The 115,343-nt window shown below is 45.2% G+C and carries 113 protein-coding genes, 2 tRNA genes, 1 other RNA gene and 3 pseudogenes (1 of these 119 cut by a window edge); 35 read left to right on the top strand and 84 right to left on the bottom strand.

The window, feature by feature from the left end:
• Positions 1–16 precede the first annotated feature (16 nt).
• From ACYCSE_RS19225 to ACYCSE_RS19210, 4 genes are all read right to left on the bottom strand, one after another.
• Positions 17–577, bottom strand: a complete 561-nt coding sequence (locus tag ACYCSE_RS19225) for a GrpB family protein (RefSeq protein ID WP_459699385.1) — start codon at positions 575–577, stop codon at positions 17–19.
• A 13-nt stretch (positions 578–590) separates the two neighbouring features.
• Entirely contained in the window at positions 591–914 is a 324-nt protein-coding gene (locus tag ACYCSE_RS19220) for a macro domain-containing protein (protein WP_459699383.1), read from the bottom strand.
• 37 nt (positions 915–951) lie between these two features.
• Positions 952–1,683, bottom strand: coding sequence for an SDR family NAD(P)-dependent oxidoreductase (locus ACYCSE_RS19215; protein ID WP_069291647.1), 732 nt, complete (start codon positions 1,681–1,683; stop codon positions 952–954).
• A gap of 80 nt (positions 1,684–1,763) precedes the next feature.
• The gene (locus tag ACYCSE_RS19210) at positions 1,764–2,345 is read right to left on the bottom strand and encodes a TetR/AcrR family transcriptional regulator (protein WP_459699381.1); all 582 of its coding nucleotides are present in this window, start codon (positions 2,343–2,345) and stop codon (positions 1,764–1,766) included.
• A gap of 195 nt (positions 2,346–2,540) precedes the next feature.
• Between ACYCSE_RS19210 and ACYCSE_RS19205 the strand changes: the two genes are divergently transcribed.
• Positions 2,541–3,776, top strand: coding sequence for an MFS transporter (locus ACYCSE_RS19205; protein ID WP_061828691.1), 1,236 nt, complete (start codon positions 2,541–2,543; stop codon positions 3,774–3,776).
• An 84-nt stretch (positions 3,777–3,860) separates the two neighbouring features.
• On the opposite strand, the gene ACYCSE_RS19200 is transcribed toward ACYCSE_RS19205, so the two are convergent.
• The 4 genes from ACYCSE_RS19200 to fabF form a co-directional block, all read right to left on the bottom strand.
• The gene (locus tag ACYCSE_RS19200) at positions 3,861–4,601 is read right to left on the bottom strand and encodes a zinc ribbon domain-containing protein (RefSeq protein ID WP_254325896.1); all 741 of its coding nucleotides are present in this window, start codon (positions 4,599–4,601) and stop codon (positions 3,861–3,863) included.
• 106 nt (positions 4,602–4,707) lie between these two features.
• Positions 4,708–5,661 carry a helix-turn-helix transcriptional regulator gene (locus ACYCSE_RS19195; protein WP_061828692.1) on the bottom strand — a complete coding sequence of 318 codons (954 nt, stop codon included), beginning with the start codon at positions 5,659–5,661 and terminating at the stop codon, positions 4,708–4,710.
• 20 nt (positions 5,662–5,681) lie between these two features.
• Positions 5,682–6,206 (bottom strand): GNAT family N-acetyltransferase, encoded by a 525-nt coding sequence (locus ACYCSE_RS19190; RefSeq protein WP_254349436.1) that lies wholly within the window; start codon positions 6,204–6,206, stop codon positions 5,682–5,684.
• A gap of 123 nt (positions 6,207–6,329) precedes the next feature.
• Entirely contained in the window at positions 6,330–7,568 is a 1,239-nt protein-coding gene (gene fabF, locus ACYCSE_RS19185; RefSeq protein WP_459699377.1) for a beta-ketoacyl-ACP synthase II, read from the bottom strand.
• 162 nt (positions 7,569–7,730) lie between these two features.
• Here fabF and ACYCSE_RS19180 point away from each other — a divergent pair, with 162 nt between their 5' ends.
• The 4 genes from ACYCSE_RS19180 (at position 7,731) to ACYCSE_RS19165 (ending at position 12,786) form a co-directional block, all read left to right on the top strand.
• Positions 7,731–8,570, top strand: coding sequence for a helix-turn-helix transcriptional regulator (locus ACYCSE_RS19180; RefSeq protein WP_165175805.1), 840 nt, complete (start codon positions 7,731–7,733; stop codon positions 8,568–8,570).
• 135 nt (positions 8,571–8,705) lie between these two features.
• Positions 8,706–10,520, top strand: a complete 1,815-nt coding sequence (locus tag ACYCSE_RS19175) for a DEAD/DEAH box helicase (protein WP_459699374.1) — start codon at positions 8,706–8,708, stop codon at positions 10,518–10,520.
• A 1-nt stretch (position 10,521) separates the two neighbouring features.
• On the top strand, positions 10,522–11,472 hold the full coding sequence (locus ACYCSE_RS19170; RefSeq protein ID WP_459699372.1) for a YqhG family protein: 951 nt from the start codon (positions 10,522–10,524) through the stop codon (positions 11,470–11,472).
• Positions 11,473–11,730: 258 nt separating this feature from the next.
• The gene (locus tag ACYCSE_RS19165) at positions 11,731–12,786 is read left to right on the top strand and encodes a hypothetical protein (protein ID WP_459699370.1); all 1,056 of its coding nucleotides are present in this window, start codon (positions 11,731–11,733) and stop codon (positions 12,784–12,786) included.
• Between the two features lie 96 nt (positions 12,787–12,882).
• Here ACYCSE_RS19165 and ACYCSE_RS19160 read toward each other — a convergent pair whose 3' ends face one another.
• On the bottom strand, positions 12,883–13,074 hold the full coding sequence (locus ACYCSE_RS19160) for a YqzE family protein (RefSeq protein ID WP_459699368.1): 192 nt from the start codon (positions 13,072–13,074) through the stop codon (positions 12,883–12,885).
• A gap of 289 nt (positions 13,075–13,363) precedes the next feature.
• Between ACYCSE_RS19160 and ACYCSE_RS19155 the strand changes: the two genes are divergently transcribed.
• Positions 13,364–14,125 (top strand): N-acetylmuramoyl-L-alanine amidase, encoded by a 762-nt coding sequence (locus ACYCSE_RS19155; protein ID WP_459699366.1) that lies wholly within the window; start codon positions 13,364–13,366, stop codon positions 14,123–14,125.
• On the opposite strand, the gene ACYCSE_RS19150 is transcribed toward ACYCSE_RS19155, so the two are convergent.
• The 3 genes from ACYCSE_RS19150 to ACYCSE_RS19140 form a co-directional block, all read right to left on the bottom strand.
• Positions 14,100–15,035, bottom strand: a complete 936-nt coding sequence (locus ACYCSE_RS19150; RefSeq protein ID WP_459699364.1) for a divergent polysaccharide deacetylase family protein — start codon at positions 15,033–15,035, stop codon at positions 14,100–14,102. The genes ACYCSE_RS19155 and ACYCSE_RS19150 overlap by 26 nt on opposite strands.
• Positions 15,036–15,159: 124 nt before the next feature.
• Positions 15,160–15,672: a peptide-methionine (S)-S-oxide reductase MsrA gene (gene msrA, locus ACYCSE_RS19145; RefSeq protein ID WP_061828586.1), complete on the bottom strand. Its 513-nt coding sequence runs from the start codon at positions 15,670–15,672 to the stop codon at positions 15,160–15,162.
• Between the two features lie 279 nt (positions 15,673–15,951).
• Positions 15,952–16,036, bottom strand: a tRNA-Leu gene (locus tag ACYCSE_RS19140).
• A gap of 222 nt (positions 16,037–16,258) precedes the next feature.
• Here ACYCSE_RS19140 and ACYCSE_RS19135 point away from each other — a divergent pair.
• Complete coding sequence (locus ACYCSE_RS19135) at positions 16,259–16,792, top strand: hypothetical protein (RefSeq protein ID WP_459699362.1); 534 nt, start codon at positions 16,259–16,261, stop codon at positions 16,790–16,792.
• Between the two features lie 142 nt (positions 16,793–16,934).
• Here the strand turns inward: ACYCSE_RS19135 and ACYCSE_RS19130 are convergent, their stop codons facing one another.
• From ACYCSE_RS19130 to ACYCSE_RS19110, 5 genes are all read right to left on the bottom strand, one after another.
• Positions 16,935–17,264 carry a carboxymuconolactone decarboxylase family protein gene (locus ACYCSE_RS19130; protein ID WP_013309744.1) on the bottom strand — a complete coding sequence of 110 codons (330 nt, stop codon included), beginning with the start codon at positions 17,262–17,264 and terminating at the stop codon, positions 16,935–16,937.
• Positions 17,265–17,382: 118 nt separating this feature from the next.
• Positions 17,383–17,604 carry a hypothetical protein gene (locus ACYCSE_RS19125; protein ID WP_061828588.1) on the bottom strand — a complete coding sequence of 74 codons (222 nt, stop codon included), beginning with the start codon at positions 17,602–17,604 and terminating at the stop codon, positions 17,383–17,385.
• A gap of 140 nt (positions 17,605–17,744) precedes the next feature.
• Positions 17,745–18,089, bottom strand: coding sequence for a hypothetical protein (locus ACYCSE_RS19120; protein WP_007429850.1), 345 nt, complete (start codon positions 18,087–18,089; stop codon positions 17,745–17,747).
• Positions 18,090–18,190: 101 nt separating this feature from the next.
• Positions 18,191–18,763, bottom strand: coding sequence for a xanthine phosphoribosyltransferase (locus ACYCSE_RS19115; RefSeq protein WP_013309742.1), 573 nt, complete (start codon positions 18,761–18,763; stop codon positions 18,191–18,193).
• Positions 18,764–18,847: 84 nt separating this feature from the next.
• Positions 18,848–19,453, bottom strand: a complete 606-nt coding sequence (locus ACYCSE_RS19110) for a DedA family protein (protein ID WP_442434250.1) — start codon at positions 19,451–19,453, stop codon at positions 18,848–18,850.
• A 140-nt stretch (positions 19,454–19,593) separates the two neighbouring features.
• On the opposite strand from ACYCSE_RS19110, the gene ACYCSE_RS19105 reads away from it, so the two are divergent.
• Positions 19,594–20,700 (top strand): YkvI family membrane protein, encoded by a 1,107-nt coding sequence (locus ACYCSE_RS19105; RefSeq protein WP_028542811.1) that lies wholly within the window; start codon positions 19,594–19,596, stop codon positions 20,698–20,700.
• On the opposite strand, the gene ACYCSE_RS19100 is transcribed toward ACYCSE_RS19105, so the two are convergent.
• On the bottom strand, positions 20,697–21,821 hold the full coding sequence (locus tag ACYCSE_RS19100) for a glycosyltransferase family 4 protein (RefSeq protein WP_254327853.1): 1,125 nt from the start codon (positions 21,819–21,821) through the stop codon (positions 20,697–20,699). The two genes, ACYCSE_RS19105 and ACYCSE_RS19100, sit on opposite strands and share 4 nt — an antisense overlap.
• Before the next feature lie 206 nt (positions 21,822–22,027).
• Here ACYCSE_RS19100 and ACYCSE_RS19095 point away from each other — a divergent pair, with 206 nt between their 5' ends.
• Positions 22,028–23,209, top strand: a complete 1,182-nt coding sequence (locus ACYCSE_RS19095) for a GGDEF domain-containing protein (protein WP_459699357.1) — start codon at positions 22,028–22,030, stop codon at positions 23,207–23,209.
• 125 nt (positions 23,210–23,334) lie between these two features.
• On the opposite strand, the gene ACYCSE_RS19090 is transcribed toward ACYCSE_RS19095, so the two are convergent.
• Together ACYCSE_RS19090 and ACYCSE_RS19085 are read right to left on the bottom strand one after the other, a co-directional pair.
• A complete protein-coding gene (locus tag ACYCSE_RS19090) occupies positions 23,335–24,117 on the bottom strand; it encodes a pseudouridine synthase (protein WP_459699355.1) in 783 nt (260 codons plus the stop codon).
• On the bottom strand, positions 24,114–25,778 hold the full coding sequence (locus ACYCSE_RS19085) for an RsmB/NOP family class I SAM-dependent RNA methyltransferase (RefSeq protein ID WP_459699353.1): 1,665 nt from the start codon (positions 25,776–25,778) through the stop codon (positions 24,114–24,116). The genes ACYCSE_RS19090 and ACYCSE_RS19085 overlap by 4 nt, the downstream gene beginning before the upstream one ends.
• Positions 25,779–25,941: 163 nt before the next feature.
• On the opposite strand from ACYCSE_RS19085, the gene ACYCSE_RS19080 reads away from it, so the two are divergent.
• Entirely contained in the window at positions 25,942–26,469 is a 528-nt protein-coding gene (locus ACYCSE_RS19080) for a thioredoxin family protein (RefSeq protein ID WP_013309735.1), read from the top strand.
• Positions 26,470–26,553: 84 nt separating this feature from the next.
• Here ACYCSE_RS19080 and ACYCSE_RS19075 read toward each other — a convergent pair whose 3' ends face one another.
• From ACYCSE_RS19075 to ACYCSE_RS19065, 3 genes are read right to left on the bottom strand one after another with little or no spacing between them, the layout of a single operon-like run.
• Positions 26,554–27,123 carry a DUF309 domain-containing protein gene (locus ACYCSE_RS19075; RefSeq protein ID WP_459699350.1) on the bottom strand — a complete coding sequence of 190 codons (570 nt, stop codon included), beginning with the start codon at positions 27,121–27,123 and terminating at the stop codon, positions 26,554–26,556.
• The gene (locus ACYCSE_RS19070; protein ID WP_023988035.1) at positions 27,124–27,936 is read right to left on the bottom strand and encodes a GTP pyrophosphokinase; all 813 of its coding nucleotides are present in this window, start codon (positions 27,934–27,936) and stop codon (positions 27,124–27,126) included. It lies immediately after the preceding gene.
• A gap of 34 nt (positions 27,937–27,970) precedes the next feature.
• Positions 27,971–29,065 carry a quinone-dependent dihydroorotate dehydrogenase gene (locus ACYCSE_RS19065; RefSeq protein WP_061828594.1) on the bottom strand — a complete coding sequence of 365 codons (1,095 nt, stop codon included), beginning with the start codon at positions 29,063–29,065 and terminating at the stop codon, positions 27,971–27,973.
• 218 nt (positions 29,066–29,283) lie between these two features.
• On the opposite strand from ACYCSE_RS19065, the gene ACYCSE_RS19060 reads away from it, so the two are divergent.
• Positions 29,284–29,430: a hypothetical protein gene (locus ACYCSE_RS19060; protein WP_023988033.1), complete on the top strand. Its 147-nt coding sequence runs from the start codon at positions 29,284–29,286 to the stop codon at positions 29,428–29,430.
• Positions 29,431–29,457: 27 nt separating this feature from the next.
• On the opposite strand, the gene ACYCSE_RS19055 is transcribed toward ACYCSE_RS19060, so the two are convergent.
• The 3 genes from ACYCSE_RS19055 to ACYCSE_RS19045 form a co-directional block, all read right to left on the bottom strand.
• Positions 29,458–30,882, bottom strand: coding sequence for a L,D-transpeptidase (locus ACYCSE_RS19055; RefSeq protein ID WP_250268017.1), 1,425 nt, complete (start codon positions 30,880–30,882; stop codon positions 29,458–29,460).
• A 267-nt stretch (positions 30,883–31,149) separates the two neighbouring features.
• The gene (locus ACYCSE_RS19050; RefSeq protein WP_013309730.1) at positions 31,150–31,392 is read right to left on the bottom strand and encodes a ferredoxin; all 243 of its coding nucleotides are present in this window, start codon (positions 31,390–31,392) and stop codon (positions 31,150–31,152) included.
• 162 nt (positions 31,393–31,554) lie between these two features.
• Entirely contained in the window at positions 31,555–32,835 is a 1,281-nt protein-coding gene (locus ACYCSE_RS19045) for a DNA polymerase IV (RefSeq protein ID WP_459699345.1), read from the bottom strand.
• A gap of 293 nt (positions 32,836–33,128) precedes the next feature.
• On the opposite strand from ACYCSE_RS19045, the gene cimA reads away from it, so the two are divergent.
• Positions 33,129–34,745, top strand: coding sequence for a citramalate synthase (gene cimA / locus ACYCSE_RS19040; protein WP_254349422.1), 1,617 nt, complete (start codon positions 33,129–33,131; stop codon positions 34,743–34,745).
• A 38-nt stretch (positions 34,746–34,783) separates the two neighbouring features.
• On the opposite strand, the gene ACYCSE_RS19035 is transcribed toward cimA, so the two are convergent.
• The 4 genes from ACYCSE_RS19035 to ACYCSE_RS19020 all read right to left on the bottom strand — a co-directional run bounded on the left by ACYCSE_RS19035 (position 34,784) and on the right by ACYCSE_RS19020 (position 38,872).
• Positions 34,784–35,431, bottom strand: a complete 648-nt coding sequence (locus tag ACYCSE_RS19035; RefSeq protein WP_459699343.1) for a TlpA family protein disulfide reductase — start codon at positions 35,429–35,431, stop codon at positions 34,784–34,786.
• Between the two features lie 172 nt (positions 35,432–35,603).
• On the bottom strand, positions 35,604–36,341 hold the full coding sequence (locus ACYCSE_RS19030; RefSeq protein ID WP_061828597.1) for an exonuclease domain-containing protein: 738 nt from the start codon (positions 36,339–36,341) through the stop codon (positions 35,604–35,606).
• The gene (locus tag ACYCSE_RS19025; protein ID WP_254349420.1) at positions 36,338–37,420 is read right to left on the bottom strand and encodes a DUF294 nucleotidyltransferase-like domain-containing protein; all 1,083 of its coding nucleotides are present in this window, start codon (positions 37,418–37,420) and stop codon (positions 36,338–36,340) included. Before ACYCSE_RS19025 ends, ACYCSE_RS19030 begins: the two co-directional genes overlap by 4 nt.
• Positions 37,421–37,468: 48 nt before the next feature.
• Positions 37,469–38,872, bottom strand: a complete 1,404-nt coding sequence (locus ACYCSE_RS19020; RefSeq protein ID WP_459699340.1) for an ammonium transporter — start codon at positions 38,870–38,872, stop codon at positions 37,469–37,471.
• Between the two features lie 294 nt (positions 38,873–39,166).
• On the opposite strand from ACYCSE_RS19020, the gene ACYCSE_RS19015 reads away from it, so the two are divergent.
• Together ACYCSE_RS19015 and ACYCSE_RS19010 are read left to right on the top strand one after the other, a co-directional pair.
• Complete coding sequence (locus ACYCSE_RS19015) at positions 39,167–39,598, top strand: MerR family transcriptional regulator (RefSeq protein ID WP_023988024.1); 432 nt, start codon at positions 39,167–39,169, stop codon at positions 39,596–39,598.
• Positions 39,599–39,637: 39 nt separating this feature from the next.
• A complete protein-coding gene (locus ACYCSE_RS19010; RefSeq protein ID WP_023988023.1) occupies positions 39,638–40,309 on the top strand; it encodes a zinc metallopeptidase in 672 nt (223 codons plus the stop codon).
• 90 nt (positions 40,310–40,399) lie between these two features.
• Here ACYCSE_RS19010 and ACYCSE_RS19005 read toward each other — a convergent pair whose 3' ends face one another.
• Together ACYCSE_RS19005 and ACYCSE_RS19000 are read right to left on the bottom strand one after the other, a co-directional pair.
• Entirely contained in the window at positions 40,400–41,338 is a 939-nt protein-coding gene (locus ACYCSE_RS19005) for a LysR family transcriptional regulator (protein WP_039270004.1), read from the bottom strand.
• 98 nt (positions 41,339–41,436) lie between these two features.
• On the bottom strand, positions 41,437–42,060 hold the full coding sequence (locus tag ACYCSE_RS19000; RefSeq protein WP_061828599.1) for a rhomboid family intramembrane serine protease: 624 nt from the start codon (positions 42,058–42,060) through the stop codon (positions 41,437–41,439).
• A 119-nt stretch (positions 42,061–42,179) separates the two neighbouring features.
• On the opposite strand from ACYCSE_RS19000, the gene tpx reads away from it, so the two are divergent.
• Positions 42,180–42,698, top strand: a complete 519-nt coding sequence (gene tpx / locus ACYCSE_RS18995; RefSeq protein WP_023988020.1) for a thiol peroxidase — start codon at positions 42,180–42,182, stop codon at positions 42,696–42,698.
• 91 nt (positions 42,699–42,789) lie between these two features.
• On the opposite strand, the gene ACYCSE_RS18990 is transcribed toward tpx, so the two are convergent.
• From ACYCSE_RS18990 to ACYCSE_RS18975, 4 genes are all read right to left on the bottom strand, one after another.
• Entirely contained in the window at positions 42,790–43,182 is a 393-nt protein-coding gene (locus tag ACYCSE_RS18990) for a DUF1499 domain-containing protein (RefSeq protein WP_459699336.1), read from the bottom strand.
• 212 nt (positions 43,183–43,394) lie between these two features.
• Positions 43,395–43,589: non-coding RNA, 6S RNA (gene ssrS, locus ACYCSE_RS18985), on the bottom strand.
• A 58-nt stretch (positions 43,590–43,647) separates the two neighbouring features.
• Positions 43,648–44,409, bottom strand: a complete 762-nt coding sequence (locus ACYCSE_RS18980) for a YesL family protein (protein ID WP_459699334.1) — start codon at positions 44,407–44,409, stop codon at positions 43,648–43,650.
• 222 nt (positions 44,410–44,631) lie between these two features.
• Positions 44,632–46,221 (bottom strand): DEAD/DEAH box helicase, encoded by a 1,590-nt coding sequence (locus tag ACYCSE_RS18975; RefSeq protein WP_029516709.1) that lies wholly within the window; start codon positions 46,219–46,221, stop codon positions 44,632–44,634.
• Between the two features lie 325 nt (positions 46,222–46,546).
• On the opposite strand from ACYCSE_RS18975, the gene ACYCSE_RS18970 reads away from it, so the two are divergent.
• The 4 genes from ACYCSE_RS18970 (at position 46,547) to ACYCSE_RS18955 (ending at position 50,691) form a co-directional block, all read left to right on the top strand.
• Positions 46,547–47,368, top strand: a complete 822-nt coding sequence (locus ACYCSE_RS18970; protein WP_025722295.1) for a YitT family protein — start codon at positions 46,547–46,549, stop codon at positions 47,366–47,368.
• Between the two features lie 172 nt (positions 47,369–47,540).
• The gene (locus ACYCSE_RS18965; protein WP_080683009.1) at positions 47,541–47,729 is read left to right on the top strand and encodes a hypothetical protein; all 189 of its coding nucleotides are present in this window, start codon (positions 47,541–47,543) and stop codon (positions 47,727–47,729) included.
• A gap of 216 nt (positions 47,730–47,945) precedes the next feature.
• Complete coding sequence (locus tag ACYCSE_RS18960) at positions 47,946–49,124, top strand: putative glycoside hydrolase (RefSeq protein ID WP_322159249.1); 1,179 nt, start codon at positions 47,946–47,948, stop codon at positions 49,122–49,124.
• Positions 49,125–49,320: 196 nt separating this feature from the next.
• On the top strand, positions 49,321–50,691 hold the full coding sequence (locus tag ACYCSE_RS18955; protein WP_322172108.1) for an MATE family efflux transporter: 1,371 nt from the start codon (positions 49,321–49,323) through the stop codon (positions 50,689–50,691).
• On the opposite strand, the gene ACYCSE_RS18950 is transcribed toward ACYCSE_RS18955, so the two are convergent.
• The 6 genes and pseudogenes from ACYCSE_RS18950 to ACYCSE_RS18925 all read right to left on the bottom strand — a co-directional run bounded on the left by ACYCSE_RS18950 (position 50,688) and on the right by ACYCSE_RS18925 (position 54,454).
• On the bottom strand, positions 50,688–50,897 hold the full coding sequence (locus ACYCSE_RS18950; RefSeq protein WP_013309710.1) for a DUF3906 family protein: 210 nt from the start codon (positions 50,895–50,897) through the stop codon (positions 50,688–50,690). The genes ACYCSE_RS18955 and ACYCSE_RS18950 overlap by 4 nt on opposite strands.
• A 111-nt stretch (positions 50,898–51,008) precedes the next feature.
• Positions 51,009–51,980 (bottom strand): 6-phosphofructokinase, encoded by a 972-nt coding sequence (gene pfkA, locus ACYCSE_RS18945; protein WP_250261801.1) that lies wholly within the window; start codon positions 51,978–51,980, stop codon positions 51,009–51,011.
• Between the two features lie 23 nt (positions 51,981–52,003).
• Complete coding sequence (locus ACYCSE_RS18940) at positions 52,004–53,083, bottom strand: tetraprenyl-beta-curcumene synthase family protein (RefSeq protein ID WP_061828604.1); 1,080 nt, start codon at positions 53,081–53,083, stop codon at positions 52,004–52,006.
• Positions 53,084–53,320: 237 nt separating this feature from the next.
• Positions 53,321–53,920, bottom strand: a pseudogene (locus tag ACYCSE_RS18935) (MATE family efflux transporter); the annotation flags it as partial.
• Positions 53,911–54,102, bottom strand: coding sequence for an oligosaccharide flippase family protein (locus ACYCSE_RS18930; RefSeq protein WP_231109379.1), 192 nt, complete (start codon positions 54,100–54,102; stop codon positions 53,911–53,913). The pseudogene ACYCSE_RS18935 and the gene ACYCSE_RS18930, both read right to left, overlap by 10 nt.
• Before the next feature lie 208 nt (positions 54,103–54,310).
• Positions 54,311–54,454 carry a cold shock domain-containing protein gene (locus ACYCSE_RS18925; RefSeq protein WP_311083471.1) on the bottom strand — a complete coding sequence of 48 codons (144 nt, stop codon included), beginning with the start codon at positions 54,452–54,454 and terminating at the stop codon, positions 54,311–54,313.
• A 227-nt stretch (positions 54,455–54,681) separates the two neighbouring features.
• Between ACYCSE_RS18925 and ACYCSE_RS18920 the strand changes: the two genes are divergently transcribed.
• The 6 genes from ACYCSE_RS18920 to ACYCSE_RS18895 all read left to right on the top strand — a co-directional run bounded on the left by ACYCSE_RS18920 (position 54,682) and on the right by ACYCSE_RS18895 (position 59,610).
• The gene (locus ACYCSE_RS18920; RefSeq protein ID WP_013309704.1) at positions 54,682–54,915 is read left to right on the top strand and encodes a hypothetical protein; all 234 of its coding nucleotides are present in this window, start codon (positions 54,682–54,684) and stop codon (positions 54,913–54,915) included.
• 7 nt (positions 54,916–54,922) lie between these two features.
• Positions 54,923–55,111: a hypothetical protein gene (locus ACYCSE_RS18915; protein ID WP_025715827.1), complete on the top strand. Its 189-nt coding sequence runs from the start codon at positions 54,923–54,925 to the stop codon at positions 55,109–55,111.
• Positions 55,112–55,310: 199 nt separating this feature from the next.
• Positions 55,311–57,107, top strand: coding sequence for an oligoendopeptidase F (gene pepF, locus ACYCSE_RS18910; protein WP_459699328.1), 1,797 nt, complete (start codon positions 55,311–55,313; stop codon positions 57,105–57,107).
• A 56-nt stretch (positions 57,108–57,163) separates the two neighbouring features.
• Positions 57,164–57,586, top strand: coding sequence for a LapA family protein (locus tag ACYCSE_RS18905; protein WP_165175848.1), 423 nt, complete (start codon positions 57,164–57,166; stop codon positions 57,584–57,586).
• Between the two features lie 13 nt (positions 57,587–57,599).
• A complete protein-coding gene (locus ACYCSE_RS18900; protein ID WP_165175849.1) occupies positions 57,600–58,637 on the top strand; it encodes a M42 family metallopeptidase in 1,038 nt (345 codons plus the stop codon).
• A gap of 73 nt (positions 58,638–58,710) precedes the next feature.
• Entirely contained in the window at positions 58,711–59,610 is a 900-nt protein-coding gene (locus ACYCSE_RS18895) for a LysR substrate-binding domain-containing protein (protein ID WP_459699325.1), read from the top strand.
• A gap of 19 nt (positions 59,611–59,629) precedes the next feature.
• Here the strand turns inward: ACYCSE_RS18895 and ACYCSE_RS18890 are convergent, their stop codons facing one another.
• The 10 genes from ACYCSE_RS18890 to hemE form a co-directional block, all read right to left on the bottom strand.
• Complete coding sequence (locus ACYCSE_RS18890; RefSeq protein WP_459699323.1) at positions 59,630–60,619, bottom strand: aldo/keto reductase family protein; 990 nt, start codon at positions 60,617–60,619, stop codon at positions 59,630–59,632.
• A gap of 152 nt (positions 60,620–60,771) precedes the next feature.
• Positions 60,772–62,721 (bottom strand): ABC-F family ATP-binding cassette domain-containing protein, encoded by a 1,950-nt coding sequence (locus ACYCSE_RS18885; RefSeq protein WP_061828610.1) that lies wholly within the window; start codon positions 62,719–62,721, stop codon positions 60,772–60,774.
• Positions 62,722–62,844: 123 nt separating this feature from the next.
• Positions 62,845–63,423: a TetR/AcrR family transcriptional regulator gene (locus tag ACYCSE_RS18880; protein ID WP_446674453.1), complete on the bottom strand. Its 579-nt coding sequence runs from the start codon at positions 63,421–63,423 to the stop codon at positions 62,845–62,847.
• 82 nt (positions 63,424–63,505) lie between these two features.
• Positions 63,506–64,312, bottom strand: coding sequence for a DUF92 domain-containing protein (locus ACYCSE_RS18875; RefSeq protein WP_025722307.1), 807 nt, complete (start codon positions 64,310–64,312; stop codon positions 63,506–63,508).
• Positions 64,313–64,522: 210 nt separating this feature from the next.
• The gene (locus ACYCSE_RS18870) at positions 64,523–65,146 is read right to left on the bottom strand and encodes a fumarylacetoacetate hydrolase family protein (protein ID WP_069291625.1); all 624 of its coding nucleotides are present in this window, start codon (positions 65,144–65,146) and stop codon (positions 64,523–64,525) included.
• 39 nt (positions 65,147–65,185) lie between these two features.
• On the bottom strand, positions 65,186–65,956 hold the full coding sequence (locus tag ACYCSE_RS18865; RefSeq protein WP_459699320.1) for a glycerophosphodiester phosphodiesterase: 771 nt from the start codon (positions 65,954–65,956) through the stop codon (positions 65,186–65,188).
• A gap of 82 nt (positions 65,957–66,038) precedes the next feature.
• Positions 66,039–67,517, bottom strand: coding sequence for a CapA family protein (locus tag ACYCSE_RS18860; protein WP_459699318.1), 1,479 nt, complete (start codon positions 67,515–67,517; stop codon positions 66,039–66,041).
• A gap of 137 nt (positions 67,518–67,654) precedes the next feature.
• Positions 67,655–69,100 (bottom strand): protoporphyrinogen oxidase, encoded by a 1,446-nt coding sequence (hemG, locus tag ACYCSE_RS18855; RefSeq protein WP_459699316.1) that lies wholly within the window; start codon positions 69,098–69,100, stop codon positions 67,655–67,657.
• A 7-nt stretch (positions 69,101–69,107) separates the two neighbouring features.
• Positions 69,108–70,049 (bottom strand): ferrochelatase, encoded by a 942-nt coding sequence (gene hemH, locus ACYCSE_RS18850; protein WP_440722931.1) that lies wholly within the window; start codon positions 70,047–70,049, stop codon positions 69,108–69,110.
• 31 nt (positions 70,050–70,080) lie between these two features.
• Positions 70,081–71,127 carry a uroporphyrinogen decarboxylase gene (gene hemE, locus ACYCSE_RS18845; RefSeq protein ID WP_061828618.1) on the bottom strand — a complete coding sequence of 349 codons (1,047 nt, stop codon included), beginning with the start codon at positions 71,125–71,127 and terminating at the stop codon, positions 70,081–70,083.
• A gap of 233 nt (positions 71,128–71,360) precedes the next feature.
• Here hemE and ACYCSE_RS18840 point away from each other — a divergent pair, with 233 nt between their 5' ends.
• On the top strand, positions 71,361–72,581 hold the full coding sequence (locus ACYCSE_RS18840; RefSeq protein WP_061828619.1) for an MFS transporter: 1,221 nt from the start codon (positions 71,361–71,363) through the stop codon (positions 72,579–72,581).
• A 109-nt stretch (positions 72,582–72,690) separates the two neighbouring features.
• On the opposite strand, the gene ACYCSE_RS18835 is transcribed toward ACYCSE_RS18840, so the two are convergent.
• Positions 72,691–73,335: an O-methyltransferase gene (locus ACYCSE_RS18835; protein WP_459699314.1), complete on the bottom strand. Its 645-nt coding sequence runs from the start codon at positions 73,333–73,335 to the stop codon at positions 72,691–72,693.
• A gap of 157 nt (positions 73,336–73,492) precedes the next feature.
• On the opposite strand from ACYCSE_RS18835, the gene ACYCSE_RS18830 reads away from it, so the two are divergent.
• Positions 73,493–74,653 (top strand): THUMP domain-containing class I SAM-dependent RNA methyltransferase, encoded by a 1,161-nt coding sequence (locus ACYCSE_RS18830; RefSeq protein WP_023987994.1) that lies wholly within the window; start codon positions 73,493–73,495, stop codon positions 74,651–74,653.
• A gap of 188 nt (positions 74,654–74,841) precedes the next feature.
• A complete protein-coding gene (locus tag ACYCSE_RS18825) occupies positions 74,842–76,824 on the top strand; it encodes an LTA synthase family protein (RefSeq protein ID WP_459699312.1) in 1,983 nt (660 codons plus the stop codon).
• Between the two features lie 194 nt (positions 76,825–77,018).
• Here ACYCSE_RS18825 and ACYCSE_RS18820 read toward each other — a convergent pair whose 3' ends face one another.
• From ACYCSE_RS18820 to ACYCSE_RS18745, 16 genes are all read right to left on the bottom strand, one after another.
• Positions 77,019–77,288 (bottom strand): hypothetical protein, encoded by a 270-nt coding sequence (locus tag ACYCSE_RS18820; protein WP_061828621.1) that lies wholly within the window; start codon positions 77,286–77,288, stop codon positions 77,019–77,021.
• A 94-nt stretch (positions 77,289–77,382) separates the two neighbouring features.
• On the bottom strand, positions 77,383–77,604 hold the full coding sequence (locus tag ACYCSE_RS18815; RefSeq protein ID WP_007429791.1) for a YuzB family protein: 222 nt from the start codon (positions 77,602–77,604) through the stop codon (positions 77,383–77,385).
• Positions 77,605–77,627: 23 nt separating this feature from the next.
• The gene (locus ACYCSE_RS18810; protein WP_459699309.1) at positions 77,628–77,930 is read right to left on the bottom strand and encodes an iron-sulfur cluster assembly accessory protein; all 303 of its coding nucleotides are present in this window, start codon (positions 77,928–77,930) and stop codon (positions 77,628–77,630) included.
• 261 nt (positions 77,931–78,191) lie between these two features.
• Entirely contained in the window at positions 78,192–78,458 is a 267-nt protein-coding gene (locus ACYCSE_RS18805; RefSeq protein ID WP_459699307.1) for a hypothetical protein, read from the bottom strand.
• 136 nt (positions 78,459–78,594) lie between these two features.
• The gene (locus tag ACYCSE_RS18800) at positions 78,595–79,815 is read right to left on the bottom strand and encodes a M14 family zinc carboxypeptidase (protein WP_459699305.1); all 1,221 of its coding nucleotides are present in this window, start codon (positions 79,813–79,815) and stop codon (positions 78,595–78,597) included.
• A gap of 120 nt (positions 79,816–79,935) precedes the next feature.
• A complete protein-coding gene (gene racE, locus ACYCSE_RS18795) occupies positions 79,936–80,745 on the bottom strand; it encodes a glutamate racemase (protein ID WP_023987989.1) in 810 nt (269 codons plus the stop codon).
• A gap of 209 nt (positions 80,746–80,954) precedes the next feature.
• Positions 80,955–81,278 carry a YtxH domain-containing protein gene (locus ACYCSE_RS18790; protein ID WP_061828623.1) on the bottom strand — a complete coding sequence of 108 codons (324 nt, stop codon included), beginning with the start codon at positions 81,276–81,278 and terminating at the stop codon, positions 80,955–80,957.
• A gap of 96 nt (positions 81,279–81,374) precedes the next feature.
• The gene (locus tag ACYCSE_RS18785; protein WP_023987987.1) at positions 81,375–82,022 is read right to left on the bottom strand and encodes a helix-turn-helix transcriptional regulator; all 648 of its coding nucleotides are present in this window, start codon (positions 82,020–82,022) and stop codon (positions 81,375–81,377) included.
• A gap of 8 nt (positions 82,023–82,030) precedes the next feature.
• Complete coding sequence (locus ACYCSE_RS18780; protein ID WP_023987986.1) at positions 82,031–82,471, bottom strand: DUF86 domain-containing protein; 441 nt, start codon at positions 82,469–82,471, stop codon at positions 82,031–82,033.
• A 24-nt stretch (positions 82,472–82,495) separates the two neighbouring features.
• A complete protein-coding gene (locus ACYCSE_RS18775) occupies positions 82,496–82,783 on the bottom strand; it encodes a Dabb family protein (protein ID WP_459699302.1) in 288 nt (95 codons plus the stop codon).
• 81 nt (positions 82,784–82,864) lie between these two features.
• Positions 82,865–83,290, bottom strand: a complete 426-nt coding sequence (locus ACYCSE_RS18770; RefSeq protein WP_459699300.1) for a phage holin family protein — start codon at positions 83,288–83,290, stop codon at positions 82,865–82,867.
• A gap of 207 nt (positions 83,291–83,497) precedes the next feature.
• Entirely contained in the window at positions 83,498–84,634 is a 1,137-nt protein-coding gene (locus ACYCSE_RS18765; protein ID WP_459699298.1) for a polysaccharide deacetylase, read from the bottom strand.
• Between the two features lie 692 nt (positions 84,635–85,326).
• The gene (locus ACYCSE_RS18760; protein WP_459699296.1) at positions 85,327–85,782 is read right to left on the bottom strand and encodes a hypothetical protein; all 456 of its coding nucleotides are present in this window, start codon (positions 85,780–85,782) and stop codon (positions 85,327–85,329) included.
• A gap of 16 nt (positions 85,783–85,798) precedes the next feature.
• Positions 85,799–91,285 carry a polymorphic toxin-type HINT domain-containing protein gene (locus ACYCSE_RS18755; RefSeq protein WP_459699294.1) on the bottom strand — a complete coding sequence of 1,829 codons (5,487 nt, stop codon included), beginning with the start codon at positions 91,283–91,285 and terminating at the stop codon, positions 85,799–85,801.
• 72 nt (positions 91,286–91,357) lie between these two features.
• Entirely contained in the window at positions 91,358–93,130 is a 1,773-nt protein-coding gene (locus ACYCSE_RS18750) for a hypothetical protein (protein ID WP_459699292.1), read from the bottom strand.
• 95 nt (positions 93,131–93,225) lie between these two features.
• Positions 93,226–94,599: a hypothetical protein gene (locus ACYCSE_RS18745; RefSeq protein WP_459699290.1), complete on the bottom strand. Its 1,374-nt coding sequence runs from the start codon at positions 94,597–94,599 to the stop codon at positions 93,226–93,228.
• 296 nt (positions 94,600–94,895) lie between these two features.
• Here ACYCSE_RS18745 and ACYCSE_RS18740 point away from each other — a divergent pair, with 296 nt between their 5' ends.
• A complete protein-coding gene (locus ACYCSE_RS18740; protein ID WP_013370447.1) occupies positions 94,896–95,480 on the top strand; it encodes a helix-turn-helix domain-containing protein in 585 nt (194 codons plus the stop codon).
• Between the two features lie 206 nt (positions 95,481–95,686).
• On the opposite strand, the pseudogene ACYCSE_RS18735 reads toward ACYCSE_RS18740, so the two are convergent.
• The 3 genes and pseudogenes from ACYCSE_RS18735 to ACYCSE_RS18725 all read right to left on the bottom strand — a co-directional run.
• Positions 95,687–97,314, bottom strand: a pseudogene (locus ACYCSE_RS18735) (ribulokinase); the annotation flags it as partial.
• A gap of 382 nt (positions 97,315–97,696) precedes the next feature.
• Positions 97,697–98,803, bottom strand: a complete 1,107-nt coding sequence (locus ACYCSE_RS18730) for a substrate-binding domain-containing protein (protein WP_459699287.1) — start codon at positions 98,801–98,803, stop codon at positions 97,697–97,699.
• A 198-nt stretch (positions 98,804–99,001) separates the two neighbouring features.
• A complete protein-coding gene (locus ACYCSE_RS18725; protein ID WP_459699285.1) occupies positions 99,002–100,153 on the bottom strand; it encodes a sn-glycerol-1-phosphate dehydrogenase in 1,152 nt (383 codons plus the stop codon).
• Between the two features lie 168 nt (positions 100,154–100,321).
• On the opposite strand from ACYCSE_RS18725, the gene ACYCSE_RS18720 reads away from it, so the two are divergent.
• Positions 100,322–100,525 (top strand): hypothetical protein, encoded by a 204-nt coding sequence (locus ACYCSE_RS18720; RefSeq protein ID WP_061828633.1) that lies wholly within the window; start codon positions 100,322–100,324, stop codon positions 100,523–100,525.
• A 113-nt stretch (positions 100,526–100,638) separates the two neighbouring features.
• Here the strand turns inward: ACYCSE_RS18720 and fabV are convergent, their stop codons facing one another.
• Positions 100,639–101,820 carry an enoyl-ACP reductase FabV gene (gene fabV / locus ACYCSE_RS18715; protein WP_459699283.1) on the bottom strand — a complete coding sequence of 394 codons (1,182 nt, stop codon included), beginning with the start codon at positions 101,818–101,820 and terminating at the stop codon, positions 100,639–100,641.
• A 168-nt stretch (positions 101,821–101,988) separates the two neighbouring features.
• The gene (locus ACYCSE_RS18710; protein WP_069079881.1) at positions 101,989–102,345 is read right to left on the bottom strand and encodes a winged helix-turn-helix transcriptional regulator; all 357 of its coding nucleotides are present in this window, start codon (positions 102,343–102,345) and stop codon (positions 101,989–101,991) included.
• A gap of 197 nt (positions 102,346–102,542) precedes the next feature.
• Between ACYCSE_RS18710 and ACYCSE_RS18705 the strand changes: the two genes are divergently transcribed.
• Positions 102,543–103,073 carry an NAD(P)H-dependent oxidoreductase gene (locus ACYCSE_RS18705; protein WP_322159223.1) on the top strand — a complete coding sequence of 177 codons (531 nt, stop codon included), beginning with the start codon at positions 102,543–102,545 and terminating at the stop codon, positions 103,071–103,073.
• A 93-nt stretch (positions 103,074–103,166) separates the two neighbouring features.
• Here ACYCSE_RS18705 and ACYCSE_RS18700 read toward each other — a convergent pair.
• Positions 103,167–103,251 (bottom strand) — tRNA-Leu (locus tag ACYCSE_RS18700).
• Positions 103,252–103,628: 377 nt separating this feature from the next.
• Between ACYCSE_RS18700 and ACYCSE_RS18695 the strand changes: the two genes are divergently transcribed.
• Positions 103,629–104,069, top strand: a complete 441-nt coding sequence (locus tag ACYCSE_RS18695; protein WP_254349397.1) for an N-acetyltransferase — start codon at positions 103,629–103,631, stop codon at positions 104,067–104,069.
• A gap of 14 nt (positions 104,070–104,083) precedes the next feature.
• On the opposite strand, the gene ACYCSE_RS18690 is transcribed toward ACYCSE_RS18695, so the two are convergent.
• Both ACYCSE_RS18690 and ACYCSE_RS18685 read right to left on the bottom strand, forming a co-directional pair.
• Positions 104,084–104,602 (bottom strand): GNAT family N-acetyltransferase, encoded by a 519-nt coding sequence (locus ACYCSE_RS18690; RefSeq protein WP_254325943.1) that lies wholly within the window; start codon positions 104,600–104,602, stop codon positions 104,084–104,086.
• Positions 104,603–104,671: 69 nt separating this feature from the next.
• Positions 104,672–105,187, bottom strand: a complete 516-nt coding sequence (locus ACYCSE_RS18685; protein WP_254349539.1) for a hypothetical protein — start codon at positions 105,185–105,187, stop codon at positions 104,672–104,674.
• 301 nt (positions 105,188–105,488) lie between these two features.
• Between ACYCSE_RS18685 and ACYCSE_RS18680 the strand changes: the two genes are divergently transcribed.
• Together ACYCSE_RS18680 and ACYCSE_RS18675 are read left to right on the top strand one after the other, a co-directional pair.
• Entirely contained in the window at positions 105,489–105,980 is a 492-nt protein-coding gene (locus tag ACYCSE_RS18680) for a hypothetical protein (RefSeq protein ID WP_322172091.1), read from the top strand.
• A gap of 323 nt (positions 105,981–106,303) precedes the next feature.
• Positions 106,304–106,798 (top strand): hypothetical protein, encoded by a 495-nt coding sequence (locus tag ACYCSE_RS18675; protein ID WP_446674435.1) that lies wholly within the window; start codon positions 106,304–106,306, stop codon positions 106,796–106,798.
• A 202-nt stretch (positions 106,799–107,000) separates the two neighbouring features.
• On the opposite strand, the gene nspC is transcribed toward ACYCSE_RS18675, so the two are convergent.
• The 7 genes and pseudogenes from nspC to ACYCSE_RS18640 form a co-directional block, all read right to left on the bottom strand.
• Positions 107,001–108,140: a carboxynorspermidine decarboxylase gene (gene nspC / locus ACYCSE_RS18670; RefSeq protein ID WP_061828641.1), complete on the bottom strand. Its 1,140-nt coding sequence runs from the start codon at positions 108,138–108,140 to the stop codon at positions 107,001–107,003.
• A gap of 8 nt (positions 108,141–108,148) precedes the next feature.
• A complete protein-coding gene (locus ACYCSE_RS18665) occupies positions 108,149–109,348 on the bottom strand; it encodes a saccharopine dehydrogenase family protein (protein WP_013309649.1) in 1,200 nt (399 codons plus the stop codon).
• A gap of 315 nt (positions 109,349–109,663) precedes the next feature.
• Positions 109,664–109,924 (bottom strand): bacteriocin immunity protein, encoded by a 261-nt coding sequence (locus ACYCSE_RS18660; RefSeq protein ID WP_459699279.1) that lies wholly within the window; start codon positions 109,922–109,924, stop codon positions 109,664–109,666.
• Between the two features lie 157 nt (positions 109,925–110,081).
• Positions 110,082–111,962: a molecular chaperone HtpG gene (gene htpG, locus ACYCSE_RS18655; protein ID WP_165175916.1), complete on the bottom strand. Its 1,881-nt coding sequence runs from the start codon at positions 111,960–111,962 to the stop codon at positions 110,082–110,084.
• Between the two features lie 180 nt (positions 111,963–112,142).
• The gene (locus ACYCSE_RS18650) at positions 112,143–112,766 is read right to left on the bottom strand and encodes an SMI1/KNR4 family protein (RefSeq protein ID WP_459699276.1); all 624 of its coding nucleotides are present in this window, start codon (positions 112,764–112,766) and stop codon (positions 112,143–112,145) included.
• Between the two features lie 155 nt (positions 112,767–112,921).
• Positions 112,922–113,945, bottom strand: a pseudogene (locus tag ACYCSE_RS18645) (WD40 repeat domain-containing protein).
• A 51-nt stretch (positions 113,946–113,996) separates the two neighbouring features.
• A complete protein-coding gene (locus ACYCSE_RS18640) occupies positions 113,997–114,470 on the bottom strand; it encodes a DUF7716 domain-containing protein (RefSeq protein ID WP_459699274.1) in 474 nt (157 codons plus the stop codon).
• A 132-nt stretch (positions 114,471–114,602) separates the two neighbouring features.
• On the opposite strand from ACYCSE_RS18640, the gene ACYCSE_RS18635 reads away from it, so the two are divergent.
• A protein-coding gene (locus ACYCSE_RS18635) for a phosphodiester glycosidase family protein (RefSeq protein WP_446674431.1) crosses the window boundary here: on the top strand, positions 114,603–115,343 show its 5' portion. It continues 390 nt past the right edge of the window; 741 of the gene's 1,131 nt are visible here — the first part of the coding sequence; the start codon lies at positions 114,603–114,605; its stop codon lies beyond the right edge, outside the window.

Genomic DNA, 115,343 nt, shown 5'->3' with positions numbered 1-115,343 from the left:
CGGGAGTCCGGACATTCTAATCTTTAGGATGTCCGGTATTCAGAACGTTTTGCACAAAATCAGTCTTGGCCTCCGTGTATGCTTCACGATCATGCTGATTTTCCATCGCCAGCCGCCTTTTTAATACATCATATTGCTGAATCAGCTCAGGCTGTTCACGAAGTCGGTTCCGAAACAATAGCTGCCGATCCCAATGCTCATCAGATTTCAGTATGAGATGCAGATGTCCCTTTCTTTGATCCTGTTCCACTTTAACCAAAAATCTTCTCCATTCCCGACCGTCCAATTCAGGCGGAACATAGTTCCAGCCTGCTGGTTGTAAAGCAGACACGATCTGTTCCAGTTGATCCCAAGATTCTAATTTTACCATTATGTCAATAATGGGCTTAGCGGAAAGATTGGGAATTGCCGTGCTTCCTATATGTTCGATTTCCGTCACCTTAAACGGCAGTAATAACTCCCGCAACTGGTAAATGATCTTTAAGCCCTGCTCTGACCAGGCAGGATCAGGATTCACTATTTTTACAGGCTCCGTAGCCCACACCGGCCAATGTTCCTGGTTTTGCTCCTCATGCATTCATGATCCCCCCCTAATTTCTACTCATGTATTGCAGCTTACGACTGTATAACTGAGCGTTTTCCGCATCAAAACAAACAAAAATAATTTCATTCAAACCGGCATGTTCCTGTACAAAACGTGTCACTTCCTGTATAGCAATATCCGCCGCCTTTTCTTTCGGGAAACGGTAGATACCAGTGCTGATATTCGGAAAGACAATGCTTCGTGCATTCAGTTGCAAAGCCAATTGGATGTATTCTGGTAGTATTTCGCCAATAGCTCCTCTTCTTGATGGTCGCCACCATTCCACACAGGACCAACGGTATGAACAACATTCACGTTTATCTAAGTTCAATTTGGGTATTCATTAATCCTCCTCCTCTCGTAAAAAATCATCTTAGATAACACCCATTATTAATATCAAAGGTCGCTCCCGTATAATGCCTGGATCTTTTCGATAGCAGAAACAGGACAGTATAAGCAACATCTTCTGCTTTTAAAGGCTCAGGAATTAGCTGATGATTTGTATATTCCTCCTTTCTCCAATCAGGAATATGATCCATCATTGGAGTACTTACCATCGTTGGTGCCACAGCATTAACTCTTATATAAGGTGAAAAATTCATGGCACAGCTTTTAGTAAAGCCCAATATTGCAGCTTTTGATAATCCATAGATCGCATCTGAGCTTCCTTCCATTCCAGAAACAGAAGACATATTTACGATAATTCCCTGATGCTTCTTCTCAATCATGAACTTTCCAAAAAATTGCGAGAAATATACACATCCCTTAATATTTATGTCCAGCACCTTCTCTATTTCTTCCATACCATAGTCGAGTATATTCTTTCCTCTATAAACACCTGCATTATTGACTAAAGCTGTTATGTCCGGGTGTTCTCCCTTAATGTATGTAAAAAAATCAGTTACTTCCGTATAGTTACTTATATCTATCAGATAGGTGTACAAACTTGGTGAATTCAGTTCAGCCTCAAGTTCGTTTAAAGAACGTTTATTCATATCACACGCAATAACACTTGCGCCTTCCCTTAGACATTGCTGAGTAATTTCCTTTCCAATGCCGGAAGCAGCTCCTGTTATAATAACTTTCATTTTATTAAGCAATGAAGAAACCCCTCTCTCGTTCGGTATATAGTTTTACTCAAAATACCTCTCTCAAGTACTATCAGCTATATGAAAGAAACTTACTTCAGTAACATAAGTGCAGTCGCAACCGAATGATCCACAAAAGAACGCTCTGGGCGCGACTTCATCATCACGGTAATCCCAATTAACAAAGAGACCATCGTATGGGCCAGAGCTCGTGCGTCCATGCTAGCCTCCAGCTCTCCTGATCTTATACCACGCTCGAGGGTTTCCTGAAAGACGGCAGAAAGATACATCTGATGTTCTCTGGTTAAAATCTCAAATTTCTCATCATGAGGGGCTAATTCTACCATCGTATTAATACAAAAGCATCCTCTATTAGGCCCATCCTCGTACTCTTCTGCCACGACTCCTCCAAAAAAATTGTAAAACGCTTCTTTTACAGAAGAATTGCTTTGTAGTCTAGAGCGTACATAAGCAGCGTGGGATTGCGTATATTTGCGCAGCGCAGCTTCGAATAATTGCTTCTTGTCTCCAAAGGCAGCGTAAATGCTAGGGCGCTGAATTCCCATTTTGGAGGTTAAATCACTTAAAGATGTAGCCTCGAATCCCTTTTCCCAAAAAATTTGCATCGCTGCATCCAACGCTTGATCTTCATCAAATTCCCGTAGTCGAACCATAAGCAGCTCCTTCTTTTCATATCGTTCAGTATATTAAGATTGTATGATCACGATAAGAAACTGTCAAATATGTACATGATGAACTCTTGACATTTCATATATGCACGAGTTATATTGACCTAAATTCATTACATACCAATCGGTATATTATACTCAACGGTATGTAAATTACAGAAAGCGACGTGGTATGTGAAAATGAAGACGTCAGAAGAAAAAGCGGTACTCCTCCCTCATCAAACGGTAGCAAATGCTGCCGAAACAGCCCCCATTCCCTCCCTGTCCCGATCTGTGGCACTCTTGTTTGCCATAGCCTGCGGGCTGGCTGTCGCTAACATTTACTATGCACAGCCATTGCTGGATGCGCTGGCAAACGAATTTGGCATTACGCACTCATCGGTAGGCATGGTCATTACTATCACGCAAATTTGTTATGCGTTGGGATTATTGCTGCTCGTCCCGCTTGGCGATCTTTTGAATCGACGGAGACTGATTACAGGGCAAATGCTGCTATCCGTGCTGGCACTAATCGTGGTTAGCTTTGCTCCTACCCGTACAATACTGCTTATGGGAATGGCAATGGTTGGTCTGCTGGCTGTAGTCACTCAAACACTCGTGGCTTTCGCCTCTACCTTGGCTAATCCGACTGAACGTGGGCGTATCGTAGGTCTGGTGACCAGTGGAGTCGTTATCGGCATTCTGCTGGCACGAACCGTGGCCGGTGTATTAACTGATCTGGCAGGCTGGCGTTCAGTTTACCTTGTTTCTGCTATACTTACGCTGTTTATGGCTGGAGCTCTGTTGCGGGTGTTGCCAAAGAACGAACCCACAAGTGCGACACTTTCCTATCCGCAGCTGCTCCGATCGGTTATCGTACTATTTTTGCAAGAACGAATTCTGCGCATTCGTGCTGTCCTTGCATTGCTTATTTTTACGGCGTTCAGCATATTGTGGACTTCGCTTGTGTTACCTCTCAGTGCACCCCCATTGTCTCTTTCACATACTGCTATCGGGGCCTTTGGTCTGGCTGGAGTCGCCGGGGCATTAGCAGCAGCACGAGCAGGGCGTCTTGCCGATCAGGGCTTGGGACAACGGACGACGGGTATCGCACTAGTTGTGTTGCTGCTGTCCTGGTTACCTATCCGCTACACCGAGCATTCTCTGTTCGCTTTAGTTCTTGGCGTCATTCTTTTGGACTTGGCGGTACAGGCTGTACATGTCACCAACCAAAGCTTGATTTTCAATGTGCGCCCTGAGGCACGGAGCCGACTTACTGCAGGCTACATGATATTTTATTCCATTGGTAGCGCCACCGGGGCCATCGCTTCCACTCATATGTACATCTATGCCGGATGGAACGGGGTGTGTCTATTAGGAGCTGGTGTCAGTGCTCTGGCTCTCATCTTTTGGGCTTTAACTCGACGTTCAACTTGAAGGGGAGACTGCTATTGATTGAATCAGAAAAACCGCCGGGTCCACGACAATGACCGGCGGTTCTCTTCTGTCACAACAAAATCATCACTTGATTGCAATATAAATCAAAACAGGTTCATCAGGACTGCCATACACTTCAAAATCACCTGTGTATGTCCGCTCCCCTTGTCCCGTGGCAGCCCACTCCCAGATCGTCTGCCATACACGGAAGACAGAAGAGAGTTCCTGAGTTGCCTGAAAAATGGCGTAGCGTGCAGCCGGAATGACAAGTTCTTCAAGGTCATCAGGAGTTTGGAAATCTACAGCCGCTTCCTTCCCGATAAAAAACGTATACTCGCCCAAAGCTCCATTTTCATAGTCAGTATAGCAACCATAGACAGAAGCATGTCCTGCTTTTTCCTTTATCCGACCAGGCACGTCCTCACTCCAAAAACGTTCCCACATGTTTGGAATGATCCCGTGAGATGTTTGTTCATTCTGATTACTTGTACGTGCTTTCAACCCAATCAAACGGATCTCACCTCGATATTCTTCCCGAATGGGTCCATCCAGTGTAAGCCCCGTATCCTCTGAGGACCGCCATCGTTTCAAAAACGGCAGGTAATTGCGCAGCATCGAAGTCGCTTCTTCTTCCTGCATCCCCTCCTCTACCAGGAAAGGCACAGACTGCTGAATCATTCCCTCCATCGTCAATTCAGGCTGTACAAATTCGCCTTCCTTGTAACAATACTTGCAATACTCATCCGTTTTATGATGTTGTGCATCCGTTCCATATTGGTCCTCATGCTCTAGCGGCATCCCGCAACTTTGACAAGCTTTATCCATCCTCGTAAATCCCCTTTCGCTAACTGATATCAGGTATGCCACCAGTATAACGAAACAAACCTGACAACTATGGGTCAGGTTTGTTTTACTTTAACTAAGATTTCCTTTATGATTCCTGAACTTCTTCATAATTAGACGCAATACGCAGCGCCATCTTATGAATCTTGTCACGCAAATGGGCTGGTTCTTTGACAACCACATCCGGTCCCAGGCTTAAAATAAATCCGTACGCCCATGCATCCTCAGGAAACGGGACCGAAACCGTATAGATCCCTTCCTCCTGCTCGGTCAATGCTTCTACGCCAAACCAGTCCTCCGCCAGATGCCTTGAGTCACGGTTAAATTGTAGCGTAAATGGTTGTACGGCTCTGGATACCTCCATCCGCCCCTCATTCCACGGCAACACTTCATAAGAAAGATCCCTGCGAGCAAAAACTGTCTCTGTAACCACAGGGTCACTCATGCGCGAGAGTTTGAATAGACGAAACTGCTCCCTATCGGGACAATATGCATATACAAACCATTGTTGTCCTTTCAGAACGAGCGTATGCGGTTCAACATTCCGTTCCGTTATGGCTCCCCCCGCATTTCGATAGGTAAAGGCGACAGTGCGCGCTTGGCTCATTGCTTCTTTTACCTTTATCAATTTGCCTTCCTGCGCAGCCCGATTTCCCCATCCCGAATGATCGACGATAAACTGTGTGGTATGGACACTAAATTGCTCTTTCCCAGATTCCGGTATAATACTTTCAAATTTATGAAGTAACCGCGACACATTCGGGCCGCCCAACGACGAGGACAAACTCTGCAAACCCATCACGATATCCTTTATATCATGATCCGTCAGCATACTGCGATCCAGGCGGTATCCTTCCATCAGACCGATTCCCCCGTTGGCTCCCTGATAAGTGACCACCGGAATACCTGCCATACTAATCGCTTCAATATCTCTATAGATCGTCCGGATCGAAACCTCATATAAATCAGCCAGTTCCTTCGCTTGTATTCTATTTTTCTTTAGCAGCAAAATGACGATAGAAAGCAATCGGTCAATTTTCATTTTTTCAAAACCTTTCGTCATTAATAAAAATAAGCCATGAACTCCTCATCATATCCCTGACCGTGATATTCCAAAGCATTCTTTTCTATACCATAGGTTTCAAATCCCAATTTTCTATACAGCTCAACAGCAGCTTGATTGGTAGTCACCACACTCAGGTTGATTTGCTTCAAACCTTCCACTTTTCTACCTTGGCTGATCACTTCCAATAAAAGTTTTTTAGCGATCCCCTGGCCTCGATAGGTCGATGGTACATAAACTCCCCAAATTGCTCCCTTATGCTGCGTCTTTATTTTCTGCTCTCTTCTAAATCCGGTCATGCCAACCAGCTGATGATCCTTTGTAAATGCACCAAGTATGTAATGATCTCGTTTATTTTGTATCTGCTTCACCACATCAGATAGCGGAACTAGTGCGGCTTCCTCATAGGAGGTTCCAAAAGCTTCGGGGTTCATTTGTAGGGCTTCCAGTCTCAAATTCCAATAAGCCTCAGCGTCTGCTGGTTGTATGTTCCTGATTAAAACCATGGCTTCCCGTCCCTCCAAATGTTTTCCTTCATCTTACTCTATCTCTTATCTAAAATGAATCTGTTATTCTTCGATTAAAATAACCTCAGGTGCTCTATCCAGTCGGATAGAATGCCTGAGGTTTCAATAACTCCTTACAAATTATGACTCGTAGCGCTTCAGCACGATGACCGCATTATGACCACCGAAGCCGAAAGAGTTAGATAGCCCAATATTTAGTGGAGCCTTGCGCGCTTCGTGAGGCACATAATCCAGATCGCAAACCGGGTCCGGATTGTCCAGATGCATCGTTGGTGGAATGATGCCCTCCCGTAGGCTTTGCACAAGCGCAATCGCTTCGACCCCGCCCGCAGCTCCCAGCATATGACCCAGCATGGACTTATTCGCAGTAACCGGAATCTGATAGGCATAATCACCAAACAACTTATGGATTGCAAGGGTCTCAGCGGCATCCCCGACAGACGTACTCGTTGCGTGGGCGCTAATCACGTCCACTTCTTCAGGGGAGATGCGGGCCGAATGAAGGGCTGCTTTCATCGCCAAGTAAGCTCCGGTTCCTTCGGGATGCGGTGCAACCATGTGATAAGCATCCGAACTGGCTCCATAACCGATGACCTCACCATAGATTTCCGCACCACGGCGGATAGCGTGTTCCAGTGACTCCAGTACCAGAATACCTGCACCTTCGCTCATGACAAAGCCGTCTCGATCCTGATCAAAAGGTCGACTTGCTATAGAAGGCTCCTCGTTACGTGTGGACAAGGCAGTCGCATTAGCGAAGCTTGCCAAGGCCAATCTAGTCACCGCCGCTTCAGTTCCACCAGCAAAAATGACATCCGCATCTCCTGTGCGAATCGTCCGAAACGCCTCTCCAATTGCTGTATTCCCAATAGAGCAAGCCGTCACGGGTGAAAGCGTAGGTCCCATCGCTCCAAACGCGATACTAATTTGAGCAGCTGCCATATTCGAGATCATCATGGGTACCAGCGTCGGGCTAACTCTACCCGGTCCACGATGTAGCAGAACATCTACATTGTTCACCAACGTATCCAAACCGCCGACTCCCGATCCCACATAGACACCTACACGCTCCAAATCGGTGTGATCCAGTTCCAGACCGGAATCCTTAAGCGCTTGTTCTGCCGCATATAATGCAAACTGAGTAAACCGATCCATTCGTCTAGCATCTTTACGTCCCCATTGCTTTTCTGCATCAAAATCCTGTACCAGTCCAGCAATTTGTGCTTTCAAATCGGACACATCGAATGTATCAACTTTACGTATACCTGAATTGCCTTCCAGCAAATTCTTCCACAACGTGTCCACTTCATTACCTATTGGGGAAACGACACCCATACCTGTTATCACTACTCTTTGCATAAGCTATTCATTCCTCCTGCTCGGTGACTTACTTATAATCCTCATTTTACCCTTGTCTTATCCTATTACAAGTGTTTGTTTATCCTGGTATAATGAACACTACTATAGTAAACGCCTTATTTGCTCACTTCGGATATACCCATTGAATGGAGAGAAAAACCTATGAAAACGGAAGCACGTCTGGAAGCACTATCTGTTTTTCTAAAAACAAAAAGGGCCCGCCTACACCCACATATGGTCGGTCTCCCCCAAGGATCACGTCGCAGAACACCAGGCTTGCGCAGGGAAGAAGTCGCTCAGCTGGCAGGTGTCAGTACGACCTGGTATACCTGGCTGGAGCAAGGACGAGATATTAAGGTGTCCGCCTCTGTGTTGGATGCTATTGCTGCCGCATTGCAGTTGAACACAGACGAGCGCAAATATTTGTATGATTTGGCGATCGAGGCCGGGTCTCACAGCCTTCCTGTTCCTGCAGAGCAGGCAGTCATTTCCCCCTCTCTGCAAAAGATCGTACAAGAGCTACACTACTGCCCTGCTATTATTTCAGATCGGCGTTGTCATATTGTCGGCTGGAACGCCGCTGCTGCTCATGTTTTTATGGATTTTGCCGAGCTACCACATGAGCAACGCAATATGATTGAACTGCTATTCACCAAAAAGGAGTTTAAAAGTCTAGCCGTGAATTGGGAACACTTTGTAAAGGGATTCCTTGCAATTTTCCGCGCTTATTACGGGCAATACGTAACAGACCCCTGGTATGCACAATTTATACAAAATATGAGTCAGACCTACCCAGAGTTTAACGAGCTTTGGAATCAGAGTGAAGTAAGCTCCGCGCCGGAGGTGCTCATTGAATTTCGTCATGCCAAGGCTGGAAAAATGCTATTTGACTTGACTTCTCTTCAGGTACAGGGCAGTGTTGATCTCCGTTGCAGCATCTACACGCCTATTGCGCAGACCTCTACGGAAAGTAAACTCCAAAAGTTAATGGAAGGCAGCTAAAGGATTTCATCCCTCCTGTTATGAAGATATCTTTTTCCGTCCATACTACATCTACGATCTGTGCTAAATAGATGCCACATATGTGACAGAACCAAGAGCTTCAACTGTGCTACTACCAGGAGGGAGGGAATCATCATGAAAGCCAAATCGACAAGTTCCCCGCACATACCTAATCAAGCGCCACTGCCTGTTCCGGTGCAATTTGATCGAAGCTGGCAGGATGAGCTGGACCAGCGGATGCACAAAGGTGGCCCTTGGGGAGATTGGAATCTGTATCAGCTGGCCATTGAGGCTGAAAAAGTCAAACTGGTGCCGAGCTTTGATGAGCTTCAATGTCTACAGCATTTGCAAGACCTCACTCCACTACCCCATCAGCTGGATACCGCTCGAAAGGTACTGTTTCAAATGTCCGGACGTGCCATTCTTGCCGATGAAGTCGGCCTAGGCAAAACAATCGAAGCTGGAATGATCCTAAAGGAATATCTGGTTCGCGGGCTGGCTTCCAAAGTGCTTATTCTTGTACCCGCATCTCTGGTCCTACAATGGGTGCGTGAGCTGAACAGCAAATTCGGTATTCCCGCTGTCGCGCAGAAAAAAGCGTATTCTTGGTCTTCCGAGGTCGTCGTGGCCTCTATGGATACCGCCAAGCGGGAGCCCCATAGTAACATCCTACTAGATACCGATTATGACCTGCTCATTATAGACGAGGCTCATAAGCTGAAAAATAAAAAGACATCCAACTACCAGTTCATTATGAAGCTGCGCAAAAAATATTGTTTGCTCCTGACAGCAACACCTGTACAAAACGATCTGTCTGAGCTGTTTAACCTGATTACACTGCTCAAGCCTGGTCAATTGGGAAGACATGGCGATTTTTCAGCCAACTTTGTTGTAGATAAACGTCTACCCAAAAATGAAGATCAGCTCAAGGATGAGCTATCTAAAGTCATGATCCGCAATCGTCGCGGAGAAGGCCCGGTTCAATTCACCAAACGAAATGTTTCCAACATTCACTTGGAACTTTCGCCGGAAGAGCAAGCGCTGTACGATGGGGTGACCTCTTTTGTCAAAGAGCAATACCAGGCGAATGGCGGAAATTTAAGTAGCATGCTGTCTCTCGTCACCCTTCAACGGGAAGTGTGCAGCAGCCGGGACGCTGTGTTCGTGACGCTGGTCAATTTGTCTAAAAAGATGGCCCCAGACTCTCCCCTACGCGATCGTGTCTGGGATTTGGTTGCACATATTAAAGCGATCAAGGCTAATTCCAAAGCAGAAAAAGCGCTCGAGCTTATCCGTCAGATGAACGAAAAAGTGATCATTTTTACAGAATACCGAGCCACACAGGAGTATTTGCTGAACTATTTCCGTGACCGTGGCCTATCTGCTGTTCCTTACCGAGGCGGTATGAACCGTGGACGCAAGGATTGGATGATGGATCTGTTCCGTGGGCGAATTCAGGTCATGATTGCCACCGAAGCGGGTGGTGAAGGCATTAACCTGCAATTTTGTCACCATATGATTAACTTCGATTTACCGTGGAATCCCATGCGTGTGGAGCAGCGGATCGGACGGGTACATCGGCTTGGACAGACGCATGATGTTAATATTTTCAACTTGTCCACAACCGGAACGATTGAGGAGCATATCCTGCATCTGCTGCATGAAAAGATAAATATGTTTGAGATGGTCATTGGCGGATTGGACGTTATTCTTGAGAAATTTGAGAAAAAAGAATCCATTGAAAAAAGTCTGTATAAAATCATGCTTGAATCCAGTAGCGATGATGAAATTCGCAAAAAAATGCAAAAGCTGGGCCACTCGCTGGATTCCATCAAGCAGGAAATGGAACAACTGCGCACAGACCAGCCAAACACCGAAGATTTATTAGGCCTAGCAGGCAATACGGTTCCTCCGGGCAAAGCTCGACGCAGTGTGAAGGGAGGTCGCTAGTTTGACCATGAATGCACAGCAAGTCCAGCGTTTTGTACACACCTATCTGGAAGCTACCGGATGCAGTGTCATTGAGAGGTCGCCTCATCATGTAACCGTCAAGCTTTCTCCAGATGCGGATAAAGCCTTAACAAACCGCCCCTACTATTGGGGATACGTAGAGCGTACTGGCGTTCCAGCGCAGACGATGTCCTTCACTTTCATCTTTGATGGGGAAGCCTATCGCACAGAACAGGAACGTTTAGCGGATCATACGCCACCAACTCCAGCATTAGGCAACGCAGCACAAGATCAGGTCATGGGGCGTTACTTCGGTCATGTACCGACATTACCACAATTGGGACCTGGACGTATTTTGCAGGAGGAGCTTCGATATGGAAGCCGTCGGCTGCATCAAATTTTTGAAGCCGCACGTGATGGAGGGAAATATGTTTATTTGTTTGAGCAGCCTGATGCCCGTCAGCTGTCTGCCCGCTCTCCCGTAGTCTATGAAGCTTGGCTCAGCATCTGCTATAAGATTGAATTCGCCTGCGATTTGAAGCGTGAGGAACTTCAGTGGCTAGGTATTTCGCTTAAAAGCGGCACCATTGTAACCGATTTTGGCGCCATGCTCGAAACTCGGCAGCTCAGCCCGCTGCTGGCGGGTAATATGCATGTGCAGCCTGCCGAGCTATCTGTCCCTGAAGCTTCTAGCTCGCTTGAAAGCTATCTCACCGAACAGCTCCGTCAGCAAGATTATGATTGGGCTGAGCAGGCGAAGGAACGATTGCGCGAGGAATTGGAGGTTATTGACCACTACTACGATGATCTAATTAAGGAGCAGAAAGAGGAAGAGGATAAAAAAGAAGCCATATCAGAGCAGCATCAAGCCCGCCGTAAAGAAATGGTATGGCAATATGAGCCCAAGGTACTCGTATCCGCCATTAACTGCGGGATATTTCATCTGCGGTAACCGATATCTCTTGCTCCTTCGCAGGAGAGTTGCAGAGGTATCGTCAGCTTGTAACATCTTGCTTCAGCCTACATCAGTTTCCGCTGCTGTAACCACAAGTTTGGTTAAACATGTCTCCTATGTATCGACAGCATAAAGCGAACCTGGATACGACATTTGCGCCGACAAGGTGCAGCAGTCTTTTTATCGGACAGGCTGTATGCTGTATAAAAAGAATGCCTCCGTCGGGCAATCAAGCCGACAGAAAGGTGGATTTCATTGAAGAAGAATCATTCCGGGCACTATAGCATAGGTATGATCGCAGCTGTTCTGATCGGCCTGTCCGCAGTCTGTCCGTTCGCTTCCATTCATGCGGCTCCCTCAGTCGCACAAGGCAACAATTTAAACTTGGTGTCTCTCTACAACGAAAGCTCGCGGGTTCCTCCATTGAACTCCACGAGTCCTGCTACTCCTTCCCCGGGTGACGTTTCAGCAAGTTTTCCTACTAAGGAGCAAGGCGTGCCCGCAGACGTAAAACAGACTGCAGACAACATGGTACAATCCCTATCGTCACAGCCCCCTTTTGTCTCGTGGAAAGATGCTGAGCTTAGCTATCATCCGCTCGGACCTGGAACCCATAGTTGGCTTGTTCAAGTAAACCGTGCGGGAGAATACATCGGCTACCTGATTATCGGATCAGACTCAAATGGCGCATATCAACTCAACGAATACGGGAATGGTCCAGGCGGGCCTTATAGTATGGATGTACTTCGTCAATCCTTAGTGTCGCTCACAGATACTGATCTTTCATCTATCGACAAGCTGCAAATCACACCTATGTATGAGGAACCGCTACTAGCCTACTGGCTGGTGCGTTCCTCTACAGGCAGCGAAATATGTATTGATGCTGTAACTGGCGATCCGTTACCTGTAGAAGTGGCAGATGGGAGTTGGAAACATAAGCTCCAAAACAACGTGTTCTCTTCATCTGTACCCTTTTTGAAAACCCAGGCGCAAGCAGTTACGGTCTCGTCTGCTCCTTTCGATCCCTATGACGATCTGGGTTGGCTTCAACCCAAGCAAAAACTTTTTGTCCGTAACACAGCCCAATTTATGGATACACTGAGTATTTCACCGCGTATTATATTTTCTGCCACAGGTATCAATTTTGCCTTTGGAGGTCCCTTATCCATTAGTGGGTATCAGTCCTGGATATCCCCAGATCATCCGTCCCAACCCAATTTATATGCGTTAACCTACCATCATGGACTTTCTCGATTTGTACCATTAAAACAGTTATTGTCAGCTGGCGAATTTTATCGTTTGGACTCCTAATTATTAAGAAACACGAAAAGATCGGAATGATCCCTACAACATAAAAAGAGACCTCAATTGGCATACCCTATGCCTCTTGTGGTCTCTTTGGCGAGTTTAAGGTCGCTCCCTTCGCCCTCTGCGTGTGGATTTCATCCACATTTTCAGAGCTAGAGGCAACATGCCAAACCATTTGCTCCCCCACGGCTCTCTGGCTTGTTTTTGACTGCGCCGAACATCACGCGGCGTTTCCATATAGCGAACAATCCGCTGCGTAATATACGTCACCAGTTCGTCACTCTTCGCCATCCTCCATGACCTCCTCCAATCTGCACCTATTATTTCCACTTACGTTGCTTGGAAATATCATATTCACACGTTAGGTGCAGATAAAACTAGCTTGCTCATTTTCCAAAAGGTCTAACCCCTGTGGGAATAACTAAGCATGGTTTCCCTTAAATGGAACATACTATCTTCAACATAACAGTTACCCCAAGGCTAATTGTCATATTTGAAGGCAGCTAGCAGCTTTAGGTTTGATGCCTGTTATGCATGGTTTTTCAGTAAATAATCAATTCGTCCACTGGAGGAATAGAATGTGAGGAAAAAAAAGTTAAACAAAATATGGTTGACATGCTTGGGGTTCAGTCTATGCATCCTTTGCAGTGCTGTATTTGCCCCATTTACCTATATAGCTGCTCAGCCCGACGAGAAAAGTAACGAACCGAACAAGTATATAGATAGTCCAGCCAACGTACATTCATCCTATCACGCTTTTGCTAAGCCCGTTGTCCTGATTGATGTAGGCCATGGCGGTGTGGATGGTGGAACAAGTCACAAAGGAATTTTGGAAAAAGATATCAATCTCGCCATTGCTCAAAAGCTGTACTTGATTTTACGCTCCCAGGGATATCCTGCTGTCCTGAATCGGGACAAGGACTACGCACTGAGTGACGACAACCGTTGGCTGCAGTCCAAATCCCGGCACCTTAAAGACCTCGCACAACGGAAAAGCCTAACAGAACAACTGCCCACCGCTTTGGTTGTAAGCCTGCATGTCAATTGGAGCAAACGTGCCGAAAAACGGGGACCCATTGTACTGTATCAGGATGAAGGCAGCAGCTATCTGTTAGCTGAACGGATTCAGCATTCATTAAACCGCTTATTTTGCATGAATAGAAAAACAGTGTACGGAAAACCCTTTTATCTTTTGAATAAAATCCGGCAACCCGCTGTAATTGTGGAAACCGGATTTATCAGTAACGAACAGGACAGAGCTATGCTTTCCGAGGATCGTGGTCAAAAAAGCATTGCCGAAGCTATTGCCGCAGGCATTATTGCGCATTTGACGGCATGGTAGTGTTGATGGCTGGGTCTCCCGTCCATCCCCATACAGCTCGTACCAAATCGCTAATACCCACAAATTTGGCGTGCTCCTTTAGTTTGGGAACCGACGAATGAAGAGCGGAGGATGTGTACATACCAGACACGCCGACGTGCCCAATCGTTACGCAGGTGTTGTGCTTATCCAGCCATTCAACCACTTTTGTAAGTTGCCGATTCACATGGGCGAGGTTATGGACATCATCCAGAAAAACATCATTTCGTACTGGTGGCATTCCCTTTTTAGCGGCAAGCTCAGGGACCACTGACCGATAATTAGTACGGCTATCGACAAAAAATAGTCCATGCTCCTTACAAACATCAAGAACAATGGACATAATGCGCTTATCCGAAGTGACCTTGGAACCCATGTGGTTGTTCACCCCTATCGCAAAAGGAACATCCTTAATGGCTGCTGTCACCTTCGCACGTACTTCTTCATCCGTCATATTAGCCTTAATTGCCCCAGGCCCAAGCCATTGGGGCTTCCCTTGCTTTGGCTCCATTGGAAGATGGACGATGACATCATGACCGCGCTTATGCGCTTCCATAGCGTCCTGCTTGGTTGTAGGCAGGAAGGGCATCACAGCAACGGTAATCTTAACGGGTAAATTTAAAATTCGCTCAGTTCCTTTCATATGGTTTCCCAGATCGTCAATAATGACAGCAACCATCTTTTGCGGATCGTCCTGTTTGTCTATTGCTTCTGCAACACCAGTACTACAGACCATGAATAACATGCATACCGAAATACAGAGTACTACGGTTTTTCGCATTTTGGAGCTTGAATGGAATACAGGTACATAAGCTGGCTCTTTCCGAGCGCGAGATTCCTTTAAAGCCTTTTTTATTATATTTCTCATGTGCAGCTTCCGTCGTGTACTCATTGCGGGTCAGCCTCCTTCTCTGTCCCTTCATTGTGTGAGTAACGTCGTCTAAATATGTATAAGGCAGATCCATGGAATAATCCTGATCTGCCTTATCGTGCGTAGAAACGTATGTTAAAGCCGCTTACCAGTTCTTATCAATAAATTCATCACGACCTGATTGGGCCCGATCTTCCTTATAGTGCTTCACGTTTTTCTTGTGGTAATCCTGATGATAATCCTCTGCAGGATAAAAAATCGAAGCAGGAAGAATCTCCGTTACAATTGGCTTATCAAAGCGTCCACTTTGTGCCAACTGCTCCTTGGACTGTTGTGCAAGCTCACGTTGCTGCTCTGTATGATAAAAAATTGCGGGTTTATACTGTGTACCCCGGTCCTGAAATTGACCTTCCCCGTCGGTAGGATCTGTTTGCGGCCAATATAATTCGAGCAGCTTTTCATAAGGAAACAGCTCAGGTTCAAAAGTAATCTGCACCACCTCGTAGTGACCTGTAGTTCCTGTTTTAACCTGCTCGTAGGTCGGATCGGCAATCGTTCCTCCAGTGTATCCTGACACAATGCCATGAATGCCCGGCTGCTCTTCAAACGGAGTTACCATACACCAGAAGCATCCACCTGCAAAAGTCGCTTTCTCCATCTTACATCCAACCTTTCAATAACTTCATCATAAAGTGCGTTATTTTCTATCATATCTTAAAAGATAACCTTATAAAAGAATTGTTTATGAACTTGAGGAATTCGCAAAAATTCCACCTAAAAGTAATCAAGTAATTTGCCAGAATCCTTTATGGAAATCCATAGTTTGCGGGAAGACAAGAAACGTGTTCAGCTTAAACTATGAGCAAATCCCCGGAAATATAAGAAAAAGGCCTCTAAAACTGCTACGAGAGCAATTCTATAGACCTTTTCTAATAGATGCGGTCGAGAGGACTCGAACCTCCACGGGGGGTTAGCCCACACGGACCTGAACCGTGCGCGTCTGCCAATTCCGCCACGACCGCATATAAGTTGTCGTTTATCCTCGAAAGATCAATCTTTCTTAGCGACAAGATAGATCATACCATGCTCATATCAAGATGTCAAACCTTTTATATTTGTTAATTTCCTCTTGATAAAAAAGGAATAATAAACTAAAATGAGAACATAAGTTCTTGGGAACGAAGGTTCCTTTTCTTCATTCGGTTATGAATTATCATCACATTTTCTTAAGGCGGTGAATGGTAATGATCTCTTTAGATACTACTCAGCATGAATGGTCTCTTGTGAAAAGTTATCTGCTCCTTACCTTTATTCAAAAAGTATTTGAGCGGGACAGCCTAATTCTTGAAGAAAGCGGTATGCTGAAAACCCCTGATCTTTATGTCGAAATGGTTAACGCAGGTGTAGATCGTACCGGGATCCTGCTGTCTGAAATAAAACATGAATTTAATAAATATCACATTCATGTTCTGGACATACAACAAAACCACTCCGGCGTTCACGCCACCTATATAAGTAAAGGAAATAAAGAGCAGTTCAGTATGGCAATGCCAGCGTTCCGCAAAGAAATGTATGAACGGATGCGAGCATATCTCGGGCTCTCAACCTCTATGCCCCATACAGCCCTTCCTTTACTAGAGAAACATCGCCCCGAATTACCAAACAATTCAACATCCAAACCTCTACGCATCGTTGAACGAAGTTTGGTTACATCCTCTTTGGCTTATAAGCGTAAAATGTCTCGCCCTGCTGCTTTTACCGCAAGCAGAAGAGCATAATCCCCGCACAACCAACACGCAAAAGAAAAAAGCTTCCGCAGACACCAACTGTGCTCGGAAGCTCCTTTCCATATTCATCATATATCCAAATCGATCTATAACCGCTATGACGAAGTATAAGCTCATCAATTAATGATTCGCCTTATTGCAACGCCTTCTGTACACGCGTTACCCCTTGGCTTAGAGCATGTCCTCCACCTACTGCTGCGGCTACAGCAATGGTCTCCATAATTTCCTGATCACTGGCTCCTTTGGACCGCGCCTCGTCCACGTGATAAAACGTGCATACCTCATTGTTGGCAAATAAGCCAATGCCTAGCGCAATCAGTTGCTTGGTTTTTTCATCTAGGCTGCCGGCTTGAAAGCACTCTCCGGTAAAACGATGATATGCATGAACTACCTCGGGCAACTGATCTTCCAAATGGCTGATTTGATCCTTGTATGCATGTACTTTTTCGTCCATAACCGTCATTGACACAGCACGTCCTCTCTGTTGGATTTTCCTTCATTACTGTGTCCGATTTAGAGTTTCTGTATGCCTAATGAATCAGCCAGTTATTTTTATCCAACACCCATTTGAGAACCCATTCCTAATCCAGATCTATCGGATTGTGACGCGGCTCGCTGAACGACTGGTATGTATAGCTGCGATCCAATTTGACCACACGTCGATTCTGGCGACGAATAAGCACCTGTTCCTCATCCCATGCCAGTACAATGCCCACAACATCGTTGGACTCCAATCCATCGCGTACGACACGTACCTTTTCACCGGAGAGTCGATAAGCATCCAATTCTTCGTCCATAATCATCCTTGTCCCCTCCTTATTCACTTTTTTAGCATAACGATCATGGTTCTATATACATGAAAAAAGTTTAAAAAGAGACCTAAACGAATCATTTAGGTCTCTTCTCTCTTACTACTTATATGGATTGCCAACAGAGCGACAAATTATCCCGACTGATTCACACTGTGATCATGTTCTTTTGTATCGTTCTTCTCATACCAGAAGTCCAGCACTTGTGCAGACAACACTCGCTGATCTACATACTCCACTTGGTGAGCAGTAAATTCTTCTTTCCAAGAGAAGGACAATTCTTCGCATAGGTTAACCAACGTCAACAACTCAGACCAGGCCACATAGCGTTTATACCAAAAAAACTGAGGATGTTCAATCATATAGGGATACAAATCGTCGAATTCCGTATGCTTACAATCCAAGGCACGCTCAAAGTGTACTTTAGCCGCTGCCAGTTTTTCCAGAAAAAACTGTTCGGTCAATTGTTCTTTCCCCATGTTGCTGCCTCCTCTCCAAAACCTTATCTATATTATAAGCGAAATTGAAGCTCATGCAAAGGTTATTATTAGAAATAAGGATCAGGAGTTTTGAATTGTTACTATTCAGCAAACTCAATCTTGCCGTCAGCTAACGACGAAATTTTGACCAATGACTCTACACGAATACCCTGTTCACGGATGGTTCTCGCTCCGGCCTGAAAGCTTTTTTCCACCGCGACACCAAATCCAACCAACTCCGCTCCGGAGCGTTGAATGATTTTAACCATACCTCGCGCCGCATCACCATTAGCAATAATATCATCAATGAACAGAACACGGTCATCTTCGTGAATAAATTGACGAGACAGCATAATATCCGTAACAATACCTTTTGTAAACGAAGGTACGCGTTCACACAGCGCATCTGGATCAGCTAATAGTGTCTTTTTACGACGAGCAAATACCAACGGTACACCCAATTCCAATGCTGTCGCAAACCCGATGGCAATGCCTGAGGACTCCACGGTCACTACTCTGGTAATCTTCTCTTCTCGGAAACGTGCTGCGAACTCTCGTCCCATTGCCATTGTCAGTTCTGGATCAACCTGGTGATTAAGCAAACCATCCAGCTTCAGCACCTGATCTGATGCAATCACGCCTTCATTTAAAATTCGTTTCTTTAATACTTCCATTACATGACCTCCCACGGCAATCCTATGCGGTAAAAGTACCATACTTCACCCGCCGCTTTCAAGCTATAGCTGCTTTCCATGCGGTCATGTGACATTTTTTTTACGCTTGTTCCAGAACCATGCGGTGATTCCTCCCGCAACGATTAAAAGAATAACGACCAGCCCTACCCGATGCGTCACCTTCTCCATTAGCTTCGCCACCTGCTCCCAATGCATGCCCACCGCATGTCCAATCCCCAAAAATGTACCGCACCACAGCAAAGCTCCTGCTGATGCATAACTGATATAGCGGAAAACGCCTAAACGGGTTGTACCTGCCAGATATGAGGATACATGTCTCAAGCCGGGGACAAAATATCCGAACAGGATTCCCCATGTACCATAGCGCCCAAACCAATTTTCAGAAGAGGCAATCCTAGAAGGCGTAAGCCTCACCCATTTTCCGTATCGATGCAAAAGTGGTTTGCCCAACAGACGCCCCAATGTGTAGCTAAGCATCATACCCGTCATACTACCGAAAAATGTGACTGCCAGTGCAGCAATGAAGTTGTAGTGCCCTTGAGACACGAGCCCGCCGAAGGCGATCATTAGCACTTCGTCGGGTATCGGCATACCCGCTACTCCAAGTGCAAGCAAGCCGAACATTGCCAAATATCCGTATTCAAGTATCCATGCAAGGATTTGACCCATAAATTACGCTCCCGTCAAGCTATTCATTAATTCACTTTAATTATTTTCAGTCTCATCCAGTCATGTCCTATTTCAGTTGAACATAGTTTGTATTATATGCTCGCTGCAGCGTTATTCAAGCAGGCAAGGAGGGACTGGGGATGAAACGTAATATTCATGTTTTTCAAATTGCTTTTACATACATCGGTACAATCGTCGGTGCCGGATTTGCTACCGGACAAGAAATTCTGCAATTTTTTACGCAGTATGGTCGTTGGGCTACACTCACTATTATGCTATCCACAATCATATTTGTATGGTTGGGTACGAAAATGATGCTGATCGCTCATGATATTTCAGCCAAATCCTACGAGGACCTCAACAAACATCTTTTTGGTGCCAATGCCGGGAAATGGATTAGCTGGTTCACACTCATCGTGTTGATTGGCGTAAACAGCGTCATGCTGGCAGGAGCCGGCTCTGTTTTTGTAGAGCACCTTCACCTGCATTACCAAACCGGACTGCTTATTACACTGATTGGTACTTATTTGCTGCTAAGTAAAGGCATTAAGGCCATCTTGCACATGAACACCGTGGTTGTCCCTCTGATGATCATCATGTCTCTTCTGCTCGTTCACAGCACGCTCTCCATGCCCAATCCTCAGAGTTTTATTACGAATACGACAGATCACAGTACATTTCGAACCTTGCTCTCTCCACTGCTGTACACGTCCTTCAACCTAACTATGGCCCAAGCCGTGCTTGTACCACTTGGCAGCCAAACCTTTTCCCGAAGAACCATCCGCTGGGGCGGAGTTTTGGGCGGAGTTGGTGTCGGGTTTATGCTGATGGCTGCACACTTTGCCATGTCAGCACATATGCCGGGTATTCAGCAATTTGAAATCCCTATGGGAAGCATTGCTTACCGTCTGGGTGCCTTTGTCGAAATCATATACATTCTACTCATTTTCATGGAAATCTTCAGTACCTTTGTAGCCGACATTTATGGAGTCAGTCTGCAAATTCGTCAGCATGTCCAAATTTCGCCCAAGCTCATCACACTATTCATTATGCTCACCTGTTTTTTAATCAGTCAGTTCGGCTTCAGTTCACTGTTATCTGTCCTTTATCCTATTTTCGGAATGCTCAGTCTGATGTGGGTTAGTAAACTGATCATAGCAGGACGCAGGAGACCTTTCCGTTCCTCACGTCCTCGCTCCAGCTTTCGGCATTCCGATTCCAAACCAGGTGGTACCCGTCATGGTTAATGTGGAAATTTCAAATACATTTTCTTCAACTCGTTAACCGCCCGACTTAAAGAATAGCTTGATTTAGCTTTATCGCAGGCAGATCTAGCCAGCTCATAACGATAGGCAGGGTCAGCAATGACCTTCTCTAATGCGTCTGCCAGTGCCCTCGGATTGTCGGGTGGCACGAGCAGACCATTTACCCCATCTTCAATCTGCTCCGGTATTCCTCCCACTTCTGTACCTACCAATGCCAGACAACTTAACGCTGCTTCCGCAAATACCGAACCAAAGGCCTCCGCCCGAGAAGGCAAGACAAATACATCAAAGAAAGGCATAAACTCTTCTGGATGAAGGGTATATCCATAAAAAATCGTCTCATGGTATATATCGAGCTGTCGCGCCATCTCTTCCAGCTCAGGGCGAACCGGGCCGTCTCCAATAATATGAAGCACAAAATCCAGATTTCTTTTTTTAAGTTCAGCACAGGCCCGCAATAAAATATCCAGTCCTTTCGCCGGAACAAGGCGACAAACGGTTATGAGCTGTGTCACTTCATTTTCGTGTGGAATGGGTTTGAAGCGCTTCTCATCATATCCATTCGGAATGATTGCAATGTCTTGCGGATTCTGAACGTAAGGAGTTAAGTAATGCTGAAAAGAATGAGATACCGCTATCAGGCGATCCGCCTTCTGCTCCATTTCGCCATACAGTGACACCAAGAATTGGTGTTCAGGCCCGTTCTCCTCTATTTTCCCGTTTAGAATTAATTCCTTCTCATAGGAAGAGTGAATCGTCTGTACGAGCGGAATGTCAGGAAAAACAGTTTTCATGGCGATTCCGGCAATCGGATGATGAGCGTGAATAAGGTCATAGGGCTTCTGAATACGAAGCCGGGTCCACCACAAATAGTCGCGGTACGTCTGAATATATTTTTGAACGATTGGATATTGTTCATATCTCGTCCAGTCAAAGGTGTCAAAAGTTACTTCGTCCCTACCCTTGTTACGAATCCGTTTAGGGATTGAAAATAGCTCCATTTCCCAACGGGGGGATGTAAATCGCTCTTGCAGATATGGAATCATGGATGAAACGCCTCCCGGTTGCTCGGGTGGGAAAAAGAGAGCCTGTAGCAATTTCATGACGTGCTTCCCCTTTCAAGCATTAAACTGCCCGGATCACAGATTGTATGTATAGGTTTCCGGATTTTCTGAAAGATGATATATTGAGAATAAATGTTAGTCACAAAAGAAAATTATAACATTTTAAATAGGATAAATCCTGTCTATTGTATCGGAACGATATCAACCGTTCAATAGATTGACTATTCTTGCAAATGGAGTCGGTGATGTTGACGTTGTTGTCCTTATCGGGAACCTTGGGTTTCCCATCTCTGGCCGGGGCCGTAAGTGCAGCCTGCGGTTTGTATATTATACTCATGATGGCACTGATGTGCGTGATCATATATAGCAGACAACGAAAAAAAGCCTATATCCTTTTTTCGGTTGCCGCTATTATTATTATGACATATGAAGCCATGAATCTCTATTCAGCAGGTGGAGGCAAGATGCAACTCCAAGGAATCGTGTGGAAAAATGTGCTGGAGGCGTCTGCCTTCGTGCTCATCAATGCCGCCGTATTTCAACTCTACCGGAAGCTGAAACGTGCGCAGACATGGACCTTGCTGCTGCTGGGTGCGTTATTGATATTGCCGGTTATTGCCTGGACTGCAGGTTTGTTGCCCGCTTGGATCAGCGCAGCGAAACTAGTTGGGTTCACTCTGTTTTATCGAGTACTGGTACTTATACTGAGCCTTGTGTTCATCACCCCACGAATCGGACAGCCAAAGAAGTATGTAGCCGGCTTATTCATGTATTTGCTCTGGCTTGGCTATTTGTGGCTGCGAAATGACATCCCTGCAGAAGCTGGAAGATCAAACACAGTCCTATATATGTCATTTTTACCATTGCTGTACTACACTACGTTATTCCTCATCCTGTTTGAACGGATTGTGGAGCTGCTCCAAAGGATTTACCGTTCTTCCATCACCGATGGCCTGACAGGGCTATATAACCGTAAATATTTTTCGGGACGACTACGGCGATATATGGATCAAGGAATCCGCGTGTCGGTCATTTTTTGCGATATTGACAATTTCAAAAAGTTGAATGATACGCAGGGCCATGCTCGTGCGGATGAAGTACTCAAACAGGTGGCACAGATTATGGAGGATGAACTGGATGAAATCGGACTGACCGGACGATACGGTGGCGAGGAACTGGTCGCAATGGTTGTGGATCGACGTGCCAAGGTTGGACATGTTGCAGAACGTATCCGCGAGCGGGTCGCGGAAGAAAGCATTGTCACCATCAGTGTCGGACACAGTACAGTGAAGAAGGAAATGAACCCGGATGAACTGGTCAAGCAGGCCGATCAAGCGATGCACATATCCAAAACGACAGGTAAAAACAAGGTTACAGCTTATACAGCAGCCGAAGTGAAAAAGAGTCGGGCAGCACGCGCACAATAATTCGTAAACTACGATTCAGTGTTGAACGTTGAGTTTGAGTAATTCTCTGTCTGGTTGTCTATATCATAAAATGACGCACAGGAATCTCATAAGAGCCTGTGCGTCATTTATATTTAATCTGCCCATCAAACTTCTGACGTTGCAGATGCTATATCCCGGCCGATCCATGCCAGTTCTTCACTAGTCAGCTCTCGATAGCTGCCCAGTGGAAGCTGTTCATCTAGCTTCAATGGGCCCATAGCTATTCTTTTTAAATAGGTCACCTTTTTACCAACCGCTTCGAACATACGCTTCACTTGATGAAACTTTCCCTCATGGATTACAAGTGAAATATAAGAAATGACATCCCCATCTGCCTGGTGCGGATGTTCATGGCGAAGAATGGTCAACTGTGCAGGAAGGGTAACATACCCATCATCCAGTTCCACCCCTGCTGTAAATTGATGAATATCCTCCTCCGTGACATCACCCGACACGGTAGCCTCATACGTTTTAGGGACATGCCGCCGTGGAGAAAGTAGTTCGTGCGCTAGCTTACCGTCGTTGGTCAACAACAATAGCCCTTCTGTATCTTTGTCTAAGCGTCCAACTGGAAAAGGCTCAAAGTGTCGTTCCTCCGCGCTCAGCAAATCCAGCACCGTCCGCTCCCTTGTATCTTCGGTTGCAGATATAACGCCCGGTGGCTTGTGCAGCATGATGTAAATATACTCCCGAAAAACAACACGTTCCCCGTTCACTTCAATCTGATCCTGGTATGGATGAACCTGTAAGCCGCTATCCTTGGTGATCCTCCCGTTTACCGTGATCATCCCTTGCTTCACCTGTCGTTTGATATCACTACGGGAGCCATATCCCATATGGGTCAAAACTTTATCCAAACGTTGCGTTTGTCTCCCTTTTCCACTCATACCGATGTCCACCTCCAACCTGTAGGGTATTCATTTTTGAGCATGCCGTCCTGCCATTTGCCCCACCCAGCCGAATAACCATCAATGCACACGAGAGTATAGCCTTTGGGCTGGACTTCGTTCCGCAGTGCCATTCTCTCAACGGGGATGGACAAGGTCTCCCCTTTTAAATACCGGATGGCCTCAGCATCTGAACTGGAGAGATTGATGCTTCTAGCCGCCTCTGAAGGGCGTAATGCCACCGCCAGCGGGTGTGAAGGCACAAAGCGACCATTCTTGTCGTTACCCATAAACCAGCCTGGTCGCACCACCTTAAGGCCGTCCAAACGATGGGATGCCAATGGCGACTGATAAATACGATCTCCATAGACCACCGTATAGCCTGTAAAGGACACCTCCAGCTGATCCTTCACAAATTGGTGATAGGACTCCAGCACATCTTGTGGGGAGCGTGCAGCGGATTTTACATTCTCTTTGCCAGAACGAGACTTATTGCCACCCAAGCCGCGCGCGGACTTTCCTTTACCGGACTTCCCGTCCATTCCTTTTCCACTTCGTTTAGGCTCACCAGTCGCATGTCTTCCTTGACCGCTTGGCGTCAGTGCTTCCTTGACGGACAAAAACTGCTTTTTCCGTGGATACGCTGCATCTATGTTCAATACCCTGTCATTCTTGCCCTCAAATGGAGTCAAATCCCCGGATTCAGTGTGATCTTCAGTTCCAGTGACACGACCACCTTGGTGTTGCAACACAGCGATAAAATGGCCTTCTCCCTCTACGAGATGCGGCCAAAGGCGTGCTGTTCCCCGCAGTTCGGGGTGTGATGCCGCGACCTCTTCACTCATCCATTCCGGGTGGCCTGGTGCAAAACCTGCTTCCGATGGAACAGGGACTACGTCAAAATCGGGATGAGCCTCCAGAAATTCTGCGATCATTCCTTCATTTTCTTCTGGCGCAAAGGTGCAGGTCGAATAGACAATTCTCCCTCCTGTGCTCAGCATCGAGGCCGCTACACGCAAAATGTCCCGTTGCATGACTACACATTTATCCACCGAATGCGTTTCCCATTGTTTTGCCATATCCTCATCTTTGCGGAACATACCTTCTCCCGAGCAAGGTGCGTCAATTAGTATCTTGTCAAAAAAATGAGGAAAGGCATCGGCGATTCGATCCGGGCTTTCATTCAGTACCACGGCATTACGCACACCGTACAATTCCACATTTTTAGCCAATGCTTTGGTTCGGTCCGTGCTAATATCATTGGTCACCAATACGCCGCTTCCTTGTAGTTTGGCAGCTATTTGGGTCGATTTCCCGCCCGGTGCAGCGCACAAGTCCAATACAGCTTCATCTTGAGCTACGTTGAGCAGTTCAACCGGAGACATTGCACTCGGTTCCTGTATATAGTACAGTCCCGCATGGTAGTAAGGATGTAACCCCGGTTTCATACCGTGCGGAATGTAAAAACCCGTGGCACACCATGGAATTGGCCGCAGTTCGAACGGAGAACGTTCCTTAAAGTCCTCCACCGGAATTTTTAACGTATTGACGCGAATCCCGGCATGGGGCGTGTGGTCATAGGCGGTCATAAATGCTTCAAATTCGTCGCCGAGCAGTTGCTCCATGCGCTTTACAAATGCTGTGGGGAGCTGTACACCCATAATCGTAATCATCCTGTCCTTTTAAAATAAATTTTATTGTACCATATTCAACCTGTTATCCTGCAATATCGGTGTGATTTACGAACTTTCACTACAATCTGTAATGTTGTATAATAATGAGATTCATAGCTACATATTTTGAATTTTGATAGGAGAGATTGCATTGAACGCACAAAAATCCAACAAAAAAAAGCTTATACCTGTCATCGGCTTTTTTGTTGTGCTGGTCATTTTGCTTGGAGTGCTGCTCGCTTTAAATTCAGGCACTAAAAACAAGCTGTATGGCGTTTCCACAGCCTCGTTAAATCCTGCTACTCAAGAGCTGTTAAATGACCCGAACTATCAGCAAATTATTAAGCCGGAAGATCTACAGAGTAAAATTGACAAAAAGGAAAACTTCTTCGTCTATCATTTCGCGTCCGACTGTGTGCATTGCCGCGCCACTACTCCTAAGCTCTTGCCTTTGAGCAAGCAGGAGAACATTACGATGCACGAATTTAACCTGCGTGAGTATGAGGATGGCTGGGACAAGTATAAGATTGAGTATACCCCTACGCTCATTTATTACGAAAAAGGCGTGGAAAAGGAACGTATGGTAGGCGGGTTGAAGGAAAGTCCTTCGGACAATGGGTACACACTCGACGATTTCAAAGCCTTCTTTGAGAAATATAAAAAGAACGTAACCTCCTAGTCAAACGTTCACACACCTGAAACGATAAAGCAGCCCGATCCTCATGAAACGGATCGGGCTGCTTGTTTATCATGCGCTTCAAACTCAAGGCGCATCCTTCGTTTCCGCCGAGACAGAGCCTGAGCCGCCAGCTGTCTGTCTTCGCCTAATTGAAGCTGCCAGCGCCTGCTGACGCTGCCCATGCTTATCCCCACGCCGAGGACCTCTCTGCTGCGGGATGTTGACTGGAATGGACGACGATGCCTTCTCCACGGCCCGGCGCAGCCCGGGCTCGACGATTTCTATCGTCAAATCCCGATAAACCGGCGGTTGGTGCTGAAGCTCTTCCGTACCGCTCATAACTGCTTCAGCAAGCTGACGGGCGCAAACGCGCGCCTCGTCCACCAGCTTCGCCATATTAATGCCCAGCGCCTGCGAAGGAGCATGCTCCAGCCTGTGGACCGCACTATTCAGCATCATATGTCCACCACGATAGTTACCATTCCGGAAATGATACAGTCCTACAGCAACTTGCAGCAAACCTTTATATACAGGGTCACGGTCCAGCTTAAGCCACAGCTCTTCCAGTACCTCATGACATTCAAAGTAATCCCGATCCCGATTGAAGTATACCAAATAAGTCACGTACAGCGGTTCGTAGGAAATGTTTTCCATTTAATACTCATCCCTGTCTTCTTCCTTGGTAGAGGCTTCTAGCATCTCTTTGACCTCATCGTGAAGCAGCTTGATTCCTTCCATGTCGTGCCGTTCCCACAGTTCATTAAATCTGCGCTGCGCATCAATCGTTTCACTGATCTTATGGTAGAAATACAGCCGGTGCATACCTGTTAGCACTTTAGATACGATATTGGCTTCATCCTCGAACTTTTTCTGAGCTTCCAATATTTCAAGACGCATAGAAGACATCTCATTATCCAATACAAAGGCTGCCTCAGCTGCCTTTTTCAATCGTGTGCGCATATTATCAGGCAAGCTTTCACGATACTTATAGCTAAGAGAATGCTCTATGGTTGCCCAAAAATTCATAGCCAAAGTACGGATTTGAATTTCTGCCAGCACAATCTTCAGCCCCACTGCTGTTTGAACCGGATACTCCACAATCATATGAAAGCTGCGATAGCCGCTGTCTTTATAATTGGTGATATAGTCCTTTTCATACAGTACGGTCAAATCCTTACGTCTTCTGATATATTCGGCCACCCGCCGAATATCCTCTACAAATTGACACATAATGCGAATGCCTGCAATATCCTCGATTCCCGTCTCCAGCTGATCAGAAGGAACCTGTAATCTCTTTGCCTTATCGAGGATGCTTGATATTTTTTTAACCCGTCCGGTTACGAATTCGATAGGAGCGTATTCCTCGCGCTTTTTCAGCTCCGCACGCATTGTTTTGAACTTGACCTTAAGCTCTTCCACCGCCTGATCGTATGGCAGTAAAAATGTTCCCCAGTCTCTTCCGTCCATCCCCGTACCTCCTGTCTCTTCCGACAACGCTTTTTTATCTGTGATCTGCACCAACAGCCTCGGTAATGTGTCTAAAGCCGTCCTTTCGAAGCAGCTCACGCAGGCCAGCATGTATAGCCCTATTTACTTCCGGCCCTTCGTAGATCAATGCTGTATAAATTTCAATCAGGCTTGCGCCTGCTTTAATTTTGTCATAGGCATCACGACTCGTGAAGATGCCGCCCGATCCGATGATAGGCAGCTTACCTTCCGTCTGGCGGTACACCCGTCCGATGACCTCTGTGGAACGGTCACGCAGCGGCTTACCACTCAGCCCTCCTGTTTCACTCGCATTTCGGTGCGTCAGACCAGCTCTGGATATTGTTGTATTGGTCGCAATAATGCCGTCTACTCCACTGGCAGCAATCGCATCTGTCATATATTCCAATTCCTCATCCGATACATCTGGCGCAATTTTAACCAGTACAGACTTGGCATTGCCATACTTTTTCGCCTGAACTCCCATTTCTGCCCGAACCGCTTCCAATAGCGACTTCAGTTCATTACCATGCTGGAGCTTTCGTAAATCCGGCGTATTCGGCGAGCTAATATTCACTACAAAGAAGTCCGCATACGGATACAGTGCGGAAATACACTTTTCATAGTCCTTATGAGCATCCTCATTGGGCGTGATTTTATTTTTGCCGATATTAACTGCGACCGGAACAGGTCGATGTTTGAGTGCAGCCAGACGTTTGGCCATGCTCTCAGCACCCAGATTGTTAAAGCCCATCCGATTGACTAACGCCTCATCGGGAGGCAGTCGGAACAACCGGGGCCGATCATTGCCGGGCTGTCCCACAGGTGTCACCGTTCCCACTTCCATAAATCCAAACCCGATGGAAGAAAAACCAGTAACCGCTTCTGCATTTTTATCCAGTCCTGCAGCCAGTCCAATCGGGTTGGGAAAATGAATGCCAAACAGATCAACGGCAAGATCCTCCGTTTCCTTGACTCCGTACATCCCTCGCAGTGTCGCTGCTCCACCAGGGAATGAGCCCGCATGTTTTAAGCCGTCAATGACTACATGATGGGCCGTCTCTGGACTCATTTTAAAAAAAACAGGTTTCGCAATCCTTCGATACAACACGATTCATCCACTCCGTTCTATGCCCTTGCACAATCCTAAAAAAACATCTCTACAAAATAGTTTAGCTTTTTCCATACCAAAAAGAAAGTAATTTGCGAGGTGTAGCTCCAGAACAATTCAGTTGTCATGGAGATGTCATTGAAAATGTATAATCAAACCATTTACAATGGACATAGTAAGACAAGACCTTAGCCCGTTAGAAAAGAGGGATTGCTGATATGAAGACCAAGCGCAAGCCGCCCAGTCTGCAAAAGAAAAAGGATGAGGTGAACAAGAAAGCGATTGTATGGACCGCCGTCAGCTTTGTTCTCCTCATCATTGTGATTATTCTGGTCATTGTTTTAGCACAAGCAGGAAATCGTTAAACACCAAGTAGCAATAGCATCAAAACGTTAATTTAGCCAGTGATAGGTTTTGCGGGGATTCGTCTGGTCATGCTGCGGCTCACTTGTAAATCGAGAACCAGGCACAAGCACTTGATCAGGCAATCCCCCGTTACCAATAACTACCTCCGTACCCGAAGGTACGAGTGCAAACAATTCCTCCACATCCTCTTTACCCATTCGGACGCAACCCAACGACTCATTTTTGCCAATGCTGTCCGGCTCGTTCGTGCCATGAATGGCATAATTCGTTGTAGACAGTTGCATTCCACGGCTGCCAAACTCACCGTTGGATTTGCCGTTCGGATTTACTACTTTATCGGTAATCACAAACTTCCCTTCTGGTGTTCTCTCTCCGCCCAAACCGATAGGATAATTTCGAATAAGTACATTCCCACTCACCAGTGCGAGCCTGTGCTTGGATTTGTCCACCACAATTCGCAACGGTTGCCCCAGAAAAGGCTGTCCGTGCAATGACGATGCCAGTAATGGACTGCTTTCGGCCAACGAGTCAGCGTCTAAATCTACTGCCTTCCCTGTTCCCTGTCCTGGTGAAGCAAGTAAATTACGCATAGGTGTAAAAGCCTTCTTCATCCCGTCTGTCGTACCGTACATCGTGTTAGCGGGAAAGTCTCGAGTCAGTTCATCAAGACTCTGGGGAAGACGTTGATGCTGTGAGCGAAAAGCACGCATGGAGCTATTCAACACAGCTAATTCCTCCTGTCCAGCAGCCCATTTTAGACCTGCTTTGCGAAGATTTTCACTGTCTGACGGCTTGCAAGCGCACGCAGCGGCGTCGTAAGACTGAACAGCTAATCCACCGTTTCCTTTGTTCTGTACACTAAGTAAGGGCTTCATACCCTCTCTCCAGAGCAGCCACGAGCCCCCTTGCTCCATACCCAACACCGTAGTCTTGGACGGCAGTCGGCTAGTCTTAGCCAACAAATCAGTAAGCCCCGTTCCAGCTCCACTCCCTTTTCGAGCTTGAGCCGTAAACACACCACCAACCACACCGATCTGGGCCATCTCCTTCGGATCAGCAGTGGCCACTTTCGTAACTTCAATATTATCAATTGCTGCCTGCTCAGTTCCAGATGGAACAGATGCATTTTCATTTGAAGGTCTCGGTGAATTGGCTGAAGGAACCCATATGAGCAGTAGTACCATTAACGCAGTTAACAGGTGGCGTGTTCGAGCCGTCCTTCGATCCTTCTCCTTGGACATTTGAACCAGTTTATCCTGATATTCCATCCATACGTCTGCCGGAATCTGTTTATGCTCGAAGGCTTCGAACACTTCTCCTGCGCGATTAAAGCAATAATTTGCTTTGCCCTCTTGACCGCTGCTCTCATACTCTTTGCCGAGTAAATACCAGGCCATTTTATTATCAGGGTGTTTTTTTACATACGATTTAAGATGAGGCGAATGGTTCATCGGATCCTCCTGATCGTGTAATCTTGCATACTTCCTATTATGTATATCGGCAAAAATAGACTCGATGGACAGCACATAAGAAAAACGTCTATCGACGCACTTTCACGGAAGCTAGACCGCGCTTGGCAGAAGTTTTTCTTGCGATTATAGAATAGTTCACCTCCGCTGAACCATTCTATAATCTAAAAAAAAAGCACCAACAGCTTACTTTCACCGTTATACGGCGAAGGGAGCTGTCAGTGCTGTGCCTATCGAAGAAGCCTACGCTTAACCTTCTTTATTGAACGGCTCGTCTGCTACTTTGATGGAATCTGTAGGGCAACCGTCACAAGCATCCTGCATATCATCAAACAAATCTTCTGAGATCGCCTTGATGCCTTGGTTTGCATCCCCTTCAAAGATCACTTCTGCCAAACCTTCATCATCATAATCATAAATGTCTGGTGCTGTAGCGCCACACGCTCCGCAAGCAATGCATGTATCTTTTTCTACCCAAGTGTATTTAGCCATAACTTTTCTCTTCCTCCTATACAGTCAAACAAACCAGCTTTTGCATTCTATTCACATATTAATACAAACCCAATATTATTACAAATTATTTTCCTTTATCCTTCATGCAAAAAACACTTATAACGTAAGCTTGTGATGCTTGCAATAATCTACCCAAAAGTTTCACTCCGGAGTTGGTAGATTGTCTTTTTGCAGCGAAGTTCCGCGCAACTTGGAGTTGCGAAGAAGTACCGAAGGATCATCTCCCAGCATCCCAGCGGTCAAAATTGCATTTTCACCAAACTTATCGCGCAGTGCATCCATCGTCTTCAATAAGCTTTCTTTCTTAGGCTGATCCTGGTATTCAAATAGATCCATTTGAACGGCCGCTTCCTCCTTTGGAATGAGCTGCTGTAGCGTAATCCCCAGCAAGCGCACAGGCTTATCTTCTCCCCAATGGCGACGATACAACGCACAAGCTTCCTTATATATGTCTTCTGCACTTTCCGTAGGAGTACTCCTGACCTGAGAACGCGTAAAGGTCTTCATATCCGGCGTCCGAATCGTCAATTGTATACCTCCTGCCAGCATACCGTGTCGTCGAAGCCGCCGGGCTACCTGATCACTAATGTTAAGAAGTACCCGTTGGGCTTCTTCCAGCTTTACCACATCCATAGGCAGGGTAGTCGTGTGACCAATGGACTTGTTTGGCTCCCGTTCAGTGCTGACTGGAGAATGGTTAATCCCATTAGCGGCCAATTTTAACCACGAACCCGTCACACCAAATACGCCAACCAGCATATGCTCATCAGCCTTAGCTAGTTGTCCAATGGTGCGAATGTTCATTTGTAGAAGCTTATCTGCCGTTTTGCGGCCCACACCAAACAATTGACCACAAGGAAGGTTCCACAAAATGTTGGGTACATCACGCAAACGTAGAATAGATATCCCGCGTGGTTTTTTCAGATCAGAGGCCATTTTGGCCAGCAACTTGTTGGGAGCAACTCCAATTGAACAGGGCAGACCCAGTTCGTCCTCTACTCTGCGCTGGATTTCCTCAGCAATTTCCATAGGTGTTCCAAACTGTTTGGAGCCAGAAATATCCAGATAGCACTCATCAATTGAAGTTGCTTCCAGCATAGGCGTATATGAATAGGCAATACTCATAAATGCCTTGGAATAACGACGATACAAGTGAAAATCAGGCTGTATTACGATGAGGTGCGGACAGATCCGACGAGCCTGCTGAACGACCATCCCTGTTGAAATGCCCAATCGTCGAGCTTCATATGAGCAGGTTACAATTACACCTTTGCGCAGCTCACTACTGCCTGCCACTGCGGTAGGCAGTCCCTTATATTTCTCCGGCTCCTCCGCTGCATGAACGGAACAATAAAATGCATTCATATCCACATGCAGAATAACTCGTCCACCAGCCGGATAATAAGCACTGACATCTTTCATGCTCAACCCTTCTTTTTAACTGTAAATTCACCCGTCATCGCGGGAATATGTGTTTTGATTTTATACTTGAAATACCCTTAAATGCTATTTCTATTTTACATAAAAAATAAAGGTTTTGCGGCTAAAAATGATAATTATATATTACAATTGAAGTCATAAGTTGATATAATCGACTAACATACGAACACGACAAACTAACGCTTTCCTGTTTTTAAGCGTTAAACAACTAAATTAATGTGCTTAAAAAAGCAGAGCATCACCAATCTGAGCAATCCGCAAAGGAGGAGTCCCTCATGTCCACCGCTATTTCTATCTTTGACACAACGCTGCGAGACGGCACTCAAGGAGAAGGAATTAGCTTGTCTGCTGATGACAAATTGAAAATCGCCAAAAAACTCGATGATCTCGGTGTTCATTATATTGAAGGCGGGATTCCCGGAAGCAACAGCAAGGATATCGAATTTTTCAAACGGGTACAAGAGCTAGGCCTTCAGGCAAAGATTGTCGCCTTCGGCAGCACGCGCCGCAAAGATAGCATCGCAGCACAGGATGTCAATCTACAACGAATTCTGGAATCCGGCGCTCAGGCTGCTACACTTGTGGGTAAATCATGGGATTTTCACGTGCACACCGCCCTACAGACGACACTGGAGGAAAATCTGTCTATGATTTACGACTCCATCGCCTTTTTAAAGCAAGGGGGCATGGAGGTTATTTTTGATGCCGAACATTTTTTTGACGGATATAAAAACAACCCCGAGTATGCAATGGCCGTTATGAAAAAAGCAGAAGAAGCAGGCGCGGATTGGCTCGTGATGTGCGATACAAACGGCGGTACCCTACCGCATGAGATTCAGGAAATTGTCACTATGCTGCAAAGCCAGATAACGAGGTCGCAGTTGGGTATTCATACACACAATGACTGCGAATTGGCAGTAGCGAACTCTCTAAGTGCTGTACAAGCAGGCGCAAGGCAGGTTCAGGGTACCATCAACGGCTACGGTGAACGGTGTGGTAACGCTAACCTGTGCTCCGTCATTCCTAATTTGCAGCTCAAACTGGGCTACGACTGTCTAGATACTGAGAAGTTAAATCAACTCCACAATACAGCCCGCTTTGTGAGCGAAGTCGCCAACGTCAATATGCCTGTGAACCAGCCTTATGTAGGCAATGCAGCTTTTGCCCATAAGGGGGGCATCCACGTGTCAGCCATTCTGCGCGACTCGCGAACTTATGAGCACATAGCTCCTGAACTCGTGGGGAACAAGCAGCGGGTCTTGGTCTCCGAACTGGCTGGGCAAAGCAACGTGGTATCCAAAGCGCAAGAGCTGGGCATCACCCTTGACCCATCTAGTGATGAGGCACGAGGCGTAATTAGCCGCATCAAGGAACTGGAGCATCAGGGGTACCAGTTTGAAGGCGCGGATGCTTCGTTGGAACTGCTCATTCGTGAAGCAGGTGGTGAAGTGAAGGAAATGTTCTCTTTTGAATCCTTCAAAGTGCTGGTAGAGAAAACTGCCGGCCGCCCGGTCGTATCCGAGGCATTTTTGAAACTGAATGTCGCAGGGACGAGTGTCTATACCGCAGCTGAAGGTAACGGTCCTGTCAACGCGCTCGATAACGCACTCCGCAAGGCTCTTTCTCAATATTTCCCTGCCTTGCGGGACATGCATTTGGCTGACTACAAGGTACGTGTGCTTGACGAAAAGGATGCCACCGCCGCCAAGGTACGTGTGCTCATTGAGTCTAAAAATTATGAGGACGTCTGGAGTAACGTAGGCGTATCCGAAAATGTAATTGAAGCCAGCTGGGAAGCTCTCTTGGACAGTTTCCGTTACGCATTATTGGAAGCACCGACTCCAAAAAATGATCAGACAGAGCTTACTCATCACGGATTAGTTAATCACTAATCAGGTGCTCGCATGAGCTTATAAGGTGTCTTTGGGGTCTACTCGGCTCCCAAAGACACCTTCTTTTTTTCAAGAGTTTCTATTTTGCGTTCCAACTCCTGCTCACTGAGCATGCCGATTATGATTTCGCGGACCTGTCCATGATGATCAACCATTACATGGGTTGGAAAAGCTACCCCTCCAAATCGTTCAAACAATGCTCCTTGCTCATCAAGTAAAATGGGGAATTGGAGGTCCAAAGAGCGGGAAAACCTCTGCACATCCTCCAATCGATCATAGCGAGTTACATTGATACCATACACATCCACATCATCTTTGTACTTACTATACAACTCATTCAGCATAGGCGCTTCTAATCGGCACGGATCGCACCACGAAGCCCAAAAGCTAATAACCAAAGCTTTATTGCGCGTGGCCCCTACATCGTAGGTCTTGCCGTTTAATCCCTTTAAAATCATAGAAGGAAGCCGCTGCCCAGGCTTTATCTTTTTCATTACCTCTACCGCATCTGCTGTTTCATCCTCTACCTCTTTCTCAGCTTTAAGTCTTTCTCTACCGTATTCCTCTTTTAATGGTGCATTTTCCATGGACAGGTTTGCTGCATAAGTTGTGTTTTCAATAACTCCCCACAAAGCCCCAACCACACCCAGCATAACCATCGCTCTGATGAAAAGAAATCTTTTCACAGTCTTATCACCTGTCTTTCGTCTAAATGACCCTTACCTTCTCCATAGGATGCCCATACTGTTCCCACCTCTAACCTTTTAAATCTGAACAGGACGCAAAAAAAACAGCAAACCCACGAAATCGCGAACTTGCTGTTTTGATGTGTATATGAATGCTATGCCTTGTACTGAATCAGGCATGACTTAAATGCGCGTAGACATCTGCCAAATTGGTCACATTACGCTTCAACATTTCCTGAACATAGGCAACCCACAGCTTAGCCGTCATTTTCGCATCCTCTAACGCATGGTGCCGCCCTTCAATCGGAATGGATTGATAGGTCAACAATTCATCCAAACTGTAGGTTTGATGTTGCTGTGGCTCAAGCCATTTGGCAAGCATCATCGTATCCAGAACACGGTGAGTCAATTGAACTTTAGATGTTTTCCATAACGCAGCATTCAAAAAGGCCTTGTCATGAGCGCTAGCATGTGCCACAAGTACTCGCCCACCTACAAAGGACATAAAGTCGTGCAATCCGTTCATAAGCGGTGGAGCTTCATCCGTCATTTCCCGGGTAATCCCAGTTAGCTCGGTAATATGCTCAGGAATCACAGTCCGTGGATTAACAAGCGTATAAAACTGCTCTTTTTCCATAATCATGTCCCCGACAACCCGAATCGCCCCGAACGATAAAATCTCATCTCCATGCTGTGCTGAAAATCCCGTTGTCTCCAGATCAAAAACTACCGTCTCCAAACGATCCAGCGGGGTCCGCAACACTTCAGAGCGCCGTTGCTCCCGGGTTAAGGAGCGAATAAAAGCCATCTGCTGAGCCGTAGGAGCCCCCATTACAGATGCGATCGCAGACGGCACTCCTCCTCTGCGGAGAGCGCTCCAGAAGCCACTTCCCTGCGCTGGTTCCTTCATGACCTTCTCCCTTCCATAAATCGCAACTGCCTTTGCAACGCACGATGCAGCCGTCGTACTGTCGAAAGCGCCTCGCGCAACTCATGCCAGCCTTTACTTTGTTTGAGCGGCTTTACAGCCAGGTAGCCATTGCTGACCAGCAATCCATCATTCTTCTTCACCGGAGTAGCCATTCGAAGCTGAAGCGCGATCCGAAAGGCTCGCTCGCAAGCATCGAGTAAAGGCAACGGCGCCGCTTCCAATGATGCGAGACGACTGAGCCTTTTGAGGGTGGAGGTTTCCTCTACACCATGTTGCAACGCCAAAAAACGGACTGCGTTCACCAGCGGAATGTACAACCCGTATTTCACATCAAAATCGCCCGCATGCTCACCGAAGCGCTCGGTAACAATCTGACCTAAAATATTAAGTGTCGCTTTATGCCTCACCGTGTTCCTAAGCACCGCCGAGGGTAAATCAGGATGTTTTCGGAACAACTCATAAAAACTTCGTTTCCAGTTTGCAGATAATTGCTCATCTCCAGCGATATGCCTCATATCAGACGAGATAATCAGATAACGGATCGGCTCCCAAGCAAAATCGTCCGACCATTTCGTTAGCTGTTCTTGCCATCCAGACAATGTTTGGCGCCACAACGGCTCCGAGCACATTACTTTCCCCTCACATTTGGGATATCCCAAATACTCTAACATCGCAGACACCCTGTGACCAAACTCTCTAAAATACAATTCTTTATCAGCAGATATTGTGTCACTGATAATCATACCGTTATCCTGGTCACTCCACAGCGTCGATTCCGAGCGCCCCATGCTTCCGAAGGCTATAAATGCATAAGGGACGGGAGGAGGGCCGAAGCCATCCTCAACCATCCCTTTTTCACACATTTGTACAGCTCTGGCCGCGATGCGGTCATGCATTTCATTCGCCGTTCGTAACCAGTCTGATAACGGAGCGGAGGCTTGGGAAGCCAGCAGCCATTTTTGAGAGTCGACCCTGGCCTGCCTTAGCGATTCAGGCGTATCTGCATGATCCATCGCTTCAGCGGAACTCACCCAAGAGGCCTTATTTTGCAGTTCCATACTTCCATCTCCTCCGCTCATCCATACTGGTTCTTTATATTTTACATATTAGTTCACAATTCCAGAACGCTTTTCAGCCTCGGTAACCAACTTCATTTGCTCAGGATAGCCGTACGTACCGTGTTCACTGATATCCAGTCCCATCGTTTCTTCCTCTTCCGTAACGCGAATACCCATAATCGCTTTCATCGCACCCAGAATAATGAAGGAAATGACGAACACGAAAGCCAAAGTGCCAATCAGTCCAAGCAGCTGTACTCCTAATTGGGTAAATCCACCACCATAGAACAGACCCGCTTGACCTACACCTGTTATTTTTACAAGTTCAGGAGTAGCGAAGAACCCTGTGGACACTGCGCCCCACATCCCTGCAACACCATGCACGGAGAAAGCATATACCGGGTCATCTACTCTTGCACGCTCGAACCATTGCGCTGTGAAGAAAGTGACGATCCCTGCAACTGCACCAATGACCAGTGCCGCCCAAGGGGCTACAAAGGCACAAGAACCAGTAATAGCAACCAAAGCCGCCAGCACACCGTTTAGCATAGCAGGAATATCTGCTTTTCCATATACCATCCAGGATACGAGCAAAGCGAAAACCCCACCTGCCGCAGCAGCAATATTGGTAGTCAAGGCCACATATCCAAAGAATCCGTCGTTCATAGCCGATACAGCACTACCTGGGTTAAACCCAAACCAACCAAACCAGAGAATAATAACACCCAAGATAGAGTACACCTGATTATGACCAGGGATAATGTTCGGCTTGCCATCTTTATTGAACTTGCCCAGACGCGGTTTGAGCAGCAGTGTAGCGACGAGTGCCGCCGTAGCGCCTGTCAAATGGACTACCGTCGAACCGGCATAATCCTGCATGCCTAACTTACCAAGCCATCCGCCGCCCCACACCCAGTGAGCTACAACCGGATAGATCACGATAGAGAACAAAACACCGAAGATAATGTATACACTTAATTTTGCACGCTCTGCCATTCCCCCACATGCGATAGAAAGTGATACCGCAGCGAAAGCAAAGTGGAACAAAAACATAATTGTAATCGGAACATCCAGACCTGAAAGAGCATCAAACGATGCAGCAGCATTCGTACCACTCATGAAGAAACCCGTCAGTCCCATAAATCCGTTGCCGCCATCATTACCAAATCCGAATCCAAATCCAAGTGCCCAGAAGGACAAAGCCGCAACACCTGTGGTGAGAATCGTTTTACCAGCGACATGGCCCGCATTCTTCATTCGTGTCGAGCCTGCCTCCAGCAATGCAAATCCCGCTTGCATAAAAAATACAAGTATAAATGCCAAGAACGTAAAGGCCGTGTTTAGCCCGGCTTGAAGTTGAATATTTGTCGGACCGTCAGCAGCAAACGCACCTACCGGAAAAGCTAATACTGTCAGCATGGCCAATAATACAACTAACCACTTTTTTCTCATGAAGCCCACTCCCTCGAATGTTAAGTTTCTTTACATTTCGTGAAATTCTTATTGTCATTATAATCAGAATACATGAAAGTTGACAAGATTTTTTTTATTATGTTAAAAAAATATGGTCCCAAACACTCCATGTCACATTTACTAACTATAAAAGTAGCTTGTTTCTGTCCAAAAAAAGCATGACGTTTGACTGTATGGTTGGGAATCATGTAAAATATTCTTTATATACACTCCGTTTGCAAATGCTAATATTGAAGGTTGAACGAAGAGCGCGAGGTGAAGACAGATGGGGATATGAAGCTGTATCGAATTGGTGAGCTAGCCAAGGCGGCTGGTGTCAGCGAACGAACTATTGATTATTACACAAAGCTTGGTTTGATCACACCTGAAGAACGATCATTGAAAAATTATCGACTTTATAATGATGAAACCTTAAACAGGCTTGAACGTATTAACCAAATGAAACAAGAGAAGTATAGCCTTGAGGAAATCAGACAGACACTGATTAAATGGAACTCGGTCGCGGGGGAAGAGCACGTCACTGACAAACTAACGAGTCTAGAGATGCACATGCAGCGTCTAGAACGTGAAGTCAATGAACTACAGCCTCTTTTGGGGCAGCTCAAGCCCGTTCAAGCGCGCAAGTTGCTTACTGGTCTACTACCACAAAGCGCCGCTTGTATCGAAGCTCTGAAGTATCTGCTGGAGCATAGTTCTATGATGTAGATGCCCGGGCTATGATGAACAATAATGGAGGGTTGCTTTATGATGGGTATGTATATATTGATTATTCTTGCGTTCGGATTATCCTTATGGGCGCAATTCCGTGTAAAAGGTACTTTTAATAAATGGTCTGATGTCCCAAATGAAAATGGGTTGACCGGTTATGATGCAGCTCGGCATATGCTGGATCGCAATGGTTTGCATGATGTACCTATTGAACCAGTACCTGGTGCGTTATCTGACCATTATGATCCGATGCAAAGAGTCGTACGGCTGTCCGAGCCCGTTTATTATGAAAAATCCATTTCCGCAGTTGCCGTAGCTTGTCACGAGGTCGGTCATGCCATTCAGCATAAAGAGCATTATCCCATGCTAGCACTCCGTCATCGGATCTTTCCGATCGTAAACTTCGCTTCCGGGATTGCACCATTTCTGCTGATTGCCGGTTTCTTATTCAGCTACACGAACCTGATTGGCTTGGGTATTATCTTTTTCTCGGCTACTGTTGCTTTTCAATTAATTACATTACCGGTTGAATTTAATGCTTCCAACCGCGCCCGGGAAATTATGGTTTCCGAAGGGTTTATCCGTAGTGATGAAGAACGGGGTATCGCCAAAGTATTAAATGCTGCTGCATTAACTTATGTGGCTGCAGCTCTCGTTTCCTTGCTGGAACTAATTCGCTTAATCGGTATCTTTAACAGCCGGGATTAATTGCTTGTGCTGCAAAAAAGGTTGTTCCTCCACCAAGTTAACGGTAGAGGAACAACCTTTTTTTCTTTATCTAAAACCAACCAGCTATACTCACTGCCCTAAATCCGCTTTTGCACTTCCATTCGGAGTAGCAACACTACCTTTAAGACCAAAATATTGCAACAAAAAAGTCCGGAATGACTTTGCAACTAATGGTAGCTTGTCATCTTTGCGATGAATCAAGCCTATAGTTCGCGTGACCTCTGGATCAACAATTGACACTCTTGCAGGTTGAAGCGGGTTAGTCTGAAACAACGCCATTTCAGGCAAAAGACTGACTCCCATACCAGCCGCAACTAATCCGCGAATCGTATCTGTCTCTTCACCTTCAAAAGCAATATCTGGCGTAAATCCTGCCTCCAGACAAGCCTGCCAGACAATCGGGCGTAACGAATATCCATCTCTGAACAGGATGAATTTTTCTCCTTTAAGCTGACTCAGCGTGATGTGTTTGGCCGTGGCTAAAGGATGATTGGGCGGGAGAACAGCAAACAACTCCTCGGTCAGCACCACATCCCCCTCTACATGATCATGACGATCCGGAAAAGGAGATACAAAAGCCAAATCCACCTCACCCGCTAACACATCACGAATTAAACTCGGGTACATCCCCTGTTTAAATCTGAATTTAACATTGGGATACCGCTTTCGGAATTCAGCCACCACCGTAGGAATAAGATGAATCCCCAAACTGTGCGGAAAACCGATGCGGATTTCGCCCCCCTCAGGGTCCAAAAACTCATGAACCTCCAAAACAGCTCGCTCTAGATCTTTTATAATCGTCTCAACCCGTTTGCAAAATAGCTGTCCCACTGGCGTTAGCTGCAAATTGCGACCCTTTTGCATAAAAAGATTAACTCCCAGCTCCTCTTCAAGCTGATGAATTTGCCGGCTTACCGCAGATTGCGCCACATGTAGCTCCTCGGCTGCCTGAGTGACATGTTCTTTTTGCGCTACCTTCATGAAGTATTGCAACTGTCGTAATTCCACTCCGATATTCGCTCCAATCTGTTTTTCAACATCCGGAAGAAGACGTCAATCGAACATCATCCTCTTTCTTACCCTGCTAACTTACGGTAAAACTGTCTTTAGTGACGTTTGCGTTGGCCAGTCAATCTGATCATTAATCCATAAAGGAAAAACCCACTAAGTAATCCCCCGAAGTGAGCCGTCCAGTTAATGTTCGCTACAGCGAAAGAAAACAGGATACCAAACCCAAGCAGCGTGTACAGCGTTTTGCGCGAGGCGTCATCCATCAGTGACCGCTGGAACAGGGCAACGTATAGGAAAGCTCCATAGATGCCATAAATCGCTCCTGAGGCTCCTACAGAGACTGTCGTTTCCGCCATCATGTTGTAATGCGCGATGGACAGTATGTTCCCTACAATGCCCGTGACCAGATACAATAACACATAGCGGAAGGACCCCAGCAAACGCTCCAGCGGAGGAGCGAATACGAGTATGGCGAAGGAATTGAACAGAAGATGATCAAACCCTGCATGTAAAAACATGGCTGATACATATCGCCACAGCTGATCAGTGAATGGCGCTTCATTAATCAAAGCTCCATATCGGATCAGCGTCAAACTATTTTCCGATCCACCCTGTACGGTGAGTACAATAAACATCACAATATTAATGAGCAAAATCAGACAGGTCACTGGGTAAAACCGCAAATAACTTTTCCAGTTCTCATAACGTAAAAAAATCAAGGCAATCCTTCCTTCATGGGTGTCTCCACCTTATTCAAATTGGACAATGTCTTTTATAAAAGATTATAATAGATTTCGGCAACGATAACCAATGCTAAAAACCAAGGAGGCTATTACATATGGCACAAGAACGTACAGGAGCTGCTACTTTTAAAGGCAATCCTTTGACACTCTTAGGTCCTGAACTGAAGGTTGGAGATCAGGCACCTGATTTCAAATTACAGAAAAACCTGCTAGAAGCAGCTACGCTCCAAGACTTTGCGGGCAAAGTCAAATTGATCAGTGTTGTTCCTTCTTTGGATACAGGCGTGTGTGACGCACAGACTCGACGTTTTAACCAAGAAGCTGATTCCCTTGGGGATCAAGTCGTGGTGCTAACTGTCAGCGTCGATCTGCCTTTCGCTCAAGCTCGTTGGTGCGGTGCTGCCGGTATCGACCGCGTATTGACACTGTCCGACTATAAGGATCATTCCTTCGGCGAAGCTTATGGTGTGTTCATCAAGGAATTCCATTTGGATCATAGAGCTATTTTTGTAATTGATCAAAATGACAAAATCGCTTACGTAGAATACTTGAGCGAAATGTCCGAACATCCTGACTATGACCAAGCGATTGCAGCAGTGAAAAAACTCGTCTAAATCAGACTGAATATTAAAAAAGCGAGTGAAGGGTTGCCTTCCTCGCTTTTTTTGACGTTTGTCTGCCACATCACTGCTCACACATCTACAATTACTGCACGACCTTATGAGCGGACAGCTTCTTGTCAATCATAGCGAACAGTTGCAAAATGATGCGGTAATTCGCGCCCAAGTCCCCTAGCGATCCCCGTGAAGCAGAATAAATATCCACCGCACTCCGAACTGGCGAGACGGACAATATGGAAACGGTAATGTCGATGGTTCTACCGAACGCCGTTCGCTTCTCTAACGTAATCTCACCTACGGATGCTACCTCATGGAGTACCTTGTAGCCAGGAATTTTTTTCAAAATAGATGATACTTCTTCCCAAGCCTTGTCTCTCGATAAGTTATAATAGCGTGTCTTCATTTGGGGGTCCTTGACCCGGTCGCTTGTACCTTCTTGGCTGCGCACAATCCCTACCAGAGTCCTCTTCAACGACAAGACATTTCCTCCTTCACGATAATCGTTGCCGAAATGCAGCACATCGGTTTTTTTGCTGCAAGCGCTTTATAAAAAACGTTAAACAACAAAAAGTTAACCGACCATACCTGTGGTATGCGACCTTAGTACCTCATGTCTTAGTTTAACATTGTTGCATACAAAAAACACCCTGTTTCTGCACGAAGCATGAACAGAGTGTATTCATTATCTTTGGAGTACCCGCCGATGCCGTCCGACCATAGCGTCTTCTGAACCTGCTTTAGCAGGTGGGTGACCGCAGAATAAACTTTTGAAGTCCCCTTGTCAGGAATTGACAGGGCTTTTCAGCTATTCATCCGTATAGATCTCCCTAGACATTGTCATTGGTTCAAAACAACAAATGACCGTAACGTGCATCGCAGGATGTGACCTTATTATAGCGCTTCTCACTCAGAAAGTAAATGCTAGGAGAAATATGTTTTATTTTTAGGGGTTATCACTTTTTTTGTCTTCAATGCTTGCCGTATCTTCATCTTTCTGCTTCATCTTTTCCATTTGATCCTGCATTTTGAGGAACGTTCCGTAAAAATTAAAGAAAGCGAACCAGGCAACCACGCTGCCAATGAAGAATAGGAAAAACACAGGATATTTGACTCCGATAAATATAACAACAGCGCTGCCGAGCAGGGTAGAAAATACACGAAATGGTCGAATCAGCGTCAGTAACACCGCATTTTTAATAATTTGTCCGGTAGACATATGATAATGAGCCACCATCGAAAAGAAGTTAAACATAGACACAAGCAAAATAATGATAAGAATAAGCATAATTACGCCCACGATTTGCAAGTTGCTGAGTTGTGTCATATATACGGTATAATCCACATACATGATGACAAACAGCAACGTGTAAAAGATACCCCCGATCAAACTTTGCTTATAATTCTCTTTATACCCTTTAAAAAAGGTACGAAACACGCCCGTATCGGTATCGCCCATTACCCATTTGCGAACCACTGTAAACATAGCCGATGTGGCTGGAAATAAAGTAAGCGGTGCCAAAATAGCCATCGCCCAATTCATTTGTAAAGACTCATTAGCCAAATTCTGATTCATTACAAGTAGTTTCAGTATGAGGCAGAACACAAAAGGCGACGAACATAACACCCATAACAAATTTGTAGCCGCCAGTCGGGTAATCCACTCGGTCAGGCGGTAAATACCACCCATAGCTCCTTTAAACTCCAATGTCAGTCTCTCCCTCCGCAAGCCTTGGCAGTTCCAAGACTCATGTTGCTATGCCTATAAATTCCGGCTCTTGACTATATCATACCGTATTTCAGCCCTAATACGCCAGTGAAATCAATACGTGACCCATTAAAGCAGATCTCTAAAAGGTTCATACATACTGATTAATCATAACAAAAAAGCCGAAGCTTCATCTGCTTCGACTTTTCATTATTTCATTTCTTATTCGGAAGAGGAATCTTCACGTCTTGCAGGGCGACGAGTTTCTCCATTGCTGCTCGGGCGTGGTTTGCGATCTCCACTATAGCGGCTTCCGGAATCACGGTTGTAGCCACCGCCTTCTTTGCCACGGTTGTAACCGCCATATCCACCTTTGCTTCCACTACCGCCGCTACCGCCAGAACGGTTGGAATTGTAACCACCGTTGCTGCGACCGCTATAGTTAGAAGGCTTGCGACCGCCAGAACGCACGTCTGGTTTACGACGTTTTGCACGGATTGGATCTTCTGGAGTCAGTTCAATCGATGCTTCTCTCTTCTCACCAGTCATCAGCTTCAGAGCTGCAGAGAGAAGTTGTACAGAATCATATTGCTCCAGCATTTGAATAGCCAAACCTTTATACTCGTTCAGCTCACCGCTTTCTACAGCCTCTAGGAGACGTTCAGCAATGATACGTTGTTTACCTTCCAGAGCTTCAGCCAACGTTGGAAGCGGCTTGCGTGGAATGCGGTGACGAGTTACACGTTCGATAAAGTGCAAATGGTCAATTTCACGAGGCGTTACGAAAGACCAAGCTTCCCCTTCTTTACCTGCACGTCCAGTACGTCCAATACGGTGAACATAGCTTTCTGGATCTTGCGGAAGGTCAAAGTTCACAACGTGAGTTACGCCGGAAACGTCCAAACCACGGGCAGCTACGTCAGTCGCTACGAGCACGTCGATGCTTCCGTCACGGAATTTACGCATTACAGCATCACGTTGGTTTTGAGACAAGTCACCGTGTAAACCGTCTGCAGAATATCCGCGTTTTTGCAGAGCTTCAGCCAGCTCGTCTACCCGACGCTTGGTACGACCAAATACGATAGCAAGTTCTGGGGATTCCATGTCGATCAAACGGCTTAATGCTTCGAATTTTTGACGCTCAGGAACTTCGATATAGGCCTGATCAATCAGTGGAGCACTAACTTGTTTAGGAATAACTGAAACATGCTCAGGATTTTTGAGGAATTGCTCAGCCAATCTTTTAATATTAGGAGGCATTGTAGCCGAGAAAAGCATCGTTTGACGCTCGTCTGGAACTTGCTTCAGAATGGATTGAATATCTTCCATGAAGCCCATATCCAACATTTCATCTGCTTCATCCAAAACAACTGTGTTTACATCTTCCAGCTTGATGGTTTTGCGATTAATATGGTCAAGCAAGCGTCCTGGCGTACCAATAATAATTTGAGGTTTCTTTTTCAAAGCACGAATCTGGCGTACGATATCTTGTCCACCATAGATTGGCAAAGTACGAAGACCTTTGAAACGGGAAAGTTTTTCGATTTCTTCAGCTACCTGGATAGCAAGCTCACGTGTTGGTGCCATGATCAGGGCTCTGATTTTTTCGTCGCTTCTAGAAATTTTGTTAATCAGCGGAATACCAAACGCAGCGGTTTTACCAGTACCTGTTTGGGCTTGGCCAATCATGTCTCTGCCTTGCAGTGCAATCGGGATGGATTGGGATTGAATTGGTGTTGCTTCTTCAAAGCCCAGTTCTGTAATCGCCTGAATTACTTTCGGTTCAAGATCAAATTCTGCAAATGTCGTCAAATTTATTCAAACTCCTTCATAATGGTGGATGTGGTGGACAATCCACAATGTTGTCTGTATTCTTAAGTAGCGATATTATTGTATAAGTTTTCCCCAATACAGTGACAGTTTATTTAGACCTATAACTGTATCTTTCTGTAATGAATTTGGGGAACCTATCCGATACATCTTAAACGAATTTATCCTTTTTAAAACAGTTTAAATTTTAAGTGTTTCTCTGGACATAGGTCCCTACTCAAGAATATCCACATCGCATTATAGCACAGAACAATTCATGAATACCAGCAAGTTGCTTCCCGTATAATTTAAATGAGGTGAAAATAAGTTGTTAAAAATAGTGTTAAACTGCTTAACTGTCATTCTTGGAGCCGCTGCCATTGCATGCGGTTTTAATCTGTTTCTCGTGCCACACCACTTGCTGAGCGGGGGAGTAGCCGGTCTTTCCATGTTAATTGGCTACTTCACAAAATTTGATATCAGCGCGATGTATTTTATTATCAATATTCCGATGCTTATTGCAGGCTGGTTTATTTTAGGCAAGCGTTTTATTAGCCTGAGCATTTTATCCGTTGTCGTTACAACGTGGATTTTGGCCTGGGTGCCGGTGCAATCTGTCGTATCAGACCCCCTGCTAGCCTCCGTTTTTGGTGGGGTGATGATCGGCGTTGGAGCAGGAATTTCCTTTCGGGTAGGGGGTTCTACGGGCGGTTTTGACATTATCGGTTCCATCGTCACTCGTTATCGTGACTTCCCCGTAGGAACTGTACTTGTTGGCATGAATGGACTGGTCATTCTTGCAGCAGGATATTTGAACGATGATTGGAATATTGCACTTGCGTCCATGCTATCTATTTTTGTGACTGGCAAGGTATTGGATCAAATCTATGTCAGTCACACGAAGATTACCGTCTACATTATTACAGAACACACCGACAAGCTACTGGAGCGGATGTTAACAACACCACGCGGTGTTAGCAAAATAAAAATTGAAGGCGCATTTTCACATACCGAAAAGGACATGCTGATGACTGTCACGACACGCTACGAGCTAGTTGAATTAAAACGGATCATTAAAGAAGTGGACCCTTCAGCTTTTGTCAATATTGTGGAAACGGTTGGGGTGATGGGTTCATTTCGCCGAAGATAAGCACAAACCCAAGTGTCAAAATACAGTTTCTGTGGTACACTATATGTGCGCTGTTCCCATAGTATATAAAGACCAGCTTTACCTGCTATTTCACAGGCACTTTGCTTTTCCGAATCGTATTGAATGATTCTTTTGGAATGATTCCGAGCAGGAAAGGGTGATTTTTGTGGAAATGGAAACGGTAAAACTGTCCGACATTGTCTTAAGATGGTACCCGGAAATGCTCCCTTCTCTCAAAAAGGATGAGCTGAACTCGATGATTGTGCTTCGGGACGGGATGGCCATACTCAAGCCAACGGATGCGCTAGAAATTATTCAGTACAGTATTTGCGAGCATCAAGACAATAATTATCTTCAATAAATTTCTTTACCAAGTGCCGCTTCTTCCGGTTACATCTACAACCGCGAAGAGAGCGGCATTATTTATGCATTTTTATGGATTCAATGAACACAGGTTGGGTTAATCATGTAAGACTGTGCCTGATGATTCCAGTATTGGTTACAAGCGTGTTGTTTTTCGATACATAACTTTACGTATAATCAGGTAAGCGACATACATAAGGGAGAGAGTTAGGAAATGAATATGATTTGGGCAATTATGCTATTGGCGATGGGGATAGGCGGAAACGGCGATCAGTCAGCCAACGCTCCAAATGTAAAAGATACGGTGGCAACAACAATTAGTAGCGCCATGATCCAGGCTCAGCACAATAATATGAAGGTGGATGCCTCCAATCCCCCAGTTAAAATTGACCCACAACCGACGACTCCTGCTATCAAGGGCATCTATGTCACGGCTTATAGCGCAGGCGGTTCGCGTATGACTCAGCTGCTTGAACTGCTTGACAAGACAGAGCTCAATTCCATGGTTATTGATATTAAAGACGATGCAGGTTACATCACTTATCCAACGACCAATCCCGAGCTGCTCAAATTGGGCAAGCCGCAAAAATTCATTCGGGATATTTCCGGTTTGATGGACCGATTGAAAAAGCATAATGTTTACCCGATTGCTCGTATTGTCGTATTTAAAGATACGGTACTGGCTAACAAAAATCCCGAGATGTCTTTCCGTAACCCTGACGGCTCTGTCTGGAAAAACGGCAAAGGAGACGGGTTCGTCAATCCCTATAATAAAGAAGTATGGGATTATAATATCGCCATCGCTAAGGAAGCAGCCAAACTTGGTTTTAAGGAAATTCAATTTGACTATGTACGTTTCCCCGAAGGCTTTGAGAAAAGAGCAGACAAGCTGAAATATACCCAATCAGATCAATCCCGCTCGGATGCAGTCGCTGAATTCGTACAATATGCCCGTAAAGAGCTTGCTCCATTAGGTGTACGAGTATCGGTAGATATTTTCGGATATGCCGCATCCGTTCCTGCTGCGGAGGGGATCGGACAAGATTTCACTAAAATCTCCGAAAATGTGGATGTCATTTCGCCCATGGTTTATCCAAGTCACTACACCACAGGCTGGTTCGGTGTAAAAGACCCCGATAAGAATCCATACCAGACGATTAAAGGCTCCATGGCCGATACACACAAAAAGCTCGATCCGACGGGCAAGCTAAAGCCAATTATTCGTCCTTGGATCCAGGATTTTACCGCAAGTTGGTTGGGGAGCGGACATTATGCTAAGTATGGAAAAACTCAAGTAGAGGACCAAATTCGAGCGCTTAAGGATATGAAAGTGGATGAATATCTACTTTGGAATGCCACAAACCGCTATACTAGCGGAGTAACATACAAATAATTTATCTCTCGGGACTTTTTATTATTTTATATAAAATCTAGAAATTATATAATCATTTCGAAGGCTGTCCCGTTGTTTGGCGAACGGGAGCAGTCTTTTTTATTACTGTTCAAATGTATCGGTATCCCTTACAATAAATACTTACATGTTATGATACATACGAATAATCAATCCCTAGTAAATGAGGAAAACAAAAATGCAATTGACTCTAACAACGGGACAGAAATGGAAGCAACTTTTCTACATTTTGCTCCCTATCCTGATTACCCAGCTTGCACTATCTGCCATGACTTTTTTTGATACGAATATGTCGGGACACTTTTCCCCTGCCGATCTGGCTGGAGTAGCCATTGGAGTAAGCCTATGGGTTCCTGTACAAACAGGCCTTAACGGAATACTTATGGCTATCACGCCCATTGTATCTCAATTGGTAGGAGCACAGCGCAAAGATAAAGTCTCCTACTATGTCATTCAAGCACTTTGGCTCTCTCTCGCCCTGTCTATGGTCGTTTTGATTGCTGGCTTCATTTTGGTCAAGCCTATTTTGAACGGTATGAATTTGGAATTGAGAGTTCATAATGTGGCCCTGTACTATCTTTGTGCGATGGCTTTCGGGATTGTTCCTCTATTTGCCTACACTGTGCTCCGAAGCTTTATGGATGCATTGGGACAAACCCGCTTTACGATGTTCATCACGCTCATGTCGTTACCCATTAATGTATTGTTGAACTATCTCCTTATTTATGGAAACTGGAGTTTTCCGCGTCTGGGGGGTGTAGGCTCCGGGGTGGCAACGGCAACCACCTACTGGATCATCATGCTGGTCGCCGGTATCACTACGCATCGTGGAAAAATATTTGCCGAATACCGAATCTTCAGCAAAATATACAGGATTGCTGCTGGTGCTTTGAAAGAGCTCATCAAGATTGGCGTACCGATTGGATTTGCTATATTTTTTGAGACTGCCGTCTTTTCAGCCGTCACTCTCTTCATGAGTAGCTATAATACAGCTACCATAGCTGCACATCAGGCCGCCATGAACTTTGCATCTACGCTGTATATGATTCCACTCAGCATTTGCATGGCACTTACGATTCTAGTTGGCTATGAAACAGGAGCTACTCGTCCGCGGGATGCCAAAGCTTATAGTGTAATGGGAATTAGCAGCGCAGTAGGTCTATCACTGATTACAGCTATTGTACTGCTTATCTGGGGTGAACAGGTCGCTCGACTTTACTCCACCGATCCGCAGGTCATTCAATTGGCACAGCATTTTCTAATCTATGCGATTTTCTTTCAGATATCTGATGCTGTCGCTACACCTACACAAGGAGCGCTACGCGGGTATAAAGACGTCAATCCAGCCTTTTTGCTCACATTCCTCTCCTATTGGGTCATTGGGCTTCCTGTAGGATATATACTGGCACGCTGGACTTCATTGGGGCCCTACGGCTACTGGATCGGTTTGATAACAGGGTTGGCAGTAGGCGCTATTTTACTTCTCTGGCGTCTGGTGAGAGTACAACGTCGTTTCGGCCAAAAAAAACAACACGCAGAGGCTATTTAGCCTTTGCGTGTCTCGATTACATATGCTGCCCCTAAAGTTATTCGTTTTTTCTCCACAATAGCCACTTCGTTCAGCTTGGGAGGATATAGAAAGTGTCTCTCCACATGTTGTTCAATCTCTTCAAATGCCTGTTCTTCATTTTCAGCAGCGAGAATGACGGTCAGCGCTCCTTCCGAACTGTCCACTTCGATTTTGAATAGGTACATATATGACTACCTCCTGATAGGACTCAAAGCTAAAAAATAGCGGATGACTCGGGTCATCCGCATAATTTTGATCATTTCCAATATCAGAGCCGATCTATTTTACATAAAGGATTATTGGGACAAACGCAAGGCCAGCTCATAAAGCTCCATATTGAAATCTTTTTTGGTATTTACAACCTTGTCAATATCTGTGGCTACCAACTTACCGTCGATCATTCCGCAAGCCTTGTCAGATATACCCTCGATCAATTGGCGAACAGCAAAGTCACCCAAACGGCTCGCCAGGTTGCGGTCAAACGCTGTTGGTGTGCCTCCACGTTGGATGTGTCCAAGCACTGTAACACGAGGCTCATAATCCGGACAGTTTTCTTGTATAACTTGTGCTACTGTTTCGCCTTTGCCTACACCCTCAGCAACGATAATGATACTGTGGCGTTTACCATGCTTAAAGTTTTGTTTCATCCGGTCGGATACTTCGTTCAGGTCAAATTCTACCTCAGGCACCAAAATCGTTTCTGCGCCAGAAGCCAGACCCGCATGCAGAGCAATATCACCACAATGACGTCCCATAACTTCCACGATAGAAGAACGTTCATGGGATGACATCGTATCACGCAGCTTGTTGATTGCGTCCACTACGATACTAACCGCCGTATCAAAACCAATAGTGTAGTCCGTGAAGGAAATGTCGTTGTCAATCGTACCCGGAAGACACATCGTTTTAATGCCTTGCTTAGTCAGTTTGTTAGCTCCTTGGTAGGAACCGTCGCCACCAATCACGACTACGCCGTCAATTCCATGGTTACGCAAAATTTGAGCGCCTTTTTTCTGCCCTTCTTCAGTCGTAAATTCCAGGCATCTTGCAGATTGAAGTACAGTTCCCCCACGTTGGATGATATCTCCGACGCTTCTCAGATCCATTGGAAAAATATCGTCGTTCAAAAGGCCTTGATAACCACGTTGAATTCCGAATACTTCCAGTCCAAAATACAATCCGCTACGTACGACGGCGCGAACTGCCGCGTTCATCCCTTGTGAATCTCCACCACTTGTTAATACTGCAATTTTCTTAACTGCTGTCATGATTTATGACCTCCTCAAAATAATCATATAAGCCTTCTTATCCATCGACTGTTTAATAAGAAAAACAAACGCATGAGCGGACTATTTTTCATTAAACGTCTCGAAACAGCGCGAACGTCCTGCTGCTCGCTAACTTTAGGGTCGGATAAATATAAAGCCAGCAATCCCTCGATAATCATCCGGTGAAAGGAGCTGGCAGGGACATCTGCAATATCAGCCCGCGCCCGATTCACAACGTAGGCGATCCGGTCTAGCACCATGTCGGTATCTTCATAATAATTGCAAAAGTTAAGATCTCCGCCCTTCCGGTCTTCGTCTTGATCGATTAGATAATCCAGCAAAATATGAAGACTGCACACATGTGGAAAATACGATGCATGTATTGAGGCAGCCCCTGCATCTGTCAGATGCTGGTCGCTGGCAGCAAGAAACAGCATAAAGACCCCCAGAGTTGAACCGGTAGCCGCAGCAAACTCATTCCAGCGCAACTCTGGTGTACGGTCTTTATGAAGCGACCACCAATCCAAAAGCGCTTGTTCCCGCAGCTCGGGTTTAATATGCTTGTATACTTGCAAATCCGTGTATAATCGCGCCAAATCCTGAACGTAAGGCATGGCCGCCTCATAGCCCGGAAGCCTGCTTACACAAGACTGACAGGTTGTCACCAGCCTGGTCAAATAACCGCCATCCTCCTGCTCACGACGCAACTCATAATAATTCACTGGCCTAGCCGTCGGATTAACCGCATCCAGCATAGCCTGATGCAGTAGCCTGAAATCATCCGGGTCCATGGACGTACTGCGATCACACAGGTTGTCCAGATAATCACTAATGGTCTGATACGCTACGATCAGCGGAATTAGCGTCTGCCGGGCAGACATATTGGCAGCGGCATAAACCGCTCCACCCACGCAGTGAAATGTCTTATCCGCTATGCTCGCAAGCGCCTGGCTTCGCAGCTCAGGGTCCGGAATTTGTTCGGCCTTGCTCTTCCAGTTACTCAATTCTAGTTTCGTTTCAGGGAGAATGTGCTTGTACATTCGGCTCATTAGACCTATGGGGCCTCTCGGTACTTGATAACGTCCTTGCTCAACATAACTCAAATGACGGTGCCTCCACATTGTTGTCTACGTAATTATACCTATCCAAACCATATCCATTATAATATGATCGTCCTTTTAGCACAAATGAACAACCTCACTTTTTTCTTTAAAATTCAAGAAAATGAGCTATTCTTACAAAAAGAATTTTATACCTGTAATGTTTTATTAGTCAAAAATAGGAGTTAGACAAAATCTATCCTTATAAGACTTTAATCGCAAATAGTATAAATGGCCTATCTATCCCTTGTCCTCTGCGGGCTTCATGGCTTGGATTCCCTCTCCCATGCTTGCCTGCTTCCAGTTCCCGAAAGCATAATAGTAAATGACTGCTACGGCAGAAATAGCAAAACCAACAGGAAAGCTCCACCATACAGCATCTAGACCATACTCATCGACAAATACATAGGCCAAAGGTATACGAATGCCCCATAATGAAATAATGGTAATTAAAAGCGGTATCATGACGGAACCCGTCGATCGAACAACACCTGTAATGACATTGGTAACACCGAATATAACAAAAGACCACAAGGTGATCAGATTAATCCGCATACCCAATTCCAATGCACCCCCTGTAGAAGGAAGGAACATGAGCAAGGCCTGACGATTAAACACGTAAATTAATACCACAGCTCCACCAGTCAACACAAAATTATACACAATCCCAATCCAGGTTGTCATGCGCACTCGATCCCAACGTCCGGCTCCGATATTTTGAGCGGCAAAGGAAGATACAGCTGCACCTAACGCCATTGCTGGCATCTGCACATAGCTCGACAAATTATTGGCTGCTGTATAAGCTGCTGCTGCCACTGTCCCGTAGCCGTTTATAATATTTCCGTTGAAGCGGCAGTCAATGCGGCTTCTCCCAGAAACTTCCCCACCCAGATCGAATTGATCGTTCCATTCAGGGATTGCAGAATGTTTCCGAACAGCATCGGCAAAGAGAACATAAACAGCGTTTTGGCAATAGGACCTTCAATCAGGGAAGGCTTACGACTAGCCTCTGCTGCACTCATTTTCTCAACTCCTTCAATTTGAAATGTCTTCTGCCTAGTTTTATTACGTATAATACCCTATTCCTGCTCAATCTTCTCATATCATAAACGTATTTACGCAAAAAAGCGCAGTCCCTTAAATTAAAGGAACTGCGCTCTCAATTCATAGTTTAACCGTAATATATAAGACATCCGTAGAAACGGAACCATTCTTACAATTCAGTTACACTTACAGTTTGATTACGTTAGCTGCTTGGGGTCCACGGTTACCTTCAGTAATTTCGAATTCAACCGCTTGACCTTCTTCCAAAGTTTTAAAGCCGTCGCCTTGGATTGCGGAGAAATGTACGAATACGTCCTCGCCACCATCCATTTGAATGAAGCCATAACCTTTTTCTGCGTTAAACCATTTAACTGTACCTTTCAAGTGAACAACCTCCTAAAAATACCGCCATCTATGGCGAATATCCATATTATACTTCATGCTTTTTCACAATGCAATTGATGTTTTTCCGGGTTTTTTGGGCTGGAATGATTTGCTTTTGCGGCGGAAACTGCGGTATCATGAACCAAAACATCTATAAAATCGGAGACATGCATATGATGAAAAAACACGAAATATACAAAAAAGACAATTGGAACATGATGACTGTCGAGGTGCAGGGCCGTTACATCGTTCTACGGGAAATATCCGATGATTGGGGCGAGGAAGCCCACACGTTTTTAAGCCGTCCGGCACTAATGCATTGGGCTCAAAATCGGTTTCCCAAGCAGTCCTTTCAAGATAATGAGGAAGAGTGGCAGCGGATCATGAACGCTTTCAAACAGGTCTAGCCTATTCATGGTGTCCAACAGCTATCTCATCTTCATTATTCTGGCCTTCACGCTGGGCGGAGTGCTGATCATGAAGCGTGATACGATACCGACTCCTCTCAAAAAGTGGATGGCCCTCACTGCTGTAATCATGGTTTGCCTTGCCTTTTATCTCATTGTATACAGCTTATTAAATATAGGTTCCAACCCACAGTAAGGAAAATTATACTTTCGGGCGTAAGAGGTCATACTATGGCATAACAAGCCATGGTATAAGGAGGATTTGCCGTTACATGCATCCTGTAAAACCTCTTGCCCTGCTGCTTACGGTAAGCGTGGCGGTTTCTTCGTTTTGGCATCCGTCCCTTACTGCCGCAGCTCTACCCCACATTACGTTCGATCAGAGGAGGCTCTCCATGAGTGAAATTGTAAAACGCGCTGATGCGCCAGTGGAAGATACATGGAAACTGGAAGATTTGTTTCCCAACCGCAAAGCATGGGATCAAGAATACGAAGAAGTCAAACAACTAGCCAAAAAGGCTGAACAATTCCAAGGCAAGCTCAATTCAGCAGAGTCGATTGGCAGCTGCTTTAAATTGGAAGATGAATTGTCACTTAAAACCGAGCGTGTATATGTGTACGCACATCTGCATCATGATGAGGATACAGCTGAACCTACATACCAGGGTCTTTCGCAAAAAGCCAAAAAATTAGGCGTTGAGGTTAGCGAGTCTCTTTCTTTCGTGACGCCTGAAATTTTGGCATTGCCGGATCATCAGCTCGATGCCTTCATTGAAGATCCGAAGCTTGCAGATTATCGGTTTACACTTCAAGAAATGAAGCGGGAAAAAGCACATATTCTGGGCAAGACAGAAGAAGCGTTGCTCGCTCAGGTTGGCAATCTGGCTCAAGCCCCGCAAACGATTTTTGGCATGCTCAACAATGCCGATCTGAAGTTTCCAAAAATTAAGGATGAAAACGGCAAAGAGGTTGAGCTGACTCATGGCAGCTACATTCAATTCCTCGAAAGTCCGCACCGCGAAGTTCGCGAACGTGCTTTTAAAGCGGTATATGACACATATGCCAAAAATAAAAATACAATTGCTTCTACACTAAGTGCCAATGTAAACAAAAATATTTTTTATTCTCGTGTTCGCAAATACCCTTCTGTACTGGAAATGTCACTGTACGGTGACAATATTCCGAAGGAAGTGTATACGAATCTCATTGATACCATTCATGAAAGCTTGCCCCTGCTCCATCGCTACATCAAGCTGCGTAAAAAGTTGTTAGGTGTGGATGAGCTCCATATGTATGATTTGTTCGCTCCACTTGTAGACGAATACAAGATGGACATTACGTATGAAGACGCCAAAAAGCAAACAAAGGAAGGCCTTAAGCCACTGGGCGCGGACTATCTGGCTTCGTTGCAAAAAGGCTATGATGAGCGCTGGATTGATGTATACGAAAACGAAAACAAACGTACTGGTGCATACAGTTGGGGAGCTTATGGTACCCACCCATATGTGCTGCTGAACCATAAAGATAACCTGAACAGCATGTTCACACTTGCTCATGAAATGGGGCATGCGTTGCATTCGTACTATTCAGACAACGCATTGAAGTATAGAGATGCACAGTACACCATTTTCCTGGCTGAAGTGGCATCTACAACCAATGAGGCGTTGCTAATGGACTACCTGCTGAACAAATCAACCGATCCGAAAGAGAAAATGTACCTTCTCACCTACTATGCAGATCAATTCCGCACAACGGTATTCCGTCAAACCATGTTTGCGGAATTTGAGAAAATTGTACATGAACGCGCTGAACAGGGAGAATCCCTTACACCGCAGCTTTTATCAGAGATTTACTATGATCTGAATGTGAAATATCACGGGCCTGGTATGAAGGTAGACAAAGACATTGAAATGGAATGGGCACGGATCCCTCATTTTTATAACAGTTTTTACGTCTACAAGTATGCTACTGGCTTCTCGGCAGCAACCAGTTTCTCGAAACAGATTCTGGAAGAAGGCCAGCCAGCCGTTGACCGTTACTTGGGCTTCTTGAAGAGCGGTGGCAGCGATTATTCAATCCATATTTTGAAAAAAGCTGGCGTTGACATGTCCTCTCCGCAGCCGATCCGCGAAGCGATGAGCGTATTCGAAGAAGTCATTACAGAAATGGAAAAGCTAACTGAAGGAAAGTAAAACCGTGCGCACTTAAAATCCAGCATTGAAATGATGCACGGATAAATCCCTTGTCCATGGCGGGCAAGGGATTTTATAATGTAACGGGAGGAGGTGGCATTTTGAAAACACAATGGTCTTTGATCGCAGCTCTTGTTATTGCTTTGTTAACAGCTGTATTTGCTGTTATTAATGTGAATTCGGTTCAAGTGAACCTTCTATTCAGTATGGTTAGCATTCCTTTGATTTTGCTTATTCTTGGTTGCACTCTTCTAGGTGGACTTATTGTCGGTTCTTTCGGTATTTTCCGCCAATATAGGCTTCAGAGAGAGATTAAACGTCTGACTACTCAGCTTCATACACTACAAGAAGAGCACACATCCACGGTGGAAGCAAACGCGGATGTGACCTATAACTCGACGGGTTCTTCCAGCACAGGGTCTACATTCGACCAAGATATAGAGCAACCGTCCTCTAACCCTGATCGGTTGTCCAAATGAGGAGGAGCAACAAATGACGATTCAATTAAATGAAGATTATATGATGAACTTTTTAAATCAGCTACTGAACACACCCAGTCCCAGTGGGTATACACACCATGTGATGGAGCTGATTCGTAAAGAAGCGGAAAGCCTCGGGGTGCAAATCGAATGGAATGCAAAAGGCGGTGCCATCTTGACTCTGAAAGGTCAGGAAACGGACCATACGGTGGCGCTGAGCGCACATGTGGATACATTGGGCGCAATGGTACGTTCCATTACAGCACAAGGCACCCTACGTCTGACATCCGTCGGCGGCTTCATGATGAACAGCATTGAGAACGAATACTGCCTTATTCATACCCGAAGTGGACAAACGTATACAGGCACTATTCTGTCCAGCCATCCATCCGTGCACGTCTATGATGATGCACGGAGCTTTGAGCGCAAAGAGAGCCATATGGAGGTACGGATTGACGAGCTTGTCGGGTCAAAAGAAGACGTGCTTCAGCTCGGTATTGCGGTGGGCGATTTTATTTCGTTCGATGCGCGTCCAGTCGTAACACCCAGTGGATTTATCAAGTCACGCCATCTGGATGATAAAGCTAGTGTAGCTGCACTGTTTGGTTTACTGGAATCTGCTGTACATGGAAACTGGAAGCCTCGATATACCGTTAAATTGCTCATTTCCAATTACGAGGAAGTGGGGCACGGAGCGGCTTACATACCTGAAGAAATCAGTGAGATGATAGCTGTCGACATGGGCTGTATGGGTGAAGATCTGAGCTGCAAGGAAACGGATGTTTCTATCTGTGCCAAGGATTCCTCCGGACCTTATGACTATACTATGACGACCCGTCTGATTGAGCTGGCCAAAGAGCTGAATATTCCGTATGCGGTAGATATTTATCCGCACTACGGTTCAGACGCTTCGGCTGCACTAAGAGCCGGTAATAACATCCGTGCTGCGTTGATCGGCCCTGGCGTACACGCCTCCCATGCCATGGAGCGCACGCACAAGCAGGCCGTGGTGAACACTGCACGTCTGCTTGCAGCTTATGTGATGGTTTAATTCGAACGATAAAAACCGACCTGTTCCACTGGAGAATAGGTCGGTGAAGGCTTAGTGAAAGGAAATCACAGCTATGGATCTGAAAAAACTACGTTACTTTATCGCAGTAGCGGAAGAACTACATTTTAACCGTGCTGCGAAAAAACTGAATATTACCCAACCTCCCTTGAGCCAACAAATTCAAAGCCTTGAAGAAGAGCTTGGCGTGAAGCTTTTGGAACGAACCAAGAGACAAGTTCGACTTACGTCAGCAGGAGCGATATTTTTAGAAGAATCCAGAAACATGGTTGCACAATTGGAAAGATCCATCAAGATCACACAGCTTGCAAGTCAGGGGAAATTCGGACAATTATCCATCGCTTTTGTAGATTCAGCCTCTGGCAGTCTGATGGTTAATGCCTTGAAGAAATTCCGAGAGCGTTTTCCAGATGTGAAGCTTACGTTATTTGAAATGACATCTGTCCAACAACTGAAAGCTATACACGATGGCAAAGTTCATGTAGGCTTCCTGCGCTGTGCAGATCCATCTATACATATCACTTCTCGTCTTTACACCAATGAATCACTCATGGCCGTTCTTCCTCAAACACATCCGTTAGCCCACCATTCAACCTTGTCTTTACGTTCATTAGCGGACGAATCTTTTATCCTGTCTCCGCCTCATATGGGAGCTTCTTTTCATAACCTCATACTGGACTTTTGCGGACAACACGGATTTCAGCCTCAAATCGTACAGGAAGCCGTTCAAATGTATACGATCGTTAACTTGGTAGCGGCCGGTATAGGTATCTCCATTGTCCCCTCTTCCGTTTCTGTCTTTCAACGCCGTGATGTCGTATTTCGTTCCTTTCAAGAAGAGTCTCCGTCCATCCCACTTTATGCTGCATGGAAAACAGGTACACACGAAACTGTTCTGACTCATTTTCTGGAAGTGGTTGAAGAAACAGCTTGTAACGAAGAGTTAGACATGTAAATCTCCTTGATCGTATATCTTAACCTGTTTTTCTCGGATCACGTTCAACAATACCATTTAAAATGCTATCCAATTGTCTCATGACCTGCTCATCTAGACGGACACCCGCGGCTTTTACGTTCTCATTAACCTGCTCGGGCTTGGAAGCACCGATAATAGCTGAGGACACTTGCGGGTTTTGTAAAACCCATGCGACTGCAAGCTGGGGTAGCGTCAGTCCGCATTCTTCTGCAATCGGCTGAATTTTCTTTACTGCCAAAAGGACTTCTTTACGTAACCATTGTCCAGCCAAACGTTCGAAAAATGGTGACCCTGCTGTCGTAGAAGCTCGTGATCCCTCGGGTAACGGCTTGTCTGCTGCATATTTACCAGAAAGAATACCTTGTGCCAGAGGTGACCAAACCACCTGCCCAATCCCTTCCTGCTCACAAGCGGGAATCACTTCAGCTTCAATGACACGCCACAGCATGGAATATTGGGGCTGACTTGCCACGAAAGGGACCTTTAATTCCTTAGCCAGAGCGGCTCCTTGCTTTATCTGCTCTGCTGTCCATTCGCTTACTCCTACATACATAACCTTCCCTTGCCGCACCAAGTCGGATAAGGCCAAAAAAGTTTCTTCAAGCGATACGGTTGGATCAAAACGGTGTGCATAATATACATCAATATAATCCGTTTGCAGGCGTCGAAGAGAAGCATGGCAGGCCTCCATGATATGTTTGCGAGACAGCCCTTTATCATTCTGTCCGGTACCTGTGGGATGAAAAACCTTAGTACATAATTCAATACTTTCACGGCGTATTCCCTTTAAAGAATGACCTAAAACCGTTTCCGCCATGGTATCCGAATACACATCAGCAGTATCAAACGTGGTAATCCCTGTGTCTAGTGCAGCGTTTACACAGGCTTGCGCTATAGTATCATCCACTTGAGCACCGTGGGTGATCCAGTTTCCCAATGCGATCTCACTTACCATTAATCCACTTTTTCCAAGTTTACGATATTCCATTTTCAATTCCTCCCTCCCATATGCAATCCATTATACCCACCGTAATTTAATATTAGAAATATATAATTCACACACTTTTAATATGAAAAACATATTAATAATTCGATAAAAAAAGCAAGCCTCCACTCTGAATGGTGACTTGCTTCTGTATTTTAAGATTTACTTTGTTCAATCTGCTCGGCCAGCTCATTCAGGTAGGTCCAGCGTTCCATTTGATGCTCCAGATGCTGTTCGGCCTTCACTTGCTCAGCCATGAGCTCCTGTAGTCGTGCTGAATCACTGAAAGACTCTTCCATCTGTCGCTGAATGTCGGCCAACTTCTGTTCGGCTTGTTCAATCAGCTCATCAATTTGCTCATATTCCCGCTGTTCCTTGAAGGTGAATTTAAGCTTGGTTTTACTTGTCTCCTTGACTGAATCGGAAGGACCCGCAGACTTAGGCGCGGAAGAGCGATTCGAGGAAGCCGTACTCGTCGAGACAGACGTATTCACAGAAGATTGAGCATTTTTACTAATCCATTCTGCATACTCGCTATAGTCCCCTACATGTACTCGTACCTGTCCATCCCCTTCAAACGCCAGTATTTTGTCCACTGTCCGATCCAGGAAATAGCGATCATGAGAAACAATAAAAACCACGCCTGGGAATTCATCCAGATAATCTTCCAAAACGGAAAGGGTCTGAATATCCAGATCATTTGTTGGTTCATCCAGCAATAGCACATTCGGTGCCGACATCAGAACACGAAGCAGATACAAGCGCCGTTTTTCGCCTCCAGACAGCCTGGAAATAACCGTCCATTGCGCGCTTGGTGCGAACAGGAAACGTTCCAGCATTTGTGCAGCTGTAATCGTCGAACCGTCTGCTGTACGAATCACTTCGGCTTCTTCCTTAATATATTCAATGACACGTAATGATTCGTTCATTTCCTGATGTTCCTGAGTAAAATAGCCAAGCTTCACCGTCGGTCCCAGCACAACGTTGCCGGAATCCGGTTCTATATGCTGCGCAATCATTTGGAGCAGAGTGGATTTCCCACTACCGTTAGGACCTAGGATACCAACACGATCACCAGGAACCGCAATGTAGCTCAAATCCTGTATCAGCTTACGAGAATCTACCGATTTGGACAGATGCTCGATCTCCAAGATCTTTTTACCCAGACGTGTGGAGGCGACGGACATATCTACAGATCCAGAACGAGCTTCCGGTTGCTGATCCCTAAGCTGCTCATATCGGTCAATACGCGCTTTCTGCTTGGTGGAACGAGCCTTTGCTCCACGGCGAATCCAGGCCAGTTCATTACGCAGCAGGTTCTTCCTTTTTTGTTCCGTAGACGCTTCCCGCTCCTCACGTTCTGCCTTCAACTCCAGAAAACGGGTATAGTTAGCCTCATAACGGAAAAGGCGGCCATGATCCAGCTCCAACATGACATTTGCAACTCTATCCAGAAAATAGCGATCATGCGTGATCATTAACAACGCACCACGTCTTTTTTGCAAATATTGCTCCAACCATTCAACAGACTCATTATCAATGTGGTTTGTAGGCTCGTCCAGAATGAGCAGCTCGCAGGGTTGGATCAAAGCCGCCGCCAAAGCCACCCGCTTGCGCTGCCCGCCGGATAGAACGCCCATACGAGACTCAAACTGAGTGATCCCCAGCCGGGTAAGTATATTTTTGGCCTCACTCTCTAGCTGCCATGCCTGGAACGTATCCATTTGCTGACTTGCTCGCAATAGACGGTTTTGAAGCTCCTCGCTACCCGGATTTAACTCCAACAACTCCATGGTTTCCGTATATTCTCGGACTGCTTTCATCTCAGGCTGATTTCCGTGAAAAATATGCTGGAGTACCTTCATTTCGGGATCAAACTCCGGATTTTGTGCTAGATACTGAATTCGCACATCGTTGTTCACTGCAATATTGCCATCATCTGGCGGCTCTAATCCTGAAATTACCCGTAAAAACGTTGATTTACCGGTGCCATTTACACCGACGACTCCTATTTTGTCACGTTCATCCATACCAAAGGAAGCATCCTCAAACAACATTTTCTCGCCATAGCTTTTCGTTATATGTTCAACGGTCATAATATTCATACGGATTCCCTACTCTTCCCCAATTTTGTGATGCATCCTGTTTATTTTAACACAGACATAGCCAATGATTAAAAAAACCGTTACCTGAACGAAGTCAGTACGGTTTTTTAGCAACAAGATGTGTCAGGATTTTTGTATTCCGGCTTTACAGCCATGCATAAATAAGTTCGCCACTAATTCAGCCGTCTGATCCACGTCACATTCGCGGAAATCTTGATTCAATAAAATATCCATTTTCAGGCGTTCCAACATACCAATGAATGCCTTCGCATGAAACTCGGACTGCTGTACACCCTCTGACGCCAGTTTATTGTTGACCAAATCAGTATAGTCCTGAATAAATCCCCGCATAAACTCCATTAGATCGGGATCACTGTTGGGGGTCATAAAAAATAATTTAGTATGCTGCTTACGCTTGTAATAGTAGTGCAGATGCAAATTCGCCATCCGCAGCAGTCCTTCTCCCAAAGTACGATTAATTAATGCACCTTGCATTTCGGCTAGGTATTGCTCGCAATCTCTACGTGTGACTGCTGTAAATAGCTGCTCTTTGCTTTTAAAGTACAAGTATACTGTGCCTTTGGCAACTCCCGCTTGTTCTGCAATCTCGGAAATTTTGCTTTCATAGAAGCCTTTGGTGCCAAAGACGGCGTAAGCTGCGTCCAAAATAGCTTCATATTTATCTCTGTGTATATCGCCCATCTTAGCACCTCCTTATACAAGGATTGAAACATGGTCAATTCTTATAACAGTTAATTCCTTGTAACGATCTCCAGCTCTGTGTTCAGAGTATTAAAAAAATACCTGCAAGAGCGACCAATCCTCCGAAAATAGAACTAATGCTATTCACCCGATCATTGCTCATCCAACGCCAGCCTCGTACATAGACCGTCGTTTGTCCACAATGTGAGTCTACTTCTACTTCTCGTCCGCAAACCGTGCAGGAACGCATCATTTGCACTGTAGCACCTAGATAGGAATCAGCAAAGGCCCCCGCGCTACCGGATATACCTCCAACCAGTGCCCACAGCCATAACGGCAAGCTCGGCGTTCCTATGGCGTGTCCAAAGCCCCATGCACCTATGCCGATCAGTACCCCCCCAGCCAAGGCCGCAGCCGTTCCCAATACAGAGACTCCACCTGAGGTTCCGGGTGCCAGCACCTTCCCGTTAAGCACCGAGCGAGGTGGCCTACGACTCAGGCTGCCAAATTCCGTTGCCCACGTATCGGATGTGACCGTAGCCATGACACCGACAAAAGCCAGCTGCCACGTAACATGGGGCCATATCGCATAGCCCAGGCATAGCAGCATACCTAATCCCCCATTGGCCCATACTTGGCCTGCATCCCGGTTTCCGGTTTTGGCATACGATTTTTCCAGTTCAGCCTTGCGCTCCTTTTTGAACCTCGACAGGAGGGTCGACGTGATAAAGAACAAGAGCAATGTGCCGAACCAGAACAGGTTACCCGCCCCATAATATACAGTTCCCATCAGTACAGCCGCGGCAAAGCCAGATAAGGTTAAGGATTTTTTATAAAATGCAGCTCCGGCCACCACAGCAGCACAAAGCAATCCGATGATCCAGTCCATGATATACCCCCGCTTTTGAAATGAATCTCCGTTTTTCTTTTTTCGTTCTGTATATTATTGTACAACGCTCTACGCTTATATAAAAGCCGTGTCCCATGCTTTGGCACAGGACACGGCCTTCACAATGCTTATCTACGGGAATCTCTCTTTACTCCCCAACCACCAAGAACTTCCCTTTTTTAATCCTCTTCATGGATGCCATTCACAAATTTATGCGATGGTGAAGCTTCCCTGACGATCACTTCCCCAGAAAAGCTCAAAGCGATCCCCACTTGCTGTAGGCCCTACTCCTGCTGGAGTACCTGTGAAAATAATATCTCCCTCGCCCAGTCCATAATGAGTCGCTATATATTCAACGATATGCTGGATAGAAAAAATCATATCCTTAACATGTCCACGCTGCACTTCCTGTCCATTTTTGAGCAAGGAAAAATCCTGCTGCTCCAGCATGTCCAATTTTTCTAAAGGCAGGAATGGTGTCACGGGTGCAGACGATTTAAAGCCTTTGGCGGCGGTCCATGGGTGGCCTTTTTTCTTTAGAACACTTTGTACATCACGTAGTGTAAAATCAATGCCGAATGCAAATGCGTTCAGACATGTATCTGCGGACATGCCTGGTTCGTATTTACGTCCTACAGCCACAACCAGCTCAGTCTCAAAATGAATATCTCCTTGCCCCTGAGGAAGCTCCAGCGTGGCGCCATCCAGCGGCACGACTGCATGAGACGGCTTCAAAAAAATCATCGGTTCTGCGGGAACCTCATTACCCAGCTCCTCCGCATGCAGCTTATAATTGCGTCCGACACAGTAAACATTACGAATATCCACGTTCATCACGATCCGTCACCCTTCCCGCGTATGTAGTTCAATTGATTAACGAATAAGTTTACGTATATAGTGCCACATCCGGTGCTTGGAAAGCAAAAAAACCTGCTCCCAGCGATCCGGCCAATTGGTGCAAATCATCAATTCAGGATGCAATGAGGACAATCTTCGCATTATACGGCGGTCATCCACCGTCCACGCCATAACAGTAATACCGCGTCCGGTGAGATCTTTCATCAGGTTTCGATCCAAACGCGGATAGCCCATGGATAAAAAAGTGCATTGTAGCTGCTCCAGTTGCTTTGCCAAGTCATCTGGACGCGCGTCGATAATCAATCCGGTACGGATCTCAGGAGACAGCTCCTTAGCCCGGCGTAATGCGGCACGCTCAAAAGAGGTTAATACCACCTCTCCCTCCATCCCTCTCACCACAATTTCACGGAGTACGGCTTTCTCCAGTCCTGGATACATATCTCCCGCTGTTTTAAGCTCAATATTGAGCGATACGCGGCCACGACATAAATCCAGTACCTGTGCGAGGGAGGGGATCATTTCTCCACGGTATTCTGCACTTTTCCAGCTACCAGCATCAAGTTGTTGCAATGCTTTCCAGTCCGAATCCTTTACTCGCCCTGTACCATTCGTCGTTCGCTCCAGCGTAAAATCATGAATTACCACCGGAACACCGTCCTTTGACAGCTGTACATCCAGCTCAATCCAGTGTACAAATGGTTGCTCCAACGCAAGCTGAAAGGCTGCCATCGTGTTCTCGGGAGCAATCCCCGAAAAACCGCGGTGAGCCACGCACAAATGATTCATCTTGTTATGACCTCCATCCACAAAGGAGTCCCTCATACGATCATTCCGTCAATTCCCATATAAAAAATTTCTTTTCGAACTTCTATTGAGCGCTTACTGTACCATCCGTCCCTATCGAGACATTTCCTGGTGACAGTGCCGCCACTCTCTGCAAAATTTTGCTGGCCTCCGTATCCTTCAATGGGATTGGTTGACCTAGCTCCGCCCGGTAAGGGGTCAGCTTCATTTCGCAAGCCCCTTTTCGGGTACAGGTTGCCTGAAATATCGCTGTATCCCAAGTGGCTGGCACCGTTGATTTAGAAAAAATAAAATTGCCTGTGCTGTATGCGATCCATTTACCTTTATATTGCTCCATCCCTTGAAGCACATGTGGATGACCGCCAATGACAAGATCAGCTCCAGCATCAATAAAAGCATGCGATAACTCGGTTTGATGGGGCTCAAGTGCAGTAGCGCGCTCCTTCCCCCAATGGGCAATGACAATCACCAGATCGGCCTGCATTCGTGCCTCACGGATGGACTTTACGATAGCGGTCGAATCATAGGCTCCTGCTACACCGGGCAGTTTGGCGCCCGCATTCCAGTTGGCTTCAGGCATGACACGTGTAGTCCCCAACAACGCAATTTTGATCCCTTTACGTTCAAAATAATGCGGCGCATACGCTTCTTTTGCATTACGTCCGGCTCCAGCATGGGCAATACCTTTTTCATCCAGATATTTCAGTGTATCCAGTAATCCGCCTGTGCCCTGATCCAAAATGTGATTGTTGGCCAAATTGACAGCGTCTATCCCTGCCGCAGCCAACGCAGTTAACGCCTTGGGCGAAGATTTATACACATACGTTTTATTTAACGCACCCACACCATTCGTTGTCACGGGCGTTTCCAGATTGGCCATCGTCAGATCGTCTTTATGAAACAAGTTTCCGAGATATTGATATGGAAAATCAAACCCATTCTGCTCCAATCGCTGTTCAACTTTACCGGAAAATTGCACATCCCCTACAAAGTGAAGCGTGACTGTCGGAGAATCTGCACCGTCTGTTTTGGATTTTTTTACATCCTCCGTTCCTCCCTTATCGGCGGATGGATTTCCGTCGTATACATCCTTGGACGTATCGTTCCCTGCCTGCCCGTCTTTCCCCGAGGATAATTTTGCTCCTGAAGAGCTGCCTTCGGGAGCATTTGTGTCAGACGTTGTCGCGGGACGATGGCTTGTGTCTGAAGCAGCAGATTGCTTCGTTTCATCGTCAGCAAATTGTTTATCTGCATGGGGGCCTTCGTCCAGCTGTTTATTTGACAAGTCTGTAACATTTTCACTGACCGAGGGAGTAGACCTCTCTTCACTAGCAGATCCCGTTTGGATTTTCTTCTCCGTTTGCGAATACTCGGCATTTTCCCCAAGAGAGCCACTGTTGTCGTGTTCAAATATGTAATAATAACCGAAAAGACCTACGATCATAAGCAGTAGGACCAGATTCGTAAAGATCCAAGCCTTGCCTACTTTTGGTTTTCTTGCTTTCTTGCGACCTTCATTTCGCTGTGATCTGGGAGGGTACATTCTTCACTCCTTCTATGCTATTGCATTTGCATAACTTCTTTATTAGCTGGCGAATTTTACACCTTCTCCATTATATATCAAATTTCAATATAAATAGAACCCCTCGCCTGGATCGCGAAGGGTTCATCATCGAACATTTACACCTGTACCTTAACCGCTTCCTGCTGTGTCGTTTGGACGGCATGGGAGGCCCATTCCTTAGCCTGACGGATGCAATCCGGTAAACCAATCGCATCATAGCCAGCGCCCAAAACATACACTCCTGGCATGGCAGTGCGTAACTCTTCCCGCAAATCAGCTATAGCCTGCGGGTGCCCTACCGGATATTGAGGCATGGAATTGCGAAGACGTGTAATTTCCGTGAACAGCGGAGTTGCTGTAACTCCCATCATCTCTTTCAAATCCTTACGTACCAGTGCAGTCAGCTCATCATCCGGTAACTCTACAGTGTCTTCAGCTCCTGCTCGCCCTACATAACAGCGCAACAGCACCTTATCGTCCGGGCTAGTATGTAGCCACTTGGCAGACGTCCATGTACAAGCGGTCACGCTGCGTCCTTCTTTGCGAGGAACCAGAAAACCAGAACCGTCAAAGACGTTCTCAATATCTGTTTTATCAAAGGCCATGACCACGTTTGCTACGGAGACGTAATTAACGGCTTCCAGTGCAGCCACATTGACATGATCTCGCAATAGCGGCGCAGCAGCAAAGTTGGGAGTCGTTACAAAAATATCATCCGCCTCCAGCGTCTCTCCATTGTCCAGCATAACGCGATATGGGCTGCCTTCACTTTCCGTTGTCTTTGTGAATTCAGTAACAGCAATTCCGGTGCGTAAATCACAGTCATACAAATCATTCAGCAACGCATGCACCAAACTTTGCAAGCCTTGACGGAAGGTCAAAAAGGCGCTTTTTTTCGTCCCCGTATGTGTTTCAGCTGGTTTTCGACCTGTCATCATTCCGTGAATGAGGCTTCCGTATTGCTGCTCTACCTCAGCAAATTGTGGGAAGGTCGCCTGCAAACTTAGCGTCTTCATGTTGGCAGCATAAATCCCCGCCAGCAGTGGCTCGGTTACATTCTCTAGCACTTCTTTGCCCAGTCGGCGTTCAATAAAATCACCCAACGCCTCATCTCCCGGTACACGGCGAGGCGGAAGGACAAAATCCATCATAGCCCGCATTTTCCCGCCTAAAGAGATCAATCCACTGCGCAAAAAGGGTTTCAGCTCCGTTGGAATCCCCAACACCAGGCCAGGAGGCATCGGATGAAGCTGTCCTTCATGCAAAATGTATGTCTTTTTAGCCTCAGGATTTGTGCTCACTAGCTCATGATCCAGCTCCAGCTCTTTTGCTAGGTCTATCATGGCCGTTTTACGGGCCAGAAAGGAATCTGGCCCCTTTTCAATTACAAAACCATCTTTATGCAGCGTTTCAATTTTCCCGCCCAGCACGGAAGCTTTCTCCACCAGCGTGATTCGAGGTGTGTAGCCAGCTTCTTTGTACATTTTTCGTGTATAAAAAGCAGTGCTAAGCCCGGTCAAGCCTCCGCCTACAATCACAATATTACGTAACTTTTGCTCCATTATGTCCTCATCCCTTTTTCCATTGGTCTATGATGACATCACTAAGCGTCTCCATATACAATGGATCACTGTTGAGTGAATCAATACGCTGAAAACGCATATCTAATTCCTTCGCTAACGCCTGTGCTTCAATATCCAGATCGTATAACACCTCTAAGTGATCAGAAACAAAGCCAACTGGCGCAGCCAGCACATACTCCACTTGCTCCTCTTTAAGGCTGTGCATGGTATCCAAAATGTCTGGCCCCAACCATGGCTCTGCTGTACGACCAGCGCTTTGCCACGTAAACTGCCAGTTGGTAATTCCCGCTTTGTCCGCAACAGCCTGTGAAGTAGCCATTAATTGCTCAACATAAGGATCACCCATAGCCAAAATCCGTTCAGGCAAGCTGTGCGCACTAAACAGAACACGAACCTCATCCCGCTTGGCTCCAGCTTCTTCAAAAAGCGACAGTTTGGCGTTCACACGCTCAGTCAGCGTCTTAATCAGCTTAGGATGAAGATAATAGCTCTCCACAAATGATATGGCCAGATCCAGTTCCTGTGCCTTAGCCTGTGCGCGCTTAATATAAGTGCCTACACTCATAACGGAATAATGCGGAGCCAGCACGACACCTACCGCTGCACGGATGCCATCTTGCACCATGGCTTCCACACCGTCCTCAATAAACGGTTTGGCATGTTTGAGTCCCTGATAACAGACAAATTCAATGTCCGGGTTGCGATTTTCCCGATTTAAGGTTTCCTGCAGGTTTTGAACCTGCCGATCCGTATTCTGACGCAGCGGAAACACACCGCCCACAATAGCTTCATAACGATCCTTTAATTCCTTTAATTGCTCCGGCGAAGGAGCATTACCACGACGAATATGTGTATAATAGGCTTCCACCTGATCCAGACTCTCCGGCGTCCCGTAGGACATGACCAGTACACCCACTTTGGTTTTCATTAGTAGACCACCTCTTAACATTTCTAATGTATTAATTTTTTGACAAAACCGAACGGGAATACTCATGCACATAATTAGTAAGCTCTCTTAGCTTATCTAGCGAGGCTTCAGGAAATAAACCGTGACCGAGATTGAAAATGTAACCCGGCTCCAATATGCCTTCATCTACAATGGTTTTCGCATACTGCTTGATCACATCGATTGGCGCAGTAAGCACATAAGGATCCAGATTTCCCTGTACACCAAAACCGTTGCCCAAGCGACGACGTCCTTCAGGGATACTTACCCGCCAGTCCAGTCCAATCACATCGGCTTTTAACCCATTCAAGTGTGGAAGCAATTCACCAGAGCTTACGCCCGGGAAATAAATTTTAGGTACATCCAGATCAGATAATTCATGGAAAATACGTGTGATAGTCGGCAGCACAAAAGTTTGAAAATCATAAGGCGAGAGCGCACCTACCCAGCTATCAAACAATTGGAAAGCCTTACCGCCATTAGCGATATGAGCTCGCACGTATGTAATAACCATGTCCCCTAGCTTATCCATCAGGCGATGCCACAACTCAGGCTCTCCATACATCATGGCTTTAGTGCGAATATATCCTTTAGAGGGCCTTCCTTCTATTAAATAGCTTGCAATGGTAAAAGGCGCTCCAGCGAACGTAATCAATGGCACGTTCAGTTCACGGTCCAAAATACGAATCGTTTCCAAAATATGACCCAAATCGCGTTCCACATCAATCGGACGCAACTTGTCTACGTCTGCAGCTGACCGGATCGGATTATCAATAACCGGACCAATATTTTTGACAATATCAAAATCAACCCCTAGCGAGGCTACCGGATTCATAATATCAGAATATAAAATTGCAGCGTCTACCCCAAGCTTGCGCACGGGCATCAAAGTCACTTCTGCGGCCAGCTCGGGCTGGCGGCATATTTCAAGCAACGTGTATTTTTCTTTAATTTTGCGATACTCAGGGTCATACCTTCCGGCCTGCCGCATGTACCATACGGGAATATGATCCACAGCTTGCTTGCGGCAAGCGCGGATAAAAGTATCATTGTAGGTCATGACTTCAGCCTCCAGTTCGAATCATAAATACTATATTTTATTATGCCCTTTTTCAAGGGTCGTAACAACCGCAGCTCTCGAACAAACCATGACAAACCCATGACATTTGGATAAAGTTTCAATGAAGTGTGCTATACTAGAGAAATGGCTTTTTTAAAGCTCGGGAGAAGTTATGCTTTGATAAGTAGGATTTACAACAGGATGAGAATGGGCAGAAAGGAAGTGAAAGCACATTGAAAACGTGGGAGACATGGAAAATCAATCTCATTGTGCTTTGGTTCGGTCAGTTTCTGGTCAATGCGGGTATTACGATGATTACTCCGTTCCTCGCCCTGTATCTGGCTCAGGACCTTCATGTGAAGGGAGAGCACGATATTGGTCTATGGGCCGGAGTTATTTTTGCCGCTAACTTTTTGACCTCATTTATGTTCCAGCCTTTGTGGGGGAAGCTGGCTGACCGATATGGACGTAAAGTCATGCTGCTTCGCTCAGGCTTTGGTATGGCTTTGGTCATCGGATGTATGGGTTTGGTCACCCACCCGTGGCAACTGCTGGCGCTTCGCCTGCTGAACGGTACGATTTCGGGTTTCAATCCGGCATCGATTTCCTTAGTGTCGGGTACCACTCCCAAAGAGCGAACCGGATTCGCTATGGGAATTATGCAATCCGGTCAGATGGCTGGCACGATTCTCGGCCCTCTGCTAGGCGGATTTTTGGCTGACTGGGTCGGATTCAGACCGATCTTTTATATTACAGGCACTCTAATTTTTATAGCCTCGCTTATCGCAATGTTTCTGGTTAAAGAAAATTTCAGCAAAACGGAAGCTGCACGCATACCACAAATTTCGGTTCTTGCCGGATTAAAGGAGTTAAGCCATACGCCCCAGCTTCCGGCTTTGTTCACCGTAACGTTTCTGCTCCAGTTTGCCATGATCAGTACGGTATCTCTGCTGCCGTTGTATGTGCAAAAGCTGTATGGATCGGCAGAAGGAATTGCGTTGATTGCCGGGTTTGTTACGGCTATTACAGGTGTATCCAATATGGTTGCTGCACCGCTCCTTGGAAGACTGAGTGACAAGATAGGAGCACACAAGATCTTGACCATTGCACTGCTCGGAACGGCGGTTATGCTTATTCCGCAGGCTTTTGTCAATGAAGTATGGCAACTTGTCATTATCCGTTTTTTCATGGGTGTATTTATGGGCGGTCTGCTACCAAGCGTAAATGCGCTGATTCGCACGTATACACCGGAAGGAATGGAAAGCCGTTCTTTCGGCTTTAATACCAGTTCGCTGGCGCTCGGCAATATGCTGGGTGCTGTCATTGGCGGGGTACTATCCGGGTTTATCGGCATCGAAGGATTGTTTATCATGTCAGGCGTCCTGTTAATCGTCAACATATTCTGGGTACGCATGAAGCTCTTTGATCGTAAGGCTGCGCCTGATTTCAGGTAAGATAACCTTAGGGTAAGACAAGCTTGCCTTAACAGACAAGAACCTCCTTGTTCACGCTGCCGTGGACAAGGAGGTTCTTTTTTTCATAGCTATACATATGGAATGCATGCTATTTAACTCGAGCTAGCGCCAATCCATCGTAAGCTGGCAAAAGCGTGCTGACCAGCCGCGGATCTGTTGCTATCGTTTCGTTAAACCGTCTCACGGCTTGGACGGCAGGGCCGTTCTTATCCGTATTCAGCGTCCGTCCGCGAAGGAAACAGTTGTCTCCCGCAATAATGGCACCCGGATTCGCCAGAGCAATCGCATATTCCAGATACACCGGGTAATTTTCCTTATCTGCATCTATAAAGAAAAAATCGAAAGTTCTTCCCTCTTCCTGAAGTTCCTTCAAGCTGTCCGCTGCGGGTCCGATACGGTATTCGACACGGTCACCGTAGCCGTTGTTTTCCATATGTCGATGTGCCAGCGCTGCGTACGCTTCTTTCAGCTCCAGTGACACAATGCGACCCTTTTCTCCCAGCCCACGGGCCAAACATAATCCGCTGTAGCCGCCTAATGCGCCGATTTCCAATACATGCTGTGCGCCAGATACTTTAATTAGAAAGGTCAACAGTTTTCCGTAAGGATGGGCAACGGATACTTCCGGCATACCTTCTTTAACGATAGCCTCCCTGATACTGCGCAGTGCTTCATCCTCTTGTACCAGCTGGTCTACATATTGTTCAGGCGTCATATTTGGTGTAATTTCCACGGTTCATCTCTCCTTCTTGCTTAATCATAACGTAGGTTGGACGTGGTGTCCTTCGTAAATTTTTCACCTTAATGATTTGTCTCTTCGAGTACAATGACCTATACTATAGGGATTGAACCAAGCTTACATGATTATGGGGACGGAGTGAATACGTTTAATGACTCAACTGCAACTAATTGCAACTGCGCCAATGGGACTTGAAGCCGTCGTGGCCCGGGAACTAAGAGAACTCGGGTACGAAGATCTGACCGTTGAAAATGGCCGCGTCGTTTTTACCGGAGATTATATGGATATATGCCGGTGTAACCTGTGGCTTCGCACATCAGACCGCGTGCTTATAAAAATGGGTGAATTTGCTGCAACTACCTTCGACGAGCTGTTCGAGGGTACCAAAGCATTGCCTTGGCAGGATTGGATTCCTGTAGATGGTGAATTTCCCGTAGAGGGACGTTCGCACAAATCACAGCTTAGTAGCGTACCAGCCAGTCAGGGAATCGTCAAGAAGGCGATTGTAGAAAAGCTCAAGGAAACCTACCACACAGATTGGTTTGCTGAAGATGGCCCTCGTTACGTCATTGAGGTCATTCTATTGAATGATCGTGCGTTGCTGACACTTGATACAACCGGTCCAGGACTGCACAAACGCGGCTACCGTAAGCTCGTTACAGAGGCGCCTCTCAAAGAAACGATGGCTTCTGCTCTTATTCAGCTTAGTCGCTGGAGCCCTGACCGACCATTCTATGACCCATGTTGCGGTTCCGGTACTTTGTTGGTCGAAGCTGCCATGCAAGCCTGGAACATTGCGCCAGGCCTGAGACGCACCTTTAACTCGGAAGACTGGCCTGTCATTGGCAGAGAATTATGGGATCAGGCTCGCGACGAGGCGATGGATTTGACCCGCGATGACATTCCTTTTGAAATTGCAGGTAGCGATATCGACCCAAATGCCATACAAGTTGCTGAGGCAGCTGTAAAAGCAGCAGGCTTTGCTAAAGACATCCCTCTTAAGGTGATGCCTGTAACTAAAGTCAGACTCGAAGGACAATATGGTGTGATGATTACAAACCCACCTTATGGCGAGAGACTGAGCGAGCAATCCGAGGTGGAAAAGCTGATCCGTTCACTCGCACGCACGGCAGCCGAAATGAAGACTTGGTCCTTCTTTGCCATCAGCTCCACCAAGCAATTTGAGCATTATTGGGGCCGTAAAGCAGACAAACGCCGGAAGTTGTTTAACGGTCGGATCGAATGCCAATACTATCAGTATCTAGGCCCTCTGCCTCCGCGCCGCAAAGATACTTCGCCGTTGCAGCCTTAAATATGATGAAGCCTAGGCCAGGAAACGAACTCTCTGTTCGTTGTTCTGGCCTGATTTGTGCTGTATTTTCTTTACTTAATCATTGAAATGCGCGAGATGAGCGCTATAATAATTAAAGGCATTTCGGTTTTAACATTACGTTAATATGTAGTTTATACTAGCCGAACATTTCTGCCAGAGGGGGTAAAGTGTTGGTTATTCGCACGTCCAGTGCAAGTCACACTGGTAACACGTTCAGCAGAATGCTGCTGTCTCGATATTTTGGATTAGGTCTGTTTTTTGTACTTATGATCGGCAAGCTTGTACTGATTCACTATAACTTGCATGCCCAAAATATTGACATGAATCCGCTGGATTATGTCATCGCTATTGGTTCGCTTTTACTTGTGAGCTTCTGGACTTTATGGCTGCCACGTCGCGGACGTTTGATTGCTCTAGTGGTGCTCGATATGTTGCTCACCGCGCTCATATACTCCGACATGGTTTACTATCGGTACTTCCAGGATTTCATTACGATTCCCGTCTTACTTCAAGCCGGACAAGTTGATTCTCTGGGCGGAAGTATCGCATCCCTTATGTATTGGTGGGACATTTTCTTTTTTGCAGACTGGATTCTATTCATTCCGTATGTCATATTTGTGGCTTCCTTACGACGTCGACTTACAACGAATGATACTTATTTAGAAGCATCCCGAAGCTCGTTCATAAAGAGGTTCCTGCTTCGCTTCTCCAAAGGAGCATTGGCCTTCTTGATTGGCTATGTATTGACATTTGGGCCGATCAAATATTATACCTCCACGTGGGCAACTGGCATATTTGTCGGCAACTGGTGGTCGATGGCCTTGTACAACGTAACCGGATTGGTCGGATTTCATGGATATGACATCTACCGCTATGGTCAGGATCACCTTGGTCCCCAGCCTACATTGGCTCAAGCAGAATCCGATAAGGATAAGGAATGGTTTAATCAGCATCAAAAGTTGCTTCAGGTTAAAAATGATCTATCTGGCAAGTATAAGGGCAAAAACGTGATGGTCATTCAAGCTGAAGCGTTCATGAACTTTTTTATCGGCAAACAAATCAACGGTCAAGCGATTACGCCTAATTTTGACAAACTGACGAAGGAAAGCATGTATTTCAACAATTATTTTCACCAGACTGCCCAGGGCCGTACTTCGGACGCGGACTTCTCTACACATGCTTCGCTGCATCCGCTCCCTACAGGCTCCGTATTTATCCGTTATGCGGACCATAAATTCGATACGTTACCTTCCATTTTGAAGGATACTGGGTATAGTCCCAATGCGTTTCACGTGTACGACAGCAGCTTCTGGAACCGTTACACCATGTATAAGGCAATGAACTATGACAAGTTCTACAGTAAAAAAGATTTTAAAATAGATGAGCCACTGGGTTGGTCCCTGGGAGATAAATCCTTTTTCCGTCAAACGCTCAATGATCTCACCACCGAAGTTAAGCAGCCGTTCTACGCCTATATGGTCGGTATCTCGAGCCATCATCCGTACAACCTGTCACCTGACTCGGTAAATTTAGATGTTGGCGAGTTTGAAGGTACTATGTTCGGAGACTATCTGAAATCTGTCCATTATGTAGATGAAGCACTGGGTGAATTGGTAAATCAGATGAAGAAAGACGGATTGTGGGATGATACGATCCTGATGTTTTATGGGGATCATGACAATTCTATTAAAGACAAAGCACTGTATGAGAAGTTTTTAGACAAGCCACTTACGGATCTCGACATGCAGAAAATCATGAATCAGGTACCATTGCTTGTGCATCTTCCTGATGGAAGCCAGGCAGGCACGTATACGGAACCGGCAGGTCAGTTGGATCTGACTCCTTCCGTCATGCACCTACTTGGGATTTCAACAAAACCATATCATTTTATGGGAAACGATCTGTTTAGCGGGAAGCCTCGTATGGTTGTGCTGCGTACTGGTGCTTTCACCGATGGACGAGTGTACTACATTCCATCGGAGGACGGTACTTTCTCCAAAGGGACCTGTTACAACCTGAGTACAGGCCAGCCTACAGATGTTAACGCCTGCGGACCGGGATATACCGAAGCTCTCAATCGGTTGAACATATCTGATCAGGTTATCACATACGATCTTATTCGCGAATGGGAACCACAAACAAAGAAGTAACTCCTCCTGTATCTAATAGACTTTCTGTGGGAGGTTGCTGACATAGCATCCTCCCCGAACTCTTTTAAGGATGCCGATCGCATAACCGCCCTGCATATAACAAAAAAGCACGATCCATCAGCTTGTAAATGCTGTGGATCGTGCTTTTTTATATGGATTGTCACTCGACTGCGCTCGTTACCATTCACAAATACTTAGGAACGCAACGTTTTTTTAGCCTGTTCAAGCCGTTGTACCTCTTCACCAAGCATGTCCTCCGCAACTTCTACTGCATCGTCACCAAGGCTATCCTTCGCCTGCTGTATGGCATGTTCCGCATGAGTACGAGATTGCTCCGCCTGTTCAATCAGTTGCTCAGCCGGATGTGACAATGCTTGAGAGACGGCATTGTGCAGCCTGTCCACCGAGTTTTGTGTTTGAGCCTCAACGCTGTGATTGTCGAGATTGGAATCATATTGGGCCATGAGTCACACCTCCTTCTGGGCAGTGTTCTACATCCATTAGCATGGATCAGAAGAAGGGGAACTATTCAAAAATTGCAAATGCTGCGTACTGGAACTATTTGATAAAGCGCGCAGCCTTCTCCAATACTTCATCCTCTGTGGCTGCACTCACATAACGTCCGTTCACATACACAAACGCCCGTTTCCCACAAGGACCGCAATACGATTTGCAGCCGATTTTGATCTCGGCATCTGGTGCCATCTTTTGCAACTTGGGCAAGATCGTTTTCAAGCGGATATGATTGCATTCATCACATACGCGAATATCATTGGCCATCTGTCATCCCTCCGAGCTCCGGCTTAGTGGTCGCCGTGATTACCTTGGGAAGGGTTAGTAATGACAAATCCTTCTTCGGGGAAGTACAAGTAATCAATTTTTACACCATCCAGCAGCGGCTGGCCGTTTTCCAAAATGACGTCAATGCCTTTATCTGTAGATACGACAATATCTGTTTCTTTAGGCGTGTCCAAATCCAGCCCGTAATGAGCATGATCTCCATGAGCATGAGTAATAACAACGCGCAGGCTCTTCCCTTGGTTCTCTTCCTTATCCAGTTCAAGTTTCAATACTTTAGCTGCGTTACGAGTAATTTTGCAGTTCATCAAACTTCATCTCCTTCATATTCATTAAATGAAATGTGGTTCATTGGATACATATCCACACCACACAACCTAGCGGGTAAAATCAACAACTCAAATAATTAGCCTCTATCCCAGAGGGAAAGAGGTACTACGGCGGCACAGCTGCGCCTGAATCATCATCATGAGCCAATAGATCACAATTATGTTCAGCATAGCAAAAGGCAATATTCCTATTGTAAAGAAAATCGTGAAAAATCGCAATCACGAAATTCATAAGCTTATCTACCGAACACGTACATGCTGTTTTTCAAGCACATCTGGATATTTTCGTTCGGCACGGGCGACAAACCAATTCATAAGCAATAGCGTCACACCAATATCGTCGATGGGCATAAACGGCATGACATCAGGTAATACCCAATAGAGCAACACAGGCACCGCAAAGAGTAATTTTTCTCCCAGCGGAATCCTTGATGAAGTAATAAATCGGGGCATACGACGAAATACATGTGACCATTGACGGAGAGATAGTAGTCTTTTCCACTTCATAGGTTGTTCACTCCATTTCCAATGCTCCTAAGTATATATACCCCATTGAAGGGACATGTAAAGAGGAACACTTATAAAAAACGTGTTCCTCCTAATACGCGCAAATGATTCGATACGTTTCAGTAGGCCGAATTTTTTACCATGACAGCACTGTTGCCATTAACATGCCCACTTCTGCTGCAATATCATCGTAATCATGCATGGGCAGCGGATTTACACCTAGACCGACTTCAACGGTAAACCCTGGTTTACCAAATCGCTGTATAAACCAATCCTTGTACCCTGCATCGCTACCACCCAGCTTTACCGCCCGGTACCCTGTTGCGGCAGCTAGCCGCAAGGCCCAATCTCGGCTCTCCTTAGGCTCTAGATCCCGATAATTCCAATAGATCTCCTGTCCCTGACTGTGTATGGATAACACCATGTCGAACTGTTCGCGCTCCGTCAGATCGGCAAGCGCTTTGGACTCTGGTTCAGACAAAGGTGTAGGTCCTGCATAGTCTCGTCGAGACGGACCTGTTTTACCGCGTCTGCGTACCTCTTCTTCCCAATATGCCGGAAATTGATCGTTGAGGTCAACACCACGAATATTGGCCTTCCAACCGCGAAAATCAGCACGTCCTTCATTCCACTTTTCGAGGTCATGATACAACGGATGAGTTGGGAGTACACCTTGTTGCACCAGCTCTACCCCATCCGGGTTGACCATCGGCACCACCCATAAGGATGTATGCTCCAGCAAATCCCGCGGAGAACCTCCATACACCCATTGAGAGGTCCCTACATGTTCTTCAGTCCCATCGACCCCTTGTGCATATTGCTCTATAAAACGCAGCAAACAAGGCGTCGTCAGCCATTCATTAGCATGAACAGAAGCATTGGCATGAATTTTACGCGTTCCCTGCCCAATACGTACATAAGGAATATCCTTCCCCATGACACTGGTGCCAATGCTGCCAACTTCAATAAATGGATATCTGTGGGCCAAGGCCGCTAGGTCTTCCTTTAAATCTTCATATCCATACTCTCCACGTAATCGTACAATCTGATCCTGATGGTTTTCAGGAATAACAATTGTTTTTCCTTCCGTAAAATCATGCTCCGCAAGTCCTGGATTGGCTAGCCGTAACTCATCAAACTCCACACCAAACTGCTTGGCAATCTGTCTTGCATACTCACCAGGCTGAATAACGTATTTACGATCCGTAGACGGACGAATATATAACACTTGACCACTAATCAGATAGGGTTGCGTGGCGGCCCACGGATTATCTACGATTAAAGTATCCACCGATAGTTTAAAAGCCGAGGCGACCCGGTGCAATGTATCTCCTTTTTGAACGATATATTCCCTCATCTTACTACGCCCCTTCCATCTGCCTTACTGCATGTTATGCAGACGCGGCGTGTCTTGATGTAGCGAAAAACAAAACAACCGACTTCATTTGTCCAATGACAAAAAAAGTCGGTTGTCTCGTTAATCCAAATTGGTGACTTGCCAGACGACAGGCGTTTGGCGAATTTGCTCCCCGAGCCACTGTGCGGCAATGCGCTGGAACAATTCAGGATCGCCGGAACAAAAAAGCTGATGTACCGGCGTTTCGTCCCCAGCTTCCAACTTGCCTTTGTTATACAAAATGGTGCTCGTCTCACGCGCCGTTTCATCTGCCGAGCTAATGAGCTTTACTGCAGGTCCCATGACTTCTTGAATCGTTTCCTTCAAAAAAGGATAATGCGTACAACCAAGAATCAGACAATCAATCGGATACGTTTGAATAGGTCTCAATGTCTCCTCCACAACCTGCGATGTCGTCTTGGAGCGGAATAACCCTTGTTCCACTAATGGAACAAGCGCAGGACAAGCATGGCTCACCACGTCTACATAAGGAGACAATTGCTTGAGCGCAGCTGTATACGCTCCGCTTCGAATCGTACCGACAGTCCCAATCACTCCGACATGCCCGGTAGCAGTCGCGCTGATCGCAGCACGAGCCCCGGGGTGAATGACTCCGATCACCGGAATGGATACCTTTTGGCTTATATAGTCCAATGCCGCGGCAGTAGCCGTGTTACAAGCAATAATAATGACTTTCGGATCAAATTGAATCAGAAAATCAACCATTTGCTCTGTAAATTTTTTAACCTCTTCCGATGGTCGGGGGCCATACGGAGTGCGCGCAGTGTCTCCAAAATAAATGATTTTTTCCCGCGGAAGCTGACGCATGACTTCTTTTACAACCGTCAAACCTCCTACACCGGAATCCAATATTGCAATCGCTTGCTGCACGTGCACACCGCTTCCTTTTTTGTTCAAATATGAGTTGTTTCATCTCGGAAAGCTATCCGTTGCTACATACCTTATGTCGTATTCGTGTAAAAGGTACCCCAAAAGATTACCCTAAAACGAGGAAGTGATCAATAAAAAGGCTCCACCCCAACGGGAGAAGCCACGAATTCAAACTGTATTCAGTATTTCGCCTACGTTTTTACAGACCGTTACAGAGCATCTTTTTCCGTATCTTCTTGAACAGTCGCTGATGAAATACTAACCTCAGGAACAATTTCACCCTTTTTACGCCATTGCCCGATTTCATGAATGACGGCTGAGGCTGTCTCCTTAATTTTGTCAGTATACTCAATTGAGGTGTCTGAAATTTTCCCCGCTAGCTCCTGTCCCTTATCACTTACGTTGCGCGCCTGATCTGTAATATTCTGACGCAGCTCACGACCTGACTTAGGGGCAAATAACAAAGCAGCAACCGAACCAACAATGCTGCCTGCCAACGCTCCTCGGATAAAACTTTTGCAGTTCTCCTTCATCATCATCTCTCCCTTGTGCCCGGGCGAATGCCCATCTGTTAGTGCATTATAAGCATGGAGAGCTTGTCATGATACAGAAAACAAGCCTGAAAAGTTTTACTTTTTTTTAGAGCGGATACGATACAGGCAACAGCGACCCCCATCCGCTAAACAATCCTCACGAACAACCTCGGCATCAAGCAGCTCCTCAAACATTTGCTGCTCGCATTCACAAGCCTTGCGGTAACGGCCTGCAATTTGAGAGATAGGACAATTGTATTCCACAATTGAGTAGCTACCATCCTCTTCCTCGCGCCACTCTGCCATATATCCGGAAGCATTTTGGATGCCCGAAAGCTTTTCCACACGTGAAGCCAGTGTAGTCTCCCCCTCCATGTGAGGGGCGTAGCGCTTCATCATTTTACGTTTTCTACCATCAAACAGCGAGTAAACAGCTTCCATTCCCTGTTCTTCATCCAGCTCCTCTAACAGTTCCAGTAACAGATGATCATAATTACGAGGAAACTGCTCGCTTCCCTGCTCGCTCAGACTGTATAAAAACGTCGGGCGTCCCATCGCCTGTCTCACGATCGTAGCCACGATCAGACCATCCTGCTCCATCAATTTGAGATGCCTGCGCACTCCCATTTCGGTAATGCCCAATTGAGCTGCCAAGCTTCCGACGCCCACAGGTCCCTGGGTTTTCAATAATGTCATGATCATGCGCCTAGTGGGCATTTCGGGTACGATATACTTATCCGTCACTTTTGCCTTTACACTCCCTCGGGCTGGGGACCCAATTCCTTATTTAAATAATCATGCACGTTAGATGCAAAAAGCTCCAGCAACCCAGGCAGCTTTGGTGTAAGCGGGTGAAGGCTTGTCCGGTCCCAATGAAAGTACTCCTGTACTAGGGGTTTACGTAAGCCTACCAGCTCTACTAGCGAATGAAATACGGTATCATCCAGTACACCTTCCTCATGAATGATACCGATAATATCCTCATAGCTACTGGCGTCACGCATAATAAATCCGTCGATGATATAGCTTCCTACGTCCGTTACCGTCTCAATCGCCAGATGAAGGCAGCGCTCCTGCACTAGTCCCTGCAACAGATCGCCGTTCCAGGCAGCAGAAGTCTGGCGAAGTCCGGCGACAATGTCGGGAACAGCCCCTAGTCGAAGCTCAATTTGTTCCCGGTTGACATAATACAAGGTCCTGCACCTCCAGTAATCGCTTTAGATTTCATAATCAACTGCGATAGATACATCCTTCACTTCATTCATGTGTACAATAATTTCCTGATGCACAGGGTGTACCTGATACGTTTGCAAATCCTCCAGTGTTTCGACAATAGCGGTAAGGGAAATATCATAAGAACGTTCCGAACGAATCACATCCGTACCTACTTCGAGTGACAGCAGCTCTTTGATTTTGCCGTTCATACTGCGCAAAATGGATGCTGTGTGCTCAATGCTTTCAGGGGAGCGGTCTTTCAATTTGAACAAAACAATATGTTTAATCATGCGTATAGGCTCCTTATCTTAAAAATGTTCTCTTGAAAATTTTATCATAACGCCCCACATACGGAAAGAAACTTTGTAATTCTAGCGATCTTTTCCGCCATTTTTACCATCAGACTCCTTGTCCTTTAATAGGGCAAAAAAATTCTTGAGCTTCGGTGGGAGCGGCAGACCCATTCGTGAACAGTTTTCCGTAATAGAGATTAATTCATTGGATAAATAAAAATACGTCGCCGCCCCTTTCATGAATTCGGTACCCATCAGGAGATCCACGTGATGCGCCAAAGAAATCACCATTAGCATTAAAGCCTTTCTCGCCAGCCCCCAAAAGCCGGCTTTACTGCTCAAACCTTGCCCAGTCTTAATTGCTGCGGCGACTCCAGTCACATAATCAACAGCCATTGCAACCGTGAATAGCACCATTAGCTGATTCCAGCCGCCAAAGGCAAACGTAATAAAGGCTCCTGCGGTAGCGCAAATCATACTAAACATACTCGGATTAATATTCATACCTCTCCTCCTCTCGGGGCGGTTACTGTAATATATGCAGCGACATGGTAACCCGTAAAGTCATATGACCTGTGCATAGACATGAATTCATAGATTCATATAAAGCGTGCTGCAAACTTCACAACTCCGAGCAAATACAACAAAAAGACACCTTCAAAACCACTATATAAATGGTTGAAAAGGTGTCTTTTCTTTCATGCTATTCAATTAACGATGATCATTCCAAAAATTAAGCGGGGTCAGGTTATCATTCAACGGCTCGAACGAATAGCCTTCTTTCTGCAAAGCAGCCATGATTTGTGGAAGCACCTTGATCGTAGATGGCTTATCATGCATAAGAACGACTGGTGTTCTGCCTTGCTTTTTCAATCTTTTAATATCACTTAGGACAGTTTGTACAAAATGCTCTGGATTTTTAGTATAACGCCAATCATTGGAATCAATGTTCCAGTCCCAAATATGATAGCCTGCGCCTGTCAGTTGATCGCGGTATGCTTTCTTCAAATATGGTTTGCTGCCATAAGGTGTACGAATCAAAGAAGTGCGTTTTCCTGTAGCCTTAAATAAAATTTCGTTATCCTGATTCATCTCTGCCAATGCTGCTGCAGGGGATGCATAGATTTTCTTCACCTGATGCGTCATCCCATGCAAGCCCAAACCGTGACCCGCCTCTACCATTCTTTTCATCACTGCGCTATGTTGACGAATTTCAGGTCCCAGCATGAAGAAAGTAGCCTTCGCATTATATTTGTCCAAAATATCCAGCAGCTGCGACGTATGCGCCGTAGGACCATCATCGAAGCTCAAATAAATCGTACGGCTGGATGATGAGGCAGTTCCCTTGTTGCCTGTATTGCTGGCTTTGCCCGGTTTGACAGCTGCATACTGTTTAATTTCTGTTGCGAATGTATTCAAAAACTGAGCATCAGACAAACTAGCGTTTGCATTCTGAATTCGATACAGATTACTTGTAGGAACCGTAATAGTGAAGCCAAACGCATCGGTCAAAGTGCGAATGGGCACCATCGTGCGTCCTCCACGCTCGAACACATCCCCCTTGTTCAAATCCAGCGTAAAGCTGCGATTATGTCCAGTCAGCAACAATGTATTTCCGTTGGCCGAAGTAGAAATACCCATCTTTTGCCCTAATGTAACGATAGGTACATACAACTTATCATTTTCCATTACGGGCTGAATGGTATTCGAATCTAGCAACACATCATTGACCCCCAGCAAAGGAGCCTTCGCTTGTGCACTCGCCGTATTCGTATGTATACCTAGCAAACCCAAACAACAGATTGCCATCAAGCATACAGCCATCCATTTTGCATTTAAAAGCTTCATTCATTACACCATCCTGTGCTGTATTTTATAATGTGCGGGAGCTATCTCTAGCTTGTCTATGAAGTTATACAGACATGACGATATAGACATGGCAATATAGACATTCACTCAACATATAGAACATAAACGCGTATGAACCGACTGAACCGGAAGTCTTTTCGTTCCCCCTATTTATACTAATAGATTAACAGACTATAGTAGGTAAATATAGTAAAACAATTTGAAAACAATCTCGCAACCCCCCTGCCAGAGAAGGTTACAAAGTTGTGAATAAATTGACCGGATCTAAAAAAACCTCCTACTATTTGCAGTCGGTAAAGTAACTCTAGCGTTGCAACAGGTGGTATCCATGTCAAAACCTGAGCTCACAAAAATTTCTATAGGAATTTGGCCGTTCTCGAGTTCCATTCTCTCGTTTTACTTATACATGTTCTTCTTGTCTTCCGTTAAAAAAAGTAGGGCTGTCCAAGACCATTCCCATGACTTTGGGACAAGGAGCGGAGGTAAAAATAATAAAGGTATATTAATCAAAAACTTATATATGCGTACAATCGTATTTACCGAGTATCATATGAAATTGATAAGCGTAAAATCTGCTTCGACATAGCTTCCAATTCATTCGGCACCAGGTGCGGTGAAAAAAGACCTTGAGAGGCGTACCTCGTCAAGGTCTTCTTAAAAAGAATTTCTGTCTATTTATTATATCTTGCTTTATAGCCCTCGTGGTTTTCTAGCCAGAACGATGCTGTTCCAGAAGCAATCAAACATTGTGAATGGTTGTACCCTAATAAATATTCGGTATCAAAGTTACTTACATAAAATTCAACATTGTAAATCTCATCGATAATTGAAACCACATCCTCACCACTATTTAATTTGAAAAACCCCTTTTCATCCTCTGGATTAAAGAATAAAATTACTGGATTTTTATTTACGAAATTGGATATCCACATCCATGAATCTGGAACATCAATTCCTACATAATCATGTATTCTTTCAAAAAGCGGAAAATTATGTGAACTACCATCTTCCAAGTACTTACTCATAATGCTCTGTTTTATTTTTACTGCTTCTTCTGCGGGCAAAATACTCAAGTCAATATCTAGTTTACTTGAGGCTGAAAATATTTGTTCTTTAATATTCCACATGTGTCCTCCCATTTGATTATTTATTCGCTGGTCTCCCAAATGGTACAGAATCAATTATTATATGTCCTACTGTATTCTTTTTACCCGGGGTTTGCCAACCAACATGTGGCGCATCAGGCCCGGAAGCCCAGTTCCCGTTTCTATCCACTCCATAATGTGCATAATCAATACTAACTTCTGCTCCGTTTTTTGATCGCCATTCCACTGGAAATGATTTACCATTTACATTTTTCGCCCATTTTGTTGCTGTAAATCCACTTTTATCAACACCTGTTTTACTAAATGCTAAATTAACCGCATCTCTCCAGGACTTTCCAGCACCCCTCCAATCCAAATCTTGTGATTTTAGTGCATATCTTAAAACACTACAATTATGCACCCAAACTCCGAGATTTGAAACGAAGTACGAATTGAAGTCTTTAACCTCAAAGTTATAAACTGTTGCTTTTCGCGGTTCTTTCTCAATCTTATCTATTGCCAGTTTAGAACCATCACTCGAAACAAGTAAGTCACCAGCTTTTAAGTCTTTAACAAACGTCCATCCTTTACCATCCAACCAAAAAGGATGTTCACCTGTTACCTCGATGATTTCATCTCCGATATGGACATAGTAGATTTCGTCAGCTTGTTTTTGGAACAGCCCCACGACCTCTTTATATGCCACTTCTCCAGTCTCATCAGACTTAGCAAGTACCTTCTCCCCTACCTCGATTTCCTCGATAGGTTTCTCTCCTTCGTCTGTTTGAACCTTAGTACCAGCTGTAAAGCAATTACATTTCCCTGATTTTACTTTACCACTATACTTCCCTTTGCCACCAAAGTTCACATCGCTAATCATTCCCATCGCAGCTATGCCAAGGACTTCTGCATCTGTCCACTTTTGGTATGCACTTAACAACTGATCTTTAGCCCAATCAGACTTGCCAGAACTATTCTTATAGTCACTTGTTCCCGTTAGCAGGTCGTATAAGTAATTGTACTGGTTTGCTCCTCCATAAATGGACACAAAATCGTAGCGTTTTCGTATGAAATCCTTGTATACCTGATAATTCTGATTCTTCTTGCTGGAATTCGATTTAAGTCTGGCTTCATTTAGTAATATTCTAAGCTCTTGATAATCTCTGGTTTCAAAAAAATGTCCACTCGGATCCACATAGAATAGCGGATTATTAGCTGCATACGCATACCAGTTCAAGCTTTGCGGATTATTCATCTCGCCCTGATACGTATCCTCGCCCATAAAACGGGCTGTGCCTGGATCATACCAGCGAGCCCGCAGGTACTGGAGTCCAGCCGTGTCGTCCCAATACTCGCCAGCGTAGCGCAGCACGTTCGGTACGGTCTCTTTGACCTTCTCCGGGCCGCCCCAGATATCGTAGCTGTAGCTATTCAGTTCCTTGCCCGAACTATCACTTAGTCCTACCACATCACCGTGACCATTCAACTGATAGTATTGCAGTTGTCCACTTGCTTTGTCTTGTCTGGCCCACAGTTGACCGGACAAGTCATACACATAAGCGTAGGTGATTTTCGCTGTTCCACCTTGGACCTCGGCTTCTGCAATCAGCTTCGCTTCTTCGTCATAGTAATACCGGGTCGTTTTGTCGCCCTCTGTACGCTCGTACAGTAGCCCGTCTCCGTTATAGCTGTATCCGACCTCTTTGCCTTCACCGCTCACCTTTGTCAGACGGCTGACAGAATCATACGTATATTCAGCGTTTTTCATGCCGAACACTTTGCCACTGCCTTCGGCGCTTCGGTTTCCATTCGGATCGTAGCCATAGGTCTTATTCTTCTCACCTGCGGCTTCGCTGGCAATACGGTTTGACGGATCATATCCAAATTGGTCTGTTGTTCCGTTTTGTGTACGTCCGACGATGTTTTTATTCCCATCTCGTTCATATCCAAATTGGTGTAATGCCGTACCGCCTTGCTCCACTGTAACCCCGGACAAATCCAGTCCGTTATAGCTGAATCGTGTACTCAGCCCTCTGCTTGAAGCCTGACTTTTCAGCAAACCATTCGGTGCATACTCAAACGTCATGCTATCCAATGATCCACCCGTAGCAGCCGTTGCTCCTGCTTGGCTCTGTATGTTTGCTGTACCGGCTCCACTGCTAATGTCCATTTGGGTAACTCGGCCCACACTGTCCAGCTTGGATTGAACGTGCATAGACGTGCCAGCAGCATCTGTCAGCACATATCCTGTACGAGACTGCTTGTTATACTCATAGTTTATTTGCGTGCCGTCCGGGTACTTCAGTCCAGTCAACGACCCATCTGCTGGATCATAGGCATAAGAGGTCGTTCCCTGCCCATCTGTCATGCTTTTTCTTCGTCCTGCGTTATCGTAGGTATAATTGGTTTTAAAATCGGGACCCGCCGCTTCGGTAACCAATCCGTCAGCGTTATATTGAAAGGTGATTGCGTCCGATTTCCCCGTCAGCATACGGGTGATGTTTCCATCCGTATCGTAAATATTTAACGTGGTTCCTCCGCTTGATTTCTCAAGTAAAGTACGTCTGCCCAACTCATCATACGAATACACATTCTTTTGCCCATCAGGATACTGAACGGTCTTCAAATTTCCGGCCAGATCATACATATAGCTAACCTGCTGCCCGGATGGATCTGTGACCGAAGTCATTTGTCCCAGAGCATCGTAATCATAGATCATGCGTTGACCGTTACCGTCCGTCCGGCTAGTGACCATACCCGCATGATTGTAAACTAGCGACTCCAGCGGCTGAAATGATCCATTTTTAGCCTCTTGTGTGGAGGTCACACGACCTAAAGCATCCGATACTTCACGTATACGGTAGCCAGAGGCATCCGTCTGAGTAACGGTACGATCCACCACATTATACGCCACGGTATCTGTTGTTCCATCCGCATAGTTCGTCTTTACAGGTCGCCCAAAAGCATCGTAGGCGTAGCGAGTGGTTGCTTGTTCAGCATCCGTGCTTTCTACCATATCTCCATTATCATCATAACCATAACCATAGATTGCATCATCCACCTGCTGCTGGAGCATCTGCCCGAACGGATTATACAATCTTTCAACGCTTACGCCATCGGGTCCGGTAACAGTGACATCATTCGTATCATCCTTGTACACCACGACAGTTTGAGTGCCGTCCGGATAAGTAACCTTTGTTACACGCCCCATTGCGTCATACACATAAGACTCCGTTTTGCGCTTGGCATCTGTTTGGGACTTGATTTCTCCGGTCGGATAGTAATCATACGTATACTCAACACCTTTAGGCAAAAGCTGCCTTGTTGGGAGGTAAGAACCATAAGGAGAATCATAATCAATAGACACATTAGCATCGCTTCTGTCATCAATTTGAATTTTCTGGCTGCTTACATTCCCTTTTGTATTGTAAAAAGTATAGGTATGTGATAAAAGCTTCCCTTGCTCTGTACCTTCATAGTTTTTCAGTTCATACAATGTACCCTCTGCTTTATAAGTTCGAACCGTCGTCAACGTTTTTCCTTCACTTATTTTGTTGACCGTCTGAGCGGGTTGAACCCAGAAAAAAGGCTCATTAGAGTTTTTATACGTATGAACAGTCTCCGATCCCGTACTTTGAGATATTTTCAATGGAAGACCATATTCATTGTAGTCATAGGAGGTCGTTACAGGTTCTGATGAAGAACCTCCCTCCGTATAGGACTCTCGCATTTGCACAGGCAAATTCCAGTCCATGGCATCATTATACGTGTAATCTATATGATAGCCGGTAGAATCTCCCTCTTGATCATAGCTGTTTAGAACAAGCTTGTCCGGTGCGTTATCTCCTCTAAAGACTTTACCGAAATGGAAGGTTTCCGCTGTACGTGTCCCTTTGGCAACCACCGTCCATTCAGCGTTTTTCCCATAGTTGGCTAGATCTTCTCCGGAATAGGTGAAATCAATTTTATTTAAAAAACGATTGCCTGCGGTTGTACTGTACATATCAGCGCGTGAAACCACCTTGAACACGCCTTGTGTACCGTATACACCTATCTGCTTGTTGAATGCTTCATAACGGATGTCTGTAATCGATGAAGTAGGTCGTATAATTCGTGTAAGCAACGCCGATGCATTTTGCTGTAGGGCTCCAGTCTTTCCTTCACCATCTACGACCACATTAAAAGGAGCGTCCATGAATGTATACGCATAGCTTGTGCTTCTGGAAAGAGAATCCAACACTTCTGACAGCACCTTGCTGCTTCCCTCGCCACTTTGACGATAGGTGTACTGATGGTCTGTGCCCTGCTCTTTAACAACAAGCTGTCCAGCATTGTAAGTGAAATCAAGCTCTCTGCCATCATTATTTCGAATCGAACGAATGAGCTTTGCTCCACCAGAACTTGTATAATCAAATTCCACCCGATTCTTATACGCATCCTGGATTAAAATCAAATAACCGTCCTGATCCAGATAATAGTTATTTCCATTCAGCACTGCTATTTTGTACGCACTGCTTACTCCCTGCACGTTTGCGCTTTGATCTGTACTGATCTTGAGATCTTTGTAGGCATATCCTTCAAGCTGAAAATCATCTTTTATCTCATATGAGCCTGTTCCCGGCATATACAAATACCGCTTACCATCCAGTTTCTGTATATGAGGAAGATCCCACTTCCAGCCTCTTCCCAGACCAGAAGCTGCTTCCTCCTCACGGATGGCACTGGCGTTTGTATACAACCCTCCATTTTGCTGCACACCAATCTGGTTATTTGCCAACGAACTGTTATACACACGAGTCAGTGCAAAGGGTAATGAACCCGGCAACACCAAGTCCGTATTTTGCACGACAAGCTGTCCTGAAGCGGTGGACACACTGTTGTCACCGTAATCCAGCCCATAACGCGAAGTATCATCACTTAGCCTGCTTTGTGCAAGCGCCGCCTGATCAAAAGGAGCATACACATCTGTTGTAGCAGATACCTGCAACAAACTTTGTTTAAGTAAATCCTGCCCGATCAGACTGTTTTCTCCTGGAATCAGCGCATATACGGAATCATTTACACGGGGTATGGATGGTATAACCATCTCAGTCGTGTCTGGAGTCGGCGCTTTATCCTCTTCCTTATCTAGTGGTTGTTGAGTTGCCTTTTCATCCTGGGCGGCCTGAGTGGGCTTTTCACCTTTCTTCAGCTCAGCCGACTCATCAGACGGTTCCGCCTTTGCATTTATGCTCAATGTCAGTCCATTCTGCTGTACCCACAAGCTTGGACTTTGTTCCGGTAATGAATTTTCTCCACCATCTTTTTGCCAAGCTGTATAAATATCATATAAAGTATAGCCTTTGGATAACTGTGCATTGACCCAAGCCTGATCCTTACCAGTTTGCTGCGCAAGCCATGCTCTGGTAATAATCTGTGGAGTGGAAGACGAAGAAGACTGAGAAGCTGCCGCCTCTCCGTGCCCTTCTTCTCCATATGCCCATGTGCTCCATGGACCCAGCAACATTGCCATACATAGTAGACTACAAATATAACGTTTAAACACTCGCTCACCCCTATTTAATAATGCCTGTACATCTAACTATCTGTTATGTTTTTTCGAAGCAAAGACATCCTTTTAATCTGTAAAAGGAAATACCTTCTTCGTCCGTCTAATGACGTTTCCGTTTAAGTCATAATCCAGTTGAATTTGATCACCGGTGAACAAAATAACTTTATTCAGTCGGTTCCCTTTTCCATATTCATATGAAGTATCCTTACCAAGCGCCATATGTGCTGCCTTAATTACGGTTTGTAATGCGCCGCTATTGGTTTCTGTCAACTTCACATAAATCGTTTGGCCTGCCTTCATCTCATACTCTAAGACCGTGTAATCCCAACCATATATTTGTGCTTGCTCTGTTGAAGAGACAAGCTGGTTACTAAAATCAGGGTCCGTAAACAAGCTTACAATGGGCTGCTGCGCAGCAAAGTTGGATTTTTCCTTCACCGCAAAACGGTAAATCCCGTCTTCTTTGGGTGTAAACCGATATTTCCCTTGTTGGCCTGCCGTAAAGTCAGCTTCTTTATCTATGAGCTCAATTAGTTCGTCCAGCTTACTGTCATCGTTATTTTTTACAGCAAACACACGATAAGGCGCTCCAAAGTTAACAGCAGGAGCAACTGCAGCTACGGCAAGATGAATATTTGCATTAGCTGGCACTTGCTGTTGATTATCTGTCGCCTCTTTATGTTCACGAATCACTTTTCCAGCCTGATCCGTAACGGTATATTGATACGTTCCACCAGCCGCCTTCGCATTCGTCACGATAGGGGCCTCCTGACTTCCGCGATTGATCCATATCTCCTGCTTTCCGCCAGACAAAGACGTTTTTAACAACGCCGGTTCTGTGCTTGGCTCCGCTTTAATTTCATTCTTGAAATGAAAGGTCACGGCTTGCGGCGAAGTGACAGTCACAACAAGCGTATCTCCGGCTCCAAGTGAGATTTCAGGTAGAGAAGCATCCATACCTGCCCTATCCACCTTGGAATTCACACCGCTACCTTCTTCATATATGGCATAGTCATAGAGACGGCTTTCGTTTGAAGCATCTGTCGTTAATGAGGAAGCCTGTGAACCAGTATTATGGAATACATAGCTTTCTCCCTGCTTGACAGTGACTTGATTGCCTGTCGGCACCTGAGCATCCTCAACGTCGAATATTCCTAACACAGCTCCATAAGTCACTGGCACATCCGAAACCGTCGTTACAATGGCATATCCACCAGCCTGTACCAACGGCAATTGAGTCGTATCACTGGCCTGACTGTACACCGTCCCGTCTGCCTTGTAATTCATGTAATTCCACTTCATACCGCTTACTGAAATGACATCCAAGGCCTTGTCCAAAGTGCTTACATTGATAAATTTCCGGCTTTCACCGCGTTTCAATGTAATTCGATGGAAGGCTGCCTGCCCACTAAGCAAAGCCTCTACCTTATTGCTATAGGTAAAGGTAATTGGCCGATCTGATACATTGGTGACAATTGCTTTACCGCCAGCGACAATCTCTGGGTCCACTGTATTGTTGAAATGATCTGATGTCAGTAATCGAAGTACTTTATAACTTGCAGCATCAAAGTGTGCATTGCCACTGCTTTTGTCATGCCGCAATGAATTTGATTGACTATCATGATTACGAAACTCATATGAATCCCCCGGCTCCAGCGTCGTTTGCCCGATACCATTATCATCTTCGCTGGCCTTAAAGCTCCGATAGATACCACCAAACGTGATTGGCGTGTCACTGGTTACCGTCACACTGGCCTTTTTACCTGCACCAACCAAAAAGGTTGAGTTCCCGGTATTGCGCCTGGATTGCTCTGTACCATCTGCTTTGTACAGAACCACATCATATTTTCCTTTAACGGTACTGACTGTGCTGTGCAGATTCCTCAAATGATCACTAATATTAGTAAAAGCATAACTTTCGCCTTTAGACAGTGTTACGCGTAAAAAGGCAGGATCATTGCTAGTTCCCAGGAAAAATCATCTGTATAGTCAAAGATAATAGGACTCGGACCGATCACAGTCACAATGGCATATCCCGAAGGCGGGATCATAGGACCAGACTGGCTGTTAAAACCAGAGGAATTTACCGTTCCATCCGGTTTGTAAATCGCATAGTCGAACAAGCTCCCTACCTTTTTGGAGTTATTGTAGATCGGATTCATTAGCGTACCATTATTGTGGAAAATGTAGCTCTTGCCTACCTCAAGCTCCACACGACTGATTGCATCACCACCCACAGGACGAGCAATAAAATTGCGATATGGAGCCCCGTATGTAACCGGATTTGCAGTGACCTGGGTAATTACCGCGTATCTGTCCACAGCAATCTGCGGCTTCGCCGTAGTGCCACTGCCGCGTGAAGCCTCTGTTCCGTTTGCCAAATAAACAACATAGTCAAGTTTATCTTTAGATGTACCGTCACTTTCCACCGTATCCAATCGGGTTCCCACATTGATAAATTGGTAGCTTTCCCCCTGATTTAGGGTAACCCGCGCATAAGCTGGCTCGCCGGTGCTTTCTATACTGTATTTGCCGTATGGAAATCCGAAGGTCACCGCATTGGCAGTGGAACCTGTAATAATCAGTTCCTCGCCATCACCCAAAGAGGGATGAGCAATGCTATTAAGATCAGATGCGGATAAAGTTCCGTCCGCCTTGTATTTTGCGTAATCAAAACGGCGATTGTCTGCATTTGACCCATCATGCTGAATCGAACGGGCAGTCCATCCTTCATTCACAATCCGATAGCTTTCATTTTTAGAGACCGTAACTCGCTCTAGTGCCGGGTCCTCCGATGTACTGTAGGTGAAGACGTCCGTTACTTTTACGGTTAATGCTGCTGTTCCTGTATTCGTAATAAACGCTGTGCCTCCCCCAGGAACACCAATGGGGCTAATGCCATAGTCCATATGGACAGTGCTGATGTCTCCGTCCTCTTTGTAACTTACACTATCGTACAAAATGCCTTTTGATTGAGAAGCGTTGCTATATATGGACTTACTGATCGTATCTGTATTCTCGAATTCATAGGTTTCCCCAGGTTCGATAACGATTGACGTATACTCCACCGTTGCCGCCAAGCTCATCATGAGTGCATTATAAACGCTGTTTGTTACAGAAGTTGGCGGATCAAAAGAAACTGTTTCATTAGTGATCTCCTGTTCCTTCTGTACCAAATCTGCTTGGTCCAGTTGCATTCCGTCCTTTACATCTTGTTTTTCCGCTCCTGCCACACTAGGCAAGCACAGCAAAGTGTTCGTTGCCAAAAGTGCCGTCAGAAACCATACCATTACCTTTTTACAAATCATCTAACTGTATAACCTCCCTTTCCCTCGTCAAAAAAATTGCATGTTGGGCTGCAAAAACCCACTTTTCTCTCTGTACATCCTTACAATCATAAGAGAAGAACATATTACCTCCATTTCCATAAAAATGTCACAATTTAATATATCGGCACCTTAAACTTCCATTTTTATAGGCCAAATGGACCTTATTTTCCATAAACCGGTTAAGCCCATGGGATTAAAAGAAAATCAGGAGAGGAGTCACTTGCAAAGCCCCCTTCGGGTATAGTAGTATGTGGTTAAAAAAAATCGGAGGGTATATGCCTAAACAACAAGATAAACATTCCATTCAGGCGTGGTCTCTGATCAATCGCAAATATTTGGGAAAAGGCGTGCGTGTCAAACGTTTTCGTAAACCAACACGCTGTCAAGTGCGCAATCGCGTTTTGCTTGCCGTTTTGATGGCTAATGACATTAAACTGTCCCAACTTGCCGAGGAGCTTTCCATTTCCTCCCGTAGTGTCAGTGCGTGGGTATATGAAGGTCGCATTCCCGGCAACACTAATCTGGAAAAGACGTGTAATACACTTGGTTATCCGCACCATATTCTATTTAATGAAGAGGTTGTCCGGCGTTCACCACTCATCTGTCAACCATCGCCGTCCCGTTTTATGAAACGGACTGTGACTCGTTCTCCGGTTAAAAATCGGATCTTGGCGGGTCTGTGCATGGTACATGATATTTCGGTGACCGATGTGAGTCATTGGATTGGCGTTCACCCCGGTACATTTCGGAAATGGTTGCATCAGGGTACCGTTCCTTCGCAAACCTTCCAGGATCAGGCGGAACAGTTTTTCCGTATTCCAAAATCCATTTTGTTTGCTGATGCCATGCTGAAAAAGTAAAAATGTCCGTAAACCGAAACGATTGTAATTTTCATGAAAGTCTTTGAAAGGAACGCATTACCATCTTTCATCCACTGAGACTTTCACATCATGTAATTCACAGAATATAAAATGCAAAAAAAAGCACAGTCTGCCGATTCCTCGGTGTACTGTGCTTTTTAGATAACAGAGTTTTAAATACTTCTTGCTTATATTTTGTCAGTTTCTTAAAAATGAATGCTTGCCGTTTCAGTTGAACGTCTGGCTTCTTCCTTGATGGTCTTTAGCTTTTTCATCACCGGGTTGCCTCCACGTCCAAAGTAGTCGTGAAGACGGCTGTATTCCTCGTACAGCTTATCATACACGGCCGCGTTCTCAGGGATTGGCATAAAGCTCTCGTCCCGTACACGAGCCATATGACGCGCTGCTTCGACGATATCGTCGTACCCTCCAGCTTCAGTTCCCGCTGCCACTGCTGCGAACATGGCCGCACCCAATGCAGGAGTTTGGGTAGAAGCCGCCACCTTAATCTCACGTCCGGTTACATCTGCATAAATTTGCATCAAAAGACGATTTTTCTGTGGCAATCCACCGCACGCATACAATACGTCTACTGGCACGCCGTTATGATGGAACGCATCGACAATTTTACGTGTTCCGAACGCAGTTGCTTCCAGCAATGTACGATACACTTCCTCTGGCTTCGTCAGCAACGTATATCCGACAATCAGCCCCGTCAGGTTGGTGTCGACCAACAGAGAACGGTTACCGTTCCACCAATCCAGGACCAGTAATCCGGTTTCGCCCGGTTTATATTCAGCCGCTTTACGCTCCAGCCATACATGGACGTTCACACCTTCCGTAGCTGCCTGCTCCTTCACTTCGCCCGGAACAGCATGATCCACAAACCATGCGAAAATGTCTCCTACCGCCGATTGTCCAGCCTCATACCCGTAATAGCCCGGAATAATTCCGTTCTCTACAACGCCACACATACCCTCTACTTCTTTTTCTTCCTCACCGAGGAGCATATGGCAAATGGAAGTTCCCATTGCCATCACCAGCTTGCCTGGTGTGACGACGCCTACTGCCGGAACAGCCGCATGTGCATCCACATTGCCTACCGCTACTGCCGTTCCCGAATTCAGTCCGAGTTTTGCAGCCATATCCTCTGTTAATCCACCCGCACGGGCACCCAAATCATAAATCTCACCGCGCAGCTTTGTATCCGTTAAATTTTCTAAACGCGGATCGAGCGCTTTGAAAAATTCACGATCCGGATAACCCTCGCGATGATGGTAAATAGACTTGTAGCCAGCTGTACACTGATTCCGTTTCAGTTCCCCACTAAGCTGGGAAATTACCCAGTCGGTCGCTTCTCAAAGCGGTCTGTTTGATTATAAATGTCCGGTGCCTCGTTCAGAATTTGCCAAATTTTTGCGATCATCCATTCGGAAGAAATTTTCCCTCCATAGCGGGGCAGAAAGGCCTCTCCTCGCTGCGAGGCAATGGCATTTAAACGGTCCGCTTCATCCTGTGCTGCATGATGCTTCCACAGTTTCACCCAACTATGCGGGTTATCTTTCAGGTTCTCGTCAAAGCACAACGGTTGTCCCTGCGCGTCAATCGGCAGCATCGTGCATGCTGTAAAATCAATTCCGATCCCGATGATATCGTCTGGAGAAATGCCAGTCTCCTTCATAACGGCAGGTATAGAAATAGTCAGCACTTCAATATAATCAGCCGGATGTTCCAGTGCCCAATCCATTTCCAATTTGCGTCCGCTACCAGGCAGCACTTCATCCATAACTCCATGACGGTAAGGTGTTACATGTGTAGCAATTTCAGCTCCGTCAGATCCATACTTCCTTTTTCAATTGTTCTAATATGTATAAGACACACCTTTTACTATCATTTCTGAAATCTGCAATGGAGGAGGTGACTGAAACTAACTTCAAATGGAAAATTACAGGAAGGTCTTAACGACCCTTTATCCTTGGTTCCGCTTTCATTATATGATTGTACGTACAACTTAGCCAGTCTTTTTTTATGTATTTTCTCGATAGATTTATGTACTCATTTTCAGAAAAATATAACAAAAACAGCCTATTTCTGCAATCCAGAAAACAGACTGTTCGGTACGACGAGAAACATGCCATCAAATATTAAGCGTTAAAGCTATATACTTATTAACTTGTCCTTACATGTTAAGAAATAAAACCGACTGATCTTCCAGCCTAGTGTTCTCCAGGCATGACCTGAACAGGCCCCGTAGATTCACGAACGATGAGCTCAGGCGGTAGAATTAACTGACGATCTTCTTCATGGTACCCCTTCTCTTCAATCATCGACAGCATGGTATCGGCAGCACGTAATCCCAATTCTTCCTTTGGATGCCGAATTGTCGTTAGCTTGATTTCCGTTGCTGTCGCCAAAAATGAATCATCAAACCCAACCAACGATAGATCATTGGGAATCTTCAGGCCCACCGAACGTACAATATCCAGGAGTCGAACAGCCAGCTCATCATTGTAGGTCACCCATCCAGTAGGACGCTCTCCCGCCTCCATCGCCAATAGCCTCGACGCACGTTGTAGCGGAATCTCATTTTTTTCTTCTGTCCGGTAAGTCGTTACTGCGTTCGGGTGTAGTGTCACACCATATTTGCGGTGAGCGGCCACAAATCCCTTCATACGAAGAATCCCCTGCATATCATCGGTTTTGAAAAATCCGGCCAAGCGTCGGTGCCCCAGCTTAATCAGATGCTCTGCCGCCAAAAAACCACCCTTTTCATCATCTACTCGCAGACATGGCGCATCCATTTCCTCATAACGCGCATTGATCATCAAATAAGGGATTTGGCGATTTTCCACGGTTAAATAATAGTTCAGATTGGGATTACGCTCTCCACTTTTGGTCGGTTCGATAATAATTCCGCTCAGCGGTTGACTCAACAGCATTTCCAGGCACTGACTCTCTTGCTCAGGGTCATTACCTGTGCTTGACAGCAGCATCTTATAGCCCTGACGACTCAATTTAGATTCAATTCCCTGTACAATGGATGGGAAAATATAATCCGATATATAGGTTGTAATGACTCCAATCGTCTTTGGATCTTCGGGCTGCTTGCTGTCCCGTGTCGCGACAAAAGTTCCCTTGCCCTGCATCCGAAACAGCCAGCCTTCCTGCACCAGCTCACCCAGCGCCTGACGCACCGTTTGTCGACTAACGGCAAATTGTTCAGACATTTCATGCTCAGATGGAAGCTGGCTTTGTGGTTCCACTTTAGATGAATGAATCCAGGACAAAATTTCCTGTTTAACTTGTATATATTTGGGCGCCATAATTTCCTCCGTACTTGCAATATCGTGTACCTGTTCATATTCCACGATTATAGCATACCGTTCATTTGTACATACAAATGTTACAGGAACAGGATATCGTCGTATTGCTGCCGGAGGTGTAAACCCATTCGCTTATCCCTTCCTTGCCACACATGAGTGGCTGAATATCTAAAGGAGAATTTATGTAGAGGTTGCACATTACGAACGAAGCAATTGATGTTCATTCATATACTTAAGTCCAGTATAGCGATCACGCAAGGTATGAGCCGTGCGCAATGCACGAGCGAGCTGTTCCTCCGTAACCCCGAGCTCGGCAATGGTAGATGGGCCTCCGACCTGAGCCAGCCATGCACGCATCTGCTCCGACGTAGGCAATTCCCGATACACCTTAAATGCCTCTACATCCTGACTGGCTGCTAAATCCCTGTACAGGTCAGACAGCAATGCGGATGCTACGCCTACTTTGGCACCATGCAAAACTTGCTTGCGTCCCTCTGCAATAAAATCCATTTCAATTCGGTGGGAAATATGGTGCTCTCCCCCTGACGCTGGACGAGAATGATCTATCATCAGCATCGAAATACCGGATGCAATCAGCGCATTCATCAATACCTCAACCCCAGCCTTGCTGCCTGCCGCAATCTCATCGACATGCTCTACACAGTCACACAGAGCCTCCTCGGTGATGCAATTAGCCACAGGTGAATACGGCTCGTTTCCCAAATCTCTGGAAACATGCCAGTCCGCTAGTGAGGTGAACTTACCGAGCATATCGCCAAAACCGGCCGCAGTCATCGTCTGTGGCGCGTTTGCCAGCACAGACAAATCAGCAAAGATCGCCTCTGGCGGAACTGCTTGGAATGTCTGCTTGCTGCCGTCCACAATTAGTGGTGCGCCTGCGGAGGTAAAACCATCCACCGAAGCAGCCGTCGGTACTGACAAGAACGGACGATTCATTTTATAACATACGAAGCGAACCAGATCATGAATCGTGCCGGAGCCTACAGCAAGTACAGCCTTACTCTTATCCGCCACACCCAGCAGCACCTTCATAATGTAGGCTTCATCAGCAATCACATCCCCTACAGCATTCGGAGGTAAGCGGACTACATCAACTGTCAAACCTGCCTCACGGATCAGCTCAGCCACTTTTGTTCCTGCCGCCACCGAAGTATGCTCATCTTCTACCAGAGTTACATGACGATAATCCTGTTGGTTCAGATAAGGGGCAACAGAGTCCAGTGCTCCATCCCGTACCTCAATAAACAATTCAACCTTTCGGTGAGGATGATCAGCGTTACTAGCCTGCGCCTCTTCGTTCCACAGCTTGATCTGTTCATTCATATTCATTTCATCAGCCTCCTGAAAAAGGAATAATTTGCACAAGAATGCTCCATAATGATTAATAGATTCCGTTTGAAAACGATTACTATTTAATTGTACGCACAAGTATGTGTCCAAGTCCAGCGAAAAAGTACAAGTTGCTTTTTAATTTACACATTCGAAAGGAACATGTTTATGAAATTTGGAACGGATATTGCCTGCGCACTTGGGTTATTGGCAGGTACAACGTTTGGCAGTGGTATTGCTTTTTTGTTCGGCTGGCAAGCTTATCGAGCTCTGACTTCTGTTGCAGTCTTTGGCGTTGTGGGGATTGTCATTACCATTGCCGTTTTTCGCTTGCTGCACCGTAAGTCACTTTCCACGTCTAATTCTCGATAAATACTGCCGGTGAAACGAGTGCAACTTGTTTTTTTGCCAATATACATAAAAAACGGGTCTCTTAAGCAATTGTATCGCTTGAGAGTACCCGTTTTTGTTTTACAAATATTCACTTATAAAGTTTTATCAACCTCTGGATTAACGTCTAATTCATAATCAATTTCATCAAACCCGAATCCAAATAATTGGAGGAAATCCAGACGGTATTGTTCGAGATCACCCAATTCAGATACGTTTTCTGTAGTGATTTCGGACCAAGATGCTTTGACAGCCTGCTGTACATCGTCTCTCATTTCCCAGTTATCCAGACGGATGCGTCCTTCTTCATCCGTTTCCACAGTGGACCCACTGTATAGCGTCTCGAACAGACGTTGTGCCTGCTCAATACATCCCTCGTGCAGTCCCTTTTCCTTCATGACCTTAAACAGCAAAGAAATATACAAAGGTACGACTGGAATAGCCGAACTGGATTGTGTAACCAAAGCTTTATTCACAGAAACGTAAGCTTTTCCATGATAACGCTCCAGTTGCTTTGTTAAAGTATGTGCTGTAGCTTCCAAATCATTTTTAGCTTGGCCAATGGTTCCTTTACGATAGATAGCCTCCGTAATTTCGGGACCAATATACGAGTAAGCCAGTGTGGTCACCCCTTCAGCCAGCAAATCAGCTTCTTCCAACGCTTTTAGCCACAAGGACCAATCTTCGCCACCCATTACCATGATGGTGTTCTCAATTTCCTCCTGCGTAGCCGGTTCCAGCGTAATTTCTGATACGACACCTGTATTCGTATTCACTGTTTTATTAGAAAAAGACTGTCCGATAGGCTTGAGAACGGAATTAAAGGTTTCACCCGTATCGGGATGTGTCCGTCGCGGTGAAGCGACACTATATACAATCAGGTCTACCTTGCCCAGCTTTTCCTTTAACAGCTTCAACGTCTCCTGCTTAATTTCATGAGAAAAAGCATCCCCATTAATGCTTTCTGCTATGTAGCCAGCTGCTCTGGCCGCTCTTTCAAAGGCTACCGTATTATACCAGCCTGCTGAAGCCGTGCGCCCCTCTGATGCGGGACGTTCATAGGATACCCCTATGGTGTCCGCTCCCAGACCGAAGCTCGCAGCAATACGAGAAGCCAGCCCGTATCCAGTAGATGCTCCGATCACAAGCACCTTTTTAGCTCCTTGTATTGATGTGCTGTCTTTGATGTAGTTGATCTGACGGTTAACATGAGCCGCGCATCCTGCAGGATGTGCAGTCGTACATATAAAACCACGGATTTTCGGTTTAATAATCATTGCAAGGGTCCCCCTACTTTAGCATTCATTTAATATGGATGTAATGGTTGTCCAGTCATAACTATATAGCAAATCAGCTTGCGGCTCAACACATAACATAACACTTGAAGACAGCCGAAGAAAACTACCGTAAACATCATAGTCTGCAACGCTTTTTTACTCCACTATTCATTTTGAATCATTTTCTAACAACATCACATCTTCTCCTTGCTGTTGTCTTATTTGGATATTAGCCCTTCCCCAAGAACACATTAAGTCAATAATTTCATTTGCTGTAATTCCATATTCCGTTATATAATACTCCACTTTTGGAGGCATTTGATTATACACATGTCTACCTATGATACCATCCTTTTCAAGTTCGCGAAGTTGCTGTATAAGAACCTTTTGCGAAATGCCTGAAATACTACGCTGTAATTCACTTGTCCTTTTTCTACCAGACATTAATAAACATATGATTAATGATTTCCATTTACCTCCGATGATCTCAAGTGTTGCTTCTATGCCTAAATTATATTGTTTCATAGTACCACCTCTTCAACGCTAAAAATAACAAAGTTTATCTAATTAATTCTATAATCGCATATCTTCACTTTAAGTCCAATGCATACTTTCAAGTAACTATCTTACTTTATTGTGTGTATTTACTTTTTTTGAAGCATACAGAATAATAATAGAGCATCTACAAAGGCAATTATGTTACGTAAGAAAGGTGATTTATGATGAAAACTCTTGTGATTTTAGCTCATCCCAATATCGAAGATTCTAGAGTAAATAACAGATGGAAACGAGAATTACTTCAATATACCAATGAAATTACAATTCATGAGATTTATAAAGAGTATCCAAACTGGAGCATTGATGTTTTGAAAGAACAACAGCTACTTGAAGCATACGATAATGTCATATTTCAATTCCCTTTGTATTGGTATAGTTACCCTCCTTTATTAAAAAAGTGGTTCGATGATGTTTTTACCCATGGATGGGCTTATGGTTCAAAGGGTGATAAGTTAAAAGGAAAGAAGCTAGGGATAGCCATGTCCATTGGCGATAAAAAAGAAAATTACTTACCTACTGGTTCCGTTTCTTTTACTGTAGATGAAGTTATAGCACCTTTTAAGGCAAGCGCAGTGCATGTTGGCGCCATACCATTACCCTATTTCGCTGTCTTCGGAGCCTCGTTTCAAGCAAGCGACGAAGACATTGATCAGAGTGCAAAAGACTATATTAAATATATATTTCAGTATAAATAAAATAGTTATAATGGTACGCGCATCTTAACCATATAAAAACAGGCTCTTGGTGGCATCCAGCCAATCCAAGAACCTGTAAATGTTAGGCTATGATGCGGTCGAGAGGACTCGAACCTCCACGGGGGGTTAGCCCACACGGACCTGAACCGTGCGCGTCTGCCAATTCCGCCACGACCGCATATTATGTATTCACACCGATGTTTTTCAATCACGGTAATTTAGATTATATCTCCCATAGAACATAAAATCAAGCTATTTATATATTATATTTTCTATGAATCATTTCCGTAAATATAAGAAAATCACTGGATATCACAAACCAGATATGGTAAAATGGGTCCATCAGGAAAGGAGGTGCGTCAACATCAATAATCACATGTTGAGCGTATCCCTTACCCGGTCCGTTATTCTCTAATTTACAGAGTTGACGGAGGCGCGGGATACGGATCAAAGCTTTAAATAAGCGCCACGGGTAGAAAGACCGTCCTCGGACGGTCTTTTTTATTTCAACATCATCTATAAGATTACATACTGCACCGTGAAAGAGGAGATACGATGTCGATTAGACCCGCAAATGTGGAAGAGCTCAACGAGTTGGCAGCCATCTGGCTAGATGCTTCCATAGAAGCCCATCATTTTATTGCTCCGCAGTATTGGGCATCACAAGTTACCGAGATGGAAAACAGGTACCTTCCTCTCGCTCAAAACTACGTTATCATACAAGATGATCATAGCATTGGCGGCTTCGTCTCCATGTTGGATGGATACTTAGCAGCTCTGTTTATACGTGTTGATTCTCAAAGAAAAGGCTATGGCCAGTTACTACTAGATTGGATCAAGAAGCAACATAATGAGATTCAATTAAAGGTATACCAGTCGAACACAAAAGCATTCAACTTCTATACTAAAAATGGATTTACCATTCAAGCGGAATCTATTGATACCGAAACTGACGAGAAAGAATTTGTAATGGTATGGACAAAACATGAACGATAATGAAGCACCATTAGCTATACAATCTTCTTATTTAACCCATAGACCTCGGTATATAAGATCTCTTTAAACGGAGCAAAATCCTGTTCAGCCAGCGCACCTGGATAGCTCATTATTTGAAGCCGAAGATCAGCCTGTCCTTCTCTTAAAGGAGGCTGTACATAGTCAAAATGGTTCAGATGAAATCCCAAACGTTCATAAAAACCAATTCTTCTCCGAGTCCACTCATCCACTGGTGGCTCAACCTCCAGTACTACCGGTTTACCGGACTGTGAAATAAACTTGCTCATAAGCTCTTTACCTAACCCACCACCTCGTATAGCCGAATCTACGGCAATATGCTCTACAAACCGAAAATCTGTAAACTCCCATCCCGCCAAAAAAGCAATTGTTTGCCCTTGTTCGTCCTTTTGGGTAAGTAAACGATAACACGGATGATGAAGCAAAGCCCTCTGTGACTCGAATGTCCTGCATTCCGTTTCAGGAAAAGAAGCCTCCATAATCGCATATACTTGAGAGAATTCAAGTTCATTCATTTATACTTTCAACTCCTCTAACGTTAACTTGTTGGTCTACTAATGTCATTTACATTAGGGCCTAACCCTTTAGACCTTGTTTAATTCCATAAGCGTCAGCAATATGTGTTCCAACAGCTCTGGAATGTCTTCCATCTGATCTTCGTTAATTTGTCTGGAAAATCGGAGTTCAATCCTATTTTGGTATGTAGATGTCTTCTCTCCGTAAATCTGACTAAGCGTTTGTACCGGTCGAAGATCGGGCTTCCAAATTTCGGTCAGTATATTTTCAATCCGGCTGCATTGTGACTCAATTTCACGAATTTCCATGTAAAAACTCAGCAACAAGACACATCCCGGAATTTGATCTTTGATTTCCAAAATTTCCGCAGCCAAGTTGTTTAAATCTGCCTTCAGTTGAATCTCTGCTGTCACACTCGGGTGTTCTCTCAGTCTGAATTGGACAGCAAATTCACGTGACATCACAGACATTTCCAATCTGTCGATTCGCTGCGTAATGTCAATACGTGAATCTAGATTATCCAGATCGTATACTGTATTTTCCATGGCCACTTTTAAATTATCAAAAACCGTCGGATCGAACATATATTTTTCACCTCCAATTATGGAGTATAACATAGCTTGTGTTACTCCTAAAATAGGATGCCCCTTTTCACGACAGCATATTAAGACGGGATTTTATAGTATACAGTAAGTTGGCTAACTCTTAATTGAAGTTTAGTGAATAAATTTGTAAAAAGACGCATAATTGTGACAAAAAATATATATTTTTGTTTATAGTTCCATTTTTATTCCATTTTATTGGGATTCAATATATAATAATGGATGGGATTGGCTATATATATTCGTTTAAATCCCAAAATATAAGAAGGGAAGAGATTATTAAATGAAAAAATTAGTTTTTTCCACACTAGGTCTTGCACTTCTATTAAGCACATCCACCGCCGTTGCATCTGCTCAAGAAGCAGCACCCGCATTACAAAAGGAATCTATCCAGCTATCTGGAAATGGGACTGACAGAGAGCCTAATAATAGCTTTGAAGAAGCAAGCGAAATTTTTTTAGGTGATGATATATATGGAAGCATTGGAGAACTTATTGATGGAAGATACTATGACACCTACGACGTTTACAAATTCAAGGTTTTTGAAACCAAGTGGGTTGATTTTAAACTTGAAGGAGATAAGTATCCGAGTGCGTGGTTAAAAATGGTTTTACGTGACAGCAATGGTCATAAGATAAAGTCGGCAAATGATGGTCAGTACACTTTAGGTAAAGAACTTGAAGCAGGCAAATGGTACTACTTAGAAGTAGAAACGCCAGGCTACGAAATCGGTCAATTGTTCTGGTATAAAATTTCCGCTACAATTGGACAATAAAATACGTTGCCTTCGTAGATTCAAATAAAGAGTCTAGCCTCTATTTTAAGGTATAAGGCTCTTTTAGTTCAGCTTACATTATCCATTCGTGCCACTCCAGTCCATTAATTCTGTCTATTTTACACTAAACACGAGCTAAAGCCCGAGTAGGAAAACTTGTCGGATCCTTAAATGCCTCACAGATATATTCACCTCTACCTATTATTTCATCTCACACATCAAGTCCATTTTTGAATAATTCCCAATTTAGTATTTATATTTTACTCATTTATCTCCATGATTTTACCCCCCTTAAAAACCCTAAAAAAGAAAGGAACTTTACTATGAAAAAGACATTGTTAGCTTCATTAGGCCTGACACTTATGCTAAGTACTTCTGCCAGTGTCGCTTTAGCCGAAGAAGCAAATACAACAAAAGACTTAACTCCTGCCTCTGTACTTGAATATCATGAGCAGGAACCAAATGATAGTTTTGAACAGGCTAACTACTATTTTATAGGTGATGCTGTTATCGGAAGACTTGGTGTAGAGGGAGTGCCTGGAGTCTGGGAAGCCTACGATGTATATAAAATTAAGGCTTTTGAATCACAAAAAGCTCATTTTACAATTCAGGGAGACAGATATTCAGATTCCTGGTTGCAAATGACTGTTTACGATAATACTGGTAGTAAAATGAAACGTTCAAGAGATGGTCAATATTCTTTAGATGTAGAACTTGAAAAAGGTAAAGAATACTACCTAGCCGTCGAGGTTTTTCCAGGACTTCAACCTGGAGGGCATATATTTGACTATAAAGTCTCTTCTGAAGCTGTAAGGTAGACTAATTAAATTTATGTAACTTTTCAAGTAGTGAATCATTATTTAATGCCCGTTGTCGTATTGGATACATGCAACAGGCACATATAAAAACTAAAAAATCCCTAACTACGCCAAAAAGCCTCACCCCTTTCTCAAGGGGTGAGGCTTTTGTAGTTCAGTCATTCTATTCGGTGCACTTAGTTCTTTTACCCCTGTGTAAGTCTTACGACAAACGTGAGCTAAAGTCCTCGTAGGAGAACTGACGGATTACCTTAATGCCTTCTTCGTCGTTGTAGCTGGCGATGGCTGGCAGGTTGACTCCGTTGAACATATGGTTTTTGACCATCGTATAATGAGCCATATCGCAGAACACAAGCTTGTCTCCCGGCTTCAGTGGCTCTTTAAAGGAATAGTCTCCAATCACATCTCCAGCCAAGCACGTAAGTCCACCAAGTCTGTAGGTGTAAGCATACTCACCAGGCTGGCCTGCATCAATGATATTCGGGCGATATGGCATTGCCAGTACATCAGGCATATGACATTCAGCCGAAGTATCCAGAATGGCAATATCCATTCCGTTTTTCATCGTATCCAATACGGTAGCAACCAGATATCCAGTATTCAAAGCAATAGCTTCGCCCGGCTCCAAATAAACCTGCACACCATATTTATCTTGAAAATATTGAATACAGCGTACCAGCGTGTCCAGATCATAGTCTTCTCTGGTAATATGGTGGCCGCCGCCGAAATTGAGCCATTTCATGTTCTTAATGTATGGTCCGAATTTCTCATCCACGACTTTAATGGTGCGCTCTAGCGTATCTGAATTCTGTTCACACATTGTATGAAAATGAATACCGTCCACGCCATCCAGATCCTCAGGTCTAAAGTTAGCCAGAGTCACACCCATTCTGGAGTTGTTGTAGCAAGGATCATACAGCGGCGTTTCGATTTCCGAATATTCTGGATTAACCCGAATGCCGATGTCGATTTTTTTGGAAGTTACGCCTTGCACTCTGTTTTTGTAGCGTTTCAGTTGATCAAAGGAGTTGAAAACAATATGGTCAACATACTCCAATAGCTCATCAAATTCACTGTCAACATAAGCAGGTGCGTATACGTGAACCTCTTTGTCCATTTTTTCGCGACCAAGTCGTGCTTCGAACAACGAACTGGAGGTTACGCCTTTTAAGTATTTGCCAACCAGAGGAAAGGTCGAAAACATCGAAAATCCCTTAAGAGCGAGCAAAATACTACAGCCTGTCCGCTCTTGGACGGAATTTAAGACCTCAAGGTTTTTGACAAGAAGTCTTTCGTCAACAAGATAACAAGGTGATGGAAGTCCTGTAATATCAATATTCATCGCAGACCTCAATCAAGCAACGTTGGCGTAAAGTTCTCTTGCCATGGCAATCCGTGTTTATTTAGTGCTTCCATAAATGGATCTGGATCAAATTCCTCAACGTTGTAAACGCCTGGTTTTTTCCAGATACCTTTGATGATAAGCATTGCGCCGATCATGGCAGGAACACCAGTTGTGTAAGAAATGGCTTGGGAGCCAACCTCTGCATAACATTCCTCATGATCACAAACATTGTAAACATAATACGTTTTTGGTTTTCCATCTTTCACGCCTTGGATGATGCAACCAATGTTTGTTTTGCCTTTTGTTCTTGGTCCCAGAGAAGCTGGGTCTGGCAAAATAGCTTTTAGGAATTGCAGTGGAATGATTTGTTGTCCTTCGTAATCAATAGGCTCGATCGAAGTCATGCCTACGTTTTGAAGTACATTCAAATGATTCAGATAATTGTCCGAGAACGTCATCCAGAAGCGGATTTTTTTCACGCCTTTAATATTCACTGCAAGAGATTCCAGTTCTTCATGGTACAAAAGATATATATTTTTCGGTCCAATTTCAGGAAGGTCGTATACCTTTTTCTCAGAAAGTGGCTCTGTTTCAATCCATTCTCCGTTTTCAAAGTAACGGCCCTTCGCCGTAATTTCACGAATATTGATTTCCGGATTAAAATTAGTTGCAAAAGGATATCCGTGGTCCCCTGCATTCGCATCCACAATATCAATCGTATGAATTTCATCAAAGTAGTGCTTTTGAGCATAAGCCGTAAATACTCCAGTTACGCCTGGATCAAAACCGCTGCCCAGCAGAGCTGTAATTCCTGCTTTTTCGAATCTTTCTTTGTAGGCCCATTGCCAGCTGTATTCAAACTTCGGCGTATCCGGCGGTTCATAGTTCGCCGTATCAACGTAATGAACACCTGTCTCAAGGCAAGCATCCATTATCGTCAAATCCTGATAAGGGAGAGCCACATTGATAACTACATCCGGTTGAAAGCTTCGAATCAAGTCAATGACCATGTCGGTGTTGTCAGCATCAAGCTGAGCCGTTTGGATCTTCGTACGACCTCCACCCAGCTTCTCTTTAAGCGCATCGCATTTCTCAACAGTTCTGCTTGCGATACAAATTTCTTCAAATACATCTGGGTTTTGGCAACATTTATGCACCACAACGCTGGCCACGCCACCGGCGCCAATAATCAATGCTTTTCCCAAAATAAATAACCTCCTTATTCCATACGCTAATCGCTAATCATTCTTGCAAACAAAATGATTATAAAGACATCCCACCAAATAATCAAGAAAAACGACAATTTGCTGTATCAAAATTCACAGGAACATGTCACAAAAACTTTACAAATCCCAAAATTAGGCATAAAAACTCCGTAAAGTGTGCAGAAAACAAACATTACCCCATACACTCCAGGGAAGTCAGCACGTATTAACGGAAGTTTTTTTTGAATCTAATGTTCATAGTCCTAAAGAGTTAATACTATCTTATTTCTAAACAAAAGACCACCCCTCCGCATCCTATGAAGAAGATTCATGGGGTGGTAAAATAATGGGCTGATAGCGTAATGCCTCATCTACGATCTCTGCTGCACTCAAGTCACGGTCATCCCAGTAGATCAAATTACTGATCCCCGGATGGGGCGTATTTTGCATCACTAAGGTCAGCATGCTGTCGATTTCCTCTTCTGTTCCCTCACCTCTGATGATTTTTCCCACTAACTCTATAAGCTCACTTCGGTCTAAATTTTGGAGTTCCTTTCTATCTCTATCCAGACTCATATAATTGCCCTCCTTTGTATTGAGTATGATCGGCATTGTGTGGGCCCATCCCTTCTTCTGTAAGCGCTATATGACCTATTATGGAGATTTAAGAAGTGTTTATGATAAATAAAGCCGCCCCCAGTATGGGAACGGCTCTATACAGTAATAAAGCTTGTTAAACCATGATTTTGCAAATATCGTTCGTGAATTCAACCGGATCTTGCAGTGGCAAGCCTTCGATCAGCAAAGCCTGATTATACAGTAATGCCGTGTAGAGGTTTACCTTCTCCTTATCCTTGTCAAAAGCTTCTTTCAAAGAGTTGAACACCGCATGGTTTACGTTGATTTCCAGCACTTTATTCGCTTTGACATCGGCGTTATTAGGCATGGCGTTCAGGATTTTTTCCATCTCAATCGTCACTTCGCCGTCTGCGGACAGACATACCGGATGTGTCTTCAAGCGCTTGGAGGCTTTAACACTGGATACCTTGCCTTCCAGCAAGCCCTTCATGTACTCGAACAGCTCTTTGTTGTCGTTTTGTTCTGCTTCTGTTTCTTTCTCGTTTTCGTCAGGCTCAATGCCCAGATCGCCGCTCGATACAGATTTGAATTCTTTCTCTTTGTAGCTTAAGAGCATTTTAATAGCGAACTCATCAATATCATCGGTGAAATACAGAATTTCGTAGCCTTTGTCAGCCACCATTTCGGTTTGCGGCAGTTTTTCAATACGCTCATTGGACTCCCCGGAAGCATAATAAATATACTTCTGATCCTCTGGCATACGCGATACGTATTCGTCCAAAGTAACCTGCTTTTTCTCTGTAGAAGAGTAGAACATGAGCAGATCCTGGAGAGTTTCTTTATGTCTGCCGTAATCGTTGTAGACACCAAATTTCAATTGTCTGCCAAATGATTTGTAGAATTGATCATATTTCTCCCGGTCATTTTTGAGCAAGGTCAGCAATTGACCTTTGATTTTGCTTTCGATATTTTTGGCAATCAGCTTCAGCTGACGGTCATGCTGCAGCATTTCTCTGGAAATGTTGAGCGACAGGCTTTCGGAGTCGACCATCCCTTTGACAAAGCTAAAATAATCCGGCAGCAGGTCAGGAGATTTTTCCATAATCAGCACACCGTTGGCATACAACTCCAGCCCTTTTTCATATTCCTTGGAGTAGAAATCAAAAGGAATATTTTCAGGAATAAACAGAATAGCTTGGTACACTACCGCGCCATCCGCACTGACGTGGATATGCTGGAGCGGCTTGTCGTAGCCATAGCGTTTTTCCGCGTAGAAATTTTGATAATCCTCGTCGGTCAGCTCGCTTTTGTTTTTTCTCCAGATAGGAACCATGCTGTTAATACGCTGTTCTTCTTCGTAATCCTCGAACTCGTTGTCGCTTCCCTCTTTCAGACGCTTGCCTGTAATATCCATTTTAATCGGATAGCGGATAAAGTCGGAGTATTTTTTAATCAGTGCTTTTAAACGGTACTCGTCCAAATATTCATCGTAGGACTCATCTTCGGTGTTTGCCTTGATTTTCAGAACTATCTCGGTTCCGACCTCGTCCTTCTCAGCTGCCTCAATGGTATACCCGTCTGCACCTGTGGATTCCCATTTATATGCAGTATCGCTTCCCAAAGCCTTGGTAGTCACTGTAACCACATCGGCTACCATAAAAGCTGAATAGAAACCGACGCCGAATTGACCGATGATGTCATGACCATCCTTGGATTCATTTTCATTTTTGAATGCCAATGAACCGCTTTTAGCAATAACACCCAGGTTATTTTCTAGTTCTTCCTTGGTCATACCAATCCCGGTATCACGCAGGGTTAGCGTTCTGTTATCCTTATCGGCAGTTACTTTGATATAATAATTTTCTTTGTCAAAGACCAGTTGATCATCCGTCAATGCTTTGTAATAAATTTTGTCAATCGCATCACTTGCATTGGAGATCAGCTCTCTTAGGAAAATTTCCTTTTGCGTGTAAATCGAGTTAATCATCATTTCGAGCAGACGCTTGGACTCAGCCTGAAACTGTTTTTTCTCCATTCGGATATCTCCTTTCAAATATGAACCTATGTAAGGCCAGCCGATATGAGCTATGCAAACGATTCAACTTTGTTAGCACTCCCATCATTCGAGTGCTAGCCTACCTTTTTTATATCATTCCTCATTTTTTATGTCAATATCTCGGTCGACTAAACATTAAAATTACATTTTAGGAAATCGCTAGTTTCTAATGTGCTTAAACATCACGTTAAACATTTCGACAGAAGATGGAAACAGCCCCTGTACATGGGGAAGCAGATTACTCCTGATCCGCAGCTCATCCTCATTCAAATGCTGTAGGTCCTCATGAAAGAACCAAACAATAGGATAATCGCCGTCCTTATGTCTGCTGCCTGCATTTAAACAAACGGGACCCTGGTCGTCCTCTGCTATTGCAAAAGGAATGTAGCCTGCTGATAGAAGAGGTGACCATTGATCAAGCAAATCATAAAATGCCTTTAAGCCTTGACCTACAGGCAGACGTGGGAACTCAACAAACGTACAATCGCTCCAGTATACTCCCGGGATGGACTCATTATCGAATTGTAAAGATACATAATGGTAGGACATGATAAAACTCCTCAGCAGGGGCGGCAGCTCAAAATGGTATTTTTCCTCCATCTCCCGAACTTCCTGTTCAGTAATCTGTGAAAGGAGAGGCTTCCACTTGATCCATCCCTCCTCGTCAACATTCCCATCACGCATTTCCATCGGTACATTTTCTTCCACATCCATAAAAAAGGCTTCATCCATCTGAGCAAATAGTTCCTTCATAGATGTACGAATATCCGCTTTCTTGTCCATGTCTTCACACCTCTTTCCTTTCTATTCACATTTTGCATCATGGGTTAATGCCAAATGCCCTCTATCTGAAAATAGCATTGTAATCATGTGCTGCTACACTTTTTAAGTTCAGCTTATCAGAACTTGCTTTTATCACCATTTGCGGAATATTAGTATTACCAGCGCAAGGGCTCATAGTTCCGCCAGATCACCCAACGCGCTGTCTCGTGAATTGGCGCGGTGCCAATGCTATATTCATCCTTCGTGCCGCTCTGCAAATCAATCAAATGAAGCATACCTCCATACGTTCCAACCGCCAACATACTTTCATCAGGTGTAACTGCCAGCCCGGATATCGTACTGCCGACAAAATAGCGCCAAAGTTCACGGCCCTCCCTGTCAATCAGACGGAGATAACCGTAGGCATCACCCAAAATAGATCCTTGTGTCAGCGCTGTTGCAGCGTATACTCGCATTTCTTCATTCATCATCGGCCATTCTTCCTTATTCTGAGCAAGACCCTGCTCCACCTCAGCAATCGACACTTGAATGGTGGCACCGTTGTAGAAATGACAGGCATTGTACCAGACGACCAGATCATCTTTGGAAAATAGAGCATAATGCGGATAACTAGAACTTGGCTCCAATGTATGCACCGTCTTATCAGACAGATCCATAAGCATATGCTCACTCATCTGGCTACCGTAAGCAATCCAACGTCCATCCCTCGACACAGCTCCATGGGCCATATCCACAATCGTGTCTTCCAACTCTAGTTTTCTTCGTTCAGACGCCTTGGGATGGATCAAATCCACCTGATCACCAGCCAGCAAATAAACGCCGTAACCGCAAACCAGCAGAAGTCGCTGTCCATCGCCAAACGGAATCGCTTCATCTAATATATCTTCAGGATGCTCCTCATCTCCCAAGCACTCCAGATCAGGAATGGATGCTTTTAAGCGGCCAAGACGCGGCTGGAATCTCTCGACGTAACTGCTCCATTTCACCAGCCTGATTCGCCTCCTGAATCATACGAAAAATATCTTTGGCCATCTTGGGGCGTTCGTCCTGGTTTGGCTCTGATTGCTCCTGCTGCCATTCACTTTCCATGCCGACTCTGACAAATTCATTCACATCTGCGGCATACCTTTTTCCTTCCTGTCGCCACTTTGCTGCCATTTCATGATTCAACCAACTCATTTGCTTCCCCCATCCAGTGTATGTATGCCCTGTTTGTTCTACAGGCTTTGTTCATTCTGTTAGGTGGTTTCTCACCTTTGTCAGCACAGACCACAGGTCTGTCACTGCCTTCACCTCTTCATAGTCCAGAAAGGCATCTCGTTTGTCATAGTATTTTACCGCCATAATCACCATCTGAAGCGTCACTGGCTGTCCAGCAGCCTTAAGGACTTCCACAATACTTTCGAAGGTCGCCAACTCAAACCAGGTTTGAACCTGACGATCCGGCACCCACTTGGGAATATACTCGTCCTGTTCGTTGGTTACGACTGTACCCTCCTCTGCACATTCCTCTAGCCAATGCTCATCCCAATAATAAATCGGTGTGTGTACAGGATCTTGATCCCATTGATCCACATTCACATATAACCAGTTATTATGCAGTTGCCCCACGCTACGCACCAATTCCTGCAATCCTTCAAATACACGATAAGACGGGCGCTCTCTGCGACGGTAATCCTCAAGTCTTGTCTCATACCTGCTCATCTCCAACCTCCCGCTTCCTATATCAGCTAAACACTCAAAATTCGCATAACATACATTTACAACTTATAAAACCCGATATAATTACAAGCACCTCGTAAAGTGTCAAGACTACATAAGGAGATTGATCTATTCATGAAAAGAACCACCGCACTTGTTATCCTGTCCTTGCTATTACTGGTATCCCCGATCTACGCTGCTGCCCCAGCACCTATGCTGGTCTATGTGGACCAGAGTAACCACTCCTTCATCCCGCTTCGTCTTCTGAACAGCTATGAAGGGATCACATTCAATTTAACGGCAGCGGACAAAAAAATAGAAATTGCGCAAGGCAATACTCGGATCACCCTATTTGCCGGGAAATCTACTGCCAAAGTGAATGATCAAACGGTCCATTTGCAAAATGCTCCTTTTACCGATAACGGTTCGACCTATGTCCCCTTGCAGTTCATCAGTCAAAATCTAAACCTGCAAGTCTCATGGCAAAAGGAAACCTCAGCTGTACGCATTAAGCAAGGTGCAACGTCCGTCACGCTTCCGGTACATACTGGCAAGCTACCCGGAAACACTACACCCATTACGACAGCTCATAAAAGCTTCAAGGTCGGGTCTCGTACATTTTCCGCTAAGGTGGTCACCATCTCTATGCTCCATCCCAAGGTAAGCCTGGACGTGGCACTGGCAGGCGATTCCATTGGTAAAGTGGAAGACTTAAGTAGTCTCGCCAAACGTAACCAAGCGGTTGTAGCCATCAATGGTACATTCTTTGATGCCTATACCAAAAGCTCTTACAAAACGCCTTACGGCTATCTGGTCAGTCACGGAAAGATGTTGAAAAAAAGCTCTGGCGACCAACGAACGGTCTTCACCTACGAT

This window comes from Paenibacillus sp. SEL1, from assembly GCF_054602535.1.
Note: the sequence above shows the minus strand (reverse complement) of the source record. Positions and strands in the feature narration are given on the sequence as shown.

Excerpts from the sequence above, each read along its gene's own strand:
- ACYCSE_RS19225 (WP_459699385.1), bottom strand. The coding sequence starts at position 577 with ATGCATGAGGAGCAAAACCAGGAACATTGGCCGGTGTGGGCTACGGAG.
- ACYCSE_RS19210 (WP_459699381.1), bottom strand. The coding sequence starts at position 2,345 with ATGGTTCGACTACGGGAATTTGATGAAGATCAAGCGTTGGATGCAGCG.
- ACYCSE_RS19205 (WP_061828691.1), top strand. The coding sequence starts at position 2,541 with ATGAAGACGTCAGAAGAAAAAGCGGTACTCCTCCCTCATCAAACGGTA.
- ACYCSE_RS19200 (WP_254325896.1), bottom strand. The coding sequence starts at position 4,601 with ATGGATAAAGCTTGTCAAAGTTGCGGGATGCCGCTAGAGCATGAGGAC.
- ACYCSE_RS19195 (WP_061828692.1), bottom strand. The coding sequence starts at position 5,661 with ATGAAAATTGACCGATTGCTTTCTATCGTCATTTTGCTGCTAAAGAAA.
- fabF (WP_459699377.1), bottom strand. The coding sequence starts at position 7,568 with ATGCAAAGAGTAGTGATAACAGGTATGGGTGTCGTTTCCCCAATAGGT.
- ACYCSE_RS19180 (WP_165175805.1), top strand. The coding sequence starts at position 7,731 with ATGAAAACGGAAGCACGTCTGGAAGCACTATCTGTTTTTCTAAAAACA.
- ACYCSE_RS19175 (WP_459699374.1), top strand. The coding sequence starts at position 8,706 with ATGAAAGCCAAATCGACAAGTTCCCCGCACATACCTAATCAAGCGCCA.
- ACYCSE_RS19160 (WP_459699368.1), bottom strand. The coding sequence starts at position 13,074 with ATGGCGAAGAGTGACGAACTGGTGACGTATATTACGCAGCGGATTGTT.
- ACYCSE_RS19150 (WP_459699364.1), bottom strand. The coding sequence starts at position 15,035 with ATGAGTACACGACGGAAGCTGCACATGAGAAATATAATAAAAAAGGCT.
- msrA (WP_061828586.1), bottom strand. The coding sequence starts at position 15,672 with ATGGAGAAAGCGACTTTTGCAGGTGGATGCTTCTGGTGTATGGTAACT.
- ACYCSE_RS19135 (WP_459699362.1), top strand. The coding sequence starts at position 16,259 with ATGATCTCTTTAGATACTACTCAGCATGAATGGTCTCTTGTGAAAAGT.
- ACYCSE_RS19130 (WP_013309744.1), bottom strand. The coding sequence starts at position 17,264 with ATGACGGTTATGGACGAAAAAGTACATGCATACAAGGATCAAATCAGC.
- ACYCSE_RS19125 (WP_061828588.1), bottom strand. The coding sequence starts at position 17,604 with ATGATTATGGACGAAGAATTGGATGCTTATCGACTCTCCGGTGAAAAG.
- ACYCSE_RS19120 (WP_007429850.1), bottom strand. The coding sequence starts at position 18,089 with ATGGGGAAAGAACAATTGACCGAACAGTTTTTTCTGGAAAAACTGGCA.
- ACYCSE_RS19115 (WP_013309742.1), bottom strand. The coding sequence starts at position 18,763 with ATGGAAGTATTAAAGAAACGAATTTTAAATGAAGGCGTGATTGCATCA.
- ACYCSE_RS19110 (WP_442434250.1), bottom strand. The coding sequence starts at position 19,453 with ATGGGTCAAATCCTTGCATGGATACTTGAATACGGATATTTGGCAATG.
- ACYCSE_RS19105 (WP_028542811.1), top strand. The coding sequence starts at position 19,594 with ATGAAACGTAATATTCATGTTTTTCAAATTGCTTTTACATACATCGGT.
- ACYCSE_RS19100 (WP_254327853.1), bottom strand. The coding sequence starts at position 21,821 with ATGAAATTGCTACAGGCTCTCTTTTTCCCACCCGAGCAACCGGGAGGC.
- ACYCSE_RS19095 (WP_459699357.1), top strand. The coding sequence starts at position 22,028 with ATGTTGACGTTGTTGTCCTTATCGGGAACCTTGGGTTTCCCATCTCTG.
- ACYCSE_RS19090 (WP_459699355.1), bottom strand. The coding sequence starts at position 24,117 with ATGAGTGGAAAAGGGAGACAAACGCAACGTTTGGATAAAGTTTTGACC.
- ACYCSE_RS19085 (WP_459699353.1), bottom strand. The coding sequence starts at position 25,778 with ATGGGTGTACAGCTCCCCACAGCATTTGTAAAGCGCATGGAGCAACTG.
- ACYCSE_RS19075 (WP_459699350.1), bottom strand. The coding sequence starts at position 27,123 with ATGGAAAACATTTCCTACGAACCGCTGTACGTGACTTATTTGGTATAC.
- ACYCSE_RS19070 (WP_023988035.1), bottom strand. The coding sequence starts at position 27,936 with ATGGACGGAAGAGACTGGGGAACATTTTTACTGCCATACGATCAGGCG.
- ACYCSE_RS19060 (WP_023988033.1), top strand. The coding sequence starts at position 29,284 with ATGAAGACCAAGCGCAAGCCGCCCAGTCTGCAAAAGAAAAAGGATGAG.
- ACYCSE_RS19055 (WP_250268017.1), bottom strand. The coding sequence starts at position 30,882 with ATGAACCATTCGCCTCATCTTAAATCGTATGTAAAAAAACACCCTGAT.
- ACYCSE_RS19050 (WP_013309730.1), bottom strand. The coding sequence starts at position 31,392 with ATGGCTAAATACACTTGGGTAGAAAAAGATACATGCATTGCTTGCGGA.
- ACYCSE_RS19045 (WP_459699345.1), bottom strand. The coding sequence starts at position 32,835 with ATGAAAGATGTCAGTGCTTATTATCCGGCTGGTGGACGAGTTATTCTG.
- cimA (WP_254349422.1), top strand. The coding sequence starts at position 33,129 with ATGTCCACCGCTATTTCTATCTTTGACACAACGCTGCGAGACGGCACT.
- ACYCSE_RS19030 (WP_061828597.1), bottom strand. The coding sequence starts at position 36,341 with ATGAAGGAACCAGCGCAGGGAAGTGGCTTCTGGAGCGCTCTCCGCAGA.
- ACYCSE_RS19025 (WP_254349420.1), bottom strand. The coding sequence starts at position 37,420 with ATGGAACTGCAAAATAAGGCCTCTTGGGTGAGTTCCGCTGAAGCGATG.
- ACYCSE_RS19020 (WP_459699340.1), bottom strand. The coding sequence starts at position 38,872 with ATGAGAAAAAAGTGGTTAGTTGTATTATTGGCCATGCTGACAGTATTA.
- ACYCSE_RS19015 (WP_023988024.1), top strand. The coding sequence starts at position 39,167 with ATGAAGCTGTATCGAATTGGTGAGCTAGCCAAGGCGGCTGGTGTCAGC.
- ACYCSE_RS19010 (WP_023988023.1), top strand. The coding sequence starts at position 39,638 with ATGATGGGTATGTATATATTGATTATTCTTGCGTTCGGATTATCCTTA.
- tpx (WP_023988020.1), top strand. The coding sequence starts at position 42,180 with ATGGCACAAGAACGTACAGGAGCTGCTACTTTTAAAGGCAATCCTTTG.
- ACYCSE_RS18965 (WP_080683009.1), top strand. The coding sequence starts at position 47,541 with ATGGAAACGGTAAAACTGTCCGACATTGTCTTAAGATGGTACCCGGAA.
- ACYCSE_RS18960 (WP_322159249.1), top strand. The coding sequence starts at position 47,946 with ATGAATATGATTTGGGCAATTATGCTATTGGCGATGGGGATAGGCGGA.
- ACYCSE_RS18955 (WP_322172108.1), top strand. The coding sequence starts at position 49,321 with ATGCAATTGACTCTAACAACGGGACAGAAATGGAAGCAACTTTTCTAC.
- ACYCSE_RS18950 (WP_013309710.1), bottom strand. The coding sequence starts at position 50,897 with ATGTACCTATTCAAAATCGAAGTGGACAGTTCGGAAGGAGCGCTGACC.
- pfkA (WP_250261801.1), bottom strand. The coding sequence starts at position 51,980 with ATGACAGCAGTTAAGAAAATTGCAGTATTAACAAGTGGTGGAGATTCA.
- ACYCSE_RS18930 (WP_231109379.1), bottom strand. The coding sequence starts at position 54,102 with ATGAGTGCAGCAGAGGCTAGTCGTAAGCCTTCCCTGATTGAAGGTCCT.
- ACYCSE_RS18925 (WP_311083471.1), bottom strand. The coding sequence starts at position 54,454 with ATGGATGGTGGCGAGGACGTATTCGTACATTTCTCCGCAATCCAAGGC.
- ACYCSE_RS18920 (WP_013309704.1), top strand. The coding sequence starts at position 54,682 with ATGATGAAAAAACACGAAATATACAAAAAAGACAATTGGAACATGATG.
- ACYCSE_RS18915 (WP_025715827.1), top strand. The coding sequence starts at position 54,923 with ATGGTGTCCAACAGCTATCTCATCTTCATTATTCTGGCCTTCACGCTG.
- pepF (WP_459699328.1), top strand. The coding sequence starts at position 55,311 with ATGAGTGAAATTGTAAAACGCGCTGATGCGCCAGTGGAAGATACATGG.
- ACYCSE_RS18905 (WP_165175848.1), top strand. The coding sequence starts at position 57,164 with ATGGCGGGCAAGGGATTTTATAATGTAACGGGAGGAGGTGGCATTTTG.
- ACYCSE_RS18900 (WP_165175849.1), top strand. The coding sequence starts at position 57,600 with ATGACGATTCAATTAAATGAAGATTATATGATGAACTTTTTAAATCAG.
- ACYCSE_RS18895 (WP_459699325.1), top strand. The coding sequence starts at position 58,711 with ATGGATCTGAAAAAACTACGTTACTTTATCGCAGTAGCGGAAGAACTA.
- ACYCSE_RS18890 (WP_459699323.1), bottom strand. The coding sequence starts at position 60,619 with ATGGAATATCGTAAACTTGGAAAAAGTGGATTAATGGTAAGTGAGATC.
- ACYCSE_RS18885 (WP_061828610.1), bottom strand. The coding sequence starts at position 62,721 with ATGAATATTATGACCGTTGAACATATAACGAAAAGCTATGGCGAGAAA.
- ACYCSE_RS18880 (WP_446674453.1), bottom strand. The coding sequence starts at position 63,423 with ATGGGCGATATACACAGAGATAAATATGAAGCTATTTTGGACGCAGCT.
- ACYCSE_RS18875 (WP_025722307.1), bottom strand. The coding sequence starts at position 64,312 with ATGGACTGGATCATCGGATTGCTTTGTGCTGCTGTGGTGGCCGGAGCT.
- ACYCSE_RS18870 (WP_069291625.1), bottom strand. The coding sequence starts at position 65,146 with ATGAACGTGGATATTCGTAATGTTTACTGTGTCGGACGCAATTATAAG.
- ACYCSE_RS18865 (WP_459699320.1), bottom strand. The coding sequence starts at position 65,956 with ATGAATCATTTGTGCGTGGCTCACCGCGGTTTTTCGGGGATTGCTCCC.
- ACYCSE_RS18860 (WP_459699318.1), bottom strand. The coding sequence starts at position 67,517 with ATGTACCCTCCCAGATCACAGCGAAATGAAGGTCGCAAGAAAGCAAGA.
- hemG (WP_459699316.1), bottom strand. The coding sequence starts at position 69,100 with ATGGAGCAAAAGTTACGTAATATTGTGATTGTAGGCGGAGGCTTGACC.
- hemH (WP_440722931.1), bottom strand. The coding sequence starts at position 70,049 with ATGAAAACCAAAGTGGGTGTACTGGTCATGTCCTACGGGACGCCGGAG.
- hemE (WP_061828618.1), bottom strand. The coding sequence starts at position 71,127 with ATGACCTACAATGATACTTTTATCCGCGCTTGCCGCAAGCAAGCTGTG.
- ACYCSE_RS18830 (WP_023987994.1), top strand. The coding sequence starts at position 73,493 with ATGACTCAACTGCAACTAATTGCAACTGCGCCAATGGGACTTGAAGCC.
- ACYCSE_RS18820 (WP_061828621.1), bottom strand. The coding sequence starts at position 77,288 with ATGGCCCAATATGATTCCAATCTCGACAATCACAGCGTTGAGGCTCAA.
- ACYCSE_RS18815 (WP_007429791.1), bottom strand. The coding sequence starts at position 77,604 with ATGGCCAATGATATTCGCGTATGTGATGAATGCAATCATATCCGCTTG.
- ACYCSE_RS18810 (WP_459699309.1), bottom strand. The coding sequence starts at position 77,930 with ATGAACTGCAAAATTACTCGTAACGCAGCTAAAGTATTGAAACTTGAA.
- ACYCSE_RS18805 (WP_459699307.1), bottom strand. The coding sequence starts at position 78,458 with ATGAAGTGGAAAAGACTACTATCTCTCCGTCAATGGTCACATGTATTT.
- ACYCSE_RS18800 (WP_459699305.1), bottom strand. The coding sequence starts at position 79,815 with ATGAGGGAATATATCGTTCAAAAAGGAGATACATTGCACCGGGTCGCC.
- ACYCSE_RS18790 (WP_061828623.1), bottom strand. The coding sequence starts at position 81,278 with ATGAAGGAGAACTGCAAAAGTTTTATCCGAGGAGCGTTGGCAGGCAGC.
- ACYCSE_RS18775 (WP_459699302.1), bottom strand. The coding sequence starts at position 82,783 with ATGATTAAACATATTGTTTTGTTCAAATTGAAAGACCGCTCCCCTGAA.
- ACYCSE_RS18770 (WP_459699300.1), bottom strand. The coding sequence starts at position 83,290 with ATGAATATTAATCCGAGTATGTTTAGTATGATTTGCGCTACCGCAGGA.
- ACYCSE_RS18765 (WP_459699298.1), bottom strand. The coding sequence starts at position 84,634 with ATGAAGCTTTTAAATGCAAAATGGATGGCTGTATGCTTGATGGCAATC.
- ACYCSE_RS18760 (WP_459699296.1), bottom strand. The coding sequence starts at position 85,782 with ATGTGGAATATTAAAGAACAAATATTTTCAGCCTCAAGTAAACTAGAT.
- ACYCSE_RS18745 (WP_459699290.1), bottom strand. The coding sequence starts at position 94,599 with ATGATTTGTAAAAAGGTAATGGTATGGTTTCTGACGGCACTTTTGGCA.
- ACYCSE_RS18740 (WP_013370447.1), top strand. The coding sequence starts at position 94,896 with ATGCCTAAACAACAAGATAAACATTCCATTCAGGCGTGGTCTCTGATC.
- ACYCSE_RS18730 (WP_459699287.1), bottom strand. The coding sequence starts at position 98,803 with ATGGCGCCCAAATATATACAAGTTAAACAGGAAATTTTGTCCTGGATT.
- ACYCSE_RS18725 (WP_459699285.1), bottom strand. The coding sequence starts at position 100,153 with ATGAATATGAATGAACAGATCAAGCTGTGGAACGAAGAGGCGCAGGCT.
- ACYCSE_RS18720 (WP_061828633.1), top strand. The coding sequence starts at position 100,322 with ATGAAATTTGGAACGGATATTGCCTGCGCACTTGGGTTATTGGCAGGT.
- fabV (WP_459699283.1), bottom strand. The coding sequence starts at position 101,820 with ATGATTATTAAACCGAAAATCCGTGGTTTTATATGTACGACTGCACAT.
- ACYCSE_RS18710 (WP_069079881.1), bottom strand. The coding sequence starts at position 102,345 with ATGAAACAATATAATTTAGGCATAGAAGCAACACTTGAGATCATCGGA.
- ACYCSE_RS18705 (WP_322159223.1), top strand. The coding sequence starts at position 102,543 with ATGAAAACTCTTGTGATTTTAGCTCATCCCAATATCGAAGATTCTAGA.
- ACYCSE_RS18695 (WP_254349397.1), top strand. The coding sequence starts at position 103,629 with ATGTCGATTAGACCCGCAAATGTGGAAGAGCTCAACGAGTTGGCAGCC.
- ACYCSE_RS18690 (WP_254325943.1), bottom strand. The coding sequence starts at position 104,602 with ATGAATGAACTTGAATTCTCTCAAGTATATGCGATTATGGAGGCTTCT.
- ACYCSE_RS18685 (WP_254349539.1), bottom strand. The coding sequence starts at position 105,187 with ATGTTCGATCCGACGGTTTTTGATAATTTAAAAGTGGCCATGGAAAAT.
- ACYCSE_RS18680 (WP_322172091.1), top strand. The coding sequence starts at position 105,489 with ATGAAAAAATTAGTTTTTTCCACACTAGGTCTTGCACTTCTATTAAGC.
- ACYCSE_RS18675 (WP_446674435.1), top strand. The coding sequence starts at position 106,304 with ATGAAAAAGACATTGTTAGCTTCATTAGGCCTGACACTTATGCTAAGT.
- nspC (WP_061828641.1), bottom strand. The coding sequence starts at position 108,140 with ATGAATATTGATATTACAGGACTTCCATCACCTTGTTATCTTGTTGAC.
- ACYCSE_RS18660 (WP_459699279.1), bottom strand. The coding sequence starts at position 109,924 with ATGAGTCTGGATAGAGATAGAAAGGAACTCCAAAATTTAGACCGAAGT.
- htpG (WP_165175916.1), bottom strand. The coding sequence starts at position 111,962 with ATGGAGAAAAAACAGTTTCAGGCTGAGTCCAAGCGTCTGCTCGAAATG.
- ACYCSE_RS18650 (WP_459699276.1), bottom strand. The coding sequence starts at position 112,766 with ATGGACAAGAAAGCGGATATTCGTACATCTATGAAGGAACTATTTGCT.
- ACYCSE_RS18640 (WP_459699274.1), bottom strand. The coding sequence starts at position 114,470 with ATGAGCAGGTATGAGACAAGACTTGAGGATTACCGTCGCAGAGAGCGC.